General features: G+C 68.1%; 99 protein-coding genes, 3 tRNA genes, 1 pseudogene and 1 riboswitch (2 of these 104 cut by a window edge). Of the genes and pseudogenes, 61 read left to right on the top strand and 42 right to left on the bottom strand.

The features are described from left to right. The 9 genes from PJ250_RS14185 to PJ250_RS14225 form a co-directional block, all read left to right on the top strand. Positions 1-757, top strand: the 3' portion of a protein-coding gene (locus PJ250_RS14185) for an NAD(P)H-dependent flavin oxidoreductase (protein ID WP_271645221.1). Its footprint begins 314 nt before the window's first position; only the last 757 of its 1,071 coding nucleotides appear in the window; its start codon lies off the left edge, out of view; the stop codon is at positions 755-757. Beyond that, positions 754-1,554: an aminotransferase class IV gene (locus PJ250_RS14190; RefSeq protein WP_271645222.1), complete on the top strand. Its 801-nt coding sequence runs from the start codon at positions 754-756 to the stop codon at positions 1,552-1,554. The genes PJ250_RS14185 and PJ250_RS14190 overlap by 4 nt, the downstream gene beginning before the upstream one ends. A gap of 97 nt (positions 1,555-1,651) precedes the next feature. Then, positions 1,652-1,918, top strand: a complete 267-nt coding sequence (gene rpsP, locus PJ250_RS14195; RefSeq protein ID WP_271645223.1) for a 30S ribosomal protein S16 — start codon at positions 1,652-1,654, stop codon at positions 1,916-1,918. Between the two features lie 43 nt (positions 1,919-1,961). Further along, positions 1,962-2,477 (top strand): ribosome maturation factor RimM, encoded by a 516-nt coding sequence (rimM, locus tag PJ250_RS14200; protein ID WP_271645224.1) that lies wholly within the window; start codon positions 1,962-1,964, stop codon positions 2,475-2,477. 61 nt (positions 2,478-2,538) lie between these two features. Next, on the top strand, positions 2,539-3,294 hold the full coding sequence (gene trmD, locus PJ250_RS14205; RefSeq protein WP_271645225.1) for a tRNA (guanosine(37)-N1)-methyltransferase TrmD: 756 nt from the start codon (positions 2,539-2,541) through the stop codon (positions 3,292-3,294). A 170-nt stretch (positions 3,295-3,464) separates the two neighbouring features. Further along, a complete protein-coding gene (gene rplS / locus PJ250_RS14210) occupies positions 3,465-3,887 on the top strand; it encodes a 50S ribosomal protein L19 (RefSeq protein ID WP_271645226.1) in 423 nt (140 codons plus the stop codon). A gap of 125 nt (positions 3,888-4,012) precedes the next feature. After that, positions 4,013-4,309, top strand: coding sequence for a hypothetical protein (locus tag PJ250_RS14215; RefSeq protein ID WP_271645227.1), 297 nt, complete (start codon positions 4,013-4,015; stop codon positions 4,307-4,309). Positions 4,310-4,365: 56 nt separating this feature from the next. Continuing rightward, entirely contained in the window at positions 4,366-4,626 is a 261-nt protein-coding gene (locus tag PJ250_RS14220; RefSeq protein ID WP_271645228.1) for a hypothetical protein, read from the top strand. After that, complete coding sequence (locus tag PJ250_RS14225; protein WP_271645229.1) at positions 4,619-5,023, top strand: Hsp15 family ribosome-associated heat shock protein; 405 nt, start codon at positions 4,619-4,621, stop codon at positions 5,021-5,023. Before PJ250_RS14220 ends, PJ250_RS14225 begins: the two co-directional genes overlap by 8 nt. A 19-nt stretch (positions 5,024-5,042) precedes the next feature. On the opposite strand, the gene PJ250_RS14230 is transcribed toward PJ250_RS14225, so the two are convergent. The 6 genes from PJ250_RS14230 to PJ250_RS14255 form a co-directional block, all read right to left on the bottom strand. Then, positions 5,043-6,527: an MATE family efflux transporter gene (locus PJ250_RS14230; protein ID WP_271645230.1), complete on the bottom strand. Its 1,485-nt coding sequence runs from the start codon at positions 6,525-6,527 to the stop codon at positions 5,043-5,045. A gap of 79 nt (positions 6,528-6,606) precedes the next feature. Next, positions 6,607-7,188: a nicotinamide riboside transporter PnuC gene (gene pnuC, locus PJ250_RS14235; RefSeq protein WP_271645231.1), complete on the bottom strand. Its 582-nt coding sequence runs from the start codon at positions 7,186-7,188 to the stop codon at positions 6,607-6,609. Continuing rightward, on the bottom strand, positions 7,185-9,350 hold the full coding sequence (locus PJ250_RS14240; protein WP_271645232.1) for a TonB-dependent siderophore receptor: 2,166 nt from the start codon (positions 9,348-9,350) through the stop codon (positions 7,185-7,187). Before PJ250_RS14240 ends, pnuC begins: the two co-directional genes overlap by 4 nt. 72 nt (positions 9,351-9,422) lie before the next feature. Then, a riboswitch (TPP riboswitch) is annotated at positions 9,423-9,519 on the bottom strand. Positions 9,520-9,563: 44 nt separating this feature from the next. Continuing rightward, positions 9,564-10,703, bottom strand: coding sequence for a phosphotransferase enzyme family protein (locus PJ250_RS14245; protein WP_271645233.1), 1,140 nt, complete (start codon positions 10,701-10,703; stop codon positions 9,564-9,566). Positions 10,704-10,795: 92 nt separating this feature from the next. Further along, positions 10,796-13,018, bottom strand: coding sequence for a catalase/peroxidase HPI (katG, locus tag PJ250_RS14250; protein ID WP_271645234.1), 2,223 nt, complete (start codon positions 13,016-13,018; stop codon positions 10,796-10,798). A gap of 266 nt (positions 13,019-13,284) precedes the next feature. After that, positions 13,285-13,914 carry a DUF937 domain-containing protein gene (locus tag PJ250_RS14255; protein WP_271645235.1) on the bottom strand — a complete coding sequence of 210 codons (630 nt, stop codon included), beginning with the start codon at positions 13,912-13,914 and terminating at the stop codon, positions 13,285-13,287. 133 nt (positions 13,915-14,047) lie between these two features. On the opposite strand from PJ250_RS14255, the gene PJ250_RS14260 reads away from it, so the two are divergent. Continuing rightward, positions 14,048-14,743, top strand: coding sequence for a helix-turn-helix transcriptional regulator (locus PJ250_RS14260; protein ID WP_271645236.1), 696 nt, complete (start codon positions 14,048-14,050; stop codon positions 14,741-14,743). 58 nt (positions 14,744-14,801) lie between these two features. After that, the gene (locus PJ250_RS14265; RefSeq protein WP_271645237.1) at positions 14,802-15,449 is read left to right on the top strand and encodes a glutathione S-transferase family protein; all 648 of its coding nucleotides are present in this window, start codon (positions 14,802-14,804) and stop codon (positions 15,447-15,449) included. A gap of 197 nt (positions 15,450-15,646) precedes the next feature. Here the strand turns inward: PJ250_RS14265 and mutS are convergent, their stop codons facing one another. Beyond that, the gene (mutS, locus tag PJ250_RS14270) at positions 15,647-18,253 is read right to left on the bottom strand and encodes a DNA mismatch repair protein MutS (RefSeq protein ID WP_271645238.1); all 2,607 of its coding nucleotides are present in this window, start codon (positions 18,251-18,253) and stop codon (positions 15,647-15,649) included. Positions 18,254-18,377: 124 nt separating this feature from the next. Then, positions 18,378-20,663, bottom strand: coding sequence for a glycoside hydrolase family 3 N-terminal domain-containing protein (locus PJ250_RS14275; RefSeq protein ID WP_271645239.1), 2,286 nt, complete (start codon positions 20,661-20,663; stop codon positions 18,378-18,380). Positions 20,664-20,842: 179 nt separating this feature from the next. On the opposite strand from PJ250_RS14275, the gene PJ250_RS14280 reads away from it, so the two are divergent. The 7 genes from PJ250_RS14280 to PJ250_RS14310 all read left to right on the top strand — a co-directional run bounded on the left by PJ250_RS14280 (position 20,843) and on the right by PJ250_RS14310 (position 27,195). Next, positions 20,843-21,331 (top strand): CinA family protein, encoded by a 489-nt coding sequence (locus tag PJ250_RS14280; protein ID WP_271645240.1) that lies wholly within the window; start codon positions 20,843-20,845, stop codon positions 21,329-21,331. A 61-nt stretch (positions 21,332-21,392) separates the two neighbouring features. Beyond that, complete coding sequence (gene lexA / locus PJ250_RS14285) at positions 21,393-22,037, top strand: transcriptional repressor LexA (RefSeq protein ID WP_271645241.1); 645 nt, start codon at positions 21,393-21,395, stop codon at positions 22,035-22,037. 169 nt (positions 22,038-22,206) lie between these two features. Continuing rightward, entirely contained in the window at positions 22,207-23,241 is a 1,035-nt protein-coding gene (recA, locus tag PJ250_RS14290) for a recombinase RecA (RefSeq protein WP_271645242.1), read from the top strand. A 161-nt stretch (positions 23,242-23,402) separates the two neighbouring features. Next, positions 23,403-23,906, top strand: coding sequence for a regulatory protein RecX (locus PJ250_RS14295; RefSeq protein ID WP_271645243.1), 504 nt, complete (start codon positions 23,403-23,405; stop codon positions 23,904-23,906). A 114-nt stretch (positions 23,907-24,020) separates the two neighbouring features. Then, the gene (gene alaS, locus PJ250_RS14300; RefSeq protein WP_271645244.1) at positions 24,021-26,672 is read left to right on the top strand and encodes an alanine--tRNA ligase; all 2,652 of its coding nucleotides are present in this window, start codon (positions 24,021-24,023) and stop codon (positions 26,670-26,672) included. A 143-nt stretch (positions 26,673-26,815) separates the two neighbouring features. Beyond that, on the top strand, positions 26,816-27,025 hold the full coding sequence (gene csrA, locus PJ250_RS14305; protein ID WP_271645245.1) for a carbon storage regulator CsrA: 210 nt from the start codon (positions 26,816-26,818) through the stop codon (positions 27,023-27,025). Positions 27,026-27,102: 77 nt separating this feature from the next. After that, positions 27,103-27,195, top strand: a tRNA-Ser gene (locus PJ250_RS14310). Between the two features lie 271 nt (positions 27,196-27,466). On the opposite strand, the gene PJ250_RS14315 is transcribed toward PJ250_RS14310, so the two are convergent. From PJ250_RS14315 to PJ250_RS14345, 7 genes are all read right to left on the bottom strand, one after another. Next, positions 27,467-27,543, bottom strand: a tRNA-Arg gene (locus PJ250_RS14315). 123 nt (positions 27,544-27,666) lie between these two features. Beyond that, positions 27,667-28,674, bottom strand: coding sequence for an NAD-dependent epimerase (locus tag PJ250_RS14320; RefSeq protein WP_271645246.1), 1,008 nt, complete (start codon positions 28,672-28,674; stop codon positions 27,667-27,669). A gap of 34 nt (positions 28,675-28,708) precedes the next feature. After that, the gene (locus PJ250_RS14325) at positions 28,709-29,992 is read right to left on the bottom strand and encodes a nucleotide sugar dehydrogenase (protein ID WP_271645247.1); all 1,284 of its coding nucleotides are present in this window, start codon (positions 29,990-29,992) and stop codon (positions 28,709-28,711) included. 81 nt (positions 29,993-30,073) lie between these two features. Continuing rightward, complete coding sequence (locus PJ250_RS14330) at positions 30,074-30,922, bottom strand: alpha/beta hydrolase family protein (protein ID WP_271645248.1); 849 nt, start codon at positions 30,920-30,922, stop codon at positions 30,074-30,076. A 52-nt stretch (positions 30,923-30,974) separates the two neighbouring features. Further along, the gene (locus PJ250_RS14335) at positions 30,975-32,378 is read right to left on the bottom strand and encodes a PhoH family protein (RefSeq protein ID WP_271645249.1); all 1,404 of its coding nucleotides are present in this window, start codon (positions 32,376-32,378) and stop codon (positions 30,975-30,977) included. Between the two features lie 97 nt (positions 32,379-32,475). Next, a complete protein-coding gene (locus PJ250_RS14340) occupies positions 32,476-32,958 on the bottom strand; it encodes a peroxiredoxin (protein WP_271645250.1) in 483 nt (160 codons plus the stop codon). 270 nt (positions 32,959-33,228) lie between these two features. Further along, complete coding sequence (locus tag PJ250_RS14345; protein WP_271645251.1) at positions 33,229-33,789, bottom strand: glycine cleavage system transcriptional repressor; 561 nt, start codon at positions 33,787-33,789, stop codon at positions 33,229-33,231. 150 nt (positions 33,790-33,939) lie between these two features. Here PJ250_RS14345 and dapA point away from each other — a divergent pair, with 150 nt between their 5' ends. Both dapA and PJ250_RS14355 read left to right on the top strand, forming a co-directional pair. Beyond that, entirely contained in the window at positions 33,940-34,848 is a 909-nt protein-coding gene (dapA, locus tag PJ250_RS14350) for a 4-hydroxy-tetrahydrodipicolinate synthase (protein WP_271645252.1), read from the top strand. 20 nt (positions 34,849-34,868) lie between these two features. After that, positions 34,869-35,378 carry a hypothetical protein gene (locus tag PJ250_RS14355; protein WP_271645253.1) on the top strand — a complete coding sequence of 170 codons (510 nt, stop codon included), beginning with the start codon at positions 34,869-34,871 and terminating at the stop codon, positions 35,376-35,378. Between the two features lie 133 nt (positions 35,379-35,511). Here the strand turns inward: PJ250_RS14355 and fdxA are convergent, their stop codons facing one another. Then, a complete protein-coding gene (fdxA, locus tag PJ250_RS14360) occupies positions 35,512-35,835 on the bottom strand; it encodes a ferredoxin FdxA (protein ID WP_271645254.1) in 324 nt (107 codons plus the stop codon). Positions 35,836-35,975: 140 nt separating this feature from the next. Further along, positions 35,976-36,050, bottom strand: a tRNA-Glu gene (locus PJ250_RS14365). 119 nt (positions 36,051-36,169) lie between these two features. Between PJ250_RS14365 and pcnB the strand changes: the two are divergent. The 6 genes and pseudogenes from pcnB to pgi form a co-directional block, all read left to right on the top strand. After that, positions 36,170-37,483 (top strand): annotated as a pseudogene (gene pcnB, locus PJ250_RS14370) (polynucleotide adenylyltransferase PcnB); the annotation flags it as partial. Continuing rightward, positions 37,480-37,971, top strand: a complete 492-nt coding sequence (gene folK, locus PJ250_RS14375; RefSeq protein ID WP_271645255.1) for a 2-amino-4-hydroxy-6-hydroxymethyldihydropteridine diphosphokinase — start codon at positions 37,480-37,482, stop codon at positions 37,969-37,971. The pseudogene pcnB and the gene folK, both read left to right, overlap by 4 nt. 17 nt (positions 37,972-37,988) lie before the next feature. After that, positions 37,989-38,801, top strand: coding sequence for a 3-methyl-2-oxobutanoate hydroxymethyltransferase (gene panB / locus PJ250_RS14380; protein WP_271645256.1), 813 nt, complete (start codon positions 37,989-37,991; stop codon positions 38,799-38,801). A 47-nt stretch (positions 38,802-38,848) separates the two neighbouring features. After that, positions 38,849-39,691 carry a pantoate--beta-alanine ligase gene (panC, locus tag PJ250_RS14385; RefSeq protein WP_271645257.1) on the top strand — a complete coding sequence of 281 codons (843 nt, stop codon included), beginning with the start codon at positions 38,849-38,851 and terminating at the stop codon, positions 39,689-39,691. 78 nt (positions 39,692-39,769) lie between these two features. Then, positions 39,770-40,150 (top strand): aspartate 1-decarboxylase, encoded by a 381-nt coding sequence (gene panD / locus PJ250_RS14390; RefSeq protein ID WP_271648659.1) that lies wholly within the window; start codon positions 39,770-39,772, stop codon positions 40,148-40,150. After that, positions 40,150-41,652, top strand: a complete 1,503-nt coding sequence (pgi, locus tag PJ250_RS14395; protein WP_271645258.1) for a glucose-6-phosphate isomerase — start codon at positions 40,150-40,152, stop codon at positions 41,650-41,652. Before panD ends, pgi begins: the two co-directional genes overlap by 1 nt. Before the next feature lie 183 nt (positions 41,653-41,835). Here the strand turns inward: pgi and queG are convergent, their stop codons facing one another. After that, positions 41,836-42,915 carry a tRNA epoxyqueuosine(34) reductase QueG gene (queG, locus tag PJ250_RS14400; protein ID WP_271645259.1) on the bottom strand — a complete coding sequence of 360 codons (1,080 nt, stop codon included), beginning with the start codon at positions 42,913-42,915 and terminating at the stop codon, positions 41,836-41,838. Positions 42,916-42,940: 25 nt separating this feature from the next. Here queG and PJ250_RS14405 point away from each other — a divergent pair, with 25 nt between their 5' ends. The 7 genes from PJ250_RS14405 to PJ250_RS14435 all read left to right on the top strand — a co-directional run bounded on the left by PJ250_RS14405 (position 42,941) and on the right by PJ250_RS14435 (position 51,914). Beyond that, on the top strand, positions 42,941-44,425 hold the full coding sequence (locus PJ250_RS14405; protein ID WP_271645260.1) for an NAD(P)H-hydrate dehydratase: 1,485 nt from the start codon (positions 42,941-42,943) through the stop codon (positions 44,423-44,425). Further along, positions 44,425-44,880 carry a tRNA (adenosine(37)-N6)-threonylcarbamoyltransferase complex ATPase subunit type 1 TsaE gene (tsaE, locus tag PJ250_RS14410; protein WP_271645261.1) on the top strand — a complete coding sequence of 152 codons (456 nt, stop codon included), beginning with the start codon at positions 44,425-44,427 and terminating at the stop codon, positions 44,878-44,880. The genes PJ250_RS14405 and tsaE overlap by 1 nt, the downstream gene beginning before the upstream one ends. A gap of 146 nt (positions 44,881-45,026) precedes the next feature. Continuing rightward, positions 45,027-46,514 (top strand): N-acetylmuramoyl-L-alanine amidase, encoded by a 1,488-nt coding sequence (locus tag PJ250_RS14415; RefSeq protein WP_271645262.1) that lies wholly within the window; start codon positions 45,027-45,029, stop codon positions 46,512-46,514. An 84-nt stretch (positions 46,515-46,598) separates the two neighbouring features. Further along, positions 46,599-48,437 (top strand): DNA mismatch repair endonuclease MutL, encoded by a 1,839-nt coding sequence (gene mutL, locus PJ250_RS14420; RefSeq protein ID WP_271645263.1) that lies wholly within the window; start codon positions 46,599-46,601, stop codon positions 48,435-48,437. 11 nt (positions 48,438-48,448) lie between these two features. Beyond that, a complete protein-coding gene (locus PJ250_RS14425; protein ID WP_271645264.1) occupies positions 48,449-49,384 on the top strand; it encodes a DUF1684 domain-containing protein in 936 nt (311 codons plus the stop codon). 8 nt (positions 49,385-49,392) lie between these two features. After that, positions 49,393-50,316, top strand: coding sequence for a TraB/GumN family protein (locus tag PJ250_RS14430; protein WP_271645265.1), 924 nt, complete (start codon positions 49,393-49,395; stop codon positions 50,314-50,316). Further along, positions 50,313-51,914 carry a tetratricopeptide repeat-containing sulfotransferase family protein gene (locus PJ250_RS14435; protein WP_271645266.1) on the top strand — a complete coding sequence of 534 codons (1,602 nt, stop codon included), beginning with the start codon at positions 50,313-50,315 and terminating at the stop codon, positions 51,912-51,914. The genes PJ250_RS14430 and PJ250_RS14435 overlap by 4 nt, the downstream gene beginning before the upstream one ends. A 1-nt stretch (position 51,915) precedes the next feature. Here the strand turns inward: PJ250_RS14435 and rnfB are convergent, their stop codons facing one another. The 6 genes from rnfB to PJ250_RS14465 form a co-directional block, all read right to left on the bottom strand. Beyond that, entirely contained in the window at positions 51,916-52,347 is a 432-nt protein-coding gene (gene rnfB, locus PJ250_RS14440; RefSeq protein ID WP_271645267.1) for an Rnf electron transport complex subunit RnfB, read from the bottom strand. Positions 52,348-52,389: 42 nt separating this feature from the next. Further along, a complete protein-coding gene (locus PJ250_RS14445; RefSeq protein ID WP_271645268.1) occupies positions 52,390-52,980 on the bottom strand; it encodes an HAD-IB family hydrolase in 591 nt (196 codons plus the stop codon). Positions 52,981-52,999: 19 nt separating this feature from the next. Next, a complete protein-coding gene (locus PJ250_RS14450) occupies positions 53,000-54,247 on the bottom strand; it encodes an arsenic transporter (RefSeq protein WP_271645269.1) in 1,248 nt (415 codons plus the stop codon). Beyond that, positions 54,244-55,482, bottom strand: coding sequence for an MFS transporter (locus tag PJ250_RS14455; protein ID WP_271645270.1), 1,239 nt, complete (start codon positions 55,480-55,482; stop codon positions 54,244-54,246). Before PJ250_RS14455 ends, PJ250_RS14450 begins: the two co-directional genes overlap by 4 nt. Before the next feature lie 83 nt (positions 55,483-55,565). Next, positions 55,566-57,638 carry a methionine--tRNA ligase gene (metG, locus tag PJ250_RS14460; RefSeq protein ID WP_271645271.1) on the bottom strand — a complete coding sequence of 691 codons (2,073 nt, stop codon included), beginning with the start codon at positions 57,636-57,638 and terminating at the stop codon, positions 55,566-55,568. A 114-nt stretch (positions 57,639-57,752) separates the two neighbouring features. Continuing rightward, positions 57,753-58,193, bottom strand: a complete 441-nt coding sequence (locus PJ250_RS14465; protein ID WP_271645272.1) for a DUF2147 domain-containing protein — start codon at positions 58,191-58,193, stop codon at positions 57,753-57,755. A gap of 154 nt (positions 58,194-58,347) precedes the next feature. Here PJ250_RS14465 and PJ250_RS14470 point away from each other — a divergent pair, with 154 nt between their 5' ends. Then, entirely contained in the window at positions 58,348-59,934 is a 1,587-nt protein-coding gene (locus PJ250_RS14470) for a tetratricopeptide repeat-containing sulfotransferase family protein (RefSeq protein WP_271645273.1), read from the top strand. Positions 59,935-60,172: 238 nt separating this feature from the next. On the opposite strand, the gene PJ250_RS14475 is transcribed toward PJ250_RS14470, so the two are convergent. Next, positions 60,173-62,962 (bottom strand): TonB-dependent receptor plug domain-containing protein, encoded by a 2,790-nt coding sequence (locus PJ250_RS14475; protein ID WP_271645274.1) that lies wholly within the window; start codon positions 62,960-62,962, stop codon positions 60,173-60,175. A 339-nt stretch (positions 62,963-63,301) separates the two neighbouring features. Here PJ250_RS14475 and apbC point away from each other — a divergent pair, with 339 nt between their 5' ends. The 3 genes from apbC to PJ250_RS14490 all read left to right on the top strand — a co-directional run bounded on the left by apbC (position 63,302) and on the right by PJ250_RS14490 (position 65,439). Next, complete coding sequence (apbC, locus tag PJ250_RS14480) at positions 63,302-64,141, top strand: iron-sulfur cluster carrier protein ApbC (RefSeq protein ID WP_271645275.1); 840 nt, start codon at positions 63,302-63,304, stop codon at positions 64,139-64,141. A gap of 180 nt (positions 64,142-64,321) precedes the next feature. Beyond that, positions 64,322-64,891 carry a dCTP deaminase gene (dcd, locus tag PJ250_RS14485; protein WP_271645276.1) on the top strand — a complete coding sequence of 190 codons (570 nt, stop codon included), beginning with the start codon at positions 64,322-64,324 and terminating at the stop codon, positions 64,889-64,891. 32 nt (positions 64,892-64,923) lie between these two features. Further along, positions 64,924-65,439, top strand: coding sequence for an RDD family protein (locus tag PJ250_RS14490; protein ID WP_271645277.1), 516 nt, complete (start codon positions 64,924-64,926; stop codon positions 65,437-65,439). Between the two features lie 18 nt (positions 65,440-65,457). On the opposite strand, the gene PJ250_RS14495 is transcribed toward PJ250_RS14490, so the two are convergent. The 10 genes from PJ250_RS14495 to greB all read right to left on the bottom strand — a co-directional run bounded on the left by PJ250_RS14495 (position 65,458) and on the right by greB (position 72,234). Then, positions 65,458-65,649 (bottom strand): LiaI-LiaF-like domain-containing protein, encoded by a 192-nt coding sequence (locus PJ250_RS14495; RefSeq protein ID WP_271645278.1) that lies wholly within the window; start codon positions 65,647-65,649, stop codon positions 65,458-65,460. 191 nt (positions 65,650-65,840) lie between these two features. Beyond that, the gene (gene pcp / locus PJ250_RS14500; RefSeq protein ID WP_271645279.1) at positions 65,841-66,494 is read right to left on the bottom strand and encodes a pyroglutamyl-peptidase I; all 654 of its coding nucleotides are present in this window, start codon (positions 66,492-66,494) and stop codon (positions 65,841-65,843) included. Beyond that, positions 66,491-67,459 (bottom strand): DUF979 domain-containing protein, encoded by a 969-nt coding sequence (locus PJ250_RS14505; protein WP_271645280.1) that lies wholly within the window; start codon positions 67,457-67,459, stop codon positions 66,491-66,493. Before PJ250_RS14505 ends, pcp begins: the two co-directional genes overlap by 4 nt. Next, positions 67,453-68,160, bottom strand: coding sequence for a DUF969 domain-containing protein (locus PJ250_RS14510; protein ID WP_271645281.1), 708 nt, complete (start codon positions 68,158-68,160; stop codon positions 67,453-67,455). The genes PJ250_RS14505 and PJ250_RS14510 overlap by 7 nt, the downstream gene beginning before the upstream one ends. Next, entirely contained in the window at positions 68,157-68,909 is a 753-nt protein-coding gene (locus tag PJ250_RS14515) for a 5-oxoprolinase subunit PxpA (RefSeq protein WP_271645282.1), read from the bottom strand. Before PJ250_RS14515 ends, PJ250_RS14510 begins: the two co-directional genes overlap by 4 nt. Further along, positions 68,906-69,838, bottom strand: coding sequence for a 5-oxoprolinase subunit C family protein (locus PJ250_RS14520; RefSeq protein ID WP_271645283.1), 933 nt, complete (start codon positions 69,836-69,838; stop codon positions 68,906-68,908). The genes PJ250_RS14515 and PJ250_RS14520 overlap by 4 nt, the downstream gene beginning before the upstream one ends. Beyond that, entirely contained in the window at positions 69,835-70,524 is a 690-nt protein-coding gene (gene pxpB, locus PJ250_RS14525; RefSeq protein ID WP_271645284.1) for a 5-oxoprolinase subunit PxpB, read from the bottom strand. The genes PJ250_RS14520 and pxpB overlap by 4 nt, the downstream gene beginning before the upstream one ends. Then, entirely contained in the window at positions 70,524-70,931 is a 408-nt protein-coding gene (locus PJ250_RS14530) for an HIT domain-containing protein (RefSeq protein WP_271645285.1), read from the bottom strand. The genes pxpB and PJ250_RS14530 overlap by 1 nt, the downstream gene beginning before the upstream one ends. A 9-nt stretch (positions 70,932-70,940) precedes the next feature. Further along, positions 70,941-71,612, bottom strand: coding sequence for a dienelactone hydrolase family protein (locus tag PJ250_RS14535; RefSeq protein ID WP_271645286.1), 672 nt, complete (start codon positions 71,610-71,612; stop codon positions 70,941-70,943). 112 nt (positions 71,613-71,724) lie between these two features. Continuing rightward, positions 71,725-72,234: a transcription elongation factor GreB gene (greB, locus tag PJ250_RS14540; RefSeq protein WP_271645287.1), complete on the bottom strand. Its 510-nt coding sequence runs from the start codon at positions 72,232-72,234 to the stop codon at positions 71,725-71,727. A 117-nt stretch (positions 72,235-72,351) separates the two neighbouring features. Between greB and PJ250_RS14545 the strand changes: the two genes are divergently transcribed. Further along, positions 72,352-73,800 carry a rhomboid family intramembrane serine protease gene (locus PJ250_RS14545; protein WP_271645288.1) on the top strand — a complete coding sequence of 483 codons (1,449 nt, stop codon included), beginning with the start codon at positions 72,352-72,354 and terminating at the stop codon, positions 73,798-73,800. Between the two features lie 21 nt (positions 73,801-73,821). Here PJ250_RS14545 and PJ250_RS14550 read toward each other — a convergent pair whose 3' ends face one another. The 4 genes from PJ250_RS14550 to PJ250_RS14565 all read right to left on the bottom strand — a co-directional run bounded on the left by PJ250_RS14550 (position 73,822) and on the right by PJ250_RS14565 (position 77,714). Beyond that, a complete protein-coding gene (locus PJ250_RS14550) occupies positions 73,822-75,114 on the bottom strand; it encodes a tetratricopeptide repeat protein (protein ID WP_271645289.1) in 1,293 nt (430 codons plus the stop codon). A gap of 95 nt (positions 75,115-75,209) precedes the next feature. Further along, a complete protein-coding gene (locus tag PJ250_RS14555) occupies positions 75,210-75,680 on the bottom strand; it encodes a hypothetical protein (RefSeq protein WP_271645290.1) in 471 nt (156 codons plus the stop codon). Next, a complete protein-coding gene (locus PJ250_RS14560; RefSeq protein WP_271645291.1) occupies positions 75,677-76,135 on the bottom strand; it encodes a hypothetical protein in 459 nt (152 codons plus the stop codon). The genes PJ250_RS14555 and PJ250_RS14560 overlap by 4 nt, the downstream gene beginning before the upstream one ends. Before the next feature lie 40 nt (positions 76,136-76,175). Then, positions 76,176-77,714, bottom strand: a complete 1,539-nt coding sequence (locus PJ250_RS14565; RefSeq protein WP_271648660.1) for a helicase HerA-like domain-containing protein — start codon at positions 77,712-77,714, stop codon at positions 76,176-76,178. 115 nt (positions 77,715-77,829) lie between these two features. On the opposite strand from PJ250_RS14565, the gene PJ250_RS14570 reads away from it, so the two are divergent. The 5 genes from PJ250_RS14570 to PJ250_RS14590 all read left to right on the top strand — a co-directional run bounded on the left by PJ250_RS14570 (position 77,830) and on the right by PJ250_RS14590 (position 87,827). Continuing rightward, positions 77,830-79,413 carry a transglycosylase SLT domain-containing protein gene (locus PJ250_RS14570; RefSeq protein WP_271645292.1) on the top strand — a complete coding sequence of 528 codons (1,584 nt, stop codon included), beginning with the start codon at positions 77,830-77,832 and terminating at the stop codon, positions 79,411-79,413. 179 nt (positions 79,414-79,592) lie between these two features. Then, positions 79,593-80,810, top strand: a complete 1,218-nt coding sequence (locus tag PJ250_RS14575; RefSeq protein ID WP_271645293.1) for an efflux RND transporter periplasmic adaptor subunit — start codon at positions 79,593-79,595, stop codon at positions 80,808-80,810. 80 nt (positions 80,811-80,890) lie between these two features. Beyond that, positions 80,891-84,124 (top strand): efflux RND transporter permease subunit, encoded by a 3,234-nt coding sequence (locus PJ250_RS14580; RefSeq protein ID WP_271645294.1) that lies wholly within the window; start codon positions 80,891-80,893, stop codon positions 84,122-84,124. 36 nt (positions 84,125-84,160) lie between these two features. Next, positions 84,161-87,298: an efflux RND transporter permease subunit gene (locus tag PJ250_RS14585; RefSeq protein ID WP_271645295.1), complete on the top strand. Its 3,138-nt coding sequence runs from the start codon at positions 84,161-84,163 to the stop codon at positions 87,296-87,298. A gap of 184 nt (positions 87,299-87,482) precedes the next feature. Then, on the top strand, positions 87,483-87,827 hold the full coding sequence (locus PJ250_RS14590) for a hypothetical protein (RefSeq protein WP_271645296.1): 345 nt from the start codon (positions 87,483-87,485) through the stop codon (positions 87,825-87,827). Between the two features lie 173 nt (positions 87,828-88,000). On the opposite strand, the gene asd is transcribed toward PJ250_RS14590, so the two are convergent. Beyond that, entirely contained in the window at positions 88,001-88,843 is an 843-nt protein-coding gene (asd, locus tag PJ250_RS14595; protein ID WP_271645297.1) for an archaetidylserine decarboxylase, read from the bottom strand. Continuing rightward, entirely contained in the window at positions 88,840-89,496 is a 657-nt protein-coding gene (locus PJ250_RS14600; protein ID WP_271645298.1) for an SCO family protein, read from the bottom strand. Before PJ250_RS14600 ends, asd begins: the two co-directional genes overlap by 4 nt. An 81-nt stretch (positions 89,497-89,577) precedes the next feature. Between PJ250_RS14600 and prmB the strand changes: the two genes are divergently transcribed. The 12 genes from prmB (at position 89,578) to PJ250_RS14660 (ending at position 107,646) form a co-directional block, all read left to right on the top strand. After that, positions 89,578-90,504, top strand: coding sequence for a 50S ribosomal protein L3 N(5)-glutamine methyltransferase (prmB, locus tag PJ250_RS14605; RefSeq protein WP_271645299.1), 927 nt, complete (start codon positions 89,578-89,580; stop codon positions 90,502-90,504). 106 nt (positions 90,505-90,610) lie between these two features. Beyond that, positions 90,611-91,714 carry a chorismate synthase gene (aroC, locus tag PJ250_RS14610; protein WP_271645300.1) on the top strand — a complete coding sequence of 368 codons (1,104 nt, stop codon included), beginning with the start codon at positions 90,611-90,613 and terminating at the stop codon, positions 91,712-91,714. Continuing rightward, positions 91,707-92,759 carry a 2-hydroxyacid dehydrogenase gene (locus tag PJ250_RS14615; RefSeq protein ID WP_271645301.1) on the top strand — a complete coding sequence of 351 codons (1,053 nt, stop codon included), beginning with the start codon at positions 91,707-91,709 and terminating at the stop codon, positions 92,757-92,759. Before aroC ends, PJ250_RS14615 begins: the two co-directional genes overlap by 8 nt. 104 nt (positions 92,760-92,863) lie before the next feature. Next, positions 92,864-93,889: an aspartate-semialdehyde dehydrogenase gene (locus PJ250_RS14620; RefSeq protein ID WP_271645302.1), complete on the top strand. Its 1,026-nt coding sequence runs from the start codon at positions 92,864-92,866 to the stop codon at positions 93,887-93,889. Between the two features lie 173 nt (positions 93,890-94,062). After that, the gene (locus PJ250_RS14625; protein ID WP_333909483.1) at positions 94,063-95,955 is read left to right on the top strand and encodes a FimV/HubP family polar landmark protein; all 1,893 of its coding nucleotides are present in this window, start codon (positions 94,063-94,065) and stop codon (positions 95,953-95,955) included. Between the two features lie 23 nt (positions 95,956-95,978). Continuing rightward, positions 95,979-96,770, top strand: a complete 792-nt coding sequence (gene truA, locus PJ250_RS14630; RefSeq protein ID WP_271645303.1) for a tRNA pseudouridine(38-40) synthase TruA — start codon at positions 95,979-95,981, stop codon at positions 96,768-96,770. Positions 96,771-96,825: 55 nt separating this feature from the next. Then, positions 96,826-97,449: a phosphoribosylanthranilate isomerase gene (locus PJ250_RS14635; RefSeq protein WP_271645304.1), complete on the top strand. Its 624-nt coding sequence runs from the start codon at positions 96,826-96,828 to the stop codon at positions 97,447-97,449. A 152-nt stretch (positions 97,450-97,601) separates the two neighbouring features. Beyond that, on the top strand, positions 97,602-98,279 hold the full coding sequence (locus PJ250_RS14640) for a hypothetical protein (RefSeq protein WP_271645305.1): 678 nt from the start codon (positions 97,602-97,604) through the stop codon (positions 98,277-98,279). 13 nt (positions 98,280-98,292) lie between these two features. Continuing rightward, on the top strand, positions 98,293-100,314 hold the full coding sequence (locus tag PJ250_RS14645) for a flotillin family protein (protein WP_271645306.1): 2,022 nt from the start codon (positions 98,293-98,295) through the stop codon (positions 100,312-100,314). A 110-nt stretch (positions 100,315-100,424) separates the two neighbouring features. Next, positions 100,425-105,764, top strand: coding sequence for a DNA repair ATPase (locus PJ250_RS14650; protein ID WP_271645307.1), 5,340 nt, complete (start codon positions 100,425-100,427; stop codon positions 105,762-105,764). A 101-nt stretch (positions 105,765-105,865) separates the two neighbouring features. After that, positions 105,866-106,540 (top strand): hypothetical protein, encoded by a 675-nt coding sequence (locus PJ250_RS14655; RefSeq protein WP_271645308.1) that lies wholly within the window; start codon positions 105,866-105,868, stop codon positions 106,538-106,540. Next, complete coding sequence (locus PJ250_RS14660) at positions 106,537-107,646, top strand: toxic anion resistance protein (RefSeq protein WP_271645309.1); 1,110 nt, start codon at positions 106,537-106,539, stop codon at positions 107,644-107,646. Before PJ250_RS14655 ends, PJ250_RS14660 begins: the two co-directional genes overlap by 4 nt. A 17-nt stretch (positions 107,647-107,663) precedes the next feature. Here the strand turns inward: PJ250_RS14660 and PJ250_RS14665 are convergent, their stop codons facing one another. Beyond that, the gene (locus PJ250_RS14665; protein ID WP_271645310.1) at positions 107,664-108,557 is read right to left on the bottom strand and encodes a LysR family transcriptional regulator; all 894 of its coding nucleotides are present in this window, start codon (positions 108,555-108,557) and stop codon (positions 107,664-107,666) included. A 96-nt stretch (positions 108,558-108,653) separates the two neighbouring features. On the opposite strand from PJ250_RS14665, the gene trpB reads away from it, so the two are divergent. The 6 genes from trpB to PJ250_RS14695 all read left to right on the top strand — a co-directional run. After that, entirely contained in the window at positions 108,654-109,871 is a 1,218-nt protein-coding gene (gene trpB / locus PJ250_RS14670) for a tryptophan synthase subunit beta (RefSeq protein WP_271645311.1), read from the top strand. A gap of 21 nt (positions 109,872-109,892) precedes the next feature. Further along, positions 109,893-110,264, top strand: coding sequence for a DUF3144 domain-containing protein (locus PJ250_RS14675; protein WP_271645312.1), 372 nt, complete (start codon positions 109,893-109,895; stop codon positions 110,262-110,264). Further along, positions 110,261-111,073 (top strand): tryptophan synthase subunit alpha, encoded by an 813-nt coding sequence (trpA, locus tag PJ250_RS14680; RefSeq protein ID WP_271645313.1) that lies wholly within the window; start codon positions 110,261-110,263, stop codon positions 111,071-111,073. Before PJ250_RS14675 ends, trpA begins: the two co-directional genes overlap by 4 nt. Before the next feature lie 56 nt (positions 111,074-111,129). Further along, positions 111,130-112,020, top strand: a complete 891-nt coding sequence (gene accD, locus PJ250_RS14685) for an acetyl-CoA carboxylase, carboxyltransferase subunit beta (RefSeq protein ID WP_271645314.1) — start codon at positions 111,130-111,132, stop codon at positions 112,018-112,020. Beyond that, a complete protein-coding gene (gene glmM, locus PJ250_RS14690) occupies positions 112,020-113,387 on the top strand; it encodes a phosphoglucosamine mutase (RefSeq protein ID WP_271645315.1) in 1,368 nt (455 codons plus the stop codon). Before accD ends, glmM begins: the two co-directional genes overlap by 1 nt. 132 nt (positions 113,388-113,519) lie before the next feature. Then, positions 113,520-114,383, top strand: the 5' portion of a protein-coding gene (locus tag PJ250_RS14695) for an isopenicillin N synthase family dioxygenase (protein WP_271645316.1). 87 nt of this gene lie beyond the right edge of the window; 864 of the gene's 951 nt are visible here — the first part of the coding sequence; it begins with the start codon at positions 113,520-113,522; its stop codon lies off the right edge, out of view.

The raw sequence follows: 114,383 nt of genomic DNA on the forward strand, positions 1-114,383 counted from the left end.
ACCCGCCAGTGCGGGCGATGCGCGGCCTGCGGATTTCGATGCGCAATTCGAGGCCGTGCTGGCGGCGCGTCCGCAAGTGCTGTCCACGATCATGGGCGTGCTCACGCCCCCCCAGGTGAGGGCGCTGAAGGCTGCCGGCATCGCCTGGTTCGCCACCGCAACGACGCTGACCGAGGCGCGGTTGGCGCAGGACGCTGGCGCCGATGCGGTGGTGGCCCAGGGATTCGAGGCCGGCGGCCATCGCGGCGCCTTCGATCCGGCCGCCGCCGAGCACCAACTGGTCGGCCTGTTTGCCCTGGTGCCGCGCCTGGCCGATGCACTGTCGATTCCGGTGATCGCCGCCGGAGGCATCGCCGACGGGCGCGGCATCGCCGCTGCGCTGACCTTGGGGGCGAGCGCTGCGATGGTCGGTACCGCGTTCCTGCGCACGCCGGAGGCCGCGATCGCCCCGGCCTGGGCGCAGGCCCTGGCCGACACCGAGCCGCAGGACACGTGGCCGACGCGGGCGTTTTCCGGTCGGCTGGGGCGCTCGGTGGCCACTGCCTACGTGCGTGCGGCTGCGGCCATCGACGCGCCGTTGCCCGCGCCATACCCCGTGCAGCGCGGGCTGACCGCCGCGATGCGCAAGCAGGCGGTGGCCGAGGACCGGCTAGATGCCCTGCAGGCCTGGGCCGGGCAATCCGCCTGGGCGGCCCAGGCGCGGCCGGCGGCCGAGCTGCTGCACGCATGGTGGGCGCAGGCCGACGCGCTGCTGTGACCACGCCTCGCCTGACGCTCGACGGGCATCCCGTGTCGGCCGAGCACCTGCGCGCGCTGGCGCAGCACAACTATGGTCACTTCACTGCTTTCTGCGCGCGCGAAGGCGCCGTGCAGGGCCTGGACCTGCATCTGGCGCGCCTGCGGGAGGGGCAGGCCGCCCTGTTCGATGCGCCGTTCGACGAGGCTGCCTTGCGCACCCAGCTGCGCGCGGCCCTGGCGGGTACCGAGCTGGTGTCGGTGCGTGTGACCGGCTTCGCACGCGATTTCGATCATCGTGATCCGCTGCGGCCAGTGGTGCCCGAGTGGCTGATTTCGGTCACGCCCGTCGGGGCAATCGCGCCTGCTCGACCCGTGAGGCTCAAGTCCTACGCCTTCGTGCGTCCGCTCCCGCAGATCAAGCACGTGGCGACCTTCCCGCTGTTCCACTATCGCCGACAGGCGCGGCTGGCAGGCGCGGACGATGCATTGTTCGTCGAGGGCGCCGGAGCGGCGGTGGTGGAAGGCTCGGTCTGGAATATCGGCTTCTGGGACGGGTCCGGCGTGCTGTGGCCGCAGGGTCCGGCCTTGCGAGGGACCTGTGAGGGCTTGCTGCAACGTGGGCTGGAGGGCTTGGGGGTCCCGCAGCGTCACGCCCGGGTGACCTTGGATCAAGCGCGGACCCTGGCGGCGTTCACGGCCAATGCCAATGGCTGTGCGCCGGTCGCCTCGATCGACGATCAGGCATTGCCCGCAGCGCCGACACTGCACGACCTGCTGGCCCGGGCGTTGGAGACCCAGCCCTGGGAGCGGCCCTGACCTGGCGTCCGATGCGGGTTTGCGCGACGCGCGCGGCCCGCTATACTTACCGGCTTACCGCGCCATCCTGGCGACTGGGCAACACCGAGAGCACACCATGGTCAAGATCCGCCTTACCCGCGGCGGCGCCAAGAAGCGCCCCTTCTACCACATCATCGTCACCGACGTGCGCAGCGCGCGCGACGGCCGCAACATCGAGCGCGTGGGTTACTACAACCCGGTCGCCCAGGGCGCCGAGCCCCGCATCGTGCTGGACATCGCACGCGTCGACCATTGGGTCGGCCAGGGCGCCCAGCTGACCGACAAGGTCCGTAACCTGTACAAGGAAGCGGGCAAGCTCGCGACCGCCCAGGCTTCGGCCTGATCGCGCCTCGGCCGCGACCTGCTCGCGGCCGGCTGCTTCTCCCATGAGTGAGAACACGACGCGCCGCATCCTGCTGGGCAGGGTGGTCGGCGCGTTTGGCGTGCGTGGCCAGGTCAAGGTCGAGTCCTGGACCGAGCCGCGTGAAACGATCTTCCGCTATCAGCCCTGGACCCTGCGCGATGCCGCGGGGCGCGAGCGCGAGGTCTCCGGCGTGCGTGGCAAGCCCTCTGGCAAGCATCTGATCGCCAGCTTTCCCGGTGTCGAGGACCGCGACGCGGTCGAGGCGCTGGTCGGGCTGGAGATCTCGGTGCCGCGCAGCGCGCTGCCGCCGCCCAAGCCCGATGAGTATTACTGGGTCGACCTGGAAGGCCTGCGCGTCCTCAATGCCGACGGCCGTGACTTCGGCACCGTCTCGCACCTGTTTTCGACCGGTGCCAACGACGTGCTGGTGGCCCGGGGGGACAAGGAGCGCCTGATTCCCTTCGTCGAGCCGGACTTCGTCCACGGGGTGGATTTCGACGCGGGCGTGGTAAGAGTGGACTGGGACCCGGACTTCTGAAGAGCGCGTGGTCGGCTGCGGTTGGCCATACTCGCCTGTGAAGCCGCCGCATTTTCCGCCCATGCGCATCGACGTCATCAGCCTGTTCCCCGAGTTCATCGACCAGAGCACCGGCTTCGGTGTCGTTGGGCGCGCGCGCGAGCGCGATCTGCTCCAGGTGCAGGGCTGGAATCCGCGCGACTACGCGACCGGCAACTATCGGCGCGTGGACGATCGCCCTTTCGGCGGCGGGCCGGGCATGGTGATGCTGATCGAGCCGCTGCGGGCCTGTCTGGACCAGGCGCGCCTGGCCGATCCCGCGCCGGCCCCGGTGATCTATCTCAGCCCGCAGGGACGTCCGCTGACCCAGGCGCGCGTGCGCGAGCTGGCCACGCTGCCGCGCATGATCCTGTTGTGCGGGCGCTACGAGGGCGTGGACGAGCGCTTCCTGGCCCACGAGGTCGATGAGGAGATCTCCATCGGCGACTACGTGCTGTCCGGCGGCGAGTTGGGTGCGGCGGTGCTGATCGACGCGGTCGCGCGCCTGCGCGAGGGCGTGCTCAACGATGCCGAGTCCGCGGCGCAGGACAGTTTCGAGGGCGAGGGGGGCTTGCTGGACTGTCCGCACTACACCCATCCGGCCAGCCACGCCTGGGGCGAGGTACCGGACGTGCTGCGTTCGGGCAACCACGCGGCCATCGCGCGCTGGCGCCGGCAGCAGTCGCTGGGCAGGACCTGGCTGCGACGCCCAGACCTGCTGGACGAGGCGGCGCTGTCGCGCGCCGACCGCAAGCTGCTGGAGGCGTTCCGGGCCGAGCGGCAGGCGTCCGGCGACTGAGCCTTTCCTCAGCTAGCTTTCGCGCGGGGAAGTGTTCTAGAATACGCGGTTCCTGCGACCAGTCTGGTCACGGGTGCCACATAAAAACGATCGTGCGGCGCAATCCTGCGACCGCATCAGTGCCGCTGTCGAATCCGACACACCCACCCGAACATAGAATCGGTGCCACCATGAGCAAGTTGAACAAGTCCATCATCGCGGAGTTCGAGTCCGCCCAGATTTCCCGCGAGCTGCCGCAGTTCAGCCAGGGTGACACCGTCGTCGTCAATGTGAAGGTGAAGGAAGGCAACCGCGAGCGCGTGCAGGCCTACGAAGGCGTGGTCATCGCCAAGAAGAACGCCGGCCTGAACTCCGCCTTCACCGTGCGCAAGATCTCGCACGGCTACGGCGTCGAGCGCGTCTTCCAGACCCACAGCGCGACCATCGACTCGGTCGAAGTCAAGCGCCGCGGCAAGGTCCGCGCCGGCAAGCTGTACTACCTGCGTGGCCTGCAGGGCAAGGCTGCCCGCATCAAGGAAGACCTGGCCGCCGCCGCTGCCGCCAAGGTCGCCCGCCAGGCCGCCGCTGCCGAGGCCGCCAAGTCCGCCGAATAAGGCGACGGCCATCGGCTGCGATGCAGCCGCGCTATGCTCGGAACCCGGCGCAAGCCGGGTTTCGTGTTTTCCGGGCCCGGGTTTGCGTCTGTTCGCGGACATGACCAGCACGAAGGAGAAGCGCGATGCCACGGAAGCTCCATGCAATCGGCGGTCTTGGGTTATCGGCATGCCTGGCTTGGCTGGCGGGCTGCGCCAGCACCCCAGGACTGGATGGCTCCACGCTGTCCTACGAATGCCAGCAGCAGGCGCAGCTGGCCGCCAACCAGCCACCGTTTCCGGACCAGATCCGCGATGGCAAGCACGGACAGGACTTCGAGCAGGGCCTCCGCGATGCACGCATGACCCAGGCCTGCCAGCACGATGTCGACGCACAGGCGCCGCATGCCGAAATCCACTTCGGCGGCAGTGCAGGAACATGAGTTTCACGCGACCAGGCGCTGACTGGGCGAGTCGATTTCCACGGAGGACGCACCCGATGAAACTGCAGGGAACCCTGCTTGCGACGGCGCTGCTGCTGTCGGCCTGTGCCAGCGACCCCGGGCGCGAGGACATGACGGCGGTACGGCCTGCCGACCGGCCCGAATGCCAGCTTGCGTCGTCCTCGTCCGCCAATGCCCTGGCGCGTGGCAACACGGCATCGATGGTGCGCGACCCCTGCCATCCCGACGAATCGATCGACCTCACGCCCCGCCCGCGGGACACGATCAAACCCGACTTCTCAGGAACGCATGACTGAAACGCCCGCAACCCCGTCGGTACGCCTGGATGTCTGGCTCTGGGCGGCCCGCTTCTACAAGACCCGCGCCCTGGCCAAGGACGCGGTGACCCTGGGCAAGGTCGAACTGGGCGGCCAGCGGGCCAAGCCCTCGCGCACGGTGCGCGTCGGAGACGCGCTGCTGGTGCAACGCGGCGAGGAACGCTTCGAGATCGCCGTGCGCGGATTGTCCGACCAGCGCGGGCCTGCGCCCGTGGCCCAGGCGCTGTACGAGGAAAGCCCGGAGTCTCAACAGCGGCGAGCCGAGGCGCGCGCGCTGCGTGCCGCGCAGCGCACCGGTTACCGGCCGCCGGAGACCAAGCCGGACAAGCGCGCGCGGCGGCTCATCCAGGCGCTTGGGGATATCGACGCGCTCTAAGGTCTGTCGCCGCGCGGGCTCAGGGCTTTTGCAACGCGTCGTCGGGCCGGTAGTCCGGCTCGGCCGGGTCGGCCACGGGCGAGGGCACGCGAGCCGGGACCTCGGAGGGGATGGCGACCTGGCTGGCATCGGCGTTCATCATCTGCGCCTTGCGCCAGCCGCCCCAGCGGTAATACGCGATCGACAGCAGCATCGAGCACAGCGAACTGGTCGGGAAGCTCCACCAGATCGCGTCGCTCCCCAACGTGGGTTGCAGCAGCTTGGCAAAGGGCACCCGGATGCCCCACAGCGAGATCACCAGGATGATCAAAGGGACGATCACCGCGCCGGTGGAGCGCACCACGCCGGACAGGACGAACATCACCCCGAAGAACAGGAACGACCAGATCGCGATGTGGTTGAGGTGGCGGGCGGCGTCGAAGGCGGGACTGCCCGATTCAAGGAACAGGCCGAAGGTCCAGTGGTCCAGCAGGATCAGCGGCGCGATCAGCGCACCGGTCATCAGGAAGTTGAACAGCACGCCGGTACGCGCGGTGGCCGAGACCCGATCCCAGCGTCCGGCGCCGACGTTCTGCGCGGCCATCGACGAGGCCGCCGCGGCGATCGCCATCGCCGGCATCTGCACATAGTTCCAGGTCTGCAGCGCAGCGCCATAGGCGGCGGCGATGTCGGTCCCGAAGCGGTTAACCAGGGTCATCATCGCGATCATCGCCAGCGACACCAGCACCATCTGCAGGCCCATCGGCACGCCTTTGGTGACCAGTGCCTTGAGGATCGCCGGGTCGATGCGTAGCAGGTGCAGGTCCTTGCGCCCCAGCCACAGCACGTGACCGCGCCGGCGCAGCGAGACCAGCATCGCGGCCAGAGCAATGGCCTGGGTGACCAGCGTCGACCACGCCGCGCCGGCGATGCCCAGTTTCGGGAACGGACCCACGCCCAGCATCAGCATCGGATCCAGCACGCAATCCATCGCCACGGCCAGCAGCAGGTAGCGGAGCGGGGTCTTGGCATCGCCGACGCCACGCAGCGCCGCCGACAGGAAGGCGAACGCGTAGATCAGCGGCATCGCCAGGAAGATCACCCGCAGGTAGGCCTCGGCCAATGGCAGCGCATCGGCTGGGGTGCCCATGGCGCTAAGCAGGTGGCGCGCCAGCCACACGCCGCAGCAGGCGATCACCACCGACAGGCCGATGAAGAAGCTGGCGCTGGTGCCCATCACCCGGCGCGCGCGGGCGGTGTCGCCGGCGCCGATGGCCTGACCGATGAGGATGGTCGCGGCCATGCCGATGCCGAACACCGAGCCGATCAGGAAGAACAGGATGCTGTTGGCGTTGGCCGCGGCGGTCAGCGCCGATTCGCCCAGGAACTTGCCGATCCACACCGCATTGACCGAGCCGTTGAGCGATTGGGCGACGTTGCCGCCCAGGATCGGCAGCGAGAACAGCAACAGATTGCGGCCAATCGGCCCTTCGACCAGCGAGCGTGAAGCGGGGCGTGCGGACATGCGAAGGGGTGCCGGGCGAAAGTCCGGCACCCTAGCACTGCCTGACGCGGGCGTCAGTCGACGTCGGCGCTGGCCGGGTTCAAGCGGCGGCCAGCGGTGCGGTCTGCGCCGCGCGCCGCCACTGGCGCAGGCCCATCACCGCCAGTCCAACGAAGCCCAGATAGAGCGCGGCGGTGACATCGAGCGACTTGTAGACGTACAGGCCGGTGTAGATCACGTCCAGCACGATCCACAGCCACCACGCGGCGATGTGGCGGCGGCCCTGCCACCACTGCGCCACCAGGCTGAAGGCGGTCAGCGCCGCATCCAGCCAGGGCAGGGCGGCGTCGGTGTAGCGGTGCATCACCGTGCCCAGGGCCACCGCGCCCACCGCCCCGATGCCCAGATCACGCAGTGCCGCGCCCAGGTCCAGTGGCGCGACCTGCACCCGGCCGTCGTCGTCCAGGTGCTGCTTCCAGCGCCACCAGCCATAGACGATGAAGCCAGCGAACGCGCCTTGCAGCAGGGCGTCGGAATACAGCTTGGCCTCGACGAAGACACTGGCGTACAGCACCACCGAGGCCAGTCCGACTGGCCAGCTGAGCAGATGCCGGCGCGCGGTCAGCCACACGGCGGCCACGCTGACAGCCGCGCCGATCCACTCGAGCAGTTCGGTACTCACAGCGCCCAGGTCACGCTCAGACGGGCCAGCCGCGGGGCACCGGGGAACAGGTAGTAATCGCCGCCGCTGCTGCCGGTATCACGCCAGTAGAACTTGTCGAACACGTTGTCGACCGACAGCTGCCAGGTCATGGCGTGGCCAGCGATCTGATTACGGAAGCGCAGTCCGGCATCGAACACGTGGTACGCCGGCACGCGCAGGCGACCATCGGCGGTGGCGACATTGGAGGCGGCGTAACGCCAGCCCGCGTTGAAGCTCCAGGCTGGCGCCGACGCCAGCGTGTAGTCGAGGAAGACGCTGGCGCGCGCCTCGGGGATGTTGACCAGCTGGTGACCCTCGATGGCGGCGGTGCCGCTGTCCTGTGCCCGTGCGCGCAGCAGACTGGCGCTGGCATTGAGGCGCAACTGCTCGGTGAGCTGTCCGTTGGCGGTCAGCTCCAGGCCGGTATGCACCTGCTGGCCGCGCTGGACGAAGGTATAGCCGGCCTCGCTGTCATCGGGCATGGCGTACTGGAGCGGCTGGCGGATGCGGAACAGGGCCGCGCCCAGGTCCAGCGCGTCGGTGGCGGCGAACTTCACGCCGACCTCGGCCTGGCGCGAGTGCAGCGGCGGCAGGAAGCTGTCGGCATTAGACGTCCACCACGGCGCTTCCTGGCCCAGCGACAGGCCCTCGCTATAGCTGGCGTAGGCGTTGAGCCGGGGCGTGGCCTGCCAGATCAGCGCGGTCTGCGGCAGGAACTGACTCAGGGTGGTGCGCCGCTCGCGCACGCCCTCACTGTCGTTGGCGATCTCGTCCAGCTTGGCGAAGCGCCCGCCTACCAGCCACTGCCAGTGATTGCCGAAGCCGATGCGATCCAGCGCGAACACCGACCACTGCCTGTCGTCCAGCCGGCGCGCGGACGGGCCGGGCGCGTTGGACGAGGGGGCGAACACCGGCGTGGCCTCGTTGATGTTGGCGGTGCCCACGTAGTCGTACACGTCCTGGCGGCGATCCACGGTGCGACGGTAGCCATCGGCGCCAAAGGTCAGCTGGTGGCTGAGCGCGCCGGTGTCGAAGCGGCCCTGCAGCTGCGCGCGTAGTTGCTGGTTGTGGCGGGTGTCGTCCGGGCTGCGGTAGTCGTACACGTCGTAGTCGCCGTTGGGGGCGAAATAGTTGCCGGGCTCGCTGCCGTCGGCACATTCGGTCGCGTAGAAGCAGCCATAGGCGAAGGCGACGTTGTCATCGATCACGCTGCGGCTGTTGCCGAAGGCCACGCTGCCCTGCCAGTCGGGGTTGAACTGGTAGGTGTAGCGCGCGGTGACGTTGGCACTCTGGATGGACACCGGCTGTGACCACGGCTGGTAGCCCAGCAGCTTGGTCGCGCTGGCGTGGCTGGGCAGCGTATCGCCACCGAGCAACTGGTAGCCGGAGGCCGAACGCTGCGCGCTGGTCTGGTAGTCGCCGTCCAGTTCCAGCTTGCCCTTGTCGCCGATCAGCCAGTCGGCGGCCAGCGCATAGAAATTGCGCCGCCCGTCGGTGTGTTCGATGTAGGAGTGCGTGTCCTCCCACGCCGCGTTGAAGCGCAGGCCGAAAGTGGGAGTGAGCCAGCGGCCGACATCCAGGGCGGTGTAACGCGAGCCATGCGAGTCGGTGCCGACGGTCAGCTCCTGCACCCGCTCGGGACGCTTGGAGACGAAGTTGATGATGCCGCCGGGCGCCATGATGCCGGCGGTCAACCCGGCCTCGCCCTTGAGGATCTCGACCTGCTGGACGTTCTCCAGCGCAATGCGCTGCTCGCCGGCCAGGCTCAGGTCGTTGAAGCGCAGGCCGGTGGCCAGGTCCAGCGCATAGCCGCGGATCGACACGTCCTGGTAGTAGCCCACCGCCGCGTAGCTGTCGCCGACCGAAGCATCGCTGGCGGTCAGTTCGCTCAAGGAGCGCGGCTGGCGTGCGTCGATCAGCGCCCGGGTCAGCACGTTGAGCGAGGCCGGGGTGTCCTTCCAGGTGCCGGCGCCAAAGCTATTGGCCTGGCTGGTCTGGGCATCGTGCTGGCCCTTGACCCGGACGGCGGCCAGGTCGGTGGCGGTTTGGTCGTCGGAAGCGGATTCGACCTGCTGGGCGTGCAGCGGCAACGCCGTGCACAGCAGGGAGGACAGCAACAGGGTGGAGCGGGAGCGATTCATCGGTTCGTCACCAGGCAAGGGCACAAGGACGAAGCGACGGCGCACCGGCGCACGCCTTCCACGGGCGGACCACCGATGCTGCTCAAAGCTCCCTACGCCGGTGCTAACCGGGTCAGGTTCCAAGGGACTCTCTCAGCCCGGCAAACGCCGGGCACCCCCGCTTCAGAGCGCGCATTTGACACCATTTCTCCAGGATTTGCACATCCGGCGTATTCAGGCCGTTGCGCGGATCGCCTGCAGCAAGGCCTGGCCGGGCGCGCTGGCGAACCACCGCGCATGACCCAGCAAGAACACGTCGTAGGCCACCGCCGCGTTGTCCGGCGAGCCGGTGATGGCGTGAAAGTACTCGACCTCGGACAGGGCGAATTCCAGGTGTACCAGCGGCAGCAGGTCGGCCAGCAACTGCACCGAGGCCGCGTCCAGCGGCAGCACCTCGCGGTAGCCGGCGATCAGCGCGCAGGCGGTCTGCAGATGCACCGCATCGAAGCCTGTTTCCAGCGTCAGCCAGGCGATGGCATTGCGTTCGATCGCGGTGGCCAGGTCGAACATGGCGCTGGTCGGCGAAGCCAGGCCGAAGTCGAGCACGCCGCTGATGCGCAGCGCATCGCCCTCGCGCTGCCACAGCAGGTTGGACACGTGCCAGTCGTTGTGCGCCCACAGGCGCGGGGTGTCGCGCAGGCGCGTTGCAAGGCCGGCGTGCCATGGCAGCAGGTCGCGCGCGAAATCGCGTTGCCAGTCGCGCGATTGCAGCCACGCGCGCAGGGCCGGACGTTCTGCAAACTGCGCCTGCAGGGCCACGATGGGATCCTCGGCGCGGAGCAGGTCGTCGCGGGCGACCAGCACGTGCGTGCTGCGCTGGGGGGCGTGGTCATCGGCTGCGGCCTGGTGCAGCCGAGCCAGCATGGCGCCCGCCTCGCGCGCACGGGCCAGGTCGGTCAGCGGTGTCCACGACGTGGTCTGGCGATACACGTCCTCGCCAAGCCCGGTGCTGTGGACTTCATAGGTCCAGTCGCCGCGCGTGACCGCGGTGTGGCCGTGCGCATCGGCAAAGACCTCGACGACCGGCAGCCCCTTGCCGTGCAGGTGCGCGATGAAGCGATGTTCTTCTTCCAGGCACGCGGCCGTGCGCACGCTGACATGGTGTCGTTTGACGAATACGCGGCCACGTGCGGTGTCCACCAGGGCCGCGGCCGAGAGCGGGCGTGGGCTGTGCCAGGCGATGCGATGCGGCCCTGCTGCGAACGCCGGATAGTCGGCCAACAGCACCTCGAGTTCGTCCGCCTGCAGGGGCGGCCAGTCGGGCACGACATCTTCCGGCCCCACGCCGTGCACGCGGTGGTCGACATCACTCATGGCGGGGGCGGATGGCGATTGGCAAGCGCGGTATTGTGCGACAACGGCGCCAGAGGGCGCCGTTGTCGTGTGACCGGTGGTGCGGACCTGGCTTACTTCAGGTCGAAGCGGTCCAGCTCCATCACCTTGGTCCAGGCCGCGACGAAGTCCTTGATGAACTTCTCCTTGGCATCGGCGCCGGCATAGACCTCGGCCAGGGCGCGCAGGATGGCGTTGGAGCCGAACACCAGATCGGCGCGCGTGGCCGTCCAGGTCTTGGCGCCGGTGTTGCGGTCGGTGCCCTGGTAGGTATTGCGCGAGGTCGCCTGCCACGCGGTGCCCATGTCCAGCAGGTTGACGAAGAAGTCGTTGCTCAACGTGCCCGGCTTGTCGGTGAACACGCCATGGGCCACGCCATCGACATTGGCACCCAGCACGCGCAGGCCGCCAACCAGCACGGTCATCTCCGGCGCGGTCAGGGTCAGCAGTTGGGCCTTGTCGATCAGCAGCGCTTCGCCGGCCACGCCGATGCCGCCGGCCAGGTAGTTGCGGAAGCCATCGGCCTTGGGCTCGAGCATGCCGACCGATTCCACATCGGTCTGTTCCTGGGTCGCGTCGCCACGGCCCGGATGGAACGGCACGGTGATGTCATGGCCCGCGGCCTTGGCCGCCTGCTCCACCCCCACGCCGCCGCCGAGCACGATCAGGTCGGCCAGCGAGACCGGCTTGCCGAAGTCCTGGCCGATCTCCTTCAGCTTGGCCAGCACCTTGGACAGTTGCGCGGGCTGGTTGGCCTTCCAGTCCTTCATCGGTGCCAGGGCGATGCGCGCGCCGTTGGCGCCACCGCGCTTGTCCGAGCCGCGGAAGGTCGAGGCCGAGGCCCAGGCGGTGGAGACCAGCTCGGCCACACTCAGGCCAGAGGCTGCGATCCTGCCCTTGAGCGCGTCGATGTCCGCTGCGTCCAGCGCCGTGGTCGAGGCCGGGATCGGGTCCTGCCACAGTAGGTCCTCGGCCGGCACTTCCGGGCCCAGGTAGCGCGATTTGGGCCCCATGTCGCGGTGGGTCAGCTTGAACCAGGCGCGCGCGAAGGCGTCGGCGAACTCCTCCGGATGATCCAGGAAGCGGCGCGAGATCTTCTCGTAGGCCGGGTCCATGCGCAGGGCCAGGTCGGTGGTCAGCATGGTCGGCAGGCGCTTGCCGGTGCCGTGCGGATCGGGGATGGTGGCTTGCGCGTCCTTGGCCACCCACTGGTGCGCGCCGGCAGGGCTCTTGCTCAACTCCCACTCGTAGCCGAACAGGTGCTTGAAGAAGTCGTGGCTCCACTGCGCCGGGGTGGTGGTCCAGGTGACTTCCAGGCCGGAGGTGATGGTGTCGGCGCCCTTGCCGCTGCCGAAGGTGTTGTGCCAGCCCAGGCCCTGCTGTTCCAGGTCGCCGGCTTCGGGTTCGTGGCCGACGTGGTCAGCCGGGCCGGCGCCATGGGTCTTGCCGAAGCTGTGGCCGCCGGCGATCAGGGCGACGGTCTCCTCATCGTTCATCGCCATCCGGCCAAAGGTGTCGCGGATGTCGTAAGCGGCCTTGAGCGGATCGGGATTGCCGTCCGGGCCTTCGGGATTGACGTAGATCAGGCCCATCTGCACCGCGGCCAGCGGATTTTCCAGCTTGCGCGAGTGTTCGTCGCCATCGGCATCGTCGTCGGAGACCAGCACCGCTTCATCGCCTGGCTTGTCCACACCGGGCGAACCGTGGGCGTAGCGTTCGTCGCCGCCCAGCCAGGTGGTCTCGGTGCCCCAGTACACGTCCTGGTCCGGCTCCCAGGTGTCCTCGCGGCCACCGGCGAAACCGAAGGTCTTGAAGCCCATCGATTCCAGCGCGACGTTGCCGGTGAGGATCATCAGGTCGGCCCAGGAGATGGACTGCCCATACTTTTGCTTGATCGGCCACAGCAGGCGGCGGGCCTTGTCCAGGCTCACGTTGTCCGGCCAGCTGTTGAGCGGAGCGAAGCGCTGCTGGCCGCGGCCGCCGCCGCCGCGTCCGTCCTGCACGCGGTAGGTGCCGGCGCTATGCCAGGCCATGCGGATGAACAAGGGCCCGTAGTGGCCGAAGTCGGCCGGCCACCAGTCCTGCGAATCGGTCATCAGCGCCTTGAGATCCTGCTTGAGCGCCGTGTAATCGAGCTGCTTGAACGCCTCGGCGTAGTTGAACGCACTGCCCAGGGGATCGGACTTGATCGAATGCTGGGCCAGCAGCTCCACCCGCAGCCGCTTGGGCCACCAGTCCTGGTTGCTGGTGCCGCCGCCCGCGGCGTGGTTGAACGGACATTTGGCTTCGATGTTCATGGCTTGGCTACCTCGTTTGGAGCGCACAGGAGACGCGGCCGCACGCGCAGGCGCGGACGTTCAGGGGTGTGGGGGTGGAGAAGCGAGGCCCCGGTCAGCAGGGCATCGGCAACACATCGCAGGTGGCGGGGCTGGCGAAGGGCGTCATCGGGAGTTGGCGCATGGCAGGCCTCGCGTGTGCGGATGAGGTCTCACCATAGGCAGCGGCGATGACAAAAGAAAATTGAAATTTGTGCGATTTTTGATAGGGCCCGACTATCGCTGGCTCAGCGCCCGCGAAACAGGCCACCGCCGAGCTTGAGCAGGTCGCCGACGTCCAGGTCGCCATCGCCATCCTGGTCCAGCAGCTTGCCCAGCAGCCCTCCGGCCAGCCCCCCGGACTGCTGCACCTGGGCGCGTTCCTGGCCCAGCGCCTGCCCGAGTTGGTCGGCGTCGCCCTGGCCATTGCCACCCAGGAAGCGCTGCGCCAGGAACGACAGCACCACCGGTGCCAGCAGTTGCAGGAGCTGGCCGGCCTTGTCACCGCCCAGGCCCGTGGCCTGGCCCAGGCCGTTGGCGGCCATTGGGGTGCTGCCGCCGAAGATGTGCCCCAGGATTCCAGCCCCGTCGGTCTGACGACCACCGCCAGCGCCGAGCACCGCGCCCACCAGACTGCCCAGGTCGAAGCCCGATGCGGCCTGGGCGTGGTCGCGCTGCAGGGCGCCCAGCAGCGCCTCGGCGCCCTGGGGCTGCTGCGCGTTGCGGCCCAGCGCGGCGAACAACATCGGCAGCGCGGTGGCGATGGCGTTGCGGGTCTGGGCCGGGTCGGTGCCCAGTTGCGAGGACATCTGCTGCAGCGGCGCGCCCTGCAACTGCTGGAAAAGGGTGCCGGCCAAGCCGGAAAGCGCATCGTTCATGACAGGGAATCCTTCGGGTTCGGGGGAATGCCGAACTTACCGGACCTCCGTCCACCTCGGCCACCCAGCGCACCCGGCATTCGCGTGTCACGCCACGTTCCTGCAACGCGACGCCGGGCTCTATCCTGTCGCGATGTCCTCGCGCGCCACCCGCCTGCTGCACCTGCTCGATGCCCTGCGCGGGCGTCGTCGTCCCGTGGCCGGCGCGCGCCTGGCCGAGGCGCTCGGCGTCAGCCTGCGCACGCTGTACCGCGACATCGCCACGTTGCGCGGGCAGGGCGCGGACATCCTCGGCGATCCCGGGGTGGGCTACGTGCTGCTTCCCGGATTCCTGCTGCCGCCGCTGAACTTCAGCGAGGACGAACTGGAGGCCCTGGCGCTGGGCGCGCGCTGGGTCACTCGACAGCCGGACACGGCGCTGGCACAGGCGGCCGAACGGGCCATGACGCGCATCGGTGCGACGCTGCCGGCCGCCGCGCGGCTGTCGATCGAGACCACGGGCCTGCTGGTGCCCACCCCGCGCGAACCGCCACCGGATGCGCCGTGGCTGCCGACGCTGCGCCTGGGGATGCGCCTGGAGCACGTGCTGCGCATGGACTACGCGGATGGCGCGGGCCAGCCCACCCAGCGCCTGATCTGGCCGTTCGCGATGGCCTTCATGGAGGGGCTGGGCATGCTGGCGGCGTGGTGCGAGCTGCGCCGGGATTTTCGCCACTTTCGCGCCGATCGCGTCATCGACCTGGTCGATACCGGCGAGCGCTACCCCTCGCGTCGGCATGTGCTGATCAAGCGCTGGCGCACGGCCACCGGCTACGGCAGCGACTCCTGACAGAAGCTGTCAGCAGGAGCACCGGACACTGGCGCCTCACCTGTGACGGAGCGTTGCCATGAGCGAGACCCTGACCCTCTATACCCATCCGCTGTCGCGCGGCCGCGTCGCGCGCTGGATGATCGAAGAGACCGGCCTGCCGTATGAGGCGCGGATCCTCGACTACGGCACGGGCATGAAGTCGCCCGAGTATCTGGCGATCAATCCGATGGGCAAGGTGCCGGCCCTGCGCCACGGCGAGGCGGTGGTCACCGAGAACGCCGCCATCTGCGCCTACCTGGCCGAGCTGGTGCCCGAGCGGCGTCTGGCGCCGCCGGAGGATTCGCCGACGCGTGCGGCGTATTTCCGCTGGCTGTTCTTCCTGGCGGGTCCTTTCGAGTCGCTGATGACGGCCAGGGAGGCCGGAGCGCTCTGCGAACCGGTCAGTGCCGGCTACGGACGTGAGGAGGATGTGCTGCGCGCGCTGGAGCAGGCGGTGGAGGGACGCAAGCACCTGGCCGGCGATCACTTCACCGCGGTCGATCTGTATGCCGCCGCCTGCATTGGCTATTACCTGCGCATCGGCGCGCTCGCGCCGCGCCCGGCCTTCGTCGCCTTCGTGCAGGCGCACATGTCGCGTCCGGCCGCGCTGCGGGCGATGGAGATCGACAACGCGCTGGCACCGCAGCATCCCAACCCGAACATGCCGCCGGCCGCTGCGGCCTGACCAACCCCTTCAACGCGCGATACGTCTGGCGCTCGCCTCGACGCAGACATGCAGGCCCATGTTGTGGGAGCCGCCACGGCGGCGCTGGACCTTCAGCGGAAAGCGCCATCGCCTTGTGGGAGCCGCCACGGCGGCGATGGGCCTTCAGTGGAACGCGCCATCGCCAGCGTGCTGGCTCCCACGGGGCCTGTGTCGCGTTACAGCAGCGCCTTGAGCCGGTACAGCGCCTCGAGCGCCTGCTTGGGAGTCAGCTCATCGGGATCCAGCGCGGCCAGGGCGTCCTGCGCCGCTGAAGGCGCGGGCGCGAACAGGCCGAACTGCTGTGGCGCATCCAGCGCGGTGGGCGCCATGGTCGAGGCCTGGGTGTCGCTGCCGCGCTGTTCGAGCTCGGCCAGGCGACGACGCGCCTGGGCCAGGGTGGTGCGCGGCAGGCCGGCCAAGGCGGCCACCTGCAGGCCGAAGCTGCGGTTGGCCGCGCCATCCTTCACCGCATGCATGAACACCAGCGACTCGCCGTGCTCGACGGCATCCAGGTGCACATTCGCAATCCCGCTCGGGCCGCCTTCGACGGTCTCGCCGGCCAGCGCCGTCAATTCGAAGTAGTGCGTGGCGAAGAGCGTGTAACACCGGTTGGCGTGGGCCAGGTGGCGGGCGACGGCGTCGGCCAGGGCCAGGCCGTCGTAGGTCGAGGTGCCGCGCCCGATCTCGTCCATCAGTACCAGCGATTCGCGCGTGGCGTGATGCAGGATGTAGCTGGTCTCGGCCATTTCCACCATGAAGGTGGACTGGCCCTTGGCCAAGTCGTCGCCGGCGCCGATGCGGGTGAGGATGCGGTCGATCGGGCCGATCTGTGCGCGTGAGGCCGGCACGAAGCTGCCGATATGCGCCAGCAGCACGATCAGCGCGTTCTGGCGCATGTAGGTCGACTTGCCGCCCATGTTGGGGCCGGTGATGACGAGCATGCGCCGTGCCTCGGCGGTATCACTGCCGTCCAGGCGCAGATCATTGGGCTCGAACGGTTCGCTGCGCACGGCCTCGACCACCGGATGGCGGCCGCGTTCGATCACCAGGCACGGCGCATCGGACAACGCCGGACGCGTCCAGTCCAGCGCCTGGGCGCGCTCGGCGAAGGCGCACAGCACGTCCAGCTCGCTCAAGGCCAGGGCGCAGCGCTTGAGCGGTTCGATCACTTCGTTGAGCGCGTCCAGCAGCTGCTCGTACAGCACGCGTTCGCGCGACAGGGCGCGCTCGCGTGCCGACAGGACCTTGTCCTCGAAGGTCTTCAACTCTTCGGTGATGTAGCGCTCGGCATTGGTCAGGGTCTGCCGACGCGTGTAATGCACCGGCGCCTTGTCCGATTGGCCCTTGCTGATCTCGATGTAATAGCCGTGGACGCGGTTGTAGCCCACTTTCAGCGTGGCGATGCCGCTGGTCTCGCGCTCGCGGGTCTCCAGGTCGATCAGGAACTGGTCGGCGTTGGTGGACAGCTGGCGCAGTTCGTCCAGCTCGGCATCGAAGCCGGCGGCGATCACCCCGCCATCGGTGAGTTTGAGCGGCGGCTGTTCGGCCACGCCGGTGACCAGCAGATGCGCGGTGGCGTCGTGCTCGCCCATCGCCGCGGCCAGCGCGCCCAGGCGCGGCGAATCCAGCGGCCCCAGCAGTTCGCGCAAGCGCGGCAGCAGGGCCAGGCTGTTGCGCAGCGTGGACAGATCGCGCGGGCGCGCCGAGCGCAGCGCCACGCGGGTGAGGATCCGTTCGACGTCACCGAAGGCGCGGAAGGCGTCGCGCAGGTCCGCCTCGGTACCGCGGTCGATCAGCGTCTCCACCGCGTGGTGACGCTGGTGCAGCACGCTGCGGTCGCGCAGCGGGCGATGCAGCCAGCGGCGCAGCAGGCGCCCGCCCATCGGGGTGACCGTGCTGTCCAGGATGCCGAGCAGGGTGTGGCGGGTGTCGCCGTCCACGCGCGTGTCCAGCTCCAGATGGCGGCGCGTGGCCGCGTTCATCGCGATGGCCTCGCCCGAGGACTCGAAGGCGATCGCGGTCAGGTGCGGCAGCTGCGACCTCTGGGTTTCCTCCACATAGCCCAGCAGCGCGCCAGCGGCGGCGATGGCCTGTGGCTTGTCCTCGATGCCAAAGCCGGTCAGGTCATGCAGCCTGAAGAACTGCAGGAGCTGGCGCCGGCCGCTGTCGGCATCGAACAACCATGGCGCACGGCGACGCGCACCGGTGCGCGTGGCCAGGAAGGGCGGCCAGCCTTCTTCGTCGGGGACCAGCAGTTCGGCCGGCTCCAGGCGGGCCAGTTCGGCTTCCAGTGCGTCGTCGCTGTCGACTTCGTTGACCAGGAAGCGCCCGCCGGCCAGGTCGGCCCACGCCAGTCCATACCCGGATTTGCCGCGCGAAAGCGCCATCAGCAGCGTGTCGCGGCGCTCGTTGAGCAGGGCCTCGTCGGTCACCGTGCCGGGGGTAACGATGCGCACCACCTTGCGTTCGACCAAGCCCTTGGCCAGCGCCGGGTCGCCGATCTGCTCGCAGATCGCGACCGATTCGCCCAGCGCCACCAACCGCGCCAGATAGCCTTCGTAGGCATGCACCGGCACCCCGGCCATCGGGATCGGCGCGCCGCCGGAGCTGCCGCGCTGGGTCAGAGTGATGTCCAGCAGCCGCGCGGCCTTGCGCGCGTCGTCGTAGAACAGTTCGTAGAAGTCCCCCATGCGGAAGAACAGCAGCAGGTCCGGGTACTCGGACTTGGCTGCGAAGAACTGCTTCATCAGCGGGGTGTGTTCGGGCGACGCGGTCTTGGACATCGGAGCGCAGGGGGAAAGTGACCGCAGATTGTAAAACGTGCGCCGCCGCAGCCGGGGTGTCATGCCCCGGATGCGGCGGTCGGCGACATGCGCGGCCCGCCGCGCCGCGGGCTTGCGCGCTGGATCAGGCCGGCAGTTCGAAGGTGGCGTGCAGGCCGTCCACTTCGGCCGAGGGAGCGACCCACAGGTCGAAGACACCCGGTTCCACCGTCGGCTTGAGGTCCTGGCCGATGAACAGCAGATCCTCGCGGCGCAGGGTGAAGCGCACTTCGGCGCTGCCACCGGCGGCGATGGCGACCTTGCGGAAATCCTTCAGCTCCTGGATCGGGCGGGTGATGCTGGCCGCCCGATCGTGCACGTAGAGCTGCACGACCTCCTCGGCCGCGCGGTCGCCGCGGTTGTGCACGGTGGCGCGCACTTCCAGCGTGCCAGCGGCCTGGAGCTTGCCATCGCCGATGTCCAGCGCGCCGTATTCGGGACGCCCGTAGGTCAGGCCGTGGCCGAAGGGGAATAGCGCCGAATTGGGGATGGTCGTGTAGTGGGTCTTGAACGCCGTCAGCGCTTCGGGCTTGGGATCGGGGCGGCCGGTGATCTTGTGATCGTAGTAGTACGGCACCTGGCCCGGCTCGCGCGGGAAACTGACCGGCAAGCGCCCGGAAGGCCCGGTCTTGCCGAACAGGACGTCGGCCAGCCCCGCACCCGAGGATGACCCGAGGAACCAGGCGACCAGGATGGCCTTGGTCTTGGGCACCACCGTGTCCAGCGCCAATGCGCGCCCGTTGCTGAGCACGACCACCACCGGCTTGCCCGTGGCCGCCACCGCGTCCAGCAGGTCCAGTTGCACCTTGGGAATGGTGATGGAGGTGTGCGAGTGCGCCTCGCCCGAATCATCGCGGGACTCGCCGATGGCCATCACGACGACATCGGACGCACGGGCCGCCTCGACGGCGGCCTGGATGCCGCCGGCCAGCGCGGTGGCATAGCCGCTGCCGGCCACCACGCGCAGCAGCGAGGCATCGGCCATCGCGCTCTTCATGCCCTGGGCCAGATCGCTGCCCGAGTCGTCACCGTTGAACAGGGTCCACGGGCCCTTGGTGCTGTCCCAGTCCTGCGCCACCGGGCCGATCAGGGCGATGCGCTGGCCGCTGGAGCGCAGCGGCAGGATGTCGTCGTCGTTCTTCAGCAGCACCACGGACTTGCGCGCGGCTTCGCGCGCGAGCTCGAGCGTTTCGGGCAGGCGCTGACGCGAAGGCGCCTGCGGCTTGATCCGGCGGAACGGGTCATCGAACAGGCCCAGCTGCGCCTTGAGCTGCAGCACGCGCCGCACCGAGCGGTCGATGACCGCCATTGGCACCTCACCGCTCTTGACCAGGTCCGGCAGGTGCTTCAGGTACAGGCCGCTCTGCATGCTCATGTCCACCCCGGCCAGGATCGCCAGCCGGGTCGCGTCGCGCCCGTCGCGGGCGAAACCATGCGCGATCAGCTCCTCATCGCCGGTGTAGTCGGACACCACCACGCCGCTGAAGTCCCACTCGCCGCGCAGCACATCGTCCAGCAGCCATTTGTTGGCCGTGGCCGGGATGCCGGAGATCTCGTTGAACGAGGCCATGGTGGTCATCGCCCCGGCATCGAAACCGGCCTGGAACGGCGGGAAGTAGGTCTGCCGCAGGACGCGCTCGGACACGTCGGTGGTGTTGTAGTCCAGGCCGCCCTCGGCCGCGCCATAGGCGCAGAAATGTTTCGGACAGGCGACCACGGCCTCCGGATCGTCCAGGCCCTTGTCGCCCTGGAAGCCGCGCACCCGGGCCTGGGCCATGCGCCGTCCCAGCAGGACGTCCTCGCCAGCGCCCTCCACGCCGCGGCCCCAGCGCGCATCACGGGCGATATCCACCATCGGCGCGAACGTCCAATCGATGCCCACCGCCGAGGCCTCCATCGCCGCCGCGCGCGCGGTGCGCTGGGCCAGGTCCGGTTCGAAGCTGGCCGATTCGCCCAGCGGCACCGGGAACACCGTGGTGAAGCCGTGGATCACGTCGGCGGCGAACAGCATCGGAATCTTCAGCCGGCTCCGCATGGCGGCCTTCTGCAGGCGCTCGTGGTAGAGCACGTTGGAGCTGTTGAACACGCCGGTCAGTTGGCCGGCTTTGGCCGCCGCGATCTGCGCGGTCACCGCGCTGGTGGCGGTCACCGGATTGGCCGCCGCCGCCGCGCCGTTCTGCATGGCCGCCGCGAACAGGGTCAACTGGCCGGCCTTCTCCTCCAGGGTCATCTTGCCGATGAGGTCTTCGATGAAGGCTGGCGCCTTGATCGGGGTGCGCCCGAGCGCGAAGCCCATCGGAACCTGCGACAGCAGGGTGGCCGCGCCCGTGGCCACCAGCAATTGGCGGCGCGTGATGCCTGATCGTGTCATGCCGTTTCCCTTCCCAAAATGGCGAATCGATAGTGCCGTCTGGTCGCGGCAGGGGCGTCAATGTAACCGATTACATCGACTGCCGATGCTGCACTGCGGGAGGGCTGGGGATGGGACGCCAGCCGAGGCGAATGGACGCGATCTGGGATACTTCACAGACCTCCACGCCATGGCGCGCCATGTCTCCCACCGATTCCCAACTCGAACAGTTGGCCGTTTCCGTCGGCCAGCACCTGCGCGCGGGCCACGACATGCTGGTCACCGCCGAAAGCTGCACCGGCGGCTGGATTGCCAAGGCCATGACCGACATTGCCGGCTCCTCGGCGTTCTTCGACTGCGGCATGGCCGCCTACAGCTATGAGGCCAAGCAGGCACTGCTGGGCGTGCGCCCGCAGACGCTGGAGACCTTTGGCGCGGTCAGCCGCGAGACGGTGATCGAGATGGTGTCCGGCGCCCTGGTCAATTCCGGCGCCAGCGTGGCCGTGGCCGTCACCGGCATCGCCGGCCCCGGCGGCGGCAGCCCGGACAAACCGGTCGGCATGGTCTGGATCGGCTGGAAGCGCCGCGGCGGCTACGCCCGCGCCGAGGTCTACCAGTTCGACGGGGACCGTGACGCGGTACGCCGACAGACGGTGGCGGCGGCGTTGAATGGACTGATCGCCGCCTAGCGCCGGCGAATGTGAGGGCAGGGCTTGCAGGGGGCGTGTGTTAGTAGTAATACTACTAACCATGCAGCTCACCGACACCCAGCAGGCCATCCTGGCCATGATCGCCGAACGGCTCGAGGCCGAAGGCATGCCGCCGTCGCAGACGGAGATCGCCCGTGCGCTGGGCTTCAAGGGCGTGCGGGCCGCGCAGTACCATCTGGAAGCGCTGGAGGCCGCGGGCGCCATCGAGCGGATTCCGGGCCGGGCACGTGGCATCCGCCTGCTGCGGGCGCCGCAACCGGCGCAGGCAGCGATGGCCTTCGCGCCGGCCAATGAGGAATCCGCCCTGCGCCTGCCGGTGCTGGGCCGGGTGGCGGCCGGTGCGCCGATCGGCGCCGATGCCGACCACCACGACTACGTGGTGCTGGACCGGGTGTTCTTTTCGCCTTCGCCGGACTACCTGCTCAAGGTCAAGGGCGACTCGATGCGCGACGAAGGCATCTTCGAGGGCGACCTGATCGGCGTGCACCGCACCGGCGATGCGCGCAGTGGCCAGATCGTGGTGGCCCGCATCGATGAGGAAATCACCGTCAAGCTGTTGAAGATCGGGCGCGATGCCATCCGCCTGCTGCCGCGCAATCCGGACTATTCGCCCATCGAGGTGAGGCCGGACCAGGAGTTCGCCATCGAAGGCCTGTATTGCGGGCTGGTCAGGCCTAACCGGTGAGCGCGCGCCGCAGACAGGAGTTTTCCCACAACGCGTGTCGGCGTTGTCCGCTGCCGCCGATGGGCCTAGCGCAATAAGTTTCGATGCGAGACGGCCGGTCTCAACCCGTGCGATGGCCGCCCCGTAGATTGCTTCCCAACAGATTTCCACCCCTTTGAGGACACTGACAATGGACGAGAACAAGAAGCGCGCCCTGGCCGCGGCCCTGACCCAGATCGAGCGCCAGTTCGGCAAGGGCTCGGTGATGCGCATGGGCGACCGCGTGATCGAGGCGACCGAGGTGATCCCGACCGGTTCGCTGATGCTGGACATCGCCCTGGGGATCGGTGGCCTGCCCAAGGGCCGTGTGGTGGAAATCTATGGGCCGGAATCGTCGGGCAAGACGACCTTGACCCTGCAGGCCATCGCCCAGTGTCAGAAGCAGGGCGGCACGGCGGCCTTCATCGACGCCGAGCACGCGCTGGATCCGATCTACGCCGGCAAGCTGGGCGTGAACGTCGACGACCTGCTGCTGTCCCAGCCCGATACCGGCGAGCAGGCGCTGGAAATCGCCGACATGCTGGTGCGCTCGGGTTCGGTGGACATCGTGGTCATCGACTCGGTCGCCGCGCTGACCCCGAAGGCCGAGATCGAGGGCGAGATGGGTGACCAGCTGCCAGGCCTGCAGGCGCGCCTGATGAGCCAGGCGCTGCGTAAGCTGACCGGCAACATCAAGCGCTCCAACACCTTGGTGGTCTTCATCAACCAGCTGCGCATGAAGATCGGCGTGATGATGCCGGGCCAAAGCCCGGAAACCACCACCGGCGGCAATGCCCTGAAGTTCTACGCCTCGGTGCGCCTGGACATTCGCCGCATCGGTGCGATCAAGAAGGGGGACGAGATCATCGGCAACCAGACCCGCATCAAGGTGGTCAAGAACAAGATGGCCCCTCCGTTCAAGCAGGTCGTCACCGAGATCCTCTACGGCGAGGGCATCAGCCGCGAAGGCGAGCTGATCGACATGGGCGTGGAGGCCAAGATCGTCGACAAGGCTGGCGCCTGGTACAGCTACGGCTCCGAGCGCATCGGCCAGGGCAAGGACAACTCGCGCACTTACCTGCGTGAGAACCCTGAAGTGGCGGCCAAGCTGGAAGCCGAACTGCGCCAGAAGTTCGAGCCCGCCGAAGTCGCTGGCCGCGAAAACGTAGAAGGCGATGACGACTGAGTTCATCGGTTCCATGCGGGCCGGCGCCGCTGTCAGTGGCGGGGCCGGCCTGCATGGGGCGATGTTGGATCAGGGCAGGGGCGTCGTTCCGGACGCCCTTGTCTGTTTCAGCGCGTCCGCGTCCGCACCCGGCATGCGCATCGTCACAAGTAGAGGTCTGCATGGATGAGGAGCATCTGCCCGCATCCCAGGCGAGCGGCAAAGGCCGTCGCCGCCGCCCCGAGCCGACTCCGGTACAGCGCGCCCTGGCGCTGCTGGTGCGGCGCGAGCATTCGCGAAAGGAGCTGATCCGCAAGCTGGTTGCCCGCGGGGTCAGCAGCGAGGACGCCGCTGCCGCGCTGGATCGCCTGGCCGGCGAGGGCTGGCAGGACGACGACCGTTTCGCCGAATCCCTGGTCCGCACTCGCGTGGCGTCCGGCTATGGGCCGCGTTACATCGAGGTCGAGCTGGAAACCCATGGGCTCGGCAGCGCCCAGGTCGCACGGGCCCTGGCAACCTTCGAGGGCGACTGGCGGGCGCTGGCCGCCGACCTGGTCGCGCGGCGCTTCGGGGCCGAGCGGCTGGAAGACCTGGCGGCCCAGCGCAAGGCCGCTGACCTGCTGCTGCGGCGCGGCTTCGATGGCGATGCGGTCCGGGCGGTCTTGCGCGGCTTGCCGGAGGACTGAGCCCCTGGGCTTTGCTACCCTTGGCGGTTCAAGGTTGTCCGGGACAGGCTGCATCCGCATGTAAGGGGGATCGCGGCCTGTTTTGCCAGCCGCTCGCCCAACGCAAGCTCCCACATGACCGCGCCTACCTTCAGCAGCAACCAGGTCCGCCAGGACTTCCTCGATTTCTTCCGTGACAAGGGCCATACCATCGTGCCCTCGGCGCCGCTGGTGCCGGGCAACGATCCGACCCTGTTGTTCACCAATTCCGGCATGGTCCAGTTCAAGGACACCTTCCTGGGGGCGGAGAAGCGCAGCTACGTGCGCGCGGCCGATGTCCAGCGCTGCCTGCGGGCCGGCGGCAAGCACAACGACCTGGACCAGGTGGGCTACACCGCCCGGCACCACACCTTCTTCGAGATGCTGGGCAACTGGTCGTTCGGCGACTATTTCAAGAAGGAAGCGATCAGCTGGGCCTGGGAACTGTTGACCCAGGTCTGGAAGCTGCCGGCCGAGCGCCTGCTGGTCACCGTCTACCACGACGACGACGAAGCCTATGGCTACTGGCGCGACATGATCGGCGTGCCGGCCGAGCGCATCGTGCGCATCGGTGACAACAAGGGCGCGCCCTACGCATCGGACAATTTCTGGCAGATGGCCGACACCGGCCCCTGCGGCCCGTGCACCGAGATCTTCTATGACCACGGGCCGGAGATTCCGGGTGGCCCCCCGGGATCGCCCGAAGAGGATGGCGACCGGTTCATCGAGATCTGGAATCTGGTGTTCATGCAGTTCGACCGTCAGCCTGACGGCACCCTGGTCCCGCTGCCGGCGCCGTGTGTGGACACCGGGATGGGCCTGGAGCGCCTGGTGGCCGTGCTGCAGCACGTGCACAGCAACTATGAGATCGACCTGTTCCAGACGCTGATCAAGGAAGTGGCACGCCTGACCGGCACGGCCGACCTGGAAAACAAGTCGCTGCGGGTGATCGCCGACCACATCCGGGCCTGCTCGTTCCTGATCGTCGACGGCGTGCTGCCTTCCAACGAGGGGCGCGGCTACGTGCTGCGCCGGATCATCCGCCGCGCCTTGCGTCATGGCTGGATGCTGGGGGTACGCGAGCCGTTCTTCAGCAAGCTAGTGCCGACCCTGGTGTCCCTGATGGGTGCGGCTTATCCCGAACTGGCCGAACAACAGGTGCTCGTCGAGCGGGCCCTGGGGGCCGAGGAAGAGCGTTTCGCCGAGACCCTGGACGCCGGGATGCGCATCTTCGAGGACATCGTCGCCAACACCCAGGGCGTCACGATCGCGGGTGAAGAGGCATTCCGCCTGTACGACACCTACGGCTTCCCGGTGGATCTCACCGCCGACATCGCCCGCGAGCGCGGCCTGCAGGTGGACATGGGCGGGTTCGATGCGGCGATGGAGCAGCAGCGGCAGACCGCGCGGGCCGCGGGCAAGTTCTCCGGTGGCACCGCACTGCCGGCCGATCTGGTGGCACAGCTGGCACCGACCGAGTTTCTGGGGTATGACGCCTTGGAGGCCGAGGATCTGAAGGTGGTCGCGCTTCTCCTTGACGGCCGCCCGGTCCAGCGACTCGAGGCGGGCCAGGAGGGCATCGTGCTGTTGGACAAGACGCCGTTCTATGCCGAGTCCGGCGGACAGGTCGGCGATACCGGCGTGCTGACCCCCTCCGGCGGGCGCTTCCAGGTGTCGGACACCCTGAAACTTGCCGGCCAGTTCCACGGTCATCTCGGTGTGCTGGAGCAGGGCACGCTCTCGGTCGGCGACATCGTGTCTGGTCATGCCGACGTCGCGCGCCGCAGTGCCACCATCCTCAACCACTCAGCCACGCATCTGCTGCACGCGGCGCTGCGGGCTCTGTTGGGCACACATGTGCAACAGAAGGGCTCGCTGGTCGCGCCGGATCGTCTGCGCTTTGATTTCTCGCATTTCCAGCCGGTCTCGGCGGACGAGTTGGCCGAGGTCGAGCGCCGGGTGAACGCGGAGATCCGTGCCAACCACGCGGCCGAGATCCGGCACATGGCCATGCAGGAGGCGCTGGATTTCGGGGCCATGGCGCTGTTTGGCGAAAAATACGGCGAGCACGTCCGCGTGCTGCGCATGGGCGATACGTCCACCGAGCTGTGCGGCGGGACGCACGTGCAGCGCACCGGGGACATCGGCCTGTTCAAGATCGTCAGTGAAAGCGGCGTTTCGGCTGGCGTGCGGCGCATCGAGGCGGTGACCGGGCAGGGCGCGCTGGATCATGTCGCGGCTGAAGAGCGGCGCCTGGCCGAGGCGGCGCATGTCGTCGGTGGCAGTTCCGCCGAGCTGGTCGAAAAGCTCAAGCAGCTGACCGAGCGACAGAAAAAGCTGGAACGTGAGCTGGAAAGCCTGAAAGCCAAGGCGGCTAGCGGTGCCACTGCGGACCTGGCCGGGCAGGCCAAGGTCATCGAGGGCATCAAGGTGCTTGCCGCGCGTTTGGAGGGCTTCGATGCCAAGGCGCTGCGCGAGGCGATCGACCGGCTCAAGCAACAACTCGGCGACGCGGTCATCCTCCTGGCCGGGACTAGCGGCGGCAAGGTGGCGCTGGTGGCGGGCGTGAATGGCAGTGCAATGGGCCGGGTCAAAGCCGGGGAACTGCTGGGTCACGTGGCCGGTCAGATCGGGGGCAAGGGCGGCGGTCGCCCGGACCTGGCCCAGGGTGGTGGCGAGGACGGGCCCGCCCTTGCATCTGCTCTAGAGGGGGTCGAAGGTTGGGTCACCCAACGGCTTGTCGTCTGAATCACAGTGTTTGTCTCTTGCGGCTGGACGTGTCCGGCCGCTACCATGTTTCACGTCTATGAACTTATTTGGGAGTGTTCCGGCTGCGACGGGGGCCGAACACCTCTACCGGCCTTACGCTAGCCGGACTACGGAGAATTGAAATGTTGATTTTGACCCGCCGTGTCGGCGAAACCCTGATGATTGGCGATTCGGTCTCGGTGACCGTTCTTGGCGTCAAGGGGAATCAGGTGCGCATCGGCATCACGGCGCCCAAGGATGTCGCAGTGCATCGCGAAGAGATCTATCAGCGTATCCAGCGCGGCGAAGATGCTGGTGCGGCCACCGAGGCAGAAAGCAGTTCCTCGAACTGACGATTTAGTTTGCCGTTCGCGCGTTCAGCCGGTATCCTTGCTGGCCGTCGCGCAGCGGTCAGGCGCAACGTTTGTCCGGAGTGATGCCCGAGTGGCCGAAGGGGCTCCCCTGCTAAGGGAGTATAGGGTCAAAAGCTCTATCGAGGGTTCGAATCCCTCTCACTCCGCCAATTGAAAGAACCCGCCTTGAAGGCGGGTTTTTTGTGCCTGTTGCTCATGTTCATCCGCCGCGCGCTTCTTCAGGACGCGGATCTGCATGGATCGATCTGTATAGATCGGGCGTGGGAAGCGCGCGTCTGAAAACCCCCTGTTGCCTGCCGCGTTCTCGCGACGACGGCGTCGGCGGTACGCGTACGCTCGCGCAGGCGAGGGCAGGCAGTGTGAGGGAGAGGAGGCAACAAAAAAGCCAGCACGTTGGCTGGCTTTTTCGCGTTCTTCGCTTGGTGCGCCCGGAGAGATTCGAACTCCCGACCGCCTGGTTCGTAGCCAGGTACTCTATCCAGCTGAGCTACGGGCGCGCTGCGAAGGAGCGAGATTATTCGTGTTTCGCGCTTTCGCGTCAACACCTTTTCCCGATTTTTTTGCGTTCGCCCCGGCATGATCCTGGGATCGGAACCGATGCGCCGTGCGCGTCGTGGCGGTCACACGCCGTAGTAGTCGCGGTACCACGCGACGAAGCTCGCAATCCCGGTTTCCACGGGTGTCGAGGGGGCGTAGCCCACATCCCGCTGCAGTGCAGAGACGTCTGCGAAGGTGTCAGGGACATCGCCTGGCTGCAGGGGCAGCAGGCGTCGCTCGGCCTTGCGCCCGAGCGCGCGTTCGAGCACCTCGATGTACTCCAGCAACTGCACCGGCGCGTTGTTGCCGATGTTGTAGACGCGGTAGGGCGCGTCGGAAGTCGCCGGGTTGGGTTGCATGGCGTCGTACAGCGGATCCGGTCCGGGCACGTGGTCCAGCGTGCGGATCACGCCCTCGACAATATCGTCGATGTAGGTGAAGTCGCGTGTGTGCTGCCCGTTGTTGAACAGGTCGATGGGCTCGCCGGCGAGGATCTTGCGGGTGAATTGGAACAGCGCCATGTCCGGGCGTCCCCAGGGGCCATAGACGGTGAAAAAGCGCAGGCCCGTGGTCGGCAACCGGTAGAGATGGCTGTAGGTATGCGCCATCAGCTCGTTGGCCTTCTTGCTGGCCGCATACAGGCTCAAAGGATGGTCCACGCTGTCCTCCACGGCGAAAGGCAGCTTGCGGTTGCCGCCGTAGACCGAACTGGAGGAGGCGTAGATCAGGTGCTCCACGCCGCGATGCCGGCATGCTTCCAGGATGTTCATGAAGCCCACCAGATTGCTCTGCACGTAGGCATGGGGGTTCTGCAGCGAATAGCGCACGCCTGCCTGTGCGGCCAGGTTGACCACGCGCTGCGGCTCGAAGCCGGCGAAGGCCGCGTCGAGCGCATCGCGGTCTTCCAGCGCGCCCCGGACAAAGGAGAACCCGGTATGCGCGTGCAGGCGCTGCAGGCGTGCGTCCTTCAGCGTGGGATCGTAGTAGTCGTTGAGGTTGTCATAGCCCAGCACAGTGTCGCCACGCTCGAGCAGGCGCTCGCTGAGGCGTGCGCCAATGAAACCGGCGGCGCCGGTCACCAGGATCTTCATGGGAGTTCTCGGATCGGATTGGGGAGGAGGGGCTTCACAGGCGGCCATCCACGTCATCTTGGGGCAGCAGGCGTTGCACATCGAACACCACGCCGCCTGGGCGCGTGAAGGCACGCACGCCGGTGCCGCCGAGCGCGGCGAACTGTTGGTGGGCCACCGCGAGGATGACGGCATCGTAGTGGCCGTGCGGCGGCGCCTGGGCCAGGGATAGCGCGTACTCGCGCGCCGCTTCGGCAGGATCTGCCCACGGGTCGTGCACGTCGACCTGGACGTTGTACTGCCGCAGTTCGTGCACGATATCGACCACGCGGGTGTTGCGCAGATCCGGGCAGTTCTGCTTGAAGGTCAAGCCCAGCACGAGCACGCGCGCGCCTGCGATGGGGTTGTTGCGTTGGGCCAGCAGTTTGATCGTGCGCTGGGCCACGTGCGCGCCCATGCCATCGTTGATCCTGCGTCCGGCCAGGATCACCTCCGGGTGGTGGCCGACCTGCTGGGCCTTGTGGGTCAGGTAGTACGGGTCCACGCCAATGCAGTGCCCGCCGACCAGCCCAGGCTTGAAGCCAAGGAAATTCCACTTGGTCGCGGCCGCTGCGAGGACCTCGCCGGTGTCGATTCCCAGGCGATGGAAGAGCAGGGCCAGCTCGTTGACCAGGGCGATGTTGACGTCGCGCTGGGTGTTTTCGATCACCTTGGCAGCCTCGGCGACCCGGATGCTGGGCGCGCAGTGGGTGCCGGCGTGGATGATGCGTCGATACAGCGCGTCGACCCTGGCGGCGGCTTGCGGGGTCGAGCCGGAGGTGACCTTTACGATGGTTTCCAGGCGATGGGCCTTGTCGCCGGGATTGATGCGTTCCGGGCTGTAGCCGACGTGGAAGTCACGGTTGAACACCAGGCCGGATTCGGCCTCGATGAGCGGGACACAGACTTCCTCGGTCGCACCTGGATAGACGGTGGATTCGAAGATCACCAGGCCGCCAGGGGCCAGCGCGCGCCCCACCGTGCGGCTGGCCGACTCGAGGGCGGTCAGGTCTGGCCGCTTGTAGGCATCGACGGGGGTCGGCACGGTGACGATGAAGACCTCGCAACCGGCGAGGTCCGCAGGGTCGTCGGTAAAGCGCAGCTGATGCGCCTCGCGCAGCTGCTCGGGTGCTATCTCGCGGGTCTGGTCGTGATGGGCTTGCAGTTCGGCCACGCGCTTGTGCTGGATGTCGAAGCCCACCGTTGGACCGAGTCGACCAAACGCCACGGCCAGAGGAAGGCCCACGTAACCCAGCCCGATGACGGCGATGGTCGGCGATGGGCTGGCGGCTTCGGGCATGGGTATGAGGTCCGATCGGTTGGAGCGGGAATCTGGCCGCCTAGGATCGCATCGCGGCCAAGCCGGTGCGATGCCTGCTGCTCAATCCAGGGGATGGGCCAGATGCTGCACGACGGCTTGGGGATGGCGCATCCAGGCAAAGTGATCGGCGCGAGTGCCGAGCGAGGCGGCGTCCAGGACGGTGGTGGAGACCGAAGGTGAAGCGAATCGATCCACCAGTCCCGCCAGCGAGGCCGGCGGTGCGAACCAGTCCTGCGCCAGCAAGACACCTGTCACCGGAACGGCCAGGCGGGCCATCGCCGCCTCCAGGTCCTGCGACAGACCGCGCGCGGCGTAGCGCCCGGAGAGGCCCACGCGCGTCCAGTCATCGATCAGGCCGCGCGCCTCGTTGCCACCGAATCCGATGCGCCGACCGGGTAAGGCGCCATTGCGCCGCGAGAGCCAGGCCATGAAGCGATAGGCGGCGGGCAGCAGCCAGCCGCGTGGCGCCGAAAAACGTGGCCAGTGCGGCGTCCCACTGGCGACCAGCCACAGGCCTGCGTAGCGGGCCGGGTGCAGGGCCGCGTGACAGCATGCCAGCTGGCCGCCCAGGCTGTGCCCGCCGATCAGCTGGCGCGAGCCCTGGAGAGCGTTGCGCATCGCCGCCTCGCTGGCTGGCAGGTCCAGCGCCAGCCATTCGCGGTAGCCCCAATTGGTGGTGCGCGAAGCGCGCAGCGAACTGCTGCCGTGGCCGCGTGCCTCATGCAGGAAGACCGCGATGCCCTGTGCGCTGAGCGCCTCGGCGAGCGGCAGGTAGTGCCGCGCGGCCACGCCCATGGCCGGCAGCCACAGCAGGCTGGCGCGCGGACGCTCAGGAACCCTGTGGAGCAGCGTCCAGGTATGCCCGTCTTCCGCACGGACTGCGATGCCGTCGGTGGCTGCCTCGCTCATGGTGTCGGTCAGGGTGGGCGCGCCGTGGTGCTCGGCGTGCCCACCGTGCGGCTCACAGCACTTCGGAGGCGTAGTCGGCCAGGCGTGAGCGCTCGCCGCGGCGCAAGGTGATGTGCGCGCTGTGCGCCCAGCCCTTGAAGCGATCCACCGCGTAGGTCAGGCCCGAGGTGGTCTCGGTCAGGTACGGGGTGTCGATCTGCTCCACATTGCCCAGGCACACGATCTTGGTACCGGGGCCGGCGCGGGTGATCAGCGTCTTCATCTGCTTGGGGGTGAGGTTTTGCGCCTCGTCCAGGATCAGGTAGCGTGAGAGGAAGGTGCGGCCGCGCATGAAGTTCATCGAACGGATCTTGATGCGCGAGGCCAGCAGGTCGTTGGTCGCCTGGCGCCCCCAGGCCCCGCCTTCCTGGTTGTGGGTGAGCACTTCCAGGTTGTCGGTCAATGCGCCCATCCACGGGGTCATCTTCTCTTCCTCCGTGCCGGGCAGGAAGCCGATGTCCTCGCCCACGCTGACCGTGGCGCGGGTCATGATGATCTCGCGGTAGCGCTGCTGGTCCATGGTCTGGGCCAGGCCGGCAGCCAGGGCAAGCAGGGTCTTGCCGGTGCCGGCGGTGCCCAGCAGGCTGACGAAGTCGATTTCCGGATCCATCAGCGCGTTGAGCGCGAAGTTCTGCTCGCGATTGCGTGCACTGATGCCCCACACGGCATGCTGACCGCTGCGGAAATCATCGACCAGGGTCAGCGTGGCCTTGCCATCGGCGTTGACCTTGGCCACGCGCAGTTCGACCTCGTCATCGCCGGGCAGGTAGAGGTACTGGTTGGGATGCCAGTCCTCCTCATCGGCCATGCTGACCTCGTAGCTGGTGCGGCCGCTCTTGTCGCTCCAGGATTTCAGGTCGCCCTGGTGGCGGTGCCAGAAGTCTTCCGGCAGCGCGGTGGCGCCGGTGTAGAGCAGGGCGAAATCGTCCAGCGCGCGATCGTTCTCGTAGTCCTCGGCGACGATGCCGCTGATCGAGGCCTTGATCCGCAGGTTGATGTCCTTGGACACCAGGATGACCGGTGTGCCCGGGTGCTCCTCGTGCAGCTGCAGCACGGCCGCCAGGATCTTGTTGTCCGGCGCGATGGCACCAAAGGTGCGGCCGGGGTCGACCGGCTTGAGCTGGAAGTGCAGCTGGCCGATCTGGCCGGGCTGGCGCAGGTTCAGGCCCTTGGGATGGAGCAGGGTGATGCCCAGCTGGATGCGCTCGGCATCGGCGCCGACGATCAGCTCATTGAGGAAGCGACTGACCTGGCGCGCATTGCGGCTGACCTCGGACATGCCCTTCTTGGCATTGTCCAGTTCCTCGATCACCTGCATGGGCAGGAACACATCGTGTTCCTCGAACTTGAACAGCGCGGTCGGGTCGTGCATCAGCACGTTGGTGTCCAGCACGTAGATGCGCTTGCTTCGTGTCATCGTGGTTTCCTGTGTGTGGACGGGCAGACAGACGAACAGCAGCAGGCCGCCACGACCCGCGGGGCGGGATGGCGACCTGTGTGGAACGGCGGGGACTTCACTGCGAAATGGCAGCCTTCAGTGCGTCGAGCACGGCCTGGGCGTGGCCGGCGACCTTGACCTTGCGCCATTGGGCCGCAATACGCGCATCGGGCGAGATCAGAAACGTGCTGCGCTCGATGCCCAGCACCTGACGCCCGTACATGTTCTTTTCCTTGATCACATCGAAGGCCTTGCACAGGGCCTCGTCGACATCGCTGATCAGCGGGAAGTTGAAGCCCTGCTTGGCGCAGAAGTTGTCGTGCGACTTCACCGAATCGCGCGAGACGCCGAACACCTTCGCGTCCAGCGCCTCGAACTGCGGCAGCAGGGCGTTGAAGTCGATGCCCTCGGTGGTGCAGCCCGGCGTGCTGTCCTTCGGGTAGAAGTACAGCACCAGCCAGTGGCCGGCGTGCTCGGCGAGGGTCGTGGAGGCGCCGCCGGACAGGGCGAGCGGCAGTTTCAGGGTGGACTTCGGAAGTGCTTTGGCGGTCGCCGTCATCTTAGAGCGTGCCTTGTACTTTGAGGTGAGTGCGAAGCGGCATGGGGCGTGTCGAGACAAGGCGTGCGCTGCCGCCCAGGCTGGCCGCCTGGGCAAAGCGCGCAACGCAGGATCGGCGCGCCCCAGGCCGCTTCCCTTCGGGTTGGCCGTCAGCGGCACGGAACCGGCGCCGCGTGGCTTGCCTTGGCCACCAGCCAAGGCTGCGCCGCGCGACACCGGCTCCGCATCGCTGACAACCAACGCATCTCATCTCAAAGTGCATGGCACGCTCTAAAACTTCATCGGGTCCATGATCGCGTCCAGGTTCAGATGGTCGCAGAATTCCAGGAAGTCGTCGCGCAGCGCGGCGATGTGCATGTTGGCTGGCACGCCGATGGTGACCTGGGCCGAGAACATCTCCGCACCGGTCTGCATCGCGCGATAGCGCGTGGACTGCAGGTTCTCGATGGTGATGCCCTGGCGGTCGAAGAAATCGGCCAGTTGGAACAGGATGCCGGGCTTGTCGGCGGCCACCACTTCGACGATGTAGGGCAGCAGGTTGGACTGCACGACCTTGGCGCCGGTGCGGTACCAGACCAGCTTCAGGCCTTCCTCGCGCTCCAGTCGGGTCAGCATCGCCTCCAGCTTGGCCACCGAATCCCAGGAGCCGGTGGCCAGCGCGGTCACCGAGACATCCCGTCCGACCGTGGACAGGCGGGCATCGACCAGGTTGCAGCCGGAATCGGCAATCCGACGCGTTACGCCCAGCAGGGGCGACTCCGGATGCGTCGTGTAGGCGTTGATCAGGAGGTGATTTTCGTTCGGCGAGGGCCGGGGCGTGGAGTCGGTCAAAAGTGGCTTCCGGCGTTACAGCGAGTCTGAATGGCCCCGGGACGGGGCCTGCACAGCGCGGCCAGCATACTTGCCCGTCCTTTCGCGCCGCAAGTAACATCGCTGCCGAGCGCGGCGTTCCGTGCGTATCACTCCTTACAGGCGAAGCGCTTGTCCCTTTCCGGCTGCATCACCGCCCTGGCCACGCCGTTCGATGGCCGTGGCGATCTCGATCTGGACGCTTGGCGTGCACTGCTCGACCGGCAGGTGCGCGGCGGCATCCAGGGCGTGGTCGTGGCGGGCTCGACCGGGGAAGCCGCGGCGCTGTCCGATGAGGAATATGTCGCCTTGATCAGCGCGGCGGTCGCACATCTCGCCGGCGCCATGCCGGTCCTGGCCGGCACCGGTCAGATGAACACGGCCAAGACCATTGCGCAGACCCGCCTGGCCGCCAGCGCGGGAGCCGACTACGCCCTGGTGGTGACACCGCCCTACGTGCGCGCGCCGCAAGCCGGGCTTGAGGCGCACTATCGCGCCGTGGCCGAGCAGGGCGGGCTTCCGGTGGTGCTCTACAACGTGCCAGGCCGCACCGGCTGTGACCTGTTGCCGGCGACCGTCGCGGCGCTGGCCGCGCACCCGCGGATCGTGGGCATCAAGGAGTCGCGGACCGAGCCGGACCGGCTGCAGGCACTGCTGGCGCTGCGACGGAGTGACTTCTGTGTGCTGTCCGGCGACGATGGCACCGCCGGGCAGGCGCTGCTGGCCGGCGCCGATGGCCTGATCTCGGTCGGTGCCAATGCCCTGCCATCGGCCTATCGTCACCTGTGCGAACTGGCACGCCGTGGCGAGGCAAGCGCGACGCAATCCTGGGACGCGCAGCTTGTCGAGTTCCATGCGTTCTTCGGAATCGAATCCAATCCCATCCCGGTCAAGGCGCTGCTGCAGCGTCAGGGCGTGGGGCAGGGGCTGCGGCTGCCGCTGCTGCCGCTGTCGGAGACCCATGCCGGGCTGGCCGACCGCCTGGCCGAGCGCGCGATCGCGCTCGAAGCACAATCCAGCCGCGAACCACTCGCGGCCTGACTTCAAACGGAGAGTCATCCATGCGTTTTTCCCGCGTTTCGCGTTCCCTCATGCCTGCCCTGCTGGCGATCTCCATCGTCGGTCTGTCCGGCTGTCACTGGTTCCACAAGGGGCCCAAGGGCGACTACGCGTTGAGCGAGCAGGAGCGTCCGCTGGAAGTGCCGCCGGACCTCAATGCCCCCAACACCGCCGGTGCCATGCAGGTGCCAACCGTGGCAACCGGCGCCAGCCAGCAGGCCGGCGCGTCTGCGGTTAACACCTCCGGATTCAACGTCTCCGGCAGCCGCGACGAGGTCTTTGCCAAGGTGGGCGATGCCCTGGGTACCGTCGATGGCCTGACTATCGCCAGCCGTGCGCAGCTGCTGGGCAGCTATGACGTGTCCTACCAGGGCGCCAGCTTCCTGGTGCGCGTGGCCGCCATCACCTCGGGCACCTACGTGTCGGCAGTGGATCCGCGTGGCCTGCCGGCGACCGGTCCGGAAGCGACCCGCCTGATGGCCGAGCTGAAGAACCGCCTGGCCGGCAACTGATCCCGACCGGCCGGCTCGATCGAGGCGGCGGCGGACAGGAAAAAACAAAGGCGCCCTGCGGGGCGCCTTTGTCGTGTCAGAGGGTTGGAGTGGCGACCTCGGTGCCTGCCGCCCGTACCAATAGGGCGTCGGCTCAGCGCTCCAGCAGGGGCAGCTTGTCCGGCTTGCCTTCCCACTCGGCCGCGTCGGGCAGCCCGTCCTTGCGCACCGTGATCACCGGCCAGGCGCGCGACAGCTCGGCGTTAAGGGCGACAAAGCCCTCCTGCCCGGCGGGCACGTCATCCTCGGGGTAGATGGCATTGATCGGGCACTCCGGCTCGCACAGCGTGCAGTCGATGCACTCGTCCGGGTCGATCACCAGGAAGTTGGGGCCTTCGTGGAAACAGTCGACCGGGCACACCTCCACGCAGTCGGTGTACTTGCACTTGATGCAGTTCTCGGTGACGACGAAGGGCATGGCGATGATCCGGTCGAACGTGGAGATGGCTGGCGATTCTATAGGAACCGCCCCGGCGGGACGTAGCGCAGTCGAAGCAAGCGCCAAACGAAAAGACCCGGCATTGGCCGGGTCTGATCGGGTCCAGGCAACATCACGGTTGGCGCTCCCTAGGGGACTCGAACCCCTGTTTTAGCCTTGAGAGGGCCACGTCCTAACCACTAGACGAAGGGAGCGTTTGGGCCGTGACGGCTTAGCTGGTTAGTATATTCATAGCTTGTGCTCCCGGCAATCGGGTCAGCCGCCAAAAAACTTAACGGAAGCCGCAATCATCACCTCCGAACTCCAGCCCACCGTCATCCCGCGCGAGGCCCATACGATCTCGCGCCGGGATATCAGTCCCAACGCTCTGCGTGTGCTCTATCGGCTGCGCGATGCCGGCTTCTCGGCCTACCTGGTCGGCGGTGCCGTGCGCGACCTGCTGGTCGGCCAGCACCCGAAGGACTTCGACGTGGCCACCGACGCCACGCCCGAGCAGGTCAAGCAACAGTTCCGCAACTGTCGCCTGATCGGCCGTCGCTTCCGCCTGGCGCACGTCGTGTTCGGGCGCGAGATCATCGAAGTGGCGACCTTCCGCGCCAACAGTGACGATGGCAGCGGCGACCGCGAACTGCATGAAGACGGCCGCCTGCTGCGCGACAACGTCTACGGCAGCATCGAGGACGATGCACTGCGCCGCGACTTCACCGCCAACGCCCTGTATTACGCCATCGAGGATTTCTCGGTGCGCGATTACTGCGGGGGCTTCGAAGACGTGCAGGCCCGGCGCATGAAGCTCATCGGCGACCCCGAGCAGCGTTATCGCGAGGATCCGGTGCGCATGCTCCGTGCGGTGCGCCTGGCCGCCAAGCTCGGCTTCACGATCGATGGCCCGAGTGCGGATCCGATCCCCGAGTTGGCGCCGTTGCTGGCCGAGGCCGCGCCGGCGCGGTTGTTCGAGGAGGTCCTCAAACTGTTCCTCTCCGGGCACGCGGTGGCCAGCTTCGAAGGTCTCGAGCGCACCGGCCTGTTGACGGTGCTGCTGCCCGAGAGCGCTGCCGCACTGAAGTCCAACCGCAGTGGCGCGTTGCGCCGCATGGTGTTGCAGGGTCTGGCCGGCACCGATGCGCGGGTAGCCAATGAGGAGCCGGTGTCGCCGGCGTTCCTGTTCGCCTTGCTGCTGTGGCCGGCGTACTGCCGGGCGCTGATCGGTCTGCAGGCGCAGGGCACCCATCCGGAAGAGGCTGCGCGCCGCGCCGCCGACCGGGTCACCTTGCACCAGTTGAACACCATCGCCTTGCCCAGGCGCTTCTCGTTGCCGATGCAGGAGATCTGGTTGCTGCAGTCGCGCTTCGGCCAGCGCCAGCGCAAGCGGGTCACGCGCCTGCTGACCCATCCGCGCTTCCGCGCCGCGTTCGACTTCCTGGTGCTACGCCAGTCGGCTTCGCCCGAGCACGCCGCCGACGTTGAATTCTGGACCCAGGCGCAGAGCCAGACTCACGAAGAGCTATCCGCGGCGCTGGGCCTGGAGCCGGCGGGGGACGGGTACGAGGATGAGGACGCGCCGCCGTCCAAGCGCCGCCGCCGACGTAGGCGCCGTAGCGGGGCGGCCGGCGCCAGCGGGGAATGAGCGCAGCGGTCACCGCCTGCATCGGGCTGGGGGCAAATCTGGGCGATGCGGCGGCCACGCTGCGCGCCGCGTTCGATGCCATCGCCGAACTGGCGGACACCAGGCTGGTCGCCGCCTCGCCGCTGTACGTGACCCCGGCGTGGGGCCTGGAGGACCAGCCGGACTTCGTGAATGCCGCCGCCCGCGTGGAGACTGCGCTGGCGCCTGCCGCACTGCTGGAAGCACTGCTGGAGATCGAACGTCGCTTCGGCCGTGACCGCAGCCGCGAGCAGCGCTGGGGGCCGCGCACGCTGGATCTGGATCTGCTGCTCTACGGTGATGCGGTCATTGATCTGCCCGGCCTGCAGGTGCCGCATCCGCGCCTGCACGAGCGAGCGTTCGCCCTGGTGCCGCTGGCCGATGTCGCGCCCGAGCTGCATATCGCCGGCCATGGCCCGGTGCAGGAAGCTGCATTTCGCATCGAGCGGGGCGCCATCGCCGCCTTATGAGTGGATAATGCGTACCGATGAGTACGCACGCCGACAGCAAGCCCTGGACCGTTCCCGCCCTGCGCCAGGCCAAACAGGCCGGGCAGAAGCTGGTGATGTTGACCTGCTATGACTATGGCTTCGCCAGGACGCTCGATGCCGCCGGCGTGGACTTGGTCCTGATCGGCGATTCCCTGGGTATGGTGGTGCAGGGGCACGATTCCACCTTGCCGGTCACCATCGAGGACATGGTCTATCACACGCGCATCGTGTCCCGCGGGCTGGAGCGCGCGCTGCTGGTGTCCGACCTGTCCTTCCAGTCCGATGCCACCCCCGCGCTTGCGCTGGACGCGGCCACGCGCCTGCTGCAGGCCGGTGCGGAGATGGTCAAGCTGGAGGGCGCCGGCCACAAGCTGGAGGTCATCCGGTTCCTGAGCGAACGCGATATCCCGGTGTGCTCGCACCTGGGGCTGACCCCGCAGTCGGTGCTGTCCTTCGGCGGCTACCGCGTCCAGGGACGCGAAGAGGCGGCCGCTGAAAAGCTGCTGGCCGACGCGATCGCCGTGGCCGAGGCGGGCGCCAGCCTGCTGGTGCTCGAGTGCGTCCCGTCCACGCTGGCCGCGCGGATCACCGCCGCCGTCGAAATCCCGACCATCGGCATCGGCGCCGGGGTCCAGTGCGATGGACAGGTTCTGGTGCTGCATGACCTGCTTGGCCTGGAGATGGGCCACCGCCGGCCGAAGTTCGTCAAGGATTTCCTGGCAGAAGGCGGCTCGGTCGCCGGCGCCGTGCGTGCCTATGCCGACGCGGTGCGCGGCGGCGCATTCCCCGATGCCGCGCACGCGTATTGAGCCGACGCGCGACCTTTCACGATTCAACACGCGCGGGTAGGGCGCACATGATCGAAACCATTACCGAACTGGAAGCCTTGCGCGCGCGCGTGGCCGGCTGGAAGCGGCAGGGTCTCAAGGTTGGCTTCGTGCCGACCATGGGCAACCTGCATGCCGGGCACTACTCGCTGATCATGCTGGCGCGTCAGTACGCAGACCGCGTGGTGTCCAGCGTCTTCGTCAATCCGACCCAGTTCGGCCCCAACGAGGACTACCTGCGCTATCCACGCACGCTGGAAAGCGACACCACCGGCCTGGAGGGCGCTGGGTGCGACGTGCTTTGGTTGCCCACGGTCGAGTCCATGTATCCGTTCGGCATCGACTTGGCGGCCAAGGTCCACGTACCTGGCGTAAGCAGCGTGCTGGAGGGCGAGTGCCGCCCCGGGCATTTCGACGGCGTCTGCACGGTGGTGAGCCGGCTGTTCAACCAGGTGACGCCCGATCTTGCCGCCTTCGGCAAGAAGGACTACCAGCAGTTGGCGGTGATCCGGCAGATGGTCACCGACCTGGCGTTTCCCATCGAGATCCTCGGCGGCGGCATCGTGCGCGAGGCCGATGGCCTGGCGATGAGTTCGCGCAACCAGTACCTGTCGGCCGACGAGCGCCCGCGGGCCGCGGAGATCCGCCGGGTGCTGCAGGACATGCGGGATGGCGTGGTCGCCGGCGCGCCGCGCCTGCAGGTCGAACAGGCCGCCGCCGCGCGCCTGGCCGGCGCTGGCTACGTGGTCGACTACACCGTGGTGCGTCGGCCCGATCTGACCGAACCGGTCGACGGCCAGGACGGCCCGCGGGTCGCCCTGATCGCCGCGCGGCTGGGCACCACGCGCTTGATCGACAACCTGGAATTCTGAAGCGCCATGCCCTGCACGACGGTGTGGGGCCCGCGCTGCTAGACTCGCCGCCCTGTTTTCCTGCCGTTGTCCAAGACGATGCACCTGAGCCTGCTTAAGACCAAGATCCACCGCGCCACTGTCACCCACTCGGAGCTCAACTACGAGGGCTCCATCGCCATCGACGGCAATCTGCTCGAGGCCACCGGCATCCGCGAGTTCGAGCAGGTGCACATCTGGGACGTCACCAACGGCGCGCGCTTCAGCACCTATGCACTTCGTGCCGACGAAGGCAGCGGCATCATTTCGCTCAATGGCGGCGCCGCGCGCCATGTGCAGGTCGGCGACATCATCATCATCGCCGCTTTTGCGAGCATGAGCGAGGCCGAGGCCGACGCGTTCAAGCCCAAGCTGGTGTACGTGGACGGCCAGAACCGAATCACCCATACCAACCAATCGATCCCCAAGCAGGCCGCCTGATGACGAAGTTCGACGCGTTGCAGTCCCACGCCACCCGTCTGCGCGGCGTCCGCGCCCCGGCCTTGTTGGAACAGGATCCTGCACGCGCGTCGGATTTCGCGCTGCGCGTGGGCCCGCTCTACGCCAGCTTCGCGCGCCAGGGTTATGACCGCGACGCACTGGCCGCGCTACATGCACTGGCCGGCGATCTGGACCTGAAGGCCGCTTACCAGCGCTTGTTCACCGGCGAAGTCGTCAACCCGACCGAGGGCCGCGCGGCGTTGCATACCGCCCTGCGCGGCAACCTGACCGATGCCAAGCCCGCGCAGGACGCCTATGCCGAGGCGGCGGCGGTGCGCGCCCACATGGGCAAGTTGGTCGCCGCGCTGGAGGCCAGCGAGGTCACCGACGTGGTCAGCGTGGGCATCGGCGGCTCGGATCTGGGCCCGCGGCATGTCTCAGATGCGTTGCGTCCGCTCAACCCGAAGCTGCGCGTGCACTTTGTGTCCAACGTGGACGGCGCCGCCGCCCAGCGCACGCTGGCCGGGCTGGACCCCAAGACCACCGCCGCGATCCTGATTTCCAAGACCTTCGGCACCCAGGAGACGCTGCTCAACGGCAAGATCCTCGCCGACTGGCTGGGCGGCAGCGAACGCCTGTATGCGGTCAGCGCCAATCCCGAGCGTGCGGCCAAGGCCTTCGACATCCCCGCCGAGCGCGTGCTGCCGATGTGGGACTGGGTCGGCGGCCGTTACTCGCTGTGGTCCTCGGTCGGGTTCCCGATCGCGCTGGCGATCGGCTTCGACCATTTCTGCGCGCTGCTGGATGGCGCTGCGCTGATGGACCGGCACGTGCTGGAAGCCCCGGCCGAGTCCAACCTGGCCATCCGCCACGCGCTCACCGCGATTTGGAACCGCAACGTGCTCGGTCATGCCGCGCACGGGGTGATGACCTACGACCAGCGCCTGGCGTTGCTGCCCAACTATCTGCAGCAGCTGGTGATGGAAAGCCTGGGTAAGTCGGTGCGCATCGACGGCAGTCCGGTGGATTGCGAGACCGTGCCGGTATGGTGGGGCGGGGCGGGCACCGACGTGCAGCACAGCTTCTTCCAGGCGCTGCACCAGGGCACCCAGATCGTGCCGTTGGATTTCGTGGGCACCATCCACAACGACGACCCCTACACCGAGAACCACATCGCGCTGATGTCCAACCTGCTGGCGCAGTCCGAGGCGCTGGCCAACGGACAGTCCAGCGACGACCCGCACCGGAGCTACGCCGGCGGGCGGCCGAGCACGATGATCCTACTCGACGCGCTGACCCCGCAGTCGCTGGGCGCGCTGATCGCCATGTACGAGCACAGCGTCTACGCGCAGTCGCTGGCCTGGGGCATCAACGCCTTCGACCAGTTCGGCGTAGAACTGGGCAAGCAGCTGGCCAACGGCCTGCTGCCGGCGCTCAAGGGCGAGGCCGAAGCCGACGACCCGGTCACCAAAGTGTTGCTGGAGCAGATCCGCACGCGTTGAGGTCGCGGCGCGGCTGTTTCGCCCAGCTGTCGTAGAGCGGAGCTTGCTCCGCTGGGCTTTGGCGGAATTGAGGGGAATGCCCTCGCGGTGAAAGCGTCGGTTGGTGGTTGGGAAAGGCCCTAGCGGAGCAAGCTCCGCTCTACAGGGATGGCCGGAAAAGGCCTCAGCGGAGCAAGGTCCGCTCTACGGGGATGGCGGTGTGTGCTGGGCCAGGGCCCAGGCGACGTGTTCGCGCACCAGGGGCGACGCATCGTCTCGGCGCGAGGCCAGGGCATGCAGGATCTCCGGTGTGGTCGGGGCGTTGCCCAGCGCCACGGCGATGTTGCGCAGCCAGCGCTCGTGTCCGCTGCGGCGGATCGCCGAGCCCTCGGTGCGGCGCAGGAACTCATCCTCGTTCCAGGCGAACAGCTGCGGCAGCGTTGCGGTATCCAGGTCGTTGCGTGCGCGGAAGTCCGGCTCATCGGTGCGCTTGGCGAACTTGTTCCAGGGGCACACCAGCTGGCAGTCGTCGCAGCCGAAGATGCGGTTGCCGATCGGCTTGCGCAGATCCTCGGGAATCGCGCCCTCGTGCTCGATGGTCAGATAGGCGATGCAGCGCCGCGCGTCGAGCCGGTGCGGGGCGACGATGGCTTGGGTGGGGCAGACCTCGATGCAGCGCACGCAGGTGCCGCAGTGCGCGCTGGCCGGCGTGTCGATGGGTAGCGGGATGTCGACGTAGATCTCGCCGAGGAAGAACCACGACCCGCCATCCTTGTCGATCAGGCAGGTGTGCTTGCCGATCCAGCCCAGTCCCGCGTTGCGGGCCAGCGCGCGTTCCAGCACCGGCGCCGAATCGACGAACACGCGATGGCCGAAGGCGCCCACTTCTTCCTGCAACTGCATGGCCAGCTTCTGCAGGCGGTTGCGCATGAGCTTGTGGTAGTCGCGGCCCAGCGCGTAGCGCGCCACGTAGGCGCGGGTGCCGTCGGCCAGTGTGGTCCAGGCCTCGTCGCTGTCGTTGCGTCCGTAATCCAAACCGACCGAGATCACGCGCAGGGTGCCGGGGATCAGTTCCGCAGGCCGCGACCGCAGTTGGCCGTGGCGCGCCATCCAGTCCATCGAACCGTACAAGCCTTCGGCCAGCCAGCTGCGCAGGTGGTCTTCGTCCTGGCCCAGTTCGATGCCGGCGATGCCGCAGCGCTGGAAGCCGAACGCCCGCGCCAGCGTGCGGATCCGCAGCGCCAGGGCGTGCGGATCGGGCGATGTCGCAGACGAAGCAGTCATGCGGCCAAGTATAGAATCGCGCGCCATGACGGCTTTGATTCCCCTGCATGGCGTGGCCGCGGCGCGCACCCTGGACCAACAGGCCAGCGCGCGTCTGGCCGGTGGAGCGTTCGAGCTGATGACCCGGGCCGGCCAGGCCGCATGGGCCTGCCTGCAGTCGCAGTGGCCACAGGCACGGCGCATCACCGTGGTCTGCGGGCCGGGCAACAACGGCGGCGATGGTTACGTGCTGGCGCGGTGCGCCTTGCAGGCCGGTTGCGAGGTCGTGGTCGTGCACCTGGAGGCGCACGTGCCGCAGACCGGGCTGGCCCAGCGGGCCTGCACCGAGTACGTCGCCATGGGTGGACGCGTGGAGTTGTTCCCCGAGGCGTTTCCGCCGGCCGATGTGATGGTTGACGCGCTGTTTGGGCTGGGGCTGTCGCGTGCACCCGAAGGCGAGGCCGAGCAGCTCATCGCCGCGATCAATGCGCAGCCCGCGCCCGTCTTCGCGCTGGATGTCCCCAGCGGCATCGACCCCCGCCGTGGCAGTGCGCCAGGGATCGCCGTGCGCGCCGCGCACACGCTTGAATTCATCGTGCGCCACCACGGGCTGCACACCGGTGCTGGCCTGGAGCATGCCGGCGTGCTGTCCCTGGCCGGGCTGGAGGTCGATAAAGAACTGGTCTCGATGAGCGCGCCCAGCGCGCAGTTGCTGTCCCCCGGCCTGCTGGGGCGCTGGCTGCGCCCGCGTCGGCGGGATGCGCACAAGGGCGAGAGTGGCCGCGTGCTGTGCATCGGCGGCGACCTGGGGCATGGCGGCGCCATCCTCATGACCGCCGAAGCCGCCCTGCGCACCGGCAGCGGGCTGGTCAGCGTCGCAACGCGCCAGGCCCACGTCACGGCGCTGCTGACCCGTCGCCCCGAAGCCATGGTGCATGCCGTGGAATCCAGTCAGGACCTGGCGCCCCTGCTGGAAACGGCCGATGTGATCGCGATCGGCCCCGGCCTTGGACAACAGGACTGGGGGCGGGCGTTGCTGCGCATGGCGCTGGACGCCGGCAAGCCGCTGGTCCTGGATGCCGATGCACTCAACCTGATCGCGGCCAAGCCGCGCGCGCTGGGCGATGCCATCGTGACCCCGCATCCCGGCGAAGCCGCGCGCCTGCTGGGTCGCGCCACGTCGGCCGTGCAGGCGGACCGCTTCGAGGCTGCCACCACGCTGGCCGCGCAACTGCAGGCGACCGTGGTGCTCAAGGGCGCCGGCACCCTGGTGGCCCAGGACGGGGCGCTGCCACGGGTGGTGGCAGCGGGCAATCCGGGCATGGCGACCGGGGGCATGGGCGATGTGCTCACCGGCGTCATCGCCTCGCTGCGCGGGCAGGGCCTGTCGGCCTTCGATGCCGCCAGCGCCGGCGCGCTCCTGCATGGCATGGCCGGCGATGTCGCGGCCAAGCGCGGGCAGCGAGGCCTGCTGGCGACCGACCTGTTCGACGCGCTGCCTGCCTTGGCCAACCCGGAGCCGGTGACCTGATGCAATTCCATTTGAACGATTCCGATGCCACGGCGCGCCTCGGCCACGCGCTGGCGCGGACGCGGCCGCCCCTGGCGGCGGTTCATCTGCACGGTGACCTGGGCGCCGGCAAGTCCACGCTGGCCCGTGCGTTGTTGCGTGGGCTGGGGGTCACCGGGTCGGTGCGCAGTCCCACCTACACGCTGATCGAGCGGTATCCCATCGAAGGCGGCGAGGCCTGGCACCTGGATCTGTATCGGTTGGGAGACGCCTCGGAACTCGACTTTCTGGGCCTGGACGAGGCGGTGGCCACCCTGTGGCTCATCGAGTGGCCGGAAAAGGGCCGCGGAGGCCTGCCGCCGCCCGACCTGGACATCCATCTCGGCATCGCCGGCGAGGGGCGGGACGCACGCCTGGTGGCCGGGACAGAGGCCGGCGCGACCTGGCTGGAATCTCTACACGGCCTTCACAGTTAGGGGGTGTTCGTGCTGTCGGATGAGAGGAAGTTTCGGCAGGTTACGGATTATTAAGGGAAAACGGCTTGCATCCCCTCCGTGTTAATGCTTGAATTCGGCCCATGCCGAAGGGGATGACCGCATTTGCGATCGTGTTGGGGAGCGCCATGCTCTTCCAAGGCGTGCCTGCGGCCGACGCGGGTGAGGTGCGCGGCATCGAAGTTGTCAACGGTGCCACCGGCACACGCGCCGAAATCGAGTTGCAGGGCGCGGGCCAGTACAAGACCATTTCGCTGGCCGGGCCTGACCGGCTGGTGGTCGACCTCCCCGAATCGTCCGCGCCCAAGGGCCTGAAGCTTCCGGCCGGCGCTGGCGTGGTGACGTCGGTCCGCACCGGGCAGCCAGTCCCGGGCACGCTGCGCGTGGTGTTCGACCTGGCCGGGCCGGTCAAGGCCATGTCGCCGCGAATGGAAGGCAGTGGCGCCAGCTCACGGCTGGTCATCGAATGGCCGGGCGATGGTCCGTCCAGCGGTGGAACCGTGGCGGCGTCTTCGACATCCGCCTCGCAGGCCACCTCGGCCTTGGCCGATGCGGCGCGCAAGGCCGCCGTGTCTGCCGCTGTCCCAGCGCCGACGCCTGTCGCCGAAGTCCCTGCCGCCGCGCCTTCCACGCCGGTGACCAGCGTGACGGCAGGTGCGTTGTCGCCTGCGGCGATCCTGGCCGGCCAGCCCGTGCCGGGCGTGGAGCCCCCTGCCGATGCCCCGATGACGGTCGCCCCTGGCGTGACCGTCGCCACCGGCAGGCCGGCCCCGGTCAAGGCGCCTGCGGTTCCGGCCGATGCGCCGGCGACGGTGCTGCCGCAACCCAAGCTGGCCATGCGCGCGGGCATGCGGCCCTTGATCATCGCCATCGACGCCGGCCACGGTGGGCAGGATTCCGGTGCGATCGGGCCGACCGGTAAATACGAAAAGAACGTCACCCTGGCCATCGCCCGCCAGTTGGCCAAGCAGATCGACGCCACCCCGGGCCTGAAGTCCTATCTGACCCGCGATGGCGACTACTTCATCCCGCTCAACCAGCGTGCGGTCAAGGCGCGCGCGGCGCATGCGGACATGTTCATCTCCATCCACGCCGACGCCGCGGAAAACCGCAGCGCAAGCGGGTCGTCCGTCTATGTCCTGTCGCTGAAGGGCGCAACCTCGCAACGCGCCCGCTGGCTGGCCGACAAGGAGAACGCCTCGGATCTGGTCGGCGGACGCAACTTGCAGAAAGTGGACAGCACCCTGGGCTCGGTGTTGATCGACCTGGCGCAGAGCGGCCATATGAAGGCGTCGGAGAACGCGGCCGACTTCGTGCTCGATGGCCTCAAGCAGGTCAACAACACCCACAAGTCGCACTTGGAAAAGGCCAATTTCGCGGTGCTGCGCACCTCGGACATGCCGGCGATGCTGGTGGAGACGGCCTTCATCTCCAACTATGCCGAAGAAAAGCAGCTGACCGACCCCAGCTATCAGCGCAGGCTGGCCACGGCCATCCTGGGCGGCGTGGAAACCTATTTCTCGCGTGAGCCGCCGCCAGGCACGCTGTTCGCCGCCCGTGCGCAGGCCGCGCTGGCCGACAACGGCGGTGTGACGGCGGGTGGCGGATCGCCCTGAGGCGCGTCGGATTCTGAAGTCGGGCAGGTGCCTCGGCTATCATCGGGGCTGGTTTCACTCGCGCTTCCAGCGCCATCCTCGCCCGTGCCGATCCGCCAGCTCCCCGATACCCTCATCAACCAGATCGCCGCCGGCGAAGTGGTCGAACGACCTGCCTCGGTGGTCAAGGAACTGGTCGAAAACGCGCTGGATGCCGGCGCACGCCGGGTCGAAATCGACCTGGAAGAGGGCGGTGCGCGGCTGATCCGGATCCGCGATGACGGCGGCGGCATCGCTCCGGAGGAACTGCCGCTGGCGGTGTCCCGTCACGCGACCAGCAAGATCGCCTCGCTCGATGATCTGGAGACCGTGGCCACGCTCGGTTTCCGTGGGGAGGCGCTGCCGTCGATCGCTTCGGTCAGCCGATTCTCGTTGAGTTCGCGGCGCGCGCAGGACGCGCATGGCCACGGCCTGCAGGTGGAGGGTGGCCGCGTCGGTGAAGTCGCGCCCAAACAGCAGGCACCCGGGACGACCGTCGAGGTCCGCGAGCTGTTCTACAACGTGCCGGCGCGGCGCAAGTTTCTGCGCGCCGAGCGCACCGAGCTGGGGCATATCGAGGAGTGGTTGCGCTCTCTGGCCCTGGCGCGTCCGGATGTGGAATTGCGGGTGTCGCACAACGGCCGGCCGTCGCGTCGCTACAAGGGCGACGGGGCGAGCGAGCCGGTGCTGCGCCTGCATGAAACCCTTGGCGAGGAGTTCGCCCAGCATGCCTTGCGCGTCGAGCACAGCGGGGCCGGGTTGCGCCTGCACGGCTGGATCGCGCAGCCGGCGTATTCGCGCGCCAGCGCCGACCAGCAGTACGTCTACGTCAACGGGCGCGCCGTGCGTGACCGCAACATCGCCCATGCGGTGAAGATGGCCTATCAGGACGTGCTCTACCACGGGCGCCAGCCGGCGTACGTGCTGTTCCTGGAGCTGGACCCGGCGCGGGTGGACGTCAACGTGCATCCGGCCAAGCACGAGGTCCGCTTCCGTGAGTCGCGGATGATCCACGACTTCGTCTATCGCACCTTGCAGGAGGCGTTGGCGGGCACGCGTGCGGGCATCGGCGCCGGTGCGGCGCCGGCCGAGGGCTTGCCTGCATCGGCGCCGATGCCCTTCGCCCAGTCCGCCTACGGCACGCCGGCACCGGCGACGGTGCCACAGCACCTGCAGTGGACCGGGCACCAGCAGTCGCCGCTGGGCCTGCGCGTGGCCGATGCGCCCAGCGCCTACGCGGCCCTGTATGCGGGACCATCGATCAGCCAGTCCGCGCAGCCGGCGCCGATGCAGATGCCGGCCAACGATGCCGCCGGCGGCATCCCGCCGTTGGGCTACGCGGTGGCTCAGTTGCACGGCATCTACATCCTGGCCGAGAACGCCGAAGGCCTGATCGTGGTGGACATGCATGCCGCCCACGAACGCATCGGCTACGAGCGCCTGAAGACCGCGCACGATGGCATCGGCCTGACTTCGCAGCCGCTGCTGGTGCCGATGACCCTGGCGGTGGCCGAGCGCGAAGCCGATGTCGCCGAGCGCGAGACCGCGACGTTGACCCAGCTTGGCTTCGATGTCACCCGCAGCGGTCCGCAGAGCCTGAGCGTACGCAGCGTGCCGGCCCTGCTGGCTCACGCCGAGCCTGGCGCGCTGTTGCGCGACGTGCTGGCCGACCTGCGCGAGCACGGCCAGACCCGCCGCGTGGCGGCCGCACGCGACGAACTGCTCTCGACGATGGCCTGCCATGGCGCCGTGCGTGCCAACCGCAAGCTCACCGTTCCCGAAATGAACGCCCTGCTGCGCGACATGGAAATCACCGAGCGCTCGGGGCAGTGCAATCACGGACGCCCGACCTGGGCGCACTTCAATCTGGCCGAGATCGACAAATGGTTCCTGCGCGGGCGTTGATGATTCCAACCGTGGCCGTTCGTGGGCTGCTGCTGGCCACCGTACTGCTGGCAAGTTGCAGCGAGCCGCCGGCGCCTGCGGTGCAGCGGCAAGCGCCTTCCGATGTCGACTTCCTGGCCGACAACGCGGTGTGGCGGAACCAGCGGCGCGAGGCCCTGCTGGCGCCCGATGGCTGGACCAGCCTGGTCGGGCTGCACTGGCTCGAGCTCAAGTCGCATTACATCGGCAGCGGGACCGGTAGTGGGATCGTGCTGGAGGTCGGGCCGCCCAAGCTGGGCCTGGTCCAGCAGCAGGGAGACAAGGTGTACTTCACGCCCGAGCGCGGCGTGATGGTCACCGCGGACGGCCAGCCGCTGAAGCGGCGCATCCGCCTGGTGGACGACCAGTCGGGCCCACCGACGGTGATCGGCTTCAGCGGCGGCGCGGACCAGATGACCTTGATCCATCGCGGCGAGCGCTACGGACTGCGGATCAAGAGCGCCGACGCCGCCGCGCGCCTGCAGTTCACCCAGATCAACTACTACACCCCAAGCCCGGCCTGGCGTATCGAAGGCCACTTCACGCCCAGCCCGGCCGGTACCACGCTCACCTTCGTCGACATGGTCGGCAACACCGTGGCCGCGCCCAGCCCGGGCATTGTCAGCTTCGAGCACGACGGCAAGGCCTACCAGCTCACGGCGATGGAAGGGGACGAGGGCGGACTGTTTTTCGTCCTGGCCGATCGCACCAGCGGGCACGGCTCGTACCCGGCCGGGCGCTTCCTGGACACCGCCGCGCCGGCCGCCGATGGCGCGGTCACGCTGGATTTCAATCGGGCCTACAACCCGCCGTGCGTGTTCACCCGCTTCGCTACCTGCCCATTGCCGCCGGCGCAGAATCGTCTGGACCTGACGATCGACGCAGGCGAAAAGATGTACACCGGGCCGGTGGGCGGTGAGTCCTCTTGAACAGCGTCGTGACCCGCTGGCGGGGTGGCGGCCTGCGCCTGTGGCTGGGCCTGTGTCTGGCCTGCGTGCCGCTCTTGGCCAGTGCCGCGCCACCGGTGCCGCTGTTGTGGAAGGTGACCCACGGTCAGCACACCCTGTACCTGCTGGGCTCCTTTCATCTGCTCAAGCCCGATGACTACCCCCTTTCTGCGGACGTGGACGCCGCGTTCGCCGATGCCGAGCAGCTCGTGCTGGAGCTGTCCGGTGACGAACTGTCTTCGCCTGCGCTGGGCCAGGCCATGTATGCCGCCGCGCGGCTGCCAGACGGCCAGACGCTGGAGCAGCGCCTCAACCCGTCGACTTGGCAGGCGCTGGTGGATTACGCGCATGCGCACAACCTGCCGGTGGAGAGCTTCCAGCACCTGGAGCCCTGGTTGGTGGCGATCAGCGTCAGCCTGCAGGAGATGGTGGCGCAGGGGTTGGACCCCAAGCTCGGCCTGGACGTGCATTTCATCGAGTTGGCGCGTCAGGCCGGCAAGCCCGTCACGGGGCTGGAGCGTGGCCAGCAGCAGATCGACATGCTCGATGGGATGACGCCGCTCGAACAGGAGCAGTACCTGGCCGAGACCCTGGACGACGCCGGGGCCACCGGCGCGGCCGAAAGCGCGCGCCTGCATGACGCCTGGCGTGACGGCGATATTGCGACCCTGCGCGATGGCATGGCCGCCGACATGAAGCGCGAGTACCCGCAGCTCTATCAGCGCATCAACGTGGCGCGCAACGATGCCTGGGTCCCGAAGCTGGCCCAGCGCCTCGAAGGCCCGGGTGACGATGACACCCTGGTCGTCGTGGGCGCGCTGCACCTGCTCGGCCCCGACGGCGTCGTCGAGAAGCTGCGCGCGAAAGGGTACGCGGTGGAGCGGATCTGCAGCGCCTGCAAGGCAGCGCGATGAATCAAGCCGATCGACGTTCGGAGATGCAACTGCGCGCGCAATACGGCGCGGCGATCGAAGCACTCAATCAGCGGGACTGGAACCGTGCGCGACAGATCGCCGATGCGATCGTGCTGCAAGCGCCGCGGCATGGTGGGGTGCATTTCGTCTGTGGAATTGCCGCCCTGGAGATGGGTGACATGCGGGCCGCGTTTCGACATATGAGCGCGGCGGTGCAGCTCAGTCCGGCGCGTTCTGATTACGCCGCGCAGCTGGCCCGTGTGCTGTTGGAATGTCATCTGCAGAGGGAAGCGATCGAGCAGGCCGACCGCGCGATGTCGCTGGGGCCAGACGACCCCTTGACCCTGAATACGCTGGCGGTGGTCTACACCCGCGCCAACGCGCACGGTCAAGCTGTCCAGGCGTTCGAGCGCGCCGTGCAACGCCTGCCTGGACAAGCCAGCCTGCACTTCAATCTGGCAACTTCGCTGACAGCCAACGGCGATCTCACGCGGGCTGTCGAAGCATGCGAAACATGTATCGGCCTGGATCCGCACTTCTGGAAAGCCCACCTGACCTTGGCGCAACTTTCCAAACAGACTCCCGCCAGCAACCACATCCCCCGGTTGGAGTCTCTTCTCGCAGGCAACGATGTCCGGCCTGATGCGGCGCTGTATCTCCATCTTGCGCTGGAAAAAGAGTACGACGATCTCGGCGACTACGAGCGGGCGCTCGGCCATCTCATCGCAGGAAAGCGCGCGTGGCAGGGGCAACTGGACCGATCAGGTGACTCGGACGCCGCCATCTTCGACGCCATTATCGAAACCTGTAGTGCCGTGCCTGCCCCCGAGGCAGGTCATCGAACGGATGAGCCGATCTTCATCTTTGGAATGCCGCGCACTGGAACAACGCTGGTGGAGCGTATCGTGTCGTCGCATTCTCAGGTGCATGCGGCCGGCGAGCTGCAAGTATTTCCTTTGTCCTTCAAGCGTGCCACGGGATCACGCACGCCTTGGCCGCTTGACCGGTCCACCGTCTTCGCCAGCGCCCATTTGAACTGGCAGGCACTTGGCGCCAGCTATCTGGCAGGGACGCGGCCGCTCACCGGTCACACGCCACGATTCATTGACAAGCTTCCCCACAACTTTCTCTACGCTGGCTGGATTGCGCGCGCGATGCCGAACGCGAAGATGATCTGCCTGCGGCGTGATCCCATGGACAGCTGCATCGCGAATTTTCGACAGCTCTTCGCGCTGACGTCCCCCGTTTACAACTACTCGTTCGACTTGCTCGAAACAGGCAGGTATTGGCTGCTATTTGACCGACTGATGCACCATTTTCAGCAGGTGATGCCTGGCCGCATCCTGGAAGTGCACTACGAGGACGTGGTCGACGACCAGGAAGGCCAGACCCGGCGCCTGCTCGAACATTGCGGCCTGCCGTGGGAGGACGCCTGCCTGCAGTTCGAGAAGAACACCGCGCCGGTGTCCACGGCCAGCGCCGTACAGGTGCGCTCGAAGATCTACCGCAGTTCGCTGCAGCGCTGGAAGCGCTACGGGCCGATGGTCGACGAACTGCGCGACCTGCTGGCGCAGGGCGGCGCGCCGGTCGGCGAGTGAATCAGGCGGCAGTTGCGTCCGCCGCGATCATTTCGATGCAGTCCACCGGGCACGGCGGGACGCACAGGCCACAGCCGGTGCACAGGTCCTCCAGCACGGTGTGCATGAACTTGGCGCCGCCGATGATGGCGTCCACCGGACAGGCCTGGATGCACTTGGTGCAGCCGATGCAGTCGGCTTCGACGATCAGCGCCACCTGCGGCGGCAGGTGCTGACCACGATTGCGGTCGAATGGCACCGCGGGCACGTCGAGCAATCGGGCCAGGGCACGTGCACCGGCATCACCACCCGGCGGGCAGCGCTCCACGCCGGCCTGGCCACGCGCCATCGCCTCGGCATAGGGCCGGCAGCCATCGAAGCCGCATTGCCCGCATTGGGTCTGCGGCAGCAGGCGGTCGAGGCGGTCGGCGAGAGAGAGCGGGGCGTTGGTCATGCGTGGCGAAGGCTGCGCGGTGTGGGGTCAGGGTAACTTGGGTCAGGAGACGCGGCGGCCGCGATACCAGCGCGCGTGCGCCAGCGCCAGCATGGGCTTGTCTTCGGCGCTGTCGCCGTAGGCGTGGATGCGGTCGAACGCGGTGAGATCGTACTGCGCCTGGATCCGTTCCACCTTGCGCGGGCCACAGTCGGCGATGTCGTAACGCCCCGTGCAGAGGCCGGCACGGCTCTCCAGCCGGTTACAGATGAGTTCCAGTCCTTCGGCGCGACACCAGGGCTGCAGATACGCGTCCAAGGAGGCCGAGACCACCACGACGGTGTCGCCACGCTGCAGGTGCGTCTTGAGGGCGTGGCGCATCTCGGGACGAATCAGCCCTGGCAGCACCTGCGCGGCATACCGCGCGCCGGCGTCATAGACATCGTCCAGCCTGCGGCCGCCGAAGCCAATCCGCGTGACCCGCGCGCGGATCGACGCGGCCGACATCAGTCTGGCCCGGTAAGCCAGCAGCCAAGGGGCCACGTTCCACTTCGCCCGCGCCAGTTGCTCCGGCGTCGCGATGCGGCGCAGAAAACCCGCGTAGGTATCGCGCGTGGTCAGCGTGTGGTCGAAGTCGAAAAGCGCCAGCTGCATCGTGATCCTTGAAATACCTTCAGCCCAGCGCCAGGCGCACGGCGATCGCCGCGGCCAGCGCGGGTAGGGTGACCAGCAGACCCAGGCGCAGGAACTGGAAGAAGCCCACGTGCTCGCCCTCGCGGCGCAGGATCGACAGCCACAACAGGGTCGCCAGCGAACCGCTGACGGCGATATTGGGGCCCAGGTCCACCGCGATCAGCGCGGCGTCGCGCACCACTTCCGGTGGTGCGGCCTGGGCCAGTGTGGCGCTGGTCAGCAGCCCGACCGGCAGGTTGTTGGCAAGGTTGCCTGCGATGGTCGTGGCGACTGCGATCATCCAAGTGGCCTGGGGCGTGCCGGCCAGGAGCTGGTCGCGCAGCAGGCTGGCCAGCGTCGCCACCAAGCCGGTCTGGCGCAGTGCCTCGACCAGCACGAACAACCCAGCCACCAGCGGCAGCACGCCCCAGTTGACGCCGGTCAGCACTGGCCACGGCGCGCTGCGACTGCGTAGCGAGACGGCCAGCACCGCCAGCACGGCCATCGCCGCAGTCGGCCAGCCCAATGGCCAGTTCCGCCACGACGCCAGCATCAGCACCAGCGCGGTCGCGCCCAGGGCGTATAGCGTCAGCCGGGCGTGGGCGTTGATCGGCGTCAGCGGAACGTCCGTGGAGACCGCGCCGGCCAGCGCGCGCCGCTGGCTCCAGGCCAGCACCGCAAAGGTCAGCACGATGGCGACCAGCGAAGGCAGCCCGAACCGCACCAGCCACTGCGGCAACGGCGGCATGTGCGTGCCGAACATCACCAGGTTGGCCGGGTTGGAGATCGGCAGCACGAAGCTGGCCGCGTTGGCGACGAAGGCGCAGGCGAACAACAGCGGCAGCATCGGCGCGCGCGCCTTGCGTGCCACTGCGATGACCGCCGGGGTCAGCACCACGGCGGTGGCATCGTTGGACAAGAACGTCGTCACGACCACCCCGGTGGCGAACACCAGCGCGAACAAGCGCCGCCCCGATCCGCGTGCATGCCGCACCGCCAACTGCGCGACCCAGTCGAACAGGCCTTCGCGGCGCGCAAGTTCAGACAGCAGCAGCATGCCGGCCAGGAACAGGTACACATCCAGGCCTTCGCCCACCGCATGGCCCACATCCATCCACGGCAGGGCGCCGGCCAGCGCCACGACCAGCGCGCCAGCCACGGCGTAGACCCATTCGGGCAGGCGGCCGGGGCGCGTCACCACGCAGCCCACCGTCGCCGCCGTCGTCGCCCAGACCAGCCAGGGCGTCATGCGATCGCGTCTCGCGCAGCGGTTCGCATGCCGGGCAGCAACCAGGGCACCAGGGAGAGCACCGCCACGCTGCCCAGCGCCAGGAAGGCGACGCGATAGCTCCAGCTCTGTGCGATCCAGCCGCCCAGCGCGGGACTGAGCGAGGCGCCCACGCCCTGCAGGGTCATCACCAGGCCCTGCGCGGCGTTGGTGCGCCCGGTCCCGCGCATCAGGCTGGCGACGGTCGTCGGCACCGCCACGCTCTGCAGACCGGCACCGATGCCATCCAGCGCCTGCACCGGCAGGGCACCCCACATCGAGCCCAGCGTGCTGGCCGCGACCAGCCCGCGCAGCGGCAGGGCGACGAAGGTCATCAGCAGCACCCACCAATGCCCATAGCGCGGCAGCAGCCGCATCGCCGCCAGCGAGGCCAGCACCATCACCAGTTGAGCGATGATCACCGTCGCGGCGGTGAATACCGCCGGGTTGGCCGCATGCGTGGCCACCGCCGCCTGGCCATACAGCGGCAGCATGGCCGCATTGCCCAGGTGGAAGAACAGCAAGGCGATGCCCAGCAACAGCAGCGTGCGCTGTCGCAGCAGCGCACGCCAGCGCAACGCCTGCGCGGGCAGCGCCGTTTCGCCGGCCATCTCGCTGCCGCGTGCGGCCTGGTGGTCGATCTGGCGTGGGTCGATCAGCCACAGGCTGGCGGTGGCCAGCAGCGCAAAGCTGCCCAGGAGCGCGAAAACGGCCACCAGCCCGAACTTCCAGCCCAGATAGCCGGCGACCAGAGCCGCCATGACGTTGCCAGCATGGTTGGCCACCTGGTTGCGCGCCATCTGCCGTTCGAACCCGGCCTGCCGCACCAGGCCCAGCGTCAATCCCGTCAGCGCCGGACCGATGATCGCCCCGCACAGGCCGCTGGCCACCTGCGAGGCGACCACCACCGGAAAGGCATGCGACACCAGTACCAGGCAACTGCTCGCCACGGTCAGCAGACAGGCGAGCGCCACGACCGCACGCTTGCGCCGGGTGGCGTCCACCAGCGCGCCGGCCGGGACCGTGCCAAGCAGTCCGGCGATACCACCGGCGGTCATCGCCAGGCCGATGGCCCCGGCCTGCCAGCCCAGCGCCTGCAGTTGGACGCCCAGGAAGGGGCCAAGCCCGTCCTGCACATCGGCGATCAAGAAGTTCAGTCCGGTCAGCGCACGCTGGGATCGCGGACTGGCATCGGGACTCGAAGGCGCTGGGGGCATGGAAGCGGGGCGCAAGGTGCTCGGCCGACTCTACGGTGTGCGCATCGGCCGGAGGTGTGAAGGCGCTTGCGGGCGTTGCGCGGTCAGCGCACCGGCATGCCGGGCTGCGCGCCTGCGTCGGCGTCCAGCAACGCCAGCGCGCCGCCGTCGAAACCCGCCGACAGGATCATCCCTTCGCTGATGCCAAAGCGCATTTTGCGCGGCGCCAGGTTGGCGATGAACACCACGCTGCGGCCGACCAGCTTGTCTGGCTCGCCGTAGCTGGCGCGGATGCCGGAGAAGATCTGGCGCTTGCCCAGCTCGCCGGCATCCAGTTCGAAGCGCAGCAGCTTGTCCGAGCCCTCCACGAACTCGCACACCAGCACCTTGCCGATGCGCAGGTCGAGCTTGGCGAAGTCGTCGATGCCGATGGTGGCCGGGCCATCGCCAGGTGCCGCTGCGGGTGCCGGCGCGGCGGCCTGCTTCTTTTCCTGCGGTTTGGCGGGGGCTGCGGCGGGCGCGGCGGCGAGGGTGTCCTTGGAGGCGTCGGTCATGGCGTCGATCAGTTTCGGGTCAATGCGGGTGAACAGGGCGGCATACGGCTGGATGACGTGCGCGGTCAGCGGCTGGGCCAGTTCCTCCCAGCCCAGCACCGGCGCGGACAGGAAGGCCTCGGCCTCGGCGGTGACGCGCGGCAGCACCGGCTTGAGGCCGGCGACCAGCACGCGGAACAGGTTCAGGCCCTGGGTACAGACCGCCTGCAACTGGGCGTCCGCGCCCTCCTGCTTGGCGATCACCCACGGCTTGTGGTCGTCGATGTACTTGTTGGCCTCGTCGGCCAGCGCCATCACCTGGCGGATGGCGGCGGCCGGATCGTTGCGCTCGTAGGCCTCGCGCACCGGCGCCAGTGCTTCGACGAAGCGCTGGTACTGCGCCGCATCGGGCAGGGCGTCTGCGAGCTTGCCGTCGAAGCGCTTGCCGATGAACCCGGCGCAGCGGCTGGCCAGGTTGACGAACTTGCCGACCAGGTCCGCGTTGACGCGGGCGATGAAATCGCCCAGGTTCAGGTCCAGGTCGTCGGTGCCGCCGGAGGATTTGGCCGCGAAGTAGTAACGCAGTGCCTCCGGCTCCAGCCCGACATCCAGATAGGTGCGGGCCATGATGAAGGTGCCCCGCGACTTGGACATCTTGGCTCCGTCCACGGTCAGGTAGCCATTGACGTGCAGGCGCGTCGGCGCGCGGTAGCCGGTGCCGTGCAGCACCGCCGGCCAGAACAGGCCGTGGAAGTTGACGATGTCCTTGCCGATGAAATGGTGCAACTCGGTCTGGGAGCCGGCGACCAGGTGTGCGGCGAAGTCTTCACCGGTCCGCGCGCACAGGCTGCGGAACGAGGACAGGTAGCCGATCGGCGCATCCAGCCACACGTAGAAATACTTGCCCGGCTGATTCGGAATCTCGAAGCCGAAGTAGGGCGCATCGCGCGAGATGTCCCAGGCGCGCAGGCCGCCTTCTGCATCCAGCCACTCGCGCAGCTTGGCCTTGACCCCGGGCAGGGCGACATCGCCGGCCAGCCACTGCCGCAGGAAGCCGTCGAAGTGCCCGACCTCGAAGAAGAAGTGCTCCGAGTCGCGCAGCTCCGGCGTGGCGCCGGAGATCACCGACTTGGGCTCCTTCAGATCGGTCGGCGAATACGTGGCGCCGCAGACCTCGCAGTTGTCGCCGTACTGGTCGGCGCTGCCGCAGTTGGGGCAGATGCCCTTGATGTACCGATCCGGCAGGAACATGCCCTTGGCCGGGTCGTAGAACTGGGCCACGCTGCGGCGGCTGATGTGGCCGGCCTGCTCGAGCTTGAGATAGAACTGCTCGGTCAGCTCGCGGTTGACCTGCGAGTTGGTCGAATCGTAGTGGTCGAACGCCACGCCGAACGCAGCGAAGTCGCGCTCATGGCTGGCCTGGATGTTGGCGATGAAGGCTTCCGGGGTGACACCGGCCTTCTCGGCCGCCAGCATGATCGGCGTGCCGTGGGTATCGTCGGCGCAGACGTAGAAAACGTTGTCGCCGCGCATGCGTCGCGCCCGCACCCAGATGTCGGCCTGGATGTAGCCCACCAGGTGGCCCAGGTGCAGCGGGCCATTGGCGTAGGGCAGGGCATTGGAAACGAGCGCGGTGCGGGTCATGGGGAGACAGCGGAACGAGGGGGACGCGATTATCGCATGCCCGCCTGCCGGCCCCTGGGCACAAAAAAGCCCGGCCGGAGCCGGGCTTGGATCGCGCGGAGCCGGTGGCGGGCGTTACTCGCGCACCCAGGTCTGTGCCCGGCAGATGAACATGATGCAGCCGGAGACATCCAGCTTGGTGCCCCCGGGCTGCAGCTCCATCTTGGACTTGTAGGTCTTGCCGTTGGCCGGGTCCATGATCGTGCCGCCGGCCCACTCGTTGGTGCCGTCCGGGGTCAGGCCCCACAGGATGGTCATGCCCTTGATCGGCTTGCCCTTGCGCTCGCCGGTGCATTGATCGCAGGTGGGATTCGGACCGTGGTCGGACTTCAGGATTTCCACGACCTTGCCGGTCAGGCTGCCATCGGTGGCCTTGGTGATCTCCACGATGGACTTGGTGTCGCCGGTCTTGTCGTCGATAGTCTTCCAGCGGCCGATCGCGCCGTCGGCGGCCAGCGCGCTGGAGGCGGCACTGGCCAGGGCCAGCATGGACAACATCAGGATGGTCTTGCGCATGGTCCCCTCCCAGGGATCGGTGTCTGTCGAGTCACGATGACCGGATTGTGCGCATGATTGACGAGCAGGCGTCAAGCTGGCCCGCTGCCCCAGCGCACGCATGGCATCATCCATACTCGCGCCTCACGTTTGCCCCTGGAGCAAGCAGTCGTTCATGAGCAGTCCCCAAACGCACGTCCAAGAGCTTTATCAGCGGGCGGTGGCGGCATTGAATCGCGGAGATTGGTTGTCTGCATACGACCTGGCTAACAAGCTCCTGCCGCTGGCTGCCTCACACGCTGGTGTTCACTTTGTCGCTGGCGTTGCCGCGCTGGGCATGCGTGCGCTGCAGCCGGCGCTGCAGCACTTGGAACAGGCTGTTTGGCTAAACCCGGATAGGACTGACTACCGCGCGCAGCTGGCGCGCGCATGGTGTTCGCACGGACATATGCGCCAAGCCCACGAGGTCGCCATCGCTGCGGTGCGGTTGCCGTTGCTTGATGGACTGTCGGCCAACACGCTTGGCGTAGTGTTCGTCCAGGCTAATGATCATCTGCGCGCTGTCGATGCCTTCGAGGCTGCTGTACGGCATGTGCCGGGCAATGCGATGTATCACTTCAACCTGGCCACCGCATTGACCTTCACCGGCAGGCTTGAGCATGCCGAACGTGAACTGGAAGCGTGCTTGGCACTTTCACCCGGCCACTGGAAGGCGCACTTGGCCCTGGCCCAGCTCTGGAAAAAAACTCCTCAGTCCAATCACCTGGACCGGTTGCGTACATTGCTGGCGCGCTACGCGCTGGATGACGAAGCACAGTTGCACCTGAACATTGCGCTCTCCCGCGAACTGGAAGACCTGGGCCAATACGAGCAGGCGCTGACCCACCTGATTGCCGGCAAGTCGGTGTTGTCTCGTACACGTTCTTATCAGTGGCGCCGCGATCGCGACCTGTTCGAGGGAGTGCTGGAGGCTTTCTCCAACTTGGATTCTCCTGGCCAGGGTCACGCCAGCGAGGAGCCCATCTTCGTGGTTGGCATGCCGCGTTCTGGCACCACGCTTGTCGAACGCATTCTCTCAAGCCACCCGGCGGTCCATTCGGCCGGAGAGCTCAACAACTTTCCAATCGCAGTGAGGCGTAGCTGCTCAGAAGGCGGAGACGCGTTGCTGGATGCTGAGGTGCTGCGGCAGATCTCTGCCACGGACTGGGCCGCTCTTGGGCGCGCCTATGTCGATTCGACACGTCCAGGTACCGGCCATACCCCACACTTCATCGACAAACTTCCTCACAATTTCCAATATGTCGGGTACATCCTGCATGCACTGCCCAGAGCCAAGGTCGTATGTCTGCAGCGCGATCCGATGGATACCTGTCTAGGGAATTTCAGGCAGCTGTTCGCGATAGATTCCCCTCACTACGACTACTCTTTCGACTTGTTAGATGTGGGTCGCTATTACCTGATGTTCGAGCGCCTGATGCGGGGCTGGGAGCGTTTGTATCCGGGGCGCATCCACACATTGCATTATGAGGCGCTTGTCCAGGATCAGGAGACCACAACGCGTGCGCTGCTTCAGTATTGTGGGCTGGAGTGGGACCCTCGTTGCTTGGCCTTCCACGAGAACTCGGCACCGAGCGCAACTGCCAGTACCGTGCAGGTGCGCGAACCGCTGCATGCGCGCTTTCAAGGCCGTTGGCGTCGATATGGGGAAGGGCTGGATCCTTTGCGCGCCCTGCTGGAGGAGGGGTTGGGTACGCGCGACTGACCCAAGCTATCTTGGGCATTGCGGGCTTGTGCATCCACTGACCCCAGGCCGACTGGCCTGCTCAACCACGCCACGCTTGAACTCGGCGCTGAAATCCTTCGGCATGAACACTCTTCATGGCCCGATTCCGCCCTTCTTGTAGGTGCCAGTGACCACGGCGTTGAACCGGTTCGACTTCTGAAAGCAGAAGCCCCGCGCGCGGCGGGGCTTCTGTACTTCAACCAACAACTAGGATCGGCTACTTACCAAAGTCGTAACGCATTTCGGCATAGATCGCACGGCCGACGGCGCTGTACAGGTAGCTGTTATACGGCGTCGTGCTGGTACCCGGATACTTGTAGGCCTGCCCATCGGGCAATTTGTTGCCGATGTTGCTGACCATCAGCGTCAGGCCCAGGTTATCCATCGGCCTATAGCCCACGCTCAGGTTGAGCGTGGTCCATGTGCCCCATTTGCCTGCCTTCACTCCAGCACTGTTGACGTAGTCGAAGGAATCTCCGACGTACGCCACGTAGTCCGGGGTGCTGCCCAGCATGTTGGCATAGAGCGTGGTGGTCCACTTGTCGATTTCCCAGCCAACCGAGGCGTCAGCCTTCCACTTCGGGCCTGAGTCGTAGACCCAGTTAGCCTGCGGCGAATTGATCAGGTCGATGAAATCCTGGGTCGGGTCGGTCTGCAGTTCGTGTTTGCGCTTGGCGGTGTAGTTGGCATTGAAGTTCAGCGAGCCGAAATTACCGATATCGAGCAGATACTTCGCGTTGACCATGATCAGTTCCAGCTTCTGGCGCGCGATATTCACCTTGGGGGTGAAGATCGAGTCAAGCTGGCCGGTGGCGGGATCGCGCTGGACCCATGACAAGGCATTCTCGCAACTGGTCAGACCAGGGCCGGCTTGGCCCAGGCGGCAGTAGTACTCCTGCAACAGGATTTGGTCACCGTCCAGCTGGTTGACCTCATCTTTGATGTCCCAAGACAAGTAGTCGGCGCTCACGGACATGTTCGTGATTGGCGCCCACACGATGCCGGCGCTCCACGTGTCGGCCTTGATCGGCTTCAGCTCGGTGTTGCCCGCCTGCGTACCGTAGTACTGCTGGCTGTTGTAGGTACATTCGGTCGTGTTGTCCGGCGTATAGCCTTCCAGACCGCAGCGATAGTAATCGGTGTCCCGCGTGTAGTAGCCGCTCAGGCCTTGGAACTGGTCGGCCAGCGTCGGCGCCTTGAACGCTGTGCCGTACTTGCCGCGGACCAGCAGGCTTTCGATCGGACGGAATTCAAGGCCGGCGCTCCAAGTCGGTTTGTCGGTCTTAGTGCCGTAGGCGTCGAAGGCGTCATAGCGGCCGGACAACGTGGCCGTCAGCATCTTGGCCACCGGCAGCCGCAGTTCGGCCATGCCAGCGTACTTGGTGCGATGGCCAGAGCCGGCCACGTCGGTCTGGCCCCAAATTTCGCCGTCCATGATTCCGGGAATCGGGACGTAATCCCAGCCTTCGTTGCCCGCTTCGACCGCCACGGCCAAACCGGCTGAACCACCTGGCAGGGAGAACAGGTCGCTGTTGGTCACCTGGGCACGGAAAAGGTCGTCCCAAGTCTTGGCCTTGGCGGTGCCAAACCCACTGAAGCTTCGGAAATCATCGGGCGACATCTGCGTGTAGAAGGCCGCATAGTCAGGGGTGAAGACAGGATAGGCTCCATAGTACGGATCAAGTCCCTGCTGCGGGCCCAGCACGTGCTCGTCGAAGTAGTCGTTGATTGCGTCGTTGAAGCGAACCCAGCTACGAGAGGACAGACGGCTCTCGTTGCGGGTGAAGGCGGCGGTGTAATCCCAGGCCTGCCCGAAGCTGCCCGTTGCGCCGATGGTGATGGTGTAGCTCTTGGTGGTGTCCTTGTTCAGGACGTTGTTGAAGCCGCCGCCGCCCATGTCCTCAGGCGAGAACGCACGCTGCAGGTTCAGGAACGAATCGTAGGTCGGGTCATAGTAGTAGCCGTATTTGCTGCCAGTACCCCACCAGGTGTAGCCGCTGCCCGTCGCGTATTCCGCCGCCTCGTGGCTGCCCAGCACTTCGACGAACAACTGGTTGTTGTCATTCAAATCGAAGGTGGTGCGGTTGTACAGCAGATAGCTTTCCTTGCCATTACGGATGGTGCGATAACCAGGCGAGCTGAATGATCCGCAATACTGGCCTGAGCCAGGGCGGGTCTGCAGGGCTTCGGTACCGCCAAACTGGCCGCTGATGGTGGAGCAGTCAATGCCATCGGGCAGCAGGTAGCCAAAATTGTCGAAGCCGTCGGTGGCGATGTTTTGGTAGCCGTAGACCAGGTAGTCGCGTGAGGCGACCGGGGCGGTGTATCCGTGCTGGTTCACTGAATCAGCCACTGCGCGCTGATAGCCCCAAACCGGGTCGCGCTTTTCGTACTGCGCCGAGGTAACCGCGTTGAGACGGCCGTCCATCGCGCTGAAGCCATTGGTGAAGGACACGCGCAGGCTGCCGCCGCCGCCCTCGCTCGTGGCGCCGCCGCGCACGCGCAGTGTGTTGCCTTCATAGCTCTGCTTGAGGATGAAGTTGACCACGCCGGCCAGCGCGTCGGAGCCGTAAAGGGAGGACGAGCCGCCCGGCAGGATTTCGATGCGTTCCACCGCATCGAGCGGGATGCCGCTGATGCTGTTGAAGGCGTCGCTACCGTTGTACAGCGCCGGGTAATTGGCGATCGGGCGGCCGTTGATCAGGTACTTGGTGTAGCCCGGCTTGAGGCCGAACATGCTGACCGTCTCGGCACCCTGGGTGAAGGAGGCAGAGGTTTCGCCGCCTTGCACGCCACCGCTGGCCATCGTGCTGGCCTGTAGCACCTCTGCCACGCTGTTAAAACCCCGCGCCTGGATATCGTCGGCGGTAATGGTGACGACCGGAGAGACCGTCTCCAACTCGGTCTGTGGGATCAGCGAACCGGTGACCACGACCTTTTCCAGGTTTTTCGCTTGGGGATCGGACGATGCGGCTTCCTGCGCGAAGGCAGCAGTGGGTAGCAGCATGGCTGCGAAAACGGCCGCACTCAGGCGGTGCCGCTTAGGAGCAGTGTGATTGCGAGACGACATAGGTGTTGTTCCCCGACATGACTGGGCCTTTTTGCCCGTTTTAAACGCGATCCTTCAAATGAATGGCAGTCCTTGGCATGTACTTGCATATCCCGAAATTAACATGAATTTTACGCAGTGCGAACAGTTTATTTGTGATGAGAGTCAAAGAAATGGTTCAATTTCTGTCACTTTCGGGTCCATCAGGAGCTGCTTTAGCCTGTGCCCAGGCTGGTACAAGCCGCCCAGTGAAGTGGTCACCAAGCGAGGCCATGAGGACTGGGCGACAATGACGGCATGACCATCCCCGCACATCGGCCCCAGGGCGGCCTGCAGCCCCATCCCCGCGTCCGCAACGTCATCGCCGTCGGTTCCGGCAAGGGCGGGGTGGGCAAATCCACCACGGCGGTGAACCTGGCGTTGGCCCTGGCCGTGGAGGGGCTGAAGGTCGGGGTGCTGGACGCGGACATCTACGGGCCGAGCGTGCCGGCGATGCTCGGCCTGTCCGGGCGCCCGGAGAGTCCGGACAACAAGTCGATCGAGCCGATGCGGGCCTTCGGGCTGGAGGCGATGTCCATCGGGCTGCTGATCGACCCCGATACGCCCATGGTCTGGCGCGGGCCGATGGCCACCGGCGCGCTGACCCAGTTGTTCAACGACACCCTGTGGGGGGATCTGGACGTGCTCTTGGTCGACCTGCCGCCGGGCACTGGCGACATCCAGCTGACGCTGTCGCAAAAGATCCCGGTGGCCGGCGCGGTGATCGTGACCACCCCGCAGGACATCGCGACGCTGGATGCACGCAAGGCCTTGAAGATGTTCGAGAAGGTCGAGGTGCCCGTGCTGGGCATCATCGAGAACATGGCCCAGCACGTGTGCAGCCAGTGCGGCCATATCGAGCACCTGTTCGGCCAAGGCGGCGGCGAAGCGATGGCCACCCATTACGGTGTGCCGCTGCTGGGTTCATTGCCGCTGGAAGTGCGGATCCGCGAACAGGGCGACGCCGGCGAACCGGTGGTCCATGCCGCGCCGCAATCGCCCGCGGCCCAGGCCTACCGGCAGGCGGCGCGCGCGCTGCTGGAAGCGCTGGACCAGCGGCCGCGGGTGGCCATGTCCATCGGTGCCTCGCTGGTCTGAGCAGGCGTGCTGCGCGACCGTGCCATCGCCGCGCGGGATGGGCGGCTGCGCGCCAGTTTCTCCGGCTGCAGGTTCAAAGCCGACCGGTCAGCGCAAGGTCCCGGGCCGGGACAGGCCCCGGCCGGGGCCCTACAATGGCGCGCCTCGCTCCACCGCCATCTTCCGGGAACCCACGACCGCATGAGCATCAAGTCCGACCGCTGGATCAAGCGCATGGCCGAACAGCACGGCATGATCGAGCCGTTCGAGCCGGGCCAGATCAAGCACGACGCCGACGGCCATCGCATCGTCAGCTATGGCACCTCCAGCTACGGCTACGACGTGCGCTGCTCGCGCGAGTTCAAGGTGTTCACCAACATCAACTCCACCATCGTCGATCCCAAGCACTTCGACAGCGGCAGCTTCGTGGACGTGGAGTCGGATGTGTGCATCATCCCGCCCAATAGCTTCGCCCTGGCGCGCACGGTGGAGTACTTCCGCATCCCGCGCAGCACGCTGGTGGTATGCCTGGGCAAGAGCACGTATGCGCGCTGCGGCATCATCGTGAATGTCACCCCGCTGGAGCCGGAGTGGGAAGGCCACGTGACCCTGGAATTCTCCAACACCACGCCGCTGCCCGCGCGCATCTACGCCAACGAAGGCGTGGCGCAGATGCTGTTCTTCGAGTCCGATGAAGTGTGCGAGACCAGCTACAAGGACCGTGGCGGCAAGTACCAGGGCCAGACCGGCGTCACCCTGCCGCGTACCTGACAAGCCTTTTAACCCAGTCCAAGGAAGGAATGATGAATACCCAGAGCGACAATCCCTACCAGGGCCCGCAGGCGCCTCTGCATGCGCGGGATCCCGCCCAGCCGAACGACCTGGCCACACGTACCGCGCGGTTGGGCGCGGCCTTGAGTGATGGCCTGATTTCCCTGGTGATCATGGGGCCTGCGATGTATCTGGGGGGGTACTGGGATGCCGCGCGTGTCTCTGGCGGCGATGTCCTCGTCGCCATGATGTCGTTGTGGACGCTGGCCGGACTGGTGGCCTTCACCCTGATCCAGTTCAAGCCGCTGATGGCCAATGGCCAGACCTGGGGCAAGAAGCTCTGCGGGATCCGCATCGTCGACCTGGAAGGTCAGGTGCCGACGCTTTCGACCCTGCTGTTCAAGCGCTACTTTCCCGTGCAGGTGGTGGGCGTCATTCCTTGCCTGGGGTCGGTCCTGGTCCTGGTCGATACCTTGATGATCTTCCGCGACGACCATCGTTGCCTGCACGACATGGTTGCCGGGACGCGCGTGGTCAGCCTGCGCTGACCGACGCCGCGCCTGCGTTCAGCGCCGTTCGCACAGCGCAGGATCGCGGTAGCGACGCAGCAGCAGATTGACGCCCGCCAGGATCAGCAGGGCCGGCCACCAGGTGCTGATGAGGTTGCTGACGTCCAGAGCGACCACGCCCAGGTTGTCCAGCAGGAACAGCGTGCCCAGGACGATCAGGACCAGGGCGGGGATCAGGTGACGGGACATGGCGGTGGCTCCTTGGTGGATGCCGCCATGCTTGCGCGCGGCTGGCGCGCGGTCAGGTGCCACAAGTCAACACTTTCCCCGTCATGCAGGTGGGCAGGTGCGATGTCCGCGGTCGGAACAGCGCGCCGGCCCGCGGCGGAAGCTGCGCGCCGGGTCGGAAGCGCACGCGGAGCTGGACGAGGTGCGCGGACTCAGTGCTCGGCGCCACCGGCCAGGACCAGGTCCTCGGACGTGTCCAGCGCGACTTCCAGGCAGATGCGCAGGGCCTGGGTGGCCACGTCCACGGGCAGTGCGAACTGCCCCGGGTGCGTTGCTGCAAGCTCCGGCGAATACGGCACGTGGATGAACCCGGCACGCACTCCACGCCGGCGCCGCAGCAGGTGACAGGCGCCGTAGAAGACCTGGTTGCAGACATAGGTTCCGGCGGTCTGGGAAATGTGCGCCGGCAGGCCCTGTGCCTGCAGCGCGGCGCGCATGGCCTTGATCGGCAAGCGGCTGAAGTACGCGGCCGGGCCGCCTTCGACCACCGGTGCATCCACCGGCTGCGCGCCCAGGTTGTCGGCGATGCGTGCGTCGATGACGTTGATGGCCACCCGCTCCAGCGACAGGCCCTCGCGCCCGCCGGCCAGGCCGACGCAGAGCAGCAGCCGGGGGCGCACCGCGTCCAGCGCCTGGCGCAGGGCGGTCAGCGCGGTCTCGAACGCCACCGGCAGGCAGCGGGTCTCCACGCGATGGCCGCCGATGCATGCGCCCTGCAGGGGCGCGACCGCGTCCCAGCTGGGATTGGTCGGGTCGGCGCCGAACGGTTCGAACCCGGCCAGCAGGATCCGCGGCACGCGGCTCATCGGAAGCACACCCAGGCCATCAGGCCCACGTTGAACACCAGCAACGCGCCAGCCGTGGCCGCCTGGGCGCGAATGACGCCGTGGCGGTCGCGCAGTTCCAGCAGCACCGCTGGGACGATGTTGAAGTTGGCGGCCATCGGCGTGAGCAGGGTGCCGCAGTAGCCGGTCAGCATGCCCAGCGCGCCGAGGCTGGCCGGGTCCGCGCCGTGGCGCTGGATGAGCAGGGGCAGGCCGATACCGGCCATCATCACCGGAAAGGCGGCAAAGGCATTGCCCATGATCATGGTGAACACCACCATGCCGCCGGCGAAGGCCAGCAGGCAGGCCATGCGGCTTTCGATCGGGATCACTCGGCCGACCAGCGTGGCGATGACCTCGCCCACGCCGGTGGCCGCGAACACGCCCCCCAGCGTGGCCAGCATCAGCGGCAGCACCACCGCCCAGCCCAGTGCGTCCAGCAGCCGACCGCCCTGGCGCACGCCCTGTGCTGGCGCGGCACGGGTGACCCACAGTGCCGAGCCCAATGCCGTCAGGCTGGCCACGGCCAGGGCGGTCAGGGTCAGCGCGCCGGGGTCGAGTAGCCCCTGCAGGCCGGGCACCCACGTGCTGCAGACGAACAGCACCAGCGTGATCAGCGGGATGGCCAGCGCCGGGCCGAACAGCCGGTTGCGCAAGCGCTGCGCGCTGGCTTGCCGGCGCTGCTGTTCGGCCTCGCTGTCACCCTGCGGTTGCAGACGCTGGAAGGCGGCCAGCACGCCCAGCACGAGCACGCCGCCGCCCATGGCCTGCGCGGGCCAGGCCACGCCGGCCTTTGTCGCCTGCAGGATCGCCTCGCCGGCGGCGAACGGCACGGCCAGCACGGTCCAGAAGCCCCCCATCGCCCAGCGTCGGGCGCGCAGGTTGTGCAGGGCGGTGATCACCAGCAGCACGGCCACCAGCCAGTAGAAATATTCGGCCTTCAGCACGGAGGCGTGCCATCCGTGGTGGCGCGCTCCGCGACGCGCGCCTGGCGCAGGCGACGCTCCATCCGCAGCAGCCGCAGCGCCTGCACAGCGAAGGCGGCCACGGCCGTGGGCAACGCCCACAGCGCGATATGCAGGGGTTCGAGCACGATGCCGTTGCGCGCATAGAAGCCCTGGATCAGCAGCACCGCGCCGATCGCCACGAACACATCCTCGCCAAAGAACAGGCCGATGTTGTCGGTGGCCGCGGCATGGGCGCGGATCTGCTCGCGTTCGTGCGGCTGCAACGGGCCGAGGTCGCGTTCGGCCGCCGCCTCGCTCATCGGCGCCACCAGCGGGCGCACGGTCTGCGCCGGGCCGGCGACGTGGGTCAGGCCGACCATGCTGATGAGCTGGCGCAGGCCCAGGTAGGCGATCTGAAAACGCGCCAGGGTCAGCCCGCGGAAACGCACGATCCACGCCTGCGCCCGTTCGCGCAGGCCGTAGTGCTCCAGCAGGCCGATGGCCGGCAGGGTCAGCAGGAACATCATCAGCGCGCGGTTCTGGACGAAGCCATTGCCGATCAGCGCCAGCAGGTTGGGCAGGGCGATCTTCGCCAGCAGCCCACTGGTCAGCGCCGCCACGATCACGACCAGCAGCGGGTTGAAGCGCAGGACGAAGCCCAGCACCACCACGCCGATGCCCAGCAGCGGCCAGGCGTTCATGGCGCCTGCTTGGACGGTGCGACGACGCGGCAGCCAACCTCGTCCAAGGCGGCGCGCAGGGCCCGGGCGAAGTCGGCGGCATCGGGGCGGTCGCCATGCAGGCACAGGGTATCGGCACGCAGGGCGACAGGTTCGCCGGTGCGGGCGGTGACCTGGCCCCGCAGCAGGGCGCGCACCTGCGCGATCGCGCTCGGGGTGTCTTCGATGCTGGCGCCCGGCGTCCCGCGCGGAGTCAGGCGGCCATCGGCTTCGTAGCGGCGCTCGGCGAAGACTTCGTGTGCGACCCGCAGACCGGCCGCCGTGCCGGCGCTGGTCAGTGCGCTGTCGGACAAGCCATAGAGGATCAGGGTCGGATCGTGGTCGCGCACGGCCGTGGCGATGGCGCGCGCAAGCACGGGGTCGGCGGCGGCCTGGTTGTAGAGCGCGCCGTGCGGCTTGACGTGGCGCAGCGTGGCGCCGGCGGCGTTGACGATGGCCTGCAGCGTGCGCAGCTGGTCCAGTACCAGCGCGTGGGCGTGGGCCGGCGTGAGGTCGAGCGCGCGACGGCCGAAATGTGCGCGATCGAGATGGGAGGGGTGTGCACCGATGGCCACGCCATGCTGCAGGCACAGGGCCACGGTCTGGCGCATGGTCGCAGCGTCGCCGGCATGTCCGCCGCAGGCGATGCTGGCCGAGGAAATGTAGGGCATGACCGCGGCATCGTCGCAGCCTTCGCCCAGGTCGCAGTTGAAATCCAGGGAGCGGGTCATCGCCTCGCCGCGTGCAGGGCCAACCCGATTCTGGCCATGCGCGCACGCACCTCGCAAGCGGCGGCCTGGGCCTGTGCCAGGGTGACCGCCTCGAACCACATCGCTTGCCCGGGACGCAGCTGGGCCAGCCGCGGCAGGTCGGCGCCGATCACGTGGCCCAGCCGTGGATAGCCACCGACGGTCTGCGCATCGGCCAGCAGCACGATGGGTTGTCCATCGGGCGGAAGCTGGAGCGTGCCGGGGGCCACCGGTTCGGACAGGCCGGGGCCGGGCGCGTCGGGCAGCGGCGGTCCCTGCAGGCGCAGCCCCTGCCGGTCGCTGCGCGGGCTGGCCTGCCAGGCCGTGCCGGCCAGGGCCTGCGCGGCGGCCACGGTGCTAGGAACGTAGCGGATTGGCGCCGGCGCCGGGGTGGGATCGACCCACCAGCGCGGCCAGTGCGGCAACCGTCCATGGATCGCGGACGGCGCGTCGACGGGGAGCCTGTCGCCGGCCTGCAAGGCGCGCCCCTCCAGACCGCCGAAACCGCCACGCAGGTCGGTGCTGCGGCTGCCCAGGACCGGCGTGACCGCGAAGCCGCCGGCCACGGCGAGGTAGCTGCGGATTCCGTCGCCAATCCCGCCCAACACCAGTGTGCCGGCCGGAACTTGCACCGGACGCCCCATCGGGATCGATGTGCCGTCCAGGCGCGCCTGGATCCGGGCCCCGGTCAGGGCGATCGTCGCCGGCGCGGGCAGGCGCAGGGTCGGGCCGCGCAGGGTCAGTTCGAGCACGGCGGCCTGGGCGGGGTTGTCGACCAGGCGGTTGGCCAGCCACGCCGCGAGCGGGTCGAGTGCACCGGCCACGGCCACGCCAAGATGGCGCAAGCCCGTGCGGCCGGTGTCCTGGACGGTGGTCAGCAGGCCGGGCGCGAGGACCTCCCAGGCACTCACCGCCCCGACGCCTCGAACTGCTCCGGCGAGATCGCCACGAAACGCACGACATCGCCCGGGGCAAGCAGGGCCGGCGTGGCACGCGTGGCGTCGAACAGGCGCAGCGGCGTGCGCCCCAGCAAGCGCCAGCCGCCGGGCGATTCACGTGGATAGACGCCGGTCTGCGCGCCACCGATGGCGACCGATCCGGCGGGGACGCGGGCGCGCGGCGTGGCCAGGCGCGGCAGGGCCAGCGCCGCGTCCAGGCCCAGCAGATAAGGGAAGCCCGGCGCGAAGCCGGTCATGGCCACGGTGTAGCGGCCCGCGGTGTGGCGTGCGATCAGCGATTCGGGCGATAGCTCCAGCTCGGCCGCCGCGCTGTCAAGGTCCTGCCCGTAGGCACCGCCGTAGCAGACGGGCAGCTCGATCACGCGCGCTGCGGGAGGGCGCAGCGTGCGCGCACTGTTGTCCAGATGGCTTTCGATCCAGCGCCGGACCTGCGCATGCGCGTCGTCTTGCCACGCAACCGGATCGAAGAACACCGCCACGCTGGCATAGGCGGGCACCACGTCGCGCAACCAGTCCGGCGCCGCCTCGCGCAGCGCGTCGGCCAGGGCGAGCGCCTGGCGATTGAGGGTGGGATCGATGGTCTGGCCCAGGCGGACCAGCAGGGCGTCGTCGGCGAGGGCTTCGAACGCGGGTGTCATCAGCGCAGCAGGCTGCGCCAGCGGACGCGTTGCGCTTCCAAGGCGTCAGGCGCGTGGCGCACGGCCGTGCCACTGCCCCAGACCGGGCCGGGCCAGGCCGCGTCTGCGGCGTGACGTCCGACCAGGTGCACGTGGAGCTGGCGCACGATGTTGCCCAGTGCGCCGATGTTGAGCTTCTCGATGCCCGGCTCGGCGCGCAGCAGCGCCCCGGCCTGGTTGACCTCGGCCAGCAGCAGGCGCTGCTGGCCGCCGTCCAGTTCGATCCACTCGGTGGCTCCGGCCACGCGCGGCACCAGCACCAGCCACGGGAAGCGCGTGTCGTCCATCAGCCGCACCTGCGACAAGGGGCCATCGGCGACGAAGACGCTGTCGGCGGCCAGGCGCGGATCGAGCTGGAAGTCGGTCATGCCCGGCGCCTAGCCGATGTTTTCCTGCAGGAAGGCCACCGCACGGCCGAAGGCCAGCTTGGCGCTGGGCTCGTCGTAGACCGCAGGGCTGGCGTCGCGGTTGAAGGCATGGTTGGCCGGATAGGTGAAGACATCCATGTCCGGCCAGGCCTTGCGCTGGGCGTCGACGATGTCCGGGGTGATGTGCGCGTCCTGCTCGCCGAAGTGGAACTGCACCGGCGCCTTCAGCGGCTGGTCCACGAACTGACCGTTGCGGCCGCCGTAGTAGCTGATGCTCGGCAGGCCCAGGCGCTGGGCCGAGAGCAGGGCGACGGTGCCGCCCCAGCAGTAGCCGACGGTGGCGACCTTCTCGTGGCCGGCGGCGGTGCGCGCGGCCTTGGCGGCGATCTCCACCACGTCCACGGCCGCATCCAGGCCGATCTCGCCGACGATCTCCAGGCCGCGCTTCATGCCGGCATCGTCATAGGGCAGTTCCAGGCCCGGCTCGACCAGGTCGAAGAAGGCCGGCGCGATGGCCAGGTAGCCCTGCTCGGCGTACTGCTCGGCCACCTCGCGGATGTGTTGGGTCACGCCGAAGATCTCCTGGATGACGACCAGGCTGCCGCGAGGGGTGCCGACGGGGTCGGCTTGCCAGGCCGCGACCGGGCCCTTGGCAGTGGTGAGCGTGATCCATTGACCCATGGCGAAGCCTCTTCGGAACGTGACGTAGGGCGCTCAAGTCTAAACCCGCGCCCGAAGCGTTCCGTTGCACCGAAGTGCCCGATGCGTCCCGCCGGTGGGCTGGTGTGGGCGCTCAGGCCGTGGGCGCGTAGGACACCGCGACGATCACGAAGCTGCCGGTGCGGCCGGGCAGGGCGGCTTCGAACTCGTCGTCCACGCGCTTTTTGAGCATGGCCCGGGCCAGCGGCGAATCGATGCTGATGTGGCCCAGGGCCGCATCGGTTTCGTCCGGGCCGACGATGCGGTAGCGGGCCAGCTCGCCAGTGTCGGCGTCCTCCAGCTCGACCTGCGCGCCGAAGAACACCGCCTGCGGGTCGGCTGGCGCGGTATCGACCACGCGCAGGGCTTCCAGGCGCTTGCTCAGGTAGCGCACGCGGCGGTCGATCTCGCCGAGTTGCTTCTTGCGGTAGCTGTACTCGGCGTTCTCCGAGCGGTCTCCCTCGGCCGCGGCGGCGGCCAGCGCCTTGACCACTTCGGGCCGGCGCACGCGCCACAGGTCCTCCAGCTCGGCCTTGAGTGCGGCGTGGCCGGCGGGGGTGATCAGGGCGGTGCTTTTTTCGGCAGGCGGGCGCCAGCGGCTCATGCGGTGAAATCGGATGGATGAACGTCCGGATTTTACGCGGGGCAGCACTTGTGCCGTGGCGTGGCCATCGTCGAAGCTGCGTCCGGCCCGATGCCGATGACACCAAGGACGTCACGCATGTTGATCCTGCCACTGCACAAACCCTTGAACCGCAGCAACCTGCCCTGGGCCACCGTGCTGCTGGTTCTGGTCAATGTGCTGGTCTTCGTTGGCTGGCAAGCCGGGGATACCGAGCGCCTGGCGTCGGCGTACGCCTACTACGCGCAGTCCGGCCTGGCCGAGGTGGAGGGCGACGCCTACACGCACTGGCTGCGCGAGCATGGCCGGGGCGCGCAGGCGGCCGCACTGGAGGACCTCGCTGCGCCGGCCAGGGCCGCTGCGGTGGCGCAGACCACCCAATACGACCTGCCGTTCCAGCGCGCCTTGCGCGAAGGCCAGTTGATCGAAGCTGACCAACAGGCGCAGTGGCGGCAGGCGCGTGCCGGCTACGACCAGCGGATGCATCGGGTGTTCACCGATCGCCATGTGTTGCGCCATGGCGAATGGTCGCCGCGCAGGATGCTGTCCTCGGCCTTCCTCCATGCCGGGGTGCTGCACCTGCTGGGCAACATGGTGTTCCTGCTGGCCATCGGTGTCCTGCTGGAAGGGGCCATCGGCCCGACCTTGATGCTGGCGGTGTATGTGCTTGGGGCACTGGGGTCCAGCGCGGCCAGCCTACTGTGGCGTGCGGGCGAGGTCGGTGCCGGACTGGGGGCCTCCGGGGCGATTGCCGCGATGATGGGCGCCTTCTGCGTGGTGTGGGGCCGGCAGCCGGTCCGCTTTTTCTATTGGTTCGTGGTGGTGTTCGATTACGTGCGGGCGCCGGCCATCTGGCTGTTGCCGGCGTGGCTGGGCTGGGAGGTCTACAACCTGTTCGGCAGCGGGGACAGCCATGTCGCCTTCGACGCCCACGCGGGCGGCCTGCTCTGTGGCGCCTTGATGGGGGCTGCCCTGGTGGCCGCGGGCCGCAGGCGCGATGGATTCATCCGGGACGATGTCGAGCCGACCGCGGCAGGTCCTGATGATCGTTGGGGGCGCGCGCAGATCCACATGGGACGCATGGAGAACGACCAGGCCGAGCGCTTGCTGGAGGCGCTGGCCGCCGAGCAGCCGGCGCGCTTCGAGGTGGCCTTGGCCCGCTATCGGGTCGCGCGCAATGCCGGCGATGCGGTGCGCGCGGGTCGTCGCGCGGTCGATCTGCTCAAGCTGCGGGCGCTGGATGAGGCCCAGGCCGCGGCGCAGGTGCATGTGCTGGAACAGGAGTCTCTAGCCCTGCCCGCCGAGGTCCGCGCCGGCCTGGCCGAACGCTGGGCGGCGCTGGGCCAGTGGCAGGCCGCCGAGCGCCTGCTCGAAGGCGCGTCGGACCTGTCCGCCGAGGACCAGGCCGGGCTGTGGTTGCGCGTGGCGCTGGCCCACGACGACCTGCAGGGCCAGGCCCGGCAGCAGCGGCTGCTGAGCCTGCTGATCGAACGCTTTCCCGACGTCCCGCAGGCGCACAAGGCGCGCTTTCTGCTCGACAACGCCTGAGTACCGCGCCGGGTGCGGCGCTCAGGCCCGGGCAATCTGGGGGGCGGCGGGCAGGCCATCGATCGCGGCCTTGGCGGCGAGCAGTCGGCGACGTTGTTCTTCGTCCTCACAGCGCGCCAGCGTCTGGTCAAGCAGCGCCGAGGCCTGGGCGTCGCGCCCAAAGCGTTCGGCCAGCAACAGCGCGGTGTCCAGCGCCCAGCGCGGGGCCTCCGGCGCCGAAGGCCAGGCCTTGAGCATGGCCAGGTGCAAGTCGACCTGAAGCTGGGCCTGGCCGGTCAGCTGCGCACGCGCGGCGAGCTGGCAGGCCTGCTCGACGGTCAATGGGACAAAGTCCGGATCGGCCTGCAGGGCTTCGCGCAGCAGGGCCAGGGCCTGCCGGTCCTGTCCGGCCTGAAGCAAGGCGGTGAGGTATTGGCGGGCGTGTTCCAGCCGCTGTTCGCTGCGGTGGCTGCTGGCCAGCAGGCGCTGGTAGAGCGCGTGCACCTCCAGCCCCACGGCGCGCGAACGCACTTCGCCACGCAGGATCTCCAGTGCCGTGTCGTTGCGCCCCTCGCGGATGTGCAGCTCCGCATCTTCCAGCAGGCGCTGGTCGGGCGCGTCGCGGATCAGGTCCAGGTCGTTGTGCGCGTCCGGTTCATAGCCCAGGACCTCGTGGTACTGGTAGACCAGATAGCCCATGAAGTGGAACGTGGCGAACAGCCCCCAGATGGTGATGGCGGCCAGTGCCAGTTCGTCCAGCACTGGGGGGAGCAGGCCCTTGGCCCAGCGGCTGGCGGTGAGCATGCTGGCCTGCATGACGAACAGCACGCCGAAGGCCGCCAGGTAAGGCCAGCCGATCCGGGTGGCCAGGGCGACGGCCACCGCCGGGTTGAGGGCGCGCCTGAGGCTGCCGTCCATCGCCAGGGAGATGACGAAGCCCGGCTGCAGCAGGACGACGGCCACCAGCACGAGCAAGCCCAACGCCAGGCCACCGAAGGCGAAGGCCAGGACGACCACAACGATCAGCGCGATCATCATCGCCAGCAGGCGCCAGACGCTTCCGTCCCGCGATGCATTGACCAGCTCGGGTGCTTCCATGCGCCCGTCCGCGGTGTGCCGCAGGATGTCGAACGCATAGCCGTAGATCGCGGCCCAGGTGACCAGGGACAGCAGCCATCCCATTCCCGGGATCAGGCTGCTCAGCGTGCACAGCGTCAAGGTCACCAGCGCGAGCAGCGCCGTGCCGTGGAGCGGGTAGAGCGGAAACCGGCGCAGGCGAGTCCAGAAGGGTTCTGGCATCGCCGGGCGGCGGGCGCGAGGCAGGCGCGGGCCCATGGGCTAAATCCTTTTACTTCCCCTGTGAAGACCCGATTGTGTCCTCGTGCTCGTCGGGGTGGCAACTCCTCCGGCGCCGCCTGCCGCAGGTTTCCTCAGTGCGCGCGCTTGAAGGTGTAGGTCCCGTCCTGGCTGCGCAGTTCGTCGGCGGACACCACGTCGAAGCGCACGTCCTGGGCCGCCTTGTCATTGGGATCCAGCAGCATCACCCCCGCCGCGGCCGACGCCCAGGTCCCGTCGCTGGTCAGTTCGGCACCAGCGGCCTTGAGGGTCTGCCGGTAGGTGCCATCGGCGGCGATCTCCAGCTGCGAGCCGTTGCCTTCGAAGGTGCCGGCCAGCGCCTTGGCGTCGATGACCCGGCCGGCCTGGTCGGTGACTTCACCGGCCGAGGCGTTGTCAACGGCGGCCACCGCGTCGGTCTCCGGCAGCGGCGGTGGACGGGTCGCCTGCACGCTGGCGTCCTGCGCGGGCGGGGTGGCGGTGACCGGTTCGGTGTGGTCCGGCTTGCAGGCGGCCAGCAGCAGAAGCGGGATGAGCAACGTGGACGGGCGGAATCGGGGCGTCATGATGCGTCCTGGGGAATGCGTCTGAGGATCATGCCATTGTCGCGCTCGTCCGCAGCGGTGCATGAACCGCCGTCCTGGCTCAATGATGTCGCGTCGTCGCTGATCCGGAAGCCATACCAGCGCTCGTCTTCGTGCCGAAGCGGTGGTTCTCGATTCAGTATCAGGCAACTCCCCGCGATCTCATCGATCCACCACGGGCCGGCCACGGTTTCCTTGCGCCCTTTGCCGCGATCGCAACGCGTGGTCAGGACATAGCGCTTGTCCGCCTTGATTTGCAGGCGGGCGCGCTTGTATTCGCAGGCCGGGTCGCGGGTCATCCAGTCCCGGACTTGCCCGCTGTAGTCGCCGGCAAGTTGCGGTTGCCGCGCTTTGGGCCATTCACTGACATGGGTGTCCTGTGCGAAAGCGACTTTGATGGAGCACGCCGCAAGACCGAGCAAACCCAGCGTCCTCATTCTCATTGCCGATCCCTCCTGGAGGCGTCATCAACGCTGGTCAGCGGCCTTTGCCGCCGAACAGCCCGCCCAGCAGGCCACGCAGGATCTGCCGGCCGACCTGGTTGCCCACGGTGCGGGCGGTCTGCTTGGCCATCGCTTCGACCAGGCCCTGACGGCGGCCGGTGCCGAACAGCATGTCCTTGGCCATCTTGCCCAAGCCGTTGTCATCGGGCGCGTCGGGCTTGGCGGGGGGCGCCTTGGCCTGCGCGGTGGCGGTGTCGGCACGGTCGAGCAGGCGCTCCGCGGCTGATTCGCGGTTGATCGGGGTGTCGTACTTCATGCCGACCGGGCTGCCGGCGCGGACCTGTGCGCGTTCGGCTTCGGTGATCGCGCCCATGCGGCAGCGGGGCGGGGCGATCAGGGTCTGCTGGACCGGCATCGGCACGCCCTTGTCCTGCAGGGTCGAGACCAGGGCCTCGCCGGTCCCGAGCGAGGAGAGCGTGCGCGCCACGTCCAGCTTCGGATTGGGGACGAAGGTCTCGGCCGCCGTGCGCACCGCCTTCTGGTCGCGCGGGGTGAAGGCGCGCAGCGCGTGCTGCAGGCGATTGCCCAACTGGCCCAGGATGTTGTCGGGCACGTCGTCGGGAAACTGCGAACAGAAGTACACGCCCACGCCCTTGGATCGGATCAGGCGCACGACCTGCTCGATGCGCTGCTGCAATGCCGGCGGGGCGTCGTCGAACAGCAGGTGCGCCTCGTCGAACACGAACACCAGCTTGGGCTTGTCCAGGTCGCCGACCTCGGGCAGGTTCTCGAACAGCTCGCTCAGCAGCCACAGCAGGAAGGACGAATACAGCCGCGGCTTGAGCACCAGCTGGTCGGCGGCCAGGATGCCGATCACCCCGTGACCATTCGGGTCCACGCGCATCAGGTCTGACAGTTCCAACGCCGGCTCGCCGAAGAAGCCCTCGCCGCCGTCCTGCTCCAGCCGCAGCAGGGCGCGCTGGATGGCGCCGACCGACTGCGCACTGACCAGTCCGTACTGGGTGGAGACCTCCTTGCGTTCCTCGACGACCAGACCCAGCAGGGCGCGCAGGTCGGCCAGGTCCAGCAGCAGCAGGCCGCGGTCGTCGGCCAACTTGAACACGATGTCCAGCACGCCGGCCTGGGTGTCGTTCAGTTCCAGGATGCGGCCGAGCAGGGTCGGGCCCATCTCGGTCACGGTGGTGCGCACCGGGTGGCCGAGCTTGCCGTACAGGTCCCAGAAGATGGTCGGCGCGCCGGCCGGGGCATAGCCGTCGATGCCGATCTGCGCGGCGCGCACGGTGACGCGCTCGCTGCCGTCGCCGGGCAATGCCAGGCCCGCTACGTCGCCTTTCACATCGGCCATGAACACCGGCACGCCCAGGCGCGAGAAGCCTTCGGCCAGGGTCATCAAGGTCACGGTCTTGCCGGTGCCGGTGGCCCCGGCGACCAGGCCGTGGCGGTTGCCGAACTTCGGCAGCAGGTGGACCGGGATGTCGTCGGTGATGCCTTTGCCCAGCAGGATCGGGTCCATGGAGGTTCTCGCGCGGAGTCGGGCCGATTCTAGGCGCAGTTGTCCTTACCGGTCCGCCGCAGGGCCAAGGATGTCCCACGCATGACCGACGACCTTGCCGCCTGCGCGCGTGCGCAGCTACCCTGCCGGACCGCTTTGCGTCCGTGTGTGCCTGATGTCCTTCCCGTTCCGTGCCGTGCCGTTGTTCGCCGTCCTGACCCTGTCTTTCCTGGCGTCACCGGCCCTTGCGCGGATTTCCTCCCGGGACAAGGCGGCGGCCGAGGCGCTGGCCCAGCAGATGCAGGCCGCCGAGAAGCGCTACAACGCCGCGCTGGTCCTGACTTCCAACGCCGACCCGAAGGGTCAGGCCGAAAGCGATGCGGCCCTGGAGGACATGGAAGACACCCTGGACGCCTGCGCCAAGCAGAAGGGCTGCCAGATGCACACGCTGCTGGCCACCTACAAGCGCCTGCTCAAGGAGCAGGTGGACGTCGCCTCCGACGTGTCCGGCGATGACCTGGTCGGCGAGAGCGACAGCACCGATCCGCTGGACGATGGCCAGGACCACAGCGTGCCGGCCAGCTCGGAGGTGCCCGACTCGACCCGGACCGCGCGCCTGCTGGACGACGGGCGTCATCCCTTCGACACGATGGTCGAATTCAATCCTGCAGTGCAGGCCGGGATCCGGCGCTGGCTCACCGACATGCGCGGTGCGCTGATCGACAGCTACGAGAATTACCAGAACATGCGCCCGGAGATGCTGCCGGCCTGGCAGGCCACCGGCCTGCCCGAGGCGCTGCTGTTCGGGATCATGGCCAAGGAGTCCAACGGCCGCACCCATGTGAGTTCGCGTGCCGGCGCAGCGGGGCTGTTGCAGTTCATGCCGTCCACCGGCAGCCGCTTCGGCCTGGGCATGGATGCGACCGGGTTCGATACGCGCTTTGATCCGTACGCCGCCACCGAGGCCGCCGCGGCCTACATGAACGAGCGCATGGGCGAGCTGAACCACAACATCGAGTTCGCCCTGGCCGCCTACAACGGCGGGGAAGGGCGCGCACGGCGGATCTACGCCAGCCGCCCCGGCGCGAGCTTCTGGGATGCCGATGTGTACGCGCAGTTCCCGGCCGAGACCCAGGACTACGTGCCCATGGTCATCGCCGCGGCCTGGCTGTATCTGCACCCCAAGCAGTACGGCCTGGTCTTTCCCCGCATCGACGCCACGCCGGCGCCGATCAAGCTGGCACGCACCGCCTCGATCTACGAGCTGACCATCTGCATGGGCAACGGCCGCACGCGCGAGGGCTACATGCGCGCCCTGCGCAACCTCAATCCGCGCTACCAGGCCGATGACTGGATCCCGGCCGGCACCACGCTGCAGGGCAGCGTGCGCATGGCCAGCCTGTATAGCCGCTACTGCGTCAAGGGACCGCATGCCGACCTGGCCCACACCCTGGTCACCGCCACGGTGGACGCGGCCATCAAGCGCGATACGCCGCCTTCGACGCGTGTGGCCGTGGGCGATGTCAGTGGCGTGCCGATCGGCGTGCCGACGACGGTGGCGACCGGTGCGCCCAAGGCGGCCAAGCCCAAGGCGGCGCAGGCGCGGCACTACCGCGTGGCCCGTGGCGATACCCTGGGCGGCATCTCCGACCGGTTCCGCTGCGATCTCAAGGATCTGGCCAAGGCCAATGGACTGCGAGCCCCGGCCTATGCGCTCAAGCCCGGACAGCGACTGACCCTGACCAGCTGCGACGGCTGAACCCGCGCGGGGCGGCGCGTACATGACGTCTCGCCGACGGTCCGATTCCTGCTGGCGGCTGAACGAGGCGACTCGATCCGGCGTGGCCCCTGTCATCAGTCATGCAGGCACGCGCGTTCACAGACGCTAATCTTGATGGTTGTTGCCTAGCAACACCGTCCCCTACGGAGAGTCAGTGCATGTCGCGTAAATGGAAGATCGCCCTTGGGGCGGTCGTCGTGCTGGTGGTCGTGCTGGTGGGAGTCCGCGGCTGCGGCAAGCGTCATGCGGCAGAAGAAGCCAAGCAGGGCGGCGAGGACAGCACCAAGCCGGTTCCGGTGACCGTCGAGCCGGTCACCACACAGAACGTGCCGGTGTACCGCAACGCGACCGGGACGGTGACCGCGCTCAACACGGTGACGATCAATCCGCAGACCGGCGGACGCCTGATGAGCCTGAATTTCACCGAGGGCCAGCCGGTCAAGAAGGGCCAGCTGCTGGCCAAGATCGACCCACGCGAGCTGCAGGCCGCCTACGACCAGGCCGCCGCATCGAAGAAGCAGAACCAGGCCCAGCTGCAGACCGCGCGCGATACCAACGCACGCTTGACCGATCCCAAGTACGCGCCCTATGTCGCGCGCACCGACATCGACACCCAGAAGAACCTGGTCGCGCAGTACCAGGCCGCCGTCGCCGCCGCCGAGGCGTCGATGGAAGCGGCCAAGGTGCAGCTGCAGTACACCGATATCGTCTCGCCGCTGGACGGCATCGCCGGCATCCGCGGCGTGGACGTGGGCAACATCGTCAGCACCGGGTCCACGATCGTGACCATCACCCAGGTCGAGCCGATCTACGCCTCCTTCAGCCTGCCGGCGCAGGACCTGACCGTGGTCCGCCAGGCACAGGCCAAGGGCGCGGCCAAGGTCGCCGCGCTGGACAGCACCGACCAGCACGTGATCGCCGATGACGGCGTGCTGGACGTGGTCGACAACCAGGTCGGCGCGGACACCAACACCTTCCGCCTGCGCGCACGCTTCCCCAATGCGGACCACGTACTGTGGCCGGGGCAGTTCGTCAACGTGCGCCTGCAGGTCGACATGCTGGACGGCGGCCTGGTGGTGCCGACCCAGGCCGTGCAGCGTGGCCCGGACAGCGACTACGTCTATGTGGTCCAGGCCGACAACACCGTCAAGATGACCGACGTCACCACCGGCGTGGAGGTGGGCGATACCCATATCGTGGTCACCAAGGGGCTGAAGGCCGGCGAGCGCGTCGTGACCGAGGGCCAGTTCCGGCTCAAGCCCGGCTCCAAGGTCAATGCCCTCAAGCCGGGCCAGGAGCCGCCGGAGCCGACCGAGCAGGAACTGCAGCAGGCCATGCAGGGCGACAAGCGCGGCGGACGCCGCGGCCCGCGCTGATTCACATGCCCCGCCGCCGCCCGCGGCGGGGTCGCCGCGCAGGCGCGGTCGCCACGACGATCTGACAGGACGGACTTCCCTTGGGCTTCTCCAGCATCTTCATCCGCCGCCCCATCGCCACCACGCTGCTGATGATCGGCGTGATGCTGCTTGGCATCCTGGGTTATCGCAGCCTGCCGGTCTCGGCCCTTCCGGAGATCGACTCGCCCAGCCTGGTGGTGAACACGCAGTACCCGGGCGCGAGCGCGTCGACGATGGCCTCGCTGGTGACCACGCCGCTGGAGCGCCAGCTGGGGCAGATCTCCGGGCTGGAGATGATGACCTCCGACTCGTCGGCTGGTCTGTCCACCATCGTGCTGCAGTTCTCGATGGACCGCGACATCGACGTGGCCTCGCAGGACGTGCAGTCGGCCATCCGCCAGGCCACGCTGCCCAGCGGGCTGCCGTACCAGCCCACCTACAACCGGGTGAACCCGGCCGACGCGGCCATCGTCACCCTCAAACTGACCTCCGACACGCTGCCGCTGCGCGAGGTCAACCGCTACGCCGATTCCATCCTGGCCCAGCGCCTGTCCCAGGTCCCGGGCGTGGGCCTGGTGTCCATTGCCGGCAACGTGCGCCCGGCCGTGCGCATCCAGGTCAACCCGGCCATGCTGGCCAACATGGGCATGACCCTGGAGAACCTGCGCAGCGCGCTGACCCAGGCCAACGTCAATGCGCCCAAGGGCTCGCTCAACGGAGCCACCCAGTCCTACAGCATCGGCACCAACGACCAGATCGAGGACGCCGCCGGCTACGCCTCGACCATCATCCGCTACCAGAACGGGGCGCCGGTGCGGCTGGGGGACGTGGCCAAGGTGGTCAACGGGGTCGAGAACGACCAGCTCTCGGCCTGGGCCGATGGCAAGCAGGCGGTGCTGCTGGAGATCCGTCGCCAGCCCGGCGCCAACATCGTCCAGACCGTGGCGGCCATCCGCGCCATGCTGCCGCAGCTGCGCACGGTGCTGCCGGCCGAGGTCAAGCTGGACGTGTTCTCCGATCGCACCGAGACCATCCGCGCCTCGGTGCACGAGGTCCAGTTCACCCTGATCCTGACCATCGGCCTGGTGGTGGCGGTGATCTTCGTGTTCCTGCGCCGGCTGTGGGCCACGGTGATCCCGTCGATCGCCGTGCCGCTGTCGCTGGTGGGCACCTTCGGGGTGATGGCCTTCGCCGGGATGTCGCTGGACAACCTGTCGCTGATGGCGCTGGTGGTGGCTACGGGTTTTGTGGTGGACGACGCGATCGTGATGATCGAGAACATCGTGCGCTACATCGAGCAGGGCAAGTCGGGGCCGGAAGCGGCCGAGGAGGGCGCGCGCCAGATCGGCTTCACCGTGCTGTCGCTGACCATCTCACTGGTCGCGGTGTTCCTGCCGCTGCTGCTGATGCCGGGGGTGACCGGGCGACTGTTCCACGAGTTCGCCTGGGTGCTGTCCATCGCGGTGGTCATCTCGATGCTGGTGTCGCTGACGCTCACGCCGATGATGTGCGCCTATCTGCTCAAGCCAGACCAGCTGCCCGAGGGCGACGACGCGCATGAGCGCACCGCCGCGGCCGGCAAGCAGAACCTGTGGTCGCGCACCGTGGGCCTGTACGAGCGCACCCTGGACTGGGTCCTGGCGCGGCAGAAGCTGACCTTGATCGTGGCTCTGGCCACGGTGGCCCTGACCGTGGCGCTGTACATCCTGATTCCCAAGGGCCTGCTGCCCGAGCAGGACACCGGCCTGATCACCGGCGTGGTCCAGGCCGACCAGACCGTGGCTTTCGAGCAGATGCAGTCGCGCACACAAGAGGTGGCGGCTGCGCTGCGCAAGGATCCGGCGGTGACCGGCGTGGCGGCGTTCGTCGGCGCCGGCAGCATGAATCCCACGCTCAACCAGGGCCAGATCAGCATCGTGCTCAAGGAGCGCGGGGACCGTGACGGCCTGGACGAGGTGCTCACCCGCCTGCAGAAATCCGTTGCCCACATCCCGGGCATCGCGCTGTACCTCAAGCCGGTGCAGGACGTGACCCTGGATACGCGTGTGGCGGCGACCGAGTATCAGTTCTCGCTCTCGGACGTGGATACCAACGAACTGCAGACCCAGGCCGAGCGGCTGACCGCCGCGCTGCGCAAGCGTCCGGAGTTGTCGGACGTGGGCAACAACGCGGCCAACGCCGGACGTGCGCTGATGATCGACGTCAACCGCGACACCGCCAGCGCGCTGGGTGTGCCGATGCAGAGCATCGACGACACGCTCTACGACGCCTACGGCCAGCGCCAGATCTCCACGATCTTCACCGCGCTCAACCAGTACCGCGTGGTGCTGGAGGTGGCACCCGAGTTCCGCACCCAGGACGCGCTGATGAACAAGCTGGCCATCGCCAGCAACGGCAGCGGCGCGCTGACCGGCACCAATGCGACCACGCTGGGCCAGGTGACCTCGTCCAACTCCTCCACGGCCACCGGTATCGGCAATGCCAACACCGGCATCACCGTGGGCAGCGGCGGGGCGATTCCGCTCTCGGCGCTGGCCACCGCCCGGGTCGGCACCACGCCGCTGGTGATCAGCCACCAGCAACAGCTGCCGGCGGTGACCATCTCCTTCAACGTCACCCAGGGCTACTCGCTGTCCCAGGCCGTGGCGGCCATCAACCAAGTGCGTGAGCAACTCGACCTGCCTGAGACGGTGCGCACCGAGTTCATCGGCAAGGCGGCCGAGTATTCCTCCAGCCAGTCCGACGTGGTGTGGCTGCTGATCGCCGCGGTGGTGGTGATCTACATCGTGCTGGGCGTGCTGTACGAGAGCTACATCCACCCGTTCACCATCATTTCGACCTTGCCGCCAGCCGGCGTGGGCGCGCTGCTGGCGCTGATGCTGTGCGGCTTCAGCCTCTCGGTGGACGGCATCGTCGGCATCGTGCTGCTGATCGGCATCGTCAAGAAGAACGCGATCATGATGATCGACTTCGCCATCGATGCCCGGCGCGAGGGGCTCAGCGCGCACGATGCGATCCGCCGCGCCTGCCTGCTGCGCTTCCGGCCGATCATGATGACCACCGCCGCCGCGCTGCTGGGCGCATTGCCGCTGGCGCTGGGCGACGGCATCGGCTCGGAGCTGCGCAAGCCGCTGGGCGTGTCGATCGTGGGCGGCCTGCTGCTCTCGCAACTGGTGACGCTGTACACCACGCCGGTGATCTATCTCTACATGGAACGCTTCTCCCAACGCGTGCAGCACTGGCGCGATGCCCGTGCGGCGCGGCGCGCCTCCCCGGCCCAGGAGCTCGGCTGACGGGCGCCTGGGCGTCCTGTGCCGTCTGACCCCGCCATGACCCGTCGCGTCAGCCTCTCGACTCTTTTCATCCGTCGCCCCATCGGCATCTCGCTGCTGGCGGCCGGCCTGTTCGTCATCGGGCTGATGTGCTACCTGCGCCTGGGCGTGGCGGCGCTGCCGACGCTGGAGATCCCCTTCATCTTCGTCCAGGCCAGCCAGTCCGGCGCCGATGCCAGCACCATGGCCTCGACCGTGACCGCGCCGCTGGAACGGCGCCTGGGGCAGGTGCCCGGCGTGGACTCGATGCGCTCCAACAGCTCCGAGGGACGTTCCCTGGTCTTCCTGAGCTTCAACTCCAGCCGCAATGTGGACTCGGCCGCGCAGGACGTGGCCGCCGCGCTCAGCGCGGCCAGCGCGGACCTGCCTTCGGGCATGGGCACGCCGGGCTTTCAGAAAGCCAATCCCAACGACGACCCGCTGATCGCCATGGCGCTGACCTCCGACACCCAGTCGGCGGCCGACCTGTACAACCTGGCCGATTCACTGCTGGCCCAGCGGCTGCGTCAGGTCAGCGGCGTGTCCTCGGTGGATATCGCCGGTGCCTCCACGCCCGCGGTGCGCGTGGACGTCAACCTGCGCGCGCTCAACGCCATGGGGCTGTCGCCGGACGATCTGCGCAACGCCATGCGCGCGGCCAACGTGCTCTCGCCGACCGGCTTCCTGTCCGACGGCAAGTCGACCATGGCGATCATGGTCAACGACTCGGTACGCAAGGCGGCCGACTTCGCCAACCTGGGCATCTCCAGCCAGAATGGCGTGATCGTGCGGCTCAAGGACGTGGCCAAGGTCTACGACGGGCAGCAGGACGCCTACCAGGCAGCCTGGTTCAACAAGAAGCCCGCGGTGGTGATGTACGTCTACATCCGCAGCGGCGCCAACGTGGTGGCCACCGTCGACCGGATCCGCGCGCAGGTGCCGATGCTGCGCGAGTACCTGCCGCAGGGCACCACCCTGACCCCGTATTACGACCGCACCCCGACCATCCGTGCCTCGCTGCACGAGGTGGAGATCACCTTGCTGATCAGCCTAGCGATGGTGGTGCTGGTGATGGCGCTGTTCCTGCGCCGGCTGGCGCCCACGCTCATCGCCACGGTGACCGTGCCCCTGTCGCTGGCCGGCTCGGCGGTGGTGATGTACGCGCTGGGCTACACACTCAACAACCTGAGCCTGCTGGCCCTGGTGATCGCGATCGGCTTCGTGGTGGATGATGCGATCGTGGTCATCGAGAACATCATGCGCCACCTGGACGAGGGCATGTCGCGGATGGAGGCGGCCATCGCCGGTTCGCGCGAGATCGGCTTCACCATCGTCTCGATCACTGCCTCGCTGATCGCGGTGTTCATCCCGGTGCTGTTCGCCTCGGGAATGATCGGTGCGTTCTTCCGCGAGTTCACCGTGACCCTGGTCGCGGCCATCGCGGTGTCGGCGATCATCTCGCTGACCCTCACACCGACGCTGTGCAGCCGCTTCCTGCAGCCGCATGCGGCCGAAGCGTCAGAATCGCGCATTGGCCGCGTGATCGAGGCCGGGCACCGCGGCATGCTGCGCGTATATACCGCCTGCCTGGATTTCAGCCTGCGCCATGCCCTGCTGCTGTCGCTGACCCCGCTGATCCTGATCGGCCTGACCATCTTCCTGTTCGGCAAGGTCAAGTCCGGCAGCTTCCCGCCGCAGGACACCGGCCTGATCTGGGGCCGGGCGCAGTCCAGTGCGACGGTGTCCTTCGAGGACATGCGCGCGCGCCAGGAGCGCATCACCGACATGCTGCTGGCCGACCCGGCGGTGAAGATCGTCGGCGTGCGCCTGGGCAGTGGTCGCCAGGGCTCCAGCGCGCAGTTCAACATCGAGCTCAAGCGCCATGACGAGGGCCGCAAGGCCACCACCGCCGAGGTCCTGGCGCGGCTCAGCGCCAAGGCCGATCGCTACCCGGACCTGGAACTGCGCCTGCGTGCGGTGCAGGACCTGCCCAGCGATGGCGGCGGCGGCGATCAGGGCGCGCAGTATCAGGTCTCGCTGCAGGGCAACGACCTGGCCGAACTGCAGACCTGGCTGCCCAAGGTCGTGGCCCAGTTGAAGAAGAACCCCAAGTTCCGCGACGTCGGCAGCGATGTGGAAGAAGGCGGCCTGCGCCAGAACATCGTCATCGACCGTGAGAAAGCCGCGCGGCTGGGCATTTCGATCGGTGCCATCGACGGGGCGCTCTACGGCGCCTTCGGCCAGCGCTCGGTCTCCACGATCTATTCCGAGCTCAACCAGTACTCGGTGGTGGTCAACGCGTTGCCCAACCAGACCGCCACGCCCGCCCAGCTCGAGACGGTGATGCTCAAGAGCCGCAGCGGCGAGATGGTGCCGCTGAGTGCGGTGGCCCATCAGGTCGACGGGCTGGCGCCCTCGCAGGTGCGTCACCTCAACCAGTACACGACGATGGATCTGAGCTACAACCTGGCGCCTGGCGTGAGCACGGGCGAAGCCAGCGCGATCATCAAGTCGGTCGTGGATGGCATGCGCATGCCGGGCGATATCAAGATCAGCGAAGGCGGCGGCTGGCAGCGCGACCTGAGCCCCAATTCGATGGGCTTGCTGGTGCTGGCGGCGATCCTGACCGTCTACATCGTGCTGGGCATGCTCTACGAGAACCTGGTCCACCCGGTGACCATCCTGTCCACGCTGCCGGCCGCAGGCGTGGGCGCATTGCTGGCCCTGGTGGTGACCAACACCGAGCTGTCGGTGATCTCGATGATCGCGCTGGTGCTGCTGATCGGCATCGTCAAGAAGAACGCGATCATGATGATCGACTTCGCCCTGGTGGCCCAGCGCGAGCACGGGCTGACCCCGCTGCAGGCCGCGCGCGAGGCCTCGATCGTGCGTTTCCGCCCGATCATGATGACCACCATGGTGGCGTTGCTGGCCGCCGTGCCGATCGCCGTGGGCCTGGGCGAGGGCTCGGAGCTGCGCCGTCCCCTGGGCATCGCGATGATCGGGGGCCTGCTGTTCTCGCAGAGCCTGACCCTGCTGAGCACGCCGGCGCTGTACGTGATCTTCTCCTGCCTGCAGCAGCACTGGCGCAACTGGCGTGCCCGCCGTCGCGAGAAGAAGGCCGCGCGCCGCCGCGCGCGCCTGGCGCGGGCCTGAGTCGCACAGCTGTTCCATCGTCTGCATGTCCAAAGCGGGCAGCGATGCGTGTAACCGCTTTCGTGGAACGGCGGCGCGATTCAGGGCCTGACGCGCCGACAAACGGCATCCGGCTTCAAGAATCTGCAATGCAGGGCGGGCACAATTCCGCAACAGGGGTCGCTTGATACGTCAGGACCAGGCCATGAACGCATGTATCAGCACGCGGCTACCGCGCGTCTTCATCGACATCGAGGCCGAGCAGGATTACTGGCAGGACTGGTATCACAACCTGCCGGGCGCGGCGGCTACGCGCGGCTTCGCCTTCTATTGGCCGGTGATCGGCGCGGTCTACGACATCTACATCAACCATCCTGGCTGGGATTCGGATCGGGCCCAGGCGCGCTATGCGCTGTCCGCGGCGGTCCAGGCCCAGTGCCTGAGCGAGCGCGAGGCCAGCGAGGTGTTCTCGCAGGTCTGGGGCCGGATCAGCGGCGAGCGCCTGGGCCGCGCGGCGCTGGATCGCATGGCGCAGCCATACGCGGCGTAGCGACGCCCGCGGCGAACCCAATGTCCACGACCACGCTGCCGCCCGCGACCAAACCGTAGAGCGGAGCTTGCTCCGCTGGGGCTTTCTGACAACCTGTCCGGAGCGCAGCGGAGCAAGCTCCGCTCTACGGCGGGCCTTCGATTCGACGTGAGTGCAGCGGAGCAAGCTCCGCGCTACATCAACCGTGCCAGGGCCTGGCCCAGGCGTACCGGGGACTCGGCACCCAGGCCCGGGGCCAGTTCGGCCACGCCCGGTGGCAGCAGCACGATCACCGTCGAGCCATAGTTGAAGCGGGCCATCTCGCCAAAGCGTTCCAGCACGATGCCCTGGCCGCGATAGTCCTTGCGGGTGATCCTGGTCGCGTACTCGGGAATCTCCACGCCACTCCAGACCGTCTCCACGCCGGAGACCAGCATCGCGCCGACCATCACGCAGGCCATGGGGCCGAAATCGGTGTCGAAGTGGCACACCAGCCGCTCGTTGCGGGCGAACAGTCCCTGCACGTTGGCCACCGCATCGGTGCCCACGCTGAACAGCCGCCCGGGCACGTGCACCGTTTCGCGCAAGGTGCCGGTCCAGGGCATGTGCACGCGGTGATAGTCGCGGGGCGACAGGTACACCGTGGCGTACACGCCATGCTCGAAAGGCGCCGCATCGGCCTCGCTGCCCAGCAGCGCAGCGGCGGTGAAGTGCTTGCCCTTGGCCTGGAAAATGCGGCCCGACTCGATCGGCCCGCACTGGCTGATATGACCGTCGGCCGGCATCAGCAGGCTGCGGCGGTCCGGGTCGGGCATGCGCGCGCCGGGCTTCAGCGCCCGGGTGAAGAACGCATTGAACGTGGGATAGGCGGTCGGATCGGGTTGGGCGGCCTCGGCCAGGTTCACGTTGAACTTGGCCACCACCGTATCGATGATCTTCTGCTTGATCGCCGGGTTGTCCGAGTACGCCAATTTTCGCGCCAGCGAGGACAGGACCCGATGCGGCAAGGCGTAGGTGAGGGTGGTGACCAGGCTCACTTGGGCATGGCCTCGGTCAGCTTGAGCATGTCCGCGCCGATGGCGGCCGGGTCGAAGGGCGGCTGGATCAAGCCTGCCATGCGCCCCTGCGGGTCGAGCACGACGATCTGGGCGGAGTGGTCCATCGAATAATCCTGCGGGTTCTGTTTGAAATGCTCGCCCGGGACCTTGACGAAGACCAGGCTCAGCGACTTGGCGAACGCTTCCAGTGCCGGAACATCGGCCGTGGCGGCCAGCGTGTCGGGATGAAACGCATGCGCATATTCGCCCACCTTGGTCGGCGTGTCGCGCTCGGGGTCGATCGAGACAAACAACAGCCTCGGGCGGATGCTGTCGGGCAGGGCGGCCCACTGCTTCTGCGCCTGGGCCAGCTGCGCCAGGGTGGTCGGGCACACGTCCGGGCAGAAGGTGAAGCCCAAAAACACCAGGGTCCAGTGGCCGCGTAGCTCGCCCTGGGTGAGCTGGGTGCCGTCGGCCTGGCGCAGGGAGAATTCCGGCAGGACGCGCGGGCGGGGCAGCAGGGTGACCGCCTGGGTGGCCGGCCACCGGGCATCGCCGTCCTTGGACGGTGCGAGCAACTTGTTGGCCGCCAGCACGCCGAGAATGCCGGCCGCCACGATCAAAATCAGAACGCCGAAGCTGCGTTTACCCATTTTCCGTTTCCCGTGCAACGAAGGGCCATGATACCGGGCCGTCCCTCTATAATCGGCGGCCGCCTTCATCCGTTGTTGTCCATGACTGCCAGCGCAGCCGACGCCCTGCATACCATCATCGACCTGATCCGCTACGGCGCCAGCCGCTTCAACGCGGCCGGGTTGACCTTCGGGCACAGCCACGACAACGCGCTGGACGAGGCCACCGCCCTGGTCCTGCACACGCTGCACCTGCCGCCGGACCTCGGTCCCGCCTATGGCCAGGCGCGTCTGCTGCCGGAAGAGAAGCAGGCCGTCCTGGCGCTGATCGAGCGCCGCGTGGTCGAGCGTGTGCCGGTGGCCTACCTGAGCGGCGAGGCCTGGTTCGCCGGCCTGAGCTTCAAGTCCGACACGCGTGCGCTGGTGCCGCGTTCGCCCATCGCCGAACTGATCGTCTCCGGCTTCGAGCCGTGGCTGGGCGGGCGCGACGTGCATCGCGCGCTGGACCTGTGCACCGGGTCTGGCTGCATCGCCATTGCGATGGGGCATTACAACCCGGACTGGCAGGTGGATGGCGCTGACATCAGTGACGACGCCCTGGCCCTGGCCGCGGAAAACAAGCAGCGCCTGCTGGCCGACAACGTCGAGCTGGTGAAGTCCGACCTGTTCGCCGGGCTGTCCGGGCGCCACTACGATCTGATCGTCACCAATCCGCCCTACGTCACCAACGACGAGACCGATGCGCTGCCGCGCGAATACGCCTACGAGCCCGAGCTGGGCCTGCGCGCCGGCGACGATGGCCTGGATCTGGTGCTGAAGATCCTGCGTGATGCGCCGATCCACCTGTCCGAGGACGGCTTGCTGATCTGCGAGGTCGGTGAGTCCGAGCAGCATCTGATCCGACTGTTGCCGGAAGTGGACTTCGCCTGGATCGAGTTCAAGGTCGGGCAGATGGGCATCTTCGCGGTCGAATGCCGCGAACTGATCGCGCACAGCGCACGGATCACCGAATTGGCGGCGCAGCGATGAAGAACAACATCGCCGCCGTCGCCGTAGCGCCGAACATGCTCGGCTGGGCCGGTATTCAAAGCCAGAAGCAGCCGAGCAAGCTCGGCGCTACGGGCGGTCCGGCGCGATGAGTTCCAACAGCTTCGGCAAGCTGCTGACCGTCACCACTTTCGGCGAATCGCATGGGCCGGCGATTGGCTGCGTGGTCGATGGCTGCCCGCCGGGGCTGGAACTCAGCGCCGAGGAATTCGCGCACGACCTGCAGCGCCGTGCCACCGGCAAGAGCCGCCATACCTCTGCCCGGCGCGAGGCAGACGAGGTCGAGATCCTTTCCGGCGTCTATGAAGGCCGCACCACCGGCACGCCGATCGGCCTGCTGATCCGCAACACCGACCAGCGCAGCAAGGACTACGCGAACATCGCCGCGCAGTTCCGCCCGGGCCATGCCGACTACAGCTACTGGCAGAAGTACGGCATCCGCGACCCGCGCGGCGGCGGGCGCAGCTCCGCGCGCGAGACCACCATGCGCGTGGCCGCCGGGGTGATCGCCAAGAAGTGGCTGGCCCAGCGCTACGGTGTGACCGTGCGCGGCTTCCTGTCGCAGTTGGGCGAGATCAGGCCGGCCGGTTTCGACTGGAGCGCAGTGGAGGACAACCCGTTCTTCTGGCCGCATGCGCCACAGGTCGAGGACCTGGAAACCTACATGGACGCACTGCGCAAGTCCGGCGATTCGGTCGGCGCGCGCGTGGACGTGGTGGCCGACGGCGTGCCGCCGGGCTGGGGCGAGCCGATCTACGGCAAGCTCGACGGCGAGCTGGCCGCGGCCCTGATGAGCATCAACGCGGTCAAGGGCGTGGAGATCGGCGACGGCTTCGCCAGTGCGGCGCAGAAGGGCACCGAGCATCGTGACCTGATGACGCCGCATGGCTTCGCGTCCAACCATGCCGGCGGCATCCTCGGCGGCATTTCCACCGGCCAGCAGGTCGTCGCCTCGATCGTGCTCAAGCCCACCTCCAGCCTGCGCCTGCCGGGCGCCACGGTGGACGTGGACGGCAACGTGGTGGACGTCATCACCACCGGCCGCCATGACCCCTGCGTGGGCATCCGCGCCACGCCCATCGCCGAAGCGATGATGGCGCTGGTGCTGATGGACCAGGCGCTGCGCCATCGCGCGCAATGCGGCGACGTCGGTGAGGTGTCACCACGCGTCCCCGGACGGATCGATGGCTGAATCGCGGCCCCGCGTCTGGGTGAGCCAGCCGCTGTTCGACGACATCGTCGACCAGCTGCGGGCGCATTGCGACGTGGAGACCACCCAGGCCGTCACCCGCTACACCTCGACGGACCTGGCCGAAAAGCTGGCCTCGCTGGAGGGGGCGCTGGTCACGCTCAACGAGCGCATCGGCGCGGCGGAGATCGCCCGCGCACCGCGACTGCGCGCGGTCGCCAATGTCGGCGTCGGCTACAACAACCTGGACACCGCGGCGTTGGGCGCGGCCGGCATCGCGGCGACCAATACGCCCGACGTGCTGACCGAGACCACGGCCGACCTCGGCTTCGCCCTGCTGATGGCCACGGCCCGCCGCATCACCGAGGCCGAAGCCTTTCTGCGCGCCGGGCAGTGGAACACTTGGTCGTTCACCAACCTGCTGGGTGCCGATTTGCACGGCAGCACGCTGGGCATCCTGGGGCTGGGTCGCATCGGCCAGGCCATCGCGCGCCGCGCCCGCGGCTTTGGCATGCGTGTGCTGTACCACAACCGCTCGCCGCTGGACGCCAAGGTCGAAGCCGAACTCGGCGCGTCCTACGTGTCCTTCGACGACCTGCTGAGCGGTAGCGATCACCTGGTGCTGGTCGTGCCCTACACGCCGGCCGCGCATCACCTCATCGATGCCGGCGCGCTGGCGAAGATGAAGCCGACCGCCACGCTGGTGAACATCGCCCGCGGCGGCCTGGTCGACGAAGTGGCGCTGGCCGACGCCCTGGCCAACGGCCGCCTGGCCGGCGCCGGGCTGGATGTGTTCGAAGGCGAGCCCACGGTGCGCCCAGAGCTGCTGGCGCTCAAGAACGTCGTGCTGACCCCGCATATCGGCAGCGCCAGCCTGGCCACCCGTCGGGCCATGGTGCAACTGGCCGTGGACAACTTGCTGGCCGCGCTGGGGTTCGGCCCGGATGCCGGCCGCCCGCCGTGCCTGGTCAACGCCGATGCGCTCGACGCCGCCAATGCCGGCGGCGCGACTGCGGGCGACACCAAAACCACCACGATCAAACGATAGGGAACCTGCCGCGTACGCAACGCCGGTGAGGTTCCCCGAACCCAAGGCTCCAGGTCCGTCGCGTCCCGTTTCCCCCGATCAAACCTTTCCAAGAAGACACCCTCATGAGCAACGCAACCCGCACCTTCACCGTCGCCGTCGTGGGCGCCACCGGCGCCGTCGGCGAGACCATGCTGTCCATCCTGGCCGAGCGCGACTTCCCGGTCGGCAAGCTGATCGCCCTGGCCTCGGCGCGTTCGGCCGGCGGCACGGTCGATTTCAAGGGCCAGAAGGTCGACGTGCTCGACCTGGCCACCTTCGACCCGACCGGCGTGGACATCGCACTCTTCTCCGCCGGTGGCGGGGTGTCCAAGGAATACGCGCCCAAGTTTGCCGCCGCCGGTGCGGTGGTCATCGACAACTCCTCGACCTTCCGCTACGACGACGACGTGCCGCTGGTGGTGTCCGAGGTCAATCCGCATGCGGCCAAGCACCGCCCGCGCGGCATCATCGCCAATCCCAACTGCTCGACCATGCAGCTGATGCCGGTGCTGGCCCCGATCCACCGCGAATACGGCATCACCCGCGTCAACGTGGCCACCTACCAGTCGGTGTCCGGCGCCGGGCGCTCGGGCATGGAAGAGCTGGGCAAGCAGACCGCGCAGCTGCTGGCCTTCCAGGAGATCGAGCCGCAGAAGTTCCAGGCCCAGATCGCCTTCAACCTGATCCCGCACATCGACGACTTCCAGCCCAACGGCTACACCAAGGAAGAGATGAAGCTGGTCTGGGAGACCCAGAAGATCCTGGAGGACAAGAGCATCCTGGTGAACCCGACCGCCGTGCGCGTGCCGGTGTTCTACGGGCACTCCGAGGCGGTCAACGTCGAGACCAGGAAGAAGCTCACTCCGGAGGCGGCGCGCGCCCTGCTGGCCGCCGCGCCGGGCGTGGAAGTGGTCGACGAGCACAAGGCGGGCGGCTATCCGACCCCGGTGACCCATGCCTCGGGCCAGGACCCGGTCTTCGTCGGCCGCATCCGCGAGGACTTCTCGCACCCCAGCGCGATCAACCTGTGGGTGGTGGCCGACAACATCCGCAAGGGCGCCGCGCTCAACGCGGTGCAGCTGGCCGAACTGGTCGCCGCAGGCGGCTGAAAGACCCGCCACGGCCGTGCCGATCGCCACGCGCGGTGGTCGCGCCGGTCGTGGCCGGGCGGGGATCGGGACGTCCGTTCACAGCGGTGGATCGGTCCGTGTCCTGGGCCCGGGATTTCAACCTCCCGGGCCTGTACCGCTATAGTCGCGGCGTGAAATCGCAGGGGACGTTCTTGAAACTGGCTCGATTCAAACCCGTCGCGCGGGCGGCGTTGGCCGTTGCATTGCTGGCCATCAGTGGCGCCGCCATGGCCCTGGGCCTGGGCGAGATCCGGGTGAAGTCCAAGCCTGGCGAGCCGCTCGTGGCCGAGATTCCGGTGATCTCCAGCGCCCCGGGCGAACTGGACCAGCTGCGTGCGCGGCTGGCCTCGCCGGTGATCTTCGAGCGGGTGGGCCTGCAACGTCCGTCCGGGCTGGTCAGCCAACTGGACTTCGCCGTGGCGCTGTCCGACGACGGCAAGCCGGTCATCCGGGTGACCAGCCAGGACCCGGTGCAGACGCCGGCAGTCAGCTTCCTGATCGAGGTGGACTGGGGCCAGGGCCGCCTGGTCCGCGAGTATTCCGCGCTGGTCGGTGCGCCCGGTTCGGTGGCGGCCGCGGGGCAGCCAACGATCCAGGCGCCCACGCCGGCGCCTTCCAGCCGGATCCAGCGTCCGACGCCTGCACCGGCGCCCGTGCAGGATGCGCCGGCGCCTGAAAGCACGACCGCATCTAACGCGCTTCCGCCGCCTAGGCCGTCCGCTGCGTCTGCACCTGCCGCAGCGCCGGTGTCCGGCAGCGTTCCGGAGACGGTCACCGTGCGCCAAGGCCAGGCCCTGTCGCAGATCGCGCGCGGGCTGGCGCAGGGCGGCACCCTGGACCAGACGATGATGGCCTTGCTGCAGGCCAATCCCGAGGCCTTCATCGGCGGCAACATCAATCGCGTGCGCAGTGGCGCGGTGTTGCGGGTGCCGCAGGCCGAACAGATCCAGGCCCTGGCCGCGGCCCAGGCCGCGGCGATGGTCCGGCAGCAGGTGTCCGACTGGCGCCAGGCGCGCCAGCCGATCCCGCAGCCGGCGAACGCGCTGGCCGAGCCGCCGGCGCCGGCCTCGGGGACGGCGCCCAAGGTGGCCGATGCACGACTTGAAATCGCACCGCCGGCGGCCGACGCCGCGCAGCGTGCAGGAACCACATCCGGCACCGATGCCGGAGGCGAGGGCGACATGCTGGCGAACGAACAACTGCGGCAGACCCGCGAGGACCTGGCCGCGCGCAATGCCGAGGTCCAGGAGCTCAAGGCCCAGGTGGCCGAACTGGAAAAGCTCAAGAGCCAACAGGCGCAGCTGCTGGCGATGAAGGACAGCGACCTGGCCGCCGCCCAGCAGCGCCTGGGGCAGGGCGCGCAGCCTGGGGTGCCGGTCTGGCTGTGGCTGGGCCTGGCCCTGGTGATCGTCGGCCTGGCCGCCTGGGTGCTCCTGCGCCGCCGGAGCGGGCCGCGTCCGGTGCCGGTCTACAAGGGGCCGCTGGTGGCGCCAGCCCCGGTCACGCCGCCGCCGCGCGAGGAAGTCGAGGCGTCGGTAGCGGGCGAGGCGGCGGACGCCCCGATCGCACCTGACCCGACGCCGGCCCCGCGCTACACCCCGAACTATGTCGACCCGACTCCGGTCGCGTCCCACGACGCGTCGCCTGCGCCGGCCGTTACTCCGACCTGGATGAGTCCGACGGCCAAGCCGACCTGGCACACGCCCAATGCCCCGCAACCGACGCTGGCGCAGATTGTGCCGGCATCGGCATCGGCATCGGCATCGGCGCCATCGTCATCGTCATCGTCATCGCCATCGCCCGCCGAGGCGCCGGTTACGGAAGCCGAGGTGGCACCGGCCGTAACGCCCGTCCAGACGCCGACGCCCGCGTCCACGCCCGCCGCCGCGCCGTCCGCAGGCGGGCGCGAGCGTCTGGAACTGGCCATCGCCTACCTCGACCTGGGCGATACCGAAGCCGCGCGTGCCCTGCTGGGCCAGGTGGCCGCCGGGGACGATCCGCAGGCCGCTGCCGAAGCCGCCCAGCTCCTGAACGAGCTGGGCTGAGCCCGCAGCAGGGGCCGCACGGGATGCGTTACGCGCTTGGCGTCGAGTACGACGGCGGCGACTTCCAGGGCTGGCAGCGGCTGGAGAAGCCTGGTGCGCCGGTGCATACACCCAGCGTGCAGTCCACGCTGGAAGCCGCCCTGTCGACCGTGGCCAACGCGCCGATCGACACGGTCTGCGCCGGACGCACCGATGCCGGCGTGCACGGCCAGTGCCAGGTCGTGCACTTCGAAACCGACGTCGAGCGCACCCCGCGCGGCTGGACCCTGGGCGCCACCGCCAACCTGCCACCCTCGATCTGCGTGCGCTGGTGCAGGCCGGTGGCCCCTGATTTCCACGCGCGCTTTTCCGCGCGCGCGCGGCGCTATCGCTACGTGCTGTTGAACCGCCCCGTGCGTCCGGCGCTCGGGCGCCAGTTGCTGTCCTGGGAGCGCCTGCCGCTGGATGCCGAGGCGATGCACCGGGCCGCACAGGCGCTGCTGGGCGAGAACGACTTCTCCGCGTTCCGCACCGTGCACTGCCAGGCCCGGCACCCGATGCGCGAACTGCAGGCCATCCAGGTCACCCGCCAGGGCGAACAGGTGATCGTCGAGGTACAGGCCAATGCGTTTCTGCATCACATGGTGCGCAACATCGTCGGCTCGCTGCTGGTCGTCGGGCGCGGCGAGCAGCCGGAAGGCTGGATCGCGCGCCTGCTCGCCGGCCGCGACCGCACCGTGGCCGGCCCGACTGCACCCCCGCAGGGACTGGTCTTTGTTGGCCCGCTGTACGAGGCGCACTGGGGCCTGCCGGTGGAAGTCACGCTCGCCGGCTGAGCGAGGTGGTGCGCTGCCCGCTTAGACTGGCGACCCGCTGACCGCCAGGTTTCCCATGCAGACGCGCATCAAGTTTTGCGGCATGACCCGTCCCCAGGACGTGCGCCTGGCGGTGGAACTGGGCGTGGACTACATCGGCCTGATCTTCGCGCGCAGCCCGCGCAGGCTTTCGATCGAGCAGGCGTGCGAACTACGCGCGCTGATTCCCGACAGCATCGGCGCGGTCGCGCTGGTCATGGATCCGGGCGTGGAGGAGGTCGCGGCGATCGTCGAACACGTCCGCCCGGACCTGCTGCAGTTCCATGGTGGCGAGTCCGACGGTTTTGCCGCGGCGTCCGGGGTGCCTTTCCTCAAGGCCCTGCCGATGGGCGGGACGCTGCAGGCGGAGGCCGCCATGCAGGCCTACCCCTCGGCGTGGGGTTTCGTGCTCGACAGCCATGTGCCCGGAGGCACCGGTGGCAGCGGCAAGACCTTCGACTGGGCGCGCTACCCGCGCGCGGCCGGGCGCCCCTGCCTGCTGGCCGGCGGCCTGACCGCCGACACCGTCGGCAACGCGGTGCGCAGTGCGCGCCCTTGGGGCGTGGATGTCGCCAGCGGCATCGAGTCGGCCCCTGGCCACAAGGACCCGGAGGCGATGCAGCGCTTCGTGCAGGCCGTGCGCGAGGCCGATGCCGGCTGAGGTCGCGTGCCGCGCGTTGCCACCGCTGCCCATCGGCTGGAATAATCGGGGACGTGTCGCGCCAGGCTGGCGCAGCGACAAGGGGTCGCTCGGGGAAGGCACGCAGGACACCACGCGTGGCGCGAACCGCGCGGGGCAGGGGAATCGAAGGAATGTTGGAGTTTCTGTCTGTCGCGTTGAGCTGGCCCACGTTGCCGTACAGCATAGTGCTGGGCTTCTCGGTCGCGTACTGGCTGCTGGCCGCCACGGGCATCGTCGATGCCGATGGCCTGCACGGCGGCGATGTGCATCACGCCGACCTCCATCTGGATGGCGACCACGCGCTGCATGGCGTCTCGGGGATGTTCGCCCGCCTGGGCCTGGGCGGCGCGCCGGTGATGCTGGTGGTGGCGCTGGTCGCCTTCTTTGGCTGGACGGTCACCTATTTTGGCCACCTGTTCTTCCTCCAGCATGTCGGTCCCGCGCTGCGCTGGGGGCTGGGGGCGCTGCTCGCGCTGGCGGCGCTGATCCCGGGCGTGGCTGCCAGCGCCCTGGTGCTGCGGCCGATCCGGCGCCTGTTGCTCAAGCTGCGTCCCGTCGAGCAGGCCGCCACCCTCGGTCGCGCCGGCGTGGTGGTGTCGCCGCGCGTCGATGCGGCGTCCGGTCGCGCCAGCGTCGATGACGGTGGTGCCGGCCTGCTGCTGCAGGTGCGCACCGCGCCCGGCCAGGAACTCGCACGGGGAGACCGTGTGCTGCTGGTGGACTACGACGCCACCCACAACCATTACCACGTCGTCCGTGAGTCGGACGCGCTGTTGCCTGCTGCGTCGGATACGCGGCATCTGCCCTGAGGAGAAGTACCAGATGAGTTTTGCCACCCTTGCCCCGTTCGTGATCGGCGTCGGCATCCTGCTGGTGCTGCTGCTGGGCATCGCCGGCCTGTTCAAGGCCTTCTACCGCAAGGTCGACCAGGGCGTGGCCCTGATCGTCAATGACATGAGCGCCACGCCCAAGGTGCATTTCACCGGCGCGCTCATCATTCCGGTGCTCTATCGCGCCGAGCAGATGCAGATCAGCCTGATCACCCTGCAGGTGGACCGCCGTGGCAAGGAAGGCCTGATCTGCCGTGACAACATGCGCGCGGACATCGCCGTGGCCTTCTACCTGCGCGTCAACGAGACCCAGGCCGACGTGCTGCGAGTGGCCAAGGCCATCGGTGCCGACCGGGCCTCGGACAAGGACGCGGTCGATGAGCTGTTCAACGCCAAGTTCTCCGAGGCGCTCAAGACGGTCGGCAAGAAGTTCGACTTCACCGAACTGTTCGAGAAGCGCCAGGAGTTCCGCGATGAGATCGTCGCGGTGATCGGCAACGACCTCAACGGCTATGTGCTCGAAGACGTGGCCATCGATTACCTGGAGCAGACACCCAAGGCGCTGCTGGATCCGTACAACATCCTGGACGCCGAGGGCATCCGCAAGATCACCGAGCTGACCGCTGCGCAGAACGTGGTGACGAACGAGCTGGAGCAGAACGAGCGCCTGGCCATCACCAAAAAGAACGTCGAGGCGCGCGAAGCGACCCTGGCGCTGGAGCGGCAGCAGGCCGAGGCCGAGGCCCGCCAGAAGCGCGAGGTGGAGACCATCCGCGCGCGCGAGGAGGCCGAGACGCTCAAGGTGCAGGAGGAGCAGCGCCAGCTGGCCGAGAACGCGCGCATCGAAGCGCAGCAGCTGATCGACATCCGCGAGCAGAACCGCCTGCGCGAGGTCGAGGTCGCCGAGCAGAACCGCCAGCGTGCGGTCGCCATCGAGGCCGAGCGCGTGGCCCGGGCGCGCGCGCTTGAGCAGGTCACTACCGATCGCGAGGTCCAGCTGCAGGGCGTGGAGCGCGACAAGGTCGTGGAGAACGGCAAGATGGACGTGGCCAACATCACCCGCGAGCGCATCGCCATCGACAAGACCGTGGCCCAGGAAGAAGAGCGCATCAAGGAGGTGCGCGAGGTCTCCGAGGCCGACCGCCAGAAGCAGGTCACCATCCTGGAAGCCGAAGCCAAGGCGCAGGAGCTGCTGGTGCGCCAGGTCAAGGAAGCGCAGGCCCGCGAGACGGCGGCCAAGCATCGTGCCGTGGAGCTGACCACTCTGGCCCAGGCCGAGTTCGAAGCCGCCGGCCGCCAGGCCGAGGCCAAGAAGGTCCTGGCCGACGGCATCCGCGCCGAGCAGGCCGCCCCCGGTCTGGCCGACGCCCAGGTCAAGGAGGCCTCCGCACTGGCCATCGAGAAGGTCGGCGTGGCCGAGGCGCGCGTGATCGAGGCCAAGGCCGAGGCCAACCTCAAGCAGGGCACCACCGAGGCACGCGTGCTGGCGCAGACCCTGGAAGCCCGGGCGCAGGGCGAGGAGCAGATGGGCAAGGCCAAGGCCAGCGCCACCGAATCGCTGGGCCTGGCCGAGGCCAGCGTGGTGGAGAAGAAGCTCTTCGCCGAGGCCCAGGGCCTGACCCGCAAGTTCGAGGCCATCGGCTCGCTCAGCGACACCGCGCGCGGCCACGAGGAGTTCCGCATGATGCTGGACACCAGCCTCAAGCAGGCCCTGGCGTCCATCGACGCCGGTCGCGAAGTGTCCAAGGAAAACGCCGAGGTCATCGCCACCGCGCTGCGCAACGCCGACATCGACCTGGTGGGCGGCGATGGCGGCATGTTCGACAACCTCATCAAGGCCGTCTCGCTGGGCAAGTCGATCGAGGGACTGGCCGACAAGAGCCCAATCGTGCAGGACCTGATGCAGCGTTACCTGGGGGTGCAGCGTCCCGGGGCACCGGCGCGTTCCCTGGGCAACGGCGTTGGCGATGCCGATAAGGGCGCTGCGCACGGCGTCTCGCTGGACAACGCCTGATCGCGCGGGTGATGACCACGCACCAGAGTGGATGCGTGTCGCCGTGATCCCGCTAGGCCGCGCATCGGTACGCGGCCGCTGGCCCGCCTGACGCAAGGAACCGCTGCACCATGTCCGATCCGCACATCGCTCCCGAGACGCCCGAGCAGGGCCGCGCACAGGGCCAGGTTGATCAGGCCGTCGCCCGTGGCGGCGCCTACGAGGTCCTGCGCCGGCGCCTGAGCGAGCAAGGGGCGCGCCTGCGCCAGGTGGTCGATGGCCTCAATGCACGGCGCCTGGCCGAGTTCGGTGACAGCCGCCTGGAGGTCGCAGGCCGGTTCCGCATCCGCACCGAGAACAACTGCGTCGGCCGTGACGTGGTCCAGGTCGGCGCGGACATGCTGCTCTTTGGCTACAACGTGTTCATCGGGTTGAAGACTCAGACCCGGATCGAGGATGTGTTCGGCCTGTACCGGCTGGTCGAGGGAACCGAAGGCTACGATGTGGTGCCGGTGGCCGCAGCGGACAGCTTCCTGGGGCAGGCCGGCTTCGTCCACGACTTCACCGAGCTGTACGCCTACTACAAGCATGCCCGCCTGCTGCAGCTGATCGTGGAGGGCGGAAAGCTGCTGGCCGCCTTCCAGATCGGCGAGCGCAGTACCGATGTGCGTGTGTTCCGCTGGGCGATCGACAGCGACGGCACGCTGAGCTACCTGGACGCGCGCGGCGAGCGCGACATCGCGCTGCCGCCGCCGTTCGATTTCGAATGGACCCGGGCCACGCGCGAGCTGGCCGTCACCGGCCGCCACACGCATCTGAACATCCTCGACACGTTGTTCGTGGAAACCACCGGCGGAGACCTGACCATCAAGGTGGAGAACAACACCGAGACCGGGCAGGGCATCTACAGCGAACCGGTCGAGGACGCCACTCAGTCGCTTGACGATGCCCAGTTCGACTTTGCCCGGGTCGGCACGCTGGTCCTGCTCAAGGTGCTGCCCTATCGCGAGACCGCCTGGCGCGGAATGATCTACAACACCCTGACCGGGCACCTGGTGCGCAACGATGCCATCGTCCAGGCCTGCGTGCAGCTGCCCGAGGATCACGGCATCCTCTTCCCGGGCGGCTATTACCTGCAGGGCGGCGAGCACAAGGCCTTCGATGCCTCCATGGACGGGATGCAGTTCAAGCGGGCGATCCGCTCGCCCAACGGCGAGGACGTGCTCTACATCTTCTACGAACGCGAGGGCGGCCGGTCGGCGCTGTTCGTTTACAACACCATCCAGCGGGCGCTGCAGAACCCGGTGTTCGGGCACGGCTACGCGCTGCTGCAGGACGGGCGCATGGTGCTGTTCCACGCCGAGGGCGATCAACCCACGCGCATCCACCCGATGCAGGTGTGGCTGACGCCCTTCACCAGCGACGAGTTCGCCGCCGCGCGGCCGGCCAGCAACAGCTTCATGGGCCGGATCGGCAACGCCGAGCTGGTCCGGGGCATTTCCAATCTGCTGGGGCTGAGCCGCGATATCGAGGGTCGTGATGTCTCGGTGCAGCGTTACGAGCGCTTGGTGGGCGATGCGCGGCGTTTGTTCGATGCGCATCACTGGCTGGACGACGCGCATTGCGATGGTGCGGCCACGCTGCTGCGCGAGATCACCGCCACCGGCGAGTCGGTGCTGGACGAATACGAAAAGGTCCAGGCCATCCGCCAGCAGTCCGACCAGGCCATGGCCGAAGCGGTGTCCGCGCACAAGGCGCTGCTGGCCCGCCTGCAGCCGGAGAACTGGACGGCGGTGCAGGAATTCGTCGATGCGCTCAATGCCATCGGTGCTCAGCGTGGACACCTGCTGACCATTCGCGAATACCGCTACATCGACACCGACGCTATCGATGCCATGGCCGCTGCCTTGTCCGAGGCGCATGCGCGCGTGGGCGCGGCGACGGGTGCGTTTCTCGCCGGCGAGGCCGCGCTGGTGCCATTCAACGAACGCCTGGAGGCGATGGATGCCGGCGTACAGGCGGCGACCAGCGCGCGCCAGCTGGCCGAGCAGCTTGAAGCGATGCAGGCCATGTCGGCCGACCTGGACATGCTGTCCGAGCTGATGGCCGGCCTGAAGGTCGACGATGCCACCCAGCGCACGTTGGTGGTTGAGGCGATCTCGGCGATCTATGCGCGCCTCAACCAGGCCCGCGCGCGCGCCGAACAGCGGCGCAAGTCGCTGGGTTCGGCCGAAGCCGTGGCCCAGTTCGGCGCGCAGTTCGCATTGTTCGGCCAGGCCATCACCAGCGCGCTGTCGCTGGCCAGCGATCCCGAGCGCGCCGACGAGCAGCTCTCGCGACTGATGGTCCAGCTGGAGGAGCTGGAAAGTCAGTTCGGCGAACACGAGCAGTTCCTGGGCGACATCTTGGCCAAGCGCGAGGAACTGATCGAGGCGTTCGAGACCCACAAGCAGGCGCTGCTGGACGATCGCCAACGCAAGGCGCAAGCGGTGATGGACGCGGCCAGCCGCATCCTCGATGGCCTGGGCCGGCGCACCGAGCGCTTCACCAGCGCCGACGAGCTCAATGCCTTCTTCGCCGGCGATCCACTGATTCTCAAGCTGCGCGAACTGGCCGAGCGCCTGCGCGGCTATCGCGACAGCGTCAAGGCCGACGACATCGAGTCGCGGCTCAAGGCCACCCGCGACCAGGCCGTGCGTGCGCTGCGCGACCGCAGCGAGCTGTTCGAGGCCGGCGGCAACGTGGTCAGGCTGGGGCCGCGCCACCGCTTCAGCGTCAATACCCAGCCGCTGGACCTGACCATCCTGTCGCGTGGCGATGCGCTGGCCCTGCACCTGACCGGCACCGATTTCCTCGAGCCGATCGACGACCCAGCGCTGGCACCGCTGCAGCCCTACTGGCAGGTGGCGCTGGATTCCGAATCCCCGGCGCTGTATCGCGGCGAATACCTGGCCGGCAGCGTGCTTGAAGCTGCGCTCGGCGGCCACGATGGCCTGGACCTGGCCACGCTGGCGCACCAGGCGGCCGAACCGGACGCGCTGGCCAAGGTGGTGCGCGACTTCGCCGCGCCGCGCTATCGCGAAGGCTACGAGCGCGGCATCCACGACCATGACGCCACCGCCATCCTGCGCGCGCTGCTGCCGCTCTACCAGGCGGCCGGTGTGCTGGTGCATGCGCCGCTGCCGCGCGCGCTGGCCTGGCTGTTCTGGGCCACGCACCAGCGCCGGGCCGATGTCATGCACTGGGTCTCGCGACAAGCGGGCGCCGATGCCATCGCTCGCCTGTTCGGATCGCAAGCCGGTGTCGAAGCGCTGCAGGCCGAGATGACCGAGGCCCTGGCCGGATTTATCGAGACGCAGGGCTTGCCGTTCGATGCGGCCGTGTCGTCTGCCGCCGCCGCGTACCTGGCCGCAGAGCTAGGCCAGGGCGAGCCGACGTTCGCGGTGAGCCGCTATGGGCGCGGCCTGGTCGAGGCCCTGCACGCGCGTCTCGACCAGGCTGGGCTGCGCGAGGAGGTTGAACGCGCCTTGGCCCAGCCTGATGCCAGCCTGTCCGCGCGCTGGTCGCTGGCGGTGCAATGGCTGGACGGCCTGTGCCGCGATCCGCAGTTCGCCGCCCAGGCCGGCTACGTGGGCGAGGCAGCGGCGCTGCTGCTGGTTGGGGCCTCGCTGCGCACCCGGCCGGTCGAGCTGGCCATGATGACCACGGTCGAAGGCCTGATCGGCGAGCACCCGCGTGTGGTCGAGGGGCGGCTGGTGCTGTCGGTCGACGATTTCCTCGGTCGCATGCGCCAGCACCGCGCCGTGTTCGTACCCGGCTTCCAGCGTTACCAGGCCGTGCGCCAGCAGATCGTCTCGCGTGAACGCGAGAGCCTGCGCCTGTCCGAGTTCAGGGCCCGGCCGTTGTCCTCGTTCGTGCGCAACAAGCTCATCAACGAGGTCTACCTGCCGCTGATCGGCGACAACCTAGCCAAGCAGATGGGCACGGTGGGCGAGGACAAGCGCAGCGACCTGATGGGTCTGCTGATGATGATCTCGCCGCCGGGTTACGGCAAAACCACGCTGATGGAATACGTGGCCAGTCGCCTGGGCCTGGTCTTCATGAAGATCAACGGGCCGGCGCTGGGCCACCAGGTGCGCTCGCTGGATCCGGCGCAAGCGCCGGATGCCACCTCGCGCCAGGAGCTGGAAAAGCTCAACCTCGCGCTGGAGATGGGCAACAACACCATGCTGTATGTCGACGACATCCAGCACACCCATCCCGAGTTCCTGCAGAAGTTCATCTCACTGTGCGACGGCACCCGCCGCATCGAAGGGGTGTGGAAGGGCCGCACCCGCACCTACGACATGCGTGGCAAGAAGTTCTGCGTGGTCATGGCCGGCAATCCGTACACCGAGTCCGGCGAGGTCTTCAAGATCCCGGACATGCTGGCCAACCGCGCAGACATCTACAACCTGGGCGATGTGCTGGGCGGCATGGAAGATGCTTTCACCCTGAGCTACATCGAGAACAGCCTGACCTCCAACGCGGTGCTCGCGCCGCTGGCCACGCGCGACATGGCCGATCTGTATCTGCTGGTCGACCGGGCGCGCGGCAAGGAGGTCTCCACCAATGCGTTGAGTCACGCCTACAGCGGCGCTGAAGTGAACGAGATCGTCGCGACACTGCAGCGACTGCTGCAGGTGCGCGACGTGGTCTATCGCGTCAACCAGCAGTACATCGCCAGTGCCGCGCAGGACGATCGCTATCGCACCGAACCGCCGTTCCGCCTGCAGGGCAGCTACCGCAACATGAACAAGCTGGCCGAGAAAGTCTCGCCGGTCATGAATGCCGCCGAGCTGCAGCAGCTGATCTCCGACCACTATCTGGGCGAGGCGCAGCTGCTGACCACTGGCGCGGAAGAGAACCTGCTCAAGCTGGCCGAGCTGCGCGGGGTGCTGGACGAGGCCGGCGCCGCGCGCTGGGAACAGATCAAACGCGACTTCCTGCGCAACAAGGCGATGGGTGCGGACGATGCCGATGTCGGTGGTCGCGTGGTGGCCCAGCTGGCCGATATCGCCGGCGGATTGGCGGGTCTGCGACCTGGGGCTGCGGAAAAGGTGGTGGATACGGGCAACCAGGCGCCCTGGCCGGCGGTGCTCGAGCTGCTCCAGCAGGTGGCTCAGGCGCGCGCGCAGGTGCCACCGAGCGACGCGCTGGTCCAGCTGCCGGCCACGCTGAGAGCGGCAATCGAGCCGCTGCTGCAGGTGGTGCAGGTAACCCAGCAGGCCCAGGCCCAGGCGAACGTTGCGCTGGCGAACCTGGCCGAGCTCGCGCGTGAGCAGGCACGAGCGCCAGCCGAACCGCCGGCACGTGCTCGAAGGGCCCGGTCGCCGGAGGAGCGACGCCTGGACGAAGCCCTGATCCGGCACTTCTATGGCGAAGCCGCCCCTGAATCGGCCGATCCCAACGAGGACGCGCCGGCCTCGTGAACACATACGACGGCCCGCGGCTTCCCATGCCACCGGACGTGCCCTGCCCATCGGGAGATGTTGCTGCTGCGGCGGCGTATGGGCAGCCGGTGCTGGAGGCCATGGCCGCCGTCCCGGTGCCGCCGATGGCCGATGCCATGGCGGCGCTGGTGGCCGTGTTGGAACAGCTGCGCCTGGGCCTGCAGGCGGTGAGCCCCGGCGCGATCCGCCGTCGCAGTGGTTTCATTGGGCGTCTTCTCGGCCGTGACGTCGAGGCGCAGGTCCAGGCCGAAGCGCTCGCTGCCCGGCTGGGGGTGCTGATGCTGCAGGCCGATCGCCACGCTGCTGCGCTCCGGCATCAGGTGGTCGCATGCGGGCAGGCCTGCGCCGAAGGAGAGGGCGCCGCCAGCGCGCTGGATGCCTGGGTGCGGGCGGGCACGTTGCAGCTCGGCGCGAGCGGGGACGGTGCGACGTGGCAGCAGGCGTTGTCGGTGCGTCTGGACCATCTGCGCCGACTCGCCGTTCTGCGGCGCCTCGATGCGGCGCAAGCGCAGCTGCTCGGCAGTCAGGCCGAGGAGCTGCTGGCTCGTCACCAGCGCATCCGAGACACCTTGTTGCCCGCCTGGCGCCAGCAGGCCCTGTCAGGCTCTCTGGCAAAGGTGCCCGACCAATTGCGTCGCGCTGAGAACACCGCTGGCGACATCGCCCGTGAGGTGGCCGCCATGCAGGCTAGACTGCCGGCGATGCGCGTGACGGGCGCCAGCACCGACACGCATAACGAAGGAGACGTGCAATGACCCAGGATTCGCCCAACATGCCGCTGCCGACTGCCGCGGCGCCGACGAAGGCCGCCACGCTGGACCCGGCCACGCTCAGCGCCCTCGGGCTGACGCCGGCCGACCAAGGCCGCATCGAGGAGATCGCAAGTGGGCTGGACGACCTCAGCCCGGGCAACTTGCACGTCTTCGGGCGCGAGGCCGCCGGCAAGACCGCCGCGTTCTCCACCCAGTTGCTCGACCAGGTCCGCAATCGCGACCTGGAGGCTACGGGCGACAAGCTGGGCGAAGTCGTGCGGATCGCCCGTTCGCTCAAGCTCGACGGGCTGGACGAGCGCTCGCGCGTCCCCGTCATTGGCGGGTTGATCGATCGCCTACGTGCCTCCAAGGGCGAACTGGTGCAGCAGTTCAGCGATACCAACCGTCAGATCGAGCAACTCCTGGGCGACGTCGGTGTGCAGCAGGCGCTGCTGTCCCAGCGGGTAGGTGAGTTCGACCGCATGCATGCCATTGTCTTGGAAGAGCGCCATGCGCTGGGACTGCACGTGGCCGCGGGCAAGCTCCGCCTCGCCCAACTGGCAACCGAACAACAGGCATTGGCCGGCCAGGAGGACCCGCAGGCACGCACACGCCGCAACGAGCTGGACAACGCCGTGCGCTTGCTCGATAAGCGGGTCGGTGACCTGACGGTGATGCAGCATGCCGCCGACCAGTCGCTGCCAATGATCCGGCTGATCCAGGCAAACGCCATCCAGCTGATCGAGAAGTTCAACGCCGTACGCGACATCACCATTCCCTCGTGGAAGCGCCAGTTCGCCATCCAGCTCTCACTCAGCGAACAGAAGAACGCGGTGGCGCTGTCCAATGCCATCGACGATGCGACCAACGAGATCATGCGGCGCAACGCCGACCTGATGCGCCAGACCTCGGTTGAGACAGCCAAGGCCAACCAGCGTGCGGTCATCGATGTGGCGACCCTGCGCCACGTGCACGAGCAGTTGATCGCCACCGTCGAAGAGGTGCGCAGCGTGCACCGCGAGGGCATGCAGCAGCGCCAGCAGGCCGAGGTGGAGCTGGCTCGCCTGCGCGAGGACGTGCAGCAGCGCTTGGCGGCGCCGACCGCTTGAACGCGCGCGCCGCTTGATTAGGCAGCGGGCGCCAGTTCCGCCCGGATCCATTCGGCCAGGGCCAGCAGGCGTGCATCGGGTGTGCGGCGTGCGCTGCACAGCGCCCAGTGTCCGGCGGTGGGGGTAAAGCCCCACGGCGCTACCAGGCGGCCGCTGGCCAGGTCGTCGGCAACCAGCGGTTGTGGGGCGATCGCGACGCCCAGGCCGGACGCGGCGGCTTCCAGCAGGTAGTACAGATGCGGGAAGGCCTCGCCCAGTTGCAGGGCCTGCGGGTCCAGCCCGTGGGCCAGCGCCCACTGCGGCCAGGCCTGTGGACGCGAGGTGGTGTGCAGCAGCGGTTCGCCCAGCAGGGCAGACGGGGGCGCGTGCTGTAACCGGGGCAAGTGGGGATGGCGCGCACCGATCACCGGGCCGATCGCTTCGCCGGCCAGTTCCAGCACCTGCCAATCCGGCGGCCAGGGGGCCTGGCCGAGCAGTAGCAGGGCATCGACATCGGCCAGGGCGCGCCCCGGCGATTCCTGGGCGGAGAAGTGCAGGCGCACGCCGGGCAGGGCGTGCTGCATCCGCTCCAGGCGCGGGATCACCCAGCGCGCCAGCACGCTGGCGGAGCAGCCCAGCACCAAGGTGTCGCCGGCCGCGCCGCGCTGCAGCTCGCCCCAGGCCTGGCCGAGCTGGGCGAACGCCTGACCACAGGCATCCCGCAGGCGGCGTCCGGCCGGGGTCAGGACCAGTCCGCGTCCGACCCGGTCGAACAGGGGCTGTCCTAGGGCTTCCTCCAGCGCGCGGACCTGGCGACTGACCGCGCCATGGGTGACGTGCAGCGCCTCGGCCGCGCGGCTCATGCTTTCCAGTCGCGCGGCCGCCTCGAAGGCGCGCAGGGCCCCCAGCGAGGGCAGGGCGAAGGTTTTCATATGTGAGTTTTTCTGACAGTTCGCTGCGATCTTATCGCTATTGCCCCTGGCGACGCTGGGCTAGGATGGCCGCCTTCGCTTCAGACCGGTGCCGCCATGTCGACCTCGCCCATCCGTGACTTTCATGCCTTCCCGGACCCTGCCGGCCACTACGGCCGCCACGGCGGCCGCTTCGTCGCCGAGACCCTGATCGGCCCGCTGGAGGAACTGGCCGCCGCCTACGATGCTGCCCGCGCCGACCCGGCCTTCATCGCCGAATACGATCGTGACCTGGCCCACTACGTCGGCCGTCCCAGCCCGATCTATCACGCCGAGCGACTGAGCCGCGAGGTGGGCGGCGCGCAGATCCTGCTCAAGCGCGAGGACCTCAACCACACCGGCGCGCACAAGATCAACAACACCATCGGCCAGGCTCTGCTGGCCGCGCGCATGGGCAAGACGCGGATCATCGCCGAGACCGGCGCCGGCCAGCACGGCGTGGCCAGCGCCACGGTGGCCGCGCGCCTGGGCCTGGAGTGCGTGGTCTACATGGGCGCCACCGACATCGAGCGGCAGAAGATCAACGTCTACCGCATGCGCCTGCTGGGTGCGACGGTGGTGCCGGTGACCAGTGGTTCGGCCACGCTCAAGGACGCGCTCAACGAGGCCATGCGCGACTGGGTCACCAACGTGGCCGACACCTTCTACATCATCGGCACCGTGGCCGGCCCGGACCCGTATCCGCGCATGGTCCGTGACTTCAACGCTATCGTCGGTCGCGAGGCGCGCGTGCAGATGCTGGATCAGTATGGCCGCCTGCCCGATGCGATCACCGCCTGCGTGGGTGGGGGCAGCAATGCGATCGGCATCTTCCATGCGTTCCTCAACGATGCAGGCGTGAAGCTCTACGGCGCCGAGGCCGCCGGCGACGGCATCGAGACCGGCCGCCATGCCGCCTCGATCGCCGCCGGCCGCGTCGGGGTGCTGCACGGCAACCGCACCTACGTGATCTGCGACGACGACGGCCAGATCATCGAGACCCATTCGATCTCCGCCGGCCTGGACTATCCCGGTGTGGGTCCGGAGCACGCCTTCCTGGCTGATTCGGGCCGCGCGCAGTACCTGGGCATCACCGACGACGAGGCGCTGGCCGCCTTTCACACGCTGGCCCGCACCGAAGGCATCCTGGCCGCGCTGGAATCCAGCCACGCAGTCGCCCAGGCGATCAAGCTGGCGCGCGAACTGCCCAGGGATCAACTGGTGCTGTGCAATCTTTCCGGGCGCGGCGACAAGGATGTCCATACCATCGCCGCCCACGACAACATCCAACTCTGAACGCCCGACAGGACCCGCACCATGGCAGATGACACCCAGACCACCCCGCCGCAGGGCGCGCAGGCAGCGCCGCAGCTCGATCCGGCGTTCTTCGACGTGGTCAACAAGTTCGTGCAGTTGGCCAACCGCCAGGGCGGCATCCACGGCGCCCAGCGCGCCAGCTACGCCGCGCTGCACGGCGTGGCCCGCTACAACTGCCACGCCTACCTGAGCGTGGAGCGCGATGTGCCGGGGACCCGCGCGGCATTCCTGGACTACATGAGCGGGCTGTACCGCAAGCTGCTCAACGAGCACCTCGACGCGCTGGGCACCGAGCACGGCGTCGACGTCGGCGTGTCCGAACTGACCTATGCCGCGCCCGCGGACGCTGGCGCCCGGGACGCCGCCGAATGAACCGGCTCGAAGGCAAGTTCGAAGCGCTCAAGGCCTCCGGGCGCAAGGCACTGGTGCCCTTTGTGACCGCTGGCGACCCTTCGCTGGAGGCCACTGTGCCGGTGATGCGCGCCCTGGTCGAAGCCGGCGCCGACGTGATCGAGCTGGGCGTGCCGTTCTCCGATCCGATGGCCGATGGGCCGACCATCCAGCGCAGCTCAGAGCGCGCGCTGGCGCGCGGGGCCGGGCTGCGCTTCGTGCTGGAGGCGGTCAACGCCTTCCGCCAGATCGACGCGACCACGCCGGTGGTGTTGATGGGATATCTGAATCCGGTCGAGATCCATGGGACGCAGCGCTTCGCCCGCGAGGCCGCGGCCGCCGGCGTGGACGGCGTCCTGTTGGTCGACCTGCCTCCGGAAGAGGCCGGCGATACCCTGGCGGTGTTCGAGCCGTACCGTCTGAAGCTGATTTCGCTGGCCGCCCCGACCACCTCCGATGCGCGCATGGATCTGCTGTGCGAACAGGCGCAGGGGTATCTGTATTACGTCAGTTTCGCCGGCGTGACCGGGGCCTCCGACCGCCTGGACACGCAGGCCGCGGGGCAGCGCTTGCAGGCGTTGCGGTCGCGGTCGCGGGTGCCGGTGGTGGCGGGCTTTGGCATCCGCGACGCCGCCAGTGCGGCGGCCATGGCGGTCCAGGCCGATGGCGTGGTGGTCGGCAGCGCCCTGGTTGGCGCGATCGCCGAAGCCGACAGCCCGGTCCGGGCAGCTGAACTGGCGGGGAACTTCCTGCGCCCGCTGCGTGAGGCGCTGGATCGGGGGCTGGGCTAAACTGCCGCGCTTGATCCCGCGCCACCGGGCGCGCCAATGCAGGTTTTCAAACACGCATGAGCTGGCTCAGCAAATTGATGCCCTCGGGCATCCGCACCGACGCAGCGACCCGCACCCCCAAGCGCAGCGTTCCCGAAGGCTTGTGGGAAAAGTGCGACAACTGCGGCGCGGTGCTGTACCGGCCCGAGCTTGAGGAAAACCTGGAGGTCTGCCCGAAGTGCAACCACCACATGGCCATCCGCGCCCGCGCCCGCCTGGCGGCCCTGTTCGATGCCGGCTCCACCCGTGAGCTGGGCGCCAGCCTGGGCCCGACCGATGTGCTCAAGTTCCGGGACCAGAAGCGCTATGCCGATCGCATCAAGGCCGCGCAGAAGTCCACCGGCGAGCGCGATGCGCTGATCACCCTGCAGGGTCAGGTCAAGGGCAACGCCATGGTGGCCAGTGCCTTCGACTTCGCCTACATGGGCGGCTCGATGGGCTCGGTGGTCGGCGAGCGTTTCGCCCTGGGTGCCGAAAAAGCGCTGGAGTTGGGTTGCCCGTTCGTGTGCTTCTCCGCCTCGGGCGGCGCGCGCATGCAGGAGAGCCTGTTCTCGCTACTGCAGATGGCCAAGACCTCCGCGGCGCTGGGGCGGCTGCGCGCGGCCGGCCTGCCGTACATCTCCGTGCTGACCCATCCGACCACCGGTGGCGTATCGGCCAGCTTTGCGATGCTGGGCGACATCAACATCGGCGAGCCCAAGGCGCTGATCGGCTTCGCCGGCCCGCGCGTGATCGAGCAGACCGTGCGCGAGAAGCTGCCCGAAGGCTTCCAGCGCTCCGAGTTCCTGCTCGAGCACGGCGCCATCGACCAGATCTGCGATCGTCGTGAGCTGCGCGACCGCCTGGCCGACCTGTGCGCGATGATGATGAAGCAGCCCAGGCCCGCCAGCGACGCCGAGGCTGCCTGATGTCCCAGGCCAGCCGGAAGTACTTCGGCACCGACGGCATCCGCGGGCGCGTCGGCCAGGGACCGATCTCGGCCGATTTCATGCTGCGCCTGGGCAACGCCTACGGCCATGCCCTGGCCGCGCGCGTACGTCGCGCCGGGGCGGGCAAGCCGGTGGTGATCATCGGCAAGGACACACGCATCTCCAACTACATGTTCGAGGCTGCGCTGGAAGCCGGGCTGGTCGCCGCCGGCGTGGACGTGCAGCTGATGGGGCCGATGCCCACGCCCGCGGTGTCACACCTGACCCGCGCGCTGCGCGCCTCCGGCGGGATCGTGATTTCCGCCTCGCACAATCCGCACCATGACAACGGCATCAAGTTCTTCTCCGCCGAGGGCGAGAAGCTCGACGACGCCACCGAGCTGGCGATCGAGGCCGCGCTGGAACAGCCGTTCCGCACCGTGGCCTCCGAGCAGCTGGGCAAGGCCGTGCGCACCCGCGATGCGGTCGGGCGCTACGTGGAGAGCTGCAAGAATTCGATCCCGCGCGAGTTCGACCTGACCGGCATGAAGATCGTGGTGGACTGCGCCAATGGCGCGACCTACCAGGTCGCACCGATCGTGCTGCGCGAACTGGGCGCGCGCGTCGAAGTGATCGGCGATGCGCCCAACGGCCTGAACATCAACGACGGCGTCGGGTCCACCCACCCGGAGCATCTGGCCAAGCGCGTGGTGCTGTCCGGTGCGGACTTGGGGATCGCCTTCGATGGCGATGGCGATCGGGTGCTGTTCGTCGACGGGCGCGGCGAAGTGGTCGATGGCGACGGGCTGCTGTACGTGCTGGCCAGCGACTGGAAGGCCTCCGGTCGCCTGCGCGGAGCGGTGGTCGGCACGCTGATGACCAACTACGGGCTGGAAAAGGCATTGGGCGAGCAGGGCATCGATTTCATCCGCGCCAAGGTGGGCGATCGCTACGTGCACCAGGCCCTGGTCGATGGCGATGGCGTGCTGGGCGGGGAAGCCTCGGGCCACATCCTGTGCCTGGACCGCGCCAACACCGGCGACGGCATCGTCAGCGCGCTGCAGGTGCTGGAAGTCCTGCACCGGACGGGCCGCCGCCTGGATCAGGCGCTGGCCAACCTGACCATGCTGCCGCAAAAGACCACCAACGTGCGTCTCGACGGCGTGGCCGCCAAGGCGGTGGTGGAGGCGCCTGCCGTCCAGGCGGCGCTGAAGGATGCGCAGGCGGCGGTCGCCGGGCGCGGGCGCGCGTTCCTGCGCCCGTCCGGCACCGAGCCGGTGGTCCGAGTCACGGTGGAAGCCGACGACGACGCGCTGATGCAGTCCACGCTCGAAGCGCTGGCCGAGGCGGTGCGTGCCGCGGCATGAAAAAGTGCTGATCGCCCTGGGCGTGATCGTCATCAAGGCGCTCACGCTCTGGGGGCTGTACCTGCTGCTGCGCTAGGCGAGCGCCGGGGCGATAAACTAGACGGCCATGTTCGCCGTCACCGGTTTTCGCCCATGAGCGCCATTCCCACCCTCGATATCGCCCGTTTCATCACGCCGACCAGCGCCGCCGACCGGGCCGCGTTCGTGGCCGAGTTGGGGGCCGCCTATCGCGAGTGGGGCTTTGCTGGCATCCGCAATCACGGCATTGCGCAGGCCGATATCGATGCGGCCTATGAGGTGTTCAAGAATTTCTTCGCGCTGCCGGACGAGGCCAAGCTGAAGTACCGCGTGCCCGGCATCGGCGGCGCGCGCGGCTATACCGCCTTTGGCGTGGAGACGGCCAAGGATTCCAAGCATTTCGACCTCAAGGAGTTCTGGCACGTCGGCCGCGAGATCCCCGCCGACTCGCAGTACGCCGACTTCATGCCGCCCAACCTGTGGCCGGACGAAGTGCCTAACTTCCGCGAGCATGCCTACGGCCTGTACCAGAAGCTCGATGCCCTGGGCAGCCAGGTGCTGGCCGCGCTGGCCCTGCATATCGGTTTGCCGGAGGACTACTTCGTCGACAAGACCAACTCGGGTAATTCGATCCTGCGGCCGATCCACTATCCGCCGATCACCAGCGAGGACATCCCCAACGTGCGCGCCGGTGCGCACGAGGACATCAACCTGATCACGCTGCTGGTCGGGGCCAGCGCCGCGGGCCTGGAAGTGAAGTCCAAGCAGGGCCAGTGGGTGCCGTTCACCAGCGATGCGGACACCATCGTGGTCAACATCGGCGACATGCTGCAGCGCCTGACCAACCACGTGTATCCCTCGACCACGCACCGGGTGACCAATCCGCCGGGCGAGGAAGCGCGCAAGCCGCGTTACTCGGTGCCGTTCTTCCTGCACCCCAATCCGGATTTCCTGATCGACGTGCTGCCCTCGACGATC

The sequence above is a fragment of the Pseudoxanthomonas sp. JBR18 genome (assembly GCF_028198165.1).
GTDB lineage: Bacteria > Pseudomonadota > Gammaproteobacteria > Xanthomonadales > Xanthomonadaceae > Pseudoxanthomonas_A.

Bases quoted from the DNA above. Each gene is read 5' to 3' on its own strand.
- aroC (WP_271645300.1), top strand. From the start codon at position 90,611: ATGAGTTCCAACAGCTTCGGCAAGCTGCTGACCGTCACCACTTTCGGC.
- PJ250_RS14245 (WP_271645233.1), bottom strand. From the start codon at position 10,703: ATGAGTGATGTCGACCACCGCGTGCACGGCGTGGGGCCGGAAGATGTC.
- PJ250_RS14490 (WP_271645277.1), top strand. From the start codon at position 64,924: ATGAATACCCAGAGCGACAATCCCTACCAGGGCCCGCAGGCGCCTCTG.
- PJ250_RS14220 (WP_271645228.1), top strand. From the start codon at position 4,366: ATGAAACTGCAGGGAACCCTGCTTGCGACGGCGCTGCTGCTGTCGGCC.
- pcp (WP_271645279.1), bottom strand. From the start codon at position 66,494: ATGAGCCGCGTGCCGCGGATCCTGCTGGCCGGGTTCGAACCGTTCGGC.
- PJ250_RS14275 (WP_271645239.1), bottom strand. From the start codon at position 20,663: ATGACACGATCAGGCATCACGCGCCGCCAATTGCTGGTGGCCACGGGC.
- PJ250_RS14615 (WP_271645301.1), top strand. From the start codon at position 91,707: ATGGCTGAATCGCGGCCCCGCGTCTGGGTGAGCCAGCCGCTGTTCGAC.
- PJ250_RS14585 (WP_271645295.1), top strand. From the start codon at position 84,161: ATGACCCGTCGCGTCAGCCTCTCGACTCTTTTCATCCGTCGCCCCATC.
- PJ250_RS14335 (WP_271645249.1), bottom strand. From the start codon at position 32,378: ATGACACGAAGCAAGCGCATCTACGTGCTGGACACCAACGTGCTGATG.
- rimM (WP_271645224.1), top strand. From the start codon at position 1,962: ATGAGTGAGAACACGACGCGCCGCATCCTGCTGGGCAGGGTGGTCGGC.
- rplS (WP_271645226.1), top strand. From the start codon at position 3,465: ATGAGCAAGTTGAACAAGTCCATCATCGCGGAGTTCGAGTCCGCCCAG.
- PJ250_RS14530 (WP_271645285.1), bottom strand. From the start codon at position 70,931: ATGACCGACTTCCAGCTCGATCCGCGCCTGGCCGCCGACAGCGTCTTC.
- truA (WP_271645303.1), top strand. From the start codon at position 95,979: ATGCGTTACGCGCTTGGCGTCGAGTACGACGGCGGCGACTTCCAGGGC.
- PJ250_RS14475 (WP_271645274.1), bottom strand. From the start codon at position 62,962: ATGCTGCTACCCACTGCTGCCTTCGCGCAGGAAGCCGCATCGTCCGAT.
- alaS (WP_271645244.1), top strand. From the start codon at position 24,021: ATGACCGCGCCTACCTTCAGCAGCAACCAGGTCCGCCAGGACTTCCTC.
- PJ250_RS14665 (WP_271645310.1), bottom strand. From the start codon at position 108,557: ATGAAAACCTTCGCCCTGCCCTCGCTGGGGGCCCTGCGCGCCTTCGAG.
- PJ250_RS14255 (WP_271645235.1), bottom strand. From the start codon at position 13,914: ATGAACGATGCGCTTTCCGGCTTGGCCGGCACCCTTTTCCAGCAGTTG.
- PJ250_RS14230 (WP_271645230.1), bottom strand. From the start codon at position 6,527: ATGTCCGCACGCCCCGCTTCACGCTCGCTGGTCGAAGGGCCGATTGGC.
- PJ250_RS14600 (WP_271645298.1), bottom strand. From the start codon at position 89,496: ATGGGTAAACGCAGCTTCGGCGTTCTGATTTTGATCGTGGCGGCCGGC.
- prmB (WP_271645299.1), top strand. From the start codon at position 89,578: ATGACTGCCAGCGCAGCCGACGCCCTGCATACCATCATCGACCTGATC.
- PJ250_RS14495 (WP_271645278.1), bottom strand. From the start codon at position 65,649: ATGTCCCGTCACCTGATCCCCGCCCTGGTCCTGATCGTCCTGGGCACG.
- lexA (WP_271645241.1), top strand. From the start codon at position 21,393: ATGCAGCTCACCGACACCCAGCAGGCCATCCTGGCCATGATCGCCGAA.
- PJ250_RS14515 (WP_271645282.1), bottom strand. From the start codon at position 68,909: ATGACCCGCTCCCTGGATTTCAACTGCGACCTGGGCGAAGGCTGCGAC.
- tsaE (WP_271645261.1), top strand. From the start codon at position 44,425: ATGCAATTCCATTTGAACGATTCCGATGCCACGGCGCGCCTCGGCCAC.
- PJ250_RS14570 (WP_271645292.1), top strand. From the start codon at position 77,830: ATGTCCTTCCCGTTCCGTGCCGTGCCGTTGTTCGCCGTCCTGACCCTG.
- PJ250_RS14265 (WP_271645237.1), top strand. From the start codon at position 14,802: ATGAGCGAGACCCTGACCCTCTATACCCATCCGCTGTCGCGCGGCCGC.
- fdxA (WP_271645254.1), bottom strand. From the start codon at position 35,835: ATGCCCTTCGTCGTCACCGAGAACTGCATCAAGTGCAAGTACACCGAC.
- PJ250_RS14550 (WP_271645289.1), bottom strand. From the start codon at position 75,114: ATGGGCCCGCGCCTGCCTCGCGCCCGCCGCCCGGCGATGCCAGAACCC.
- PJ250_RS14465 (WP_271645272.1), bottom strand. From the start codon at position 58,193: ATGCGCAAGACCATCCTGATGTTGTCCATGCTGGCCCTGGCCAGTGCC.
- PJ250_RS14545 (WP_271645288.1), top strand. From the start codon at position 72,352: ATGTTGATCCTGCCACTGCACAAACCCTTGAACCGCAGCAACCTGCCC.
- panC (WP_271645257.1), top strand. From the start codon at position 38,849: ATGATCGAAACCATTACCGAACTGGAAGCCTTGCGCGCGCGCGTGGCC.
- glmM (WP_271645315.1), top strand. From the start codon at position 112,020: ATGTCCCAGGCCAGCCGGAAGTACTTCGGCACCGACGGCATCCGCGGG.
- csrA (WP_271645245.1), top strand. From the start codon at position 26,816: ATGTTGATTTTGACCCGCCGTGTCGGCGAAACCCTGATGATTGGCGAT.
- PJ250_RS14455 (WP_271645270.1), bottom strand. From the start codon at position 55,482: ATGCCCCCAGCGCCTTCGAGTCCCGATGCCAGTCCGCGATCCCAGCGT.
- greB (WP_271645287.1), bottom strand. From the start codon at position 72,234: ATGAGCCGCTGGCGCCCGCCTGCCGAAAAAAGCACCGCCCTGATCACC.
- metG (WP_271645271.1), bottom strand. From the start codon at position 57,638: ATGACCCGCACCGCGCTCGTTTCCAATGCCCTGCCCTACGCCAATGGC.
- PJ250_RS14560 (WP_271645291.1), bottom strand. From the start codon at position 76,135: ATGAGGACGCTGGGTTTGCTCGGTCTTGCGGCGTGCTCCATCAAAGTC.
- PJ250_RS14240 (WP_271645232.1), bottom strand. From the start codon at position 9,350: ATGAATCGCTCCCGCTCCACCCTGTTGCTGTCCTCCCTGCTGTGCACG.
- dcd (WP_271645276.1), top strand. From the start codon at position 64,322: ATGAGCATCAAGTCCGACCGCTGGATCAAGCGCATGGCCGAACAGCAC.
- PJ250_RS14640 (WP_271645305.1), top strand. From the start codon at position 97,602: ATGTTGGAGTTTCTGTCTGTCGCGTTGAGCTGGCCCACGTTGCCGTAC.
- PJ250_RS14320 (WP_271645246.1), bottom strand. From the start codon at position 28,674: ATGAAGATCCTGGTGACCGGCGCCGCCGGTTTCATTGGCGCACGCCTC.
- trmD (WP_271645225.1), top strand. From the start codon at position 2,539: ATGCGCATCGACGTCATCAGCCTGTTCCCCGAGTTCATCGACCAGAGC.
- PJ250_RS14590 (WP_271645296.1), top strand. From the start codon at position 87,483: ATGAACGCATGTATCAGCACGCGGCTACCGCGCGTCTTCATCGACATC.
- PJ250_RS14330 (WP_271645248.1), bottom strand. From the start codon at position 30,922: ATGAGCGAGGCAGCCACCGACGGCATCGCAGTCCGTGCGGAAGACGGG.
- pxpB (WP_271645284.1), bottom strand. From the start codon at position 70,524: ATGACACCCGCGTTCGAAGCCCTCGCCGACGACGCCCTGCTGGTCCGC.
- PJ250_RS14510 (WP_271645281.1), bottom strand. From the start codon at position 68,160: ATGAACGCCTGGCCGCTGCTGGGCATCGGCGTGGTGGTGCTGGGCTTC.
- PJ250_RS14435 (WP_271645266.1), top strand. From the start codon at position 50,313: ATGAATCAAGCCGATCGACGTTCGGAGATGCAACTGCGCGCGCAATAC.
- trpB (WP_271645311.1), top strand. From the start codon at position 108,654: ATGTCGACCTCGCCCATCCGTGACTTTCATGCCTTCCCGGACCCTGCC.
- PJ250_RS14555 (WP_271645290.1), bottom strand. From the start codon at position 75,680: ATGACGCCCCGATTCCGCCCGTCCACGTTGCTCATCCCGCTTCTGCTG.
- katG (WP_271645234.1), bottom strand. From the start codon at position 13,018: ATGAACATCGAAGCCAAATGTCCGTTCAACCACGCCGCGGGCGGCGGC.
- panB (WP_271645256.1), top strand. From the start codon at position 37,989: ATGAGTACGCACGCCGACAGCAAGCCCTGGACCGTTCCCGCCCTGCGC.
- PJ250_RS14215 (WP_271645227.1), top strand. From the start codon at position 4,013: ATGCCACGGAAGCTCCATGCAATCGGCGGTCTTGGGTTATCGGCATGC.
- apbC (WP_271645275.1), top strand. From the start codon at position 63,302: ATGACCATCCCCGCACATCGGCCCCAGGGCGGCCTGCAGCCCCATCCC.
- trpA (WP_271645313.1), top strand. From the start codon at position 110,261: ATGAACCGGCTCGAAGGCAAGTTCGAAGCGCTCAAGGCCTCCGGGCGC.
- PJ250_RS14655 (WP_271645308.1), top strand. From the start codon at position 105,866: ATGGCCGCCGTCCCGGTGCCGCCGATGGCCGATGCCATGGCGGCGCTG.
- rpsP (WP_271645223.1), top strand. From the start codon at position 1,652: ATGGTCAAGATCCGCCTTACCCGCGGCGGCGCCAAGAAGCGCCCCTTC.
- PJ250_RS14355 (WP_271645253.1), top strand. From the start codon at position 34,869: ATGCGTTTTTCCCGCGTTTCGCGTTCCCTCATGCCTGCCCTGCTGGCG.
- PJ250_RS14650 (WP_271645307.1), top strand. From the start codon at position 100,425: ATGTCCGATCCGCACATCGCTCCCGAGACGCCCGAGCAGGGCCGCGCA.
- recA (WP_271645242.1), top strand. From the start codon at position 22,207: ATGGACGAGAACAAGAAGCGCGCCCTGGCCGCGGCCCTGACCCAGATC.
- PJ250_RS14575 (WP_271645293.1), top strand. From the start codon at position 79,593: ATGTCGCGTAAATGGAAGATCGCCCTTGGGGCGGTCGTCGTGCTGGTG.
- PJ250_RS14445 (WP_271645268.1), bottom strand. From the start codon at position 52,980: ATGCAGCTGGCGCTTTTCGACTTCGACCACACGCTGACCACGCGCGAT.
- mutS (WP_271645238.1), bottom strand. From the start codon at position 18,253: ATGTCCAAGACCGCGTCGCCCGAACACACCCCGCTGATGAAGCAGTTC.
- PJ250_RS14635 (WP_271645304.1), top strand. From the start codon at position 96,826: ATGCAGACGCGCATCAAGTTTTGCGGCATGACCCGTCCCCAGGACGTG.
- queG (WP_271645259.1), bottom strand. From the start codon at position 42,915: ATGACTGCTTCGTCTGCGACATCGCCCGATCCGCACGCCCTGGCGCTG.
- PJ250_RS14675 (WP_271645312.1), top strand. From the start codon at position 109,893: ATGGCAGATGACACCCAGACCACCCCGCCGCAGGGCGCGCAGGCAGCG.
- PJ250_RS14645 (WP_271645306.1), top strand. From the start codon at position 98,293: ATGAGTTTTGCCACCCTTGCCCCGTTCGTGATCGGCGTCGGCATCCTG.
- PJ250_RS14340 (WP_271645250.1), bottom strand. From the start codon at position 32,958: ATGACGGCGACCGCCAAAGCACTTCCGAAGTCCACCCTGAAACTGCCG.
- PJ250_RS14660 (WP_271645309.1), top strand. From the start codon at position 106,537: ATGACCCAGGATTCGCCCAACATGCCGCTGCCGACTGCCGCGGCGCCG.
- PJ250_RS14280 (WP_271645240.1), top strand. From the start codon at position 20,843: ATGTCTCCCACCGATTCCCAACTCGAACAGTTGGCCGTTTCCGTCGGC.
- PJ250_RS14325 (WP_271645247.1), bottom strand. From the start codon at position 29,992: ATGCCCGAAGCCGCCAGCCCATCGCCGACCATCGCCGTCATCGGGCTG.
- PJ250_RS14415 (WP_271645262.1), top strand. From the start codon at position 45,027: ATGCTCTTCCAAGGCGTGCCTGCGGCCGACGCGGGTGAGGTGCGCGGC.
- pgi (WP_271645258.1), top strand. From the start codon at position 40,150: ATGACGAAGTTCGACGCGTTGCAGTCCCACGCCACCCGTCTGCGCGGC.
- folK (WP_271645255.1), top strand. From the start codon at position 37,480: ATGAGCGCAGCGGTCACCGCCTGCATCGGGCTGGGGGCAAATCTGGGC.
- PJ250_RS14405 (WP_271645260.1), top strand. From the start codon at position 42,941: ATGACGGCTTTGATTCCCCTGCATGGCGTGGCCGCGGCGCGCACCCTG.
- accD (WP_271645314.1), top strand. From the start codon at position 111,130: ATGAGCTGGCTCAGCAAATTGATGCCCTCGGGCATCCGCACCGACGCA.
- PJ250_RS14295 (WP_271645243.1), top strand. From the start codon at position 23,403: ATGGATGAGGAGCATCTGCCCGCATCCCAGGCGAGCGGCAAAGGCCGT.
- PJ250_RS14450 (WP_271645269.1), bottom strand. From the start codon at position 54,247: ATGACGCCCTGGCTGGTCTGGGCGACGACGGCGGCGACGGTGGGCTGC.
- PJ250_RS14535 (WP_271645286.1), bottom strand. From the start codon at position 71,612: ATGGGTCAATGGATCACGCTCACCACTGCCAAGGGCCCGGTCGCGGCC.
- panD (WP_271648659.1), top strand. From the start codon at position 39,770: ATGCACCTGAGCCTGCTTAAGACCAAGATCCACCGCGCCACTGTCACC.
- PJ250_RS14225 (WP_271645229.1), top strand. From the start codon at position 4,619: ATGACTGAAACGCCCGCAACCCCGTCGGTACGCCTGGATGTCTGGCTC.
- PJ250_RS14620 (WP_271645302.1), top strand. From the start codon at position 92,864: ATGAGCAACGCAACCCGCACCTTCACCGTCGCCGTCGTGGGCGCCACC.
- PJ250_RS14470 (WP_271645273.1), top strand. From the start codon at position 58,348: ATGAGCAGTCCCCAAACGCACGTCCAAGAGCTTTATCAGCGGGCGGTG.
- PJ250_RS14260 (WP_271645236.1), top strand. From the start codon at position 14,048: ATGTCCTCGCGCGCCACCCGCCTGCTGCACCTGCTCGATGCCCTGCGC.
- rnfB (WP_271645267.1), bottom strand. From the start codon at position 52,347: ATGACCAACGCCCCGCTCTCTCTCGCCGACCGCCTCGACCGCCTGCTG.